This window comes from Tellurirhabdus bombi (assembly GCF_021484805.1).
Taxonomy (GTDB): Bacteria; Bacteroidota; Bacteroidia; order Cytophagales; family Spirosomataceae; genus Tellurirhabdus; species Tellurirhabdus bombi.
Genome location: NZ_CP090557.1, coordinates 2,940,318 through 3,055,660, shown reverse-complemented (window position 1 = coordinate 3,055,660; position 115,343 = coordinate 2,940,318). Strand labels below are relative to the sequence as shown.

At 47.6% G+C, this 115,343-nt stretch carries 112 protein-coding genes (2 of these 112 cut by a window edge); 55 read left to right on the top strand and 57 right to left on the bottom strand.

Translation table 11 applies throughout. The annotated features are described in order from the left end of the window. Positions 1–1,615 carry the beginning of a TonB-dependent receptor gene (locus L0Y31_RS13010; RefSeq protein ID WP_234733503.1) on the bottom strand. Its footprint begins 1,619 nt before the window's first position, so the window shows 1,615 of its 3,234 coding nt (coding positions 1–1,615); the start codon lies at positions 1,613–1,615; the stop codon falls past the left edge of the window. Between the two features lie 385 nt (positions 1,616–2,000). On the opposite strand from L0Y31_RS13010, the gene polX reads away from it, so the two are divergent. The 5 genes from polX (at position 2,001) to L0Y31_RS12985 (ending at position 8,789) form a co-directional block, all read left to right on the top strand. After that, the gene (polX, locus tag L0Y31_RS13005; protein WP_234733502.1) at positions 2,001–3,704 is read left to right on the top strand and encodes a DNA polymerase/3'-5' exonuclease PolX; all 1,704 of its coding nucleotides are present in this window, start codon (positions 2,001–2,003) and stop codon (positions 3,702–3,704) included. Positions 3,705–3,849: 145 nt separating this feature from the next. Next, positions 3,850–4,851, top strand: coding sequence for a glycosyltransferase family 9 protein (locus tag L0Y31_RS13000; RefSeq protein WP_234733501.1), 1,002 nt, complete (start codon positions 3,850–3,852; stop codon positions 4,849–4,851). A 160-nt stretch (positions 4,852–5,011) separates the two neighbouring features. Then, on the top strand, positions 5,012–5,887 hold the full coding sequence (locus L0Y31_RS12995; RefSeq protein WP_255772816.1) for a carbon-nitrogen hydrolase: 876 nt from the start codon (positions 5,012–5,014) through the stop codon (positions 5,885–5,887). 130 nt (positions 5,888–6,017) lie between these two features. Then, positions 6,018–7,601, top strand: coding sequence for a hypothetical protein (locus L0Y31_RS12990; RefSeq protein WP_234733500.1), 1,584 nt, complete (start codon positions 6,018–6,020; stop codon positions 7,599–7,601). Positions 7,602–7,712: 111 nt separating this feature from the next. Continuing rightward, entirely contained in the window at positions 7,713–8,789 is a 1,077-nt protein-coding gene (locus L0Y31_RS12985; RefSeq protein ID WP_234733499.1) for an agmatine deiminase family protein, read from the top strand. Between the two features lie 53 nt (positions 8,790–8,842). On the opposite strand, the gene L0Y31_RS12980 is transcribed toward L0Y31_RS12985, so the two are convergent. Continuing rightward, positions 8,843–9,820, bottom strand: coding sequence for an SMP-30/gluconolactonase/LRE family protein (locus tag L0Y31_RS12980; protein ID WP_234733498.1), 978 nt, complete (start codon positions 9,818–9,820; stop codon positions 8,843–8,845). 184 nt (positions 9,821–10,004) lie between these two features. On the opposite strand from L0Y31_RS12980, the gene L0Y31_RS12975 reads away from it, so the two are divergent. The 4 genes from L0Y31_RS12975 (at position 10,005) to meaB (ending at position 13,287) form a co-directional block, all read left to right on the top strand. Beyond that, the gene (locus L0Y31_RS12975; protein ID WP_234733497.1) at positions 10,005–10,379 is read left to right on the top strand and encodes a hypothetical protein; all 375 of its coding nucleotides are present in this window, start codon (positions 10,005–10,007) and stop codon (positions 10,377–10,379) included. A gap of 163 nt (positions 10,380–10,542) precedes the next feature. Further along, positions 10,543–11,586: a tRNA preQ1(34) S-adenosylmethionine ribosyltransferase-isomerase QueA gene (gene queA / locus L0Y31_RS12970; protein ID WP_234733496.1), complete on the top strand. Its 1,044-nt coding sequence runs from the start codon at positions 10,543–10,545 to the stop codon at positions 11,584–11,586. 53 nt (positions 11,587–11,639) lie between these two features. Then, complete coding sequence (locus L0Y31_RS12965) at positions 11,640–12,326, top strand: 2-C-methyl-D-erythritol 4-phosphate cytidylyltransferase (protein ID WP_234733495.1); 687 nt, start codon at positions 11,640–11,642, stop codon at positions 12,324–12,326. Then, complete coding sequence (gene meaB, locus L0Y31_RS12960; protein WP_407084078.1) at positions 12,304–13,287, top strand: methylmalonyl Co-A mutase-associated GTPase MeaB; 984 nt, start codon at positions 12,304–12,306, stop codon at positions 13,285–13,287. The genes L0Y31_RS12965 and meaB overlap by 23 nt, the downstream gene beginning before the upstream one ends. Position 13,288: 1 nt before the next feature. Here meaB and L0Y31_RS12955 read toward each other — a convergent pair whose 3' ends face one another. From L0Y31_RS12955 to L0Y31_RS12900, 12 genes are all read right to left on the bottom strand, one after another. After that, entirely contained in the window at positions 13,289–13,654 is a 366-nt protein-coding gene (locus L0Y31_RS12955) for a VanZ family protein (RefSeq protein WP_234733493.1), read from the bottom strand. A gap of 2 nt (positions 13,655–13,656) precedes the next feature. Next, on the bottom strand, positions 13,657–14,385 hold the full coding sequence (gene gldF, locus L0Y31_RS12950; protein WP_234733492.1) for a gliding motility-associated ABC transporter permease subunit GldF: 729 nt from the start codon (positions 14,383–14,385) through the stop codon (positions 13,657–13,659). Positions 14,386–14,394: 9 nt separating this feature from the next. Further along, the gene (locus tag L0Y31_RS12945) at positions 14,395–14,916 is read right to left on the bottom strand and encodes a DUF4199 domain-containing protein (RefSeq protein WP_234733491.1); all 522 of its coding nucleotides are present in this window, start codon (positions 14,914–14,916) and stop codon (positions 14,395–14,397) included. A gap of 36 nt (positions 14,917–14,952) precedes the next feature. Beyond that, positions 14,953–15,510 carry a DUF4199 domain-containing protein gene (locus L0Y31_RS12940; RefSeq protein WP_234733490.1) on the bottom strand — a complete coding sequence of 186 codons (558 nt, stop codon included), beginning with the start codon at positions 15,508–15,510 and terminating at the stop codon, positions 14,953–14,955. Beyond that, positions 15,507–16,835, bottom strand: coding sequence for a dihydroorotase (locus L0Y31_RS12935; RefSeq protein WP_234733489.1), 1,329 nt, complete (start codon positions 16,833–16,835; stop codon positions 15,507–15,509). Before L0Y31_RS12935 ends, L0Y31_RS12940 begins: the two co-directional genes overlap by 4 nt. A gap of 120 nt (positions 16,836–16,955) precedes the next feature. Then, positions 16,956–17,336: a glycine cleavage system protein GcvH gene (gene gcvH / locus L0Y31_RS12930; protein ID WP_234733488.1), complete on the bottom strand. Its 381-nt coding sequence runs from the start codon at positions 17,334–17,336 to the stop codon at positions 16,956–16,958. Between the two features lie 113 nt (positions 17,337–17,449). After that, positions 17,450–24,784, bottom strand: coding sequence for a T9SS outer membrane translocon Sov/SprA (gene sov, locus L0Y31_RS12925; protein ID WP_234733487.1), 7,335 nt, complete (start codon positions 24,782–24,784; stop codon positions 17,450–17,452). 261 nt (positions 24,785–25,045) lie between these two features. Further along, the gene (gene ruvA, locus L0Y31_RS12920; RefSeq protein WP_234733486.1) at positions 25,046–25,636 is read right to left on the bottom strand and encodes a Holliday junction branch migration protein RuvA; all 591 of its coding nucleotides are present in this window, start codon (positions 25,634–25,636) and stop codon (positions 25,046–25,048) included. Positions 25,637–25,753: 117 nt separating this feature from the next. Beyond that, positions 25,754–27,322 carry a lytic transglycosylase domain-containing protein gene (locus L0Y31_RS12915; RefSeq protein ID WP_234733485.1) on the bottom strand — a complete coding sequence of 523 codons (1,569 nt, stop codon included), beginning with the start codon at positions 27,320–27,322 and terminating at the stop codon, positions 25,754–25,756. 91 nt (positions 27,323–27,413) lie between these two features. Continuing rightward, complete coding sequence (gene gatA, locus L0Y31_RS12910) at positions 27,414–28,856, bottom strand: Asp-tRNA(Asn)/Glu-tRNA(Gln) amidotransferase subunit GatA (protein WP_407084035.1); 1,443 nt, start codon at positions 28,854–28,856, stop codon at positions 27,414–27,416. Positions 28,857–28,975: 119 nt separating this feature from the next. Continuing rightward, positions 28,976–29,179: a Sec-independent protein translocase subunit TatA/TatB gene (locus L0Y31_RS12905; protein WP_234733484.1), complete on the bottom strand. Its 204-nt coding sequence runs from the start codon at positions 29,177–29,179 to the stop codon at positions 28,976–28,978. A 74-nt stretch (positions 29,180–29,253) separates the two neighbouring features. After that, the gene (locus L0Y31_RS12900; protein ID WP_234733483.1) at positions 29,254–29,685 is read right to left on the bottom strand and encodes a YkvA family protein; all 432 of its coding nucleotides are present in this window, start codon (positions 29,683–29,685) and stop codon (positions 29,254–29,256) included. A gap of 169 nt (positions 29,686–29,854) precedes the next feature. Here L0Y31_RS12900 and mdh point away from each other — a divergent pair, with 169 nt between their 5' ends. From mdh to L0Y31_RS12885, 3 genes are all read left to right on the top strand, one after another. Then, the gene (gene mdh, locus L0Y31_RS12895) at positions 29,855–30,790 is read left to right on the top strand and encodes a malate dehydrogenase (protein ID WP_234733482.1); all 936 of its coding nucleotides are present in this window, start codon (positions 29,855–29,857) and stop codon (positions 30,788–30,790) included. A 402-nt stretch (positions 30,791–31,192) separates the two neighbouring features. Then, a complete protein-coding gene (locus tag L0Y31_RS12890) occupies positions 31,193–31,546 on the top strand; it encodes a hypothetical protein (RefSeq protein ID WP_234733481.1) in 354 nt (117 codons plus the stop codon). Positions 31,547–31,741: 195 nt separating this feature from the next. Further along, positions 31,742–32,425: a hypothetical protein gene (locus tag L0Y31_RS12885; RefSeq protein WP_234733480.1), complete on the top strand. Its 684-nt coding sequence runs from the start codon at positions 31,742–31,744 to the stop codon at positions 32,423–32,425. A 121-nt stretch (positions 32,426–32,546) separates the two neighbouring features. Here L0Y31_RS12885 and L0Y31_RS12880 read toward each other — a convergent pair whose 3' ends face one another. Next, positions 32,547–33,752, bottom strand: a complete 1,206-nt coding sequence (locus L0Y31_RS12880) for a glycosyltransferase family 2 protein (RefSeq protein ID WP_234733479.1) — start codon at positions 33,750–33,752, stop codon at positions 32,547–32,549. Positions 33,753–33,961: 209 nt separating this feature from the next. Then, positions 33,962–34,390, bottom strand: coding sequence for a response regulator (locus tag L0Y31_RS12875; protein ID WP_234733478.1), 429 nt, complete (start codon positions 34,388–34,390; stop codon positions 33,962–33,964). Positions 34,391–34,946: 556 nt separating this feature from the next. Between L0Y31_RS12875 and L0Y31_RS12870 the strand changes: the two genes are divergently transcribed. Genes L0Y31_RS12870 through L0Y31_RS12860 form a run of 3 tightly spaced genes read left to right on the top strand, consistent with a single transcriptional unit; the run spans position 34,947 to position 38,677 of the window. Then, a complete protein-coding gene (locus L0Y31_RS12870) occupies positions 34,947–36,404 on the top strand; it encodes an O-antigen ligase family protein (RefSeq protein ID WP_234733477.1) in 1,458 nt (485 codons plus the stop codon). Between the two features lie 31 nt (positions 36,405–36,435). Further along, positions 36,436–37,680 carry a glycosyltransferase gene (locus L0Y31_RS12865; RefSeq protein WP_310587088.1) on the top strand — a complete coding sequence of 415 codons (1,245 nt, stop codon included), beginning with the start codon at positions 36,436–36,438 and terminating at the stop codon, positions 37,678–37,680. 37 nt (positions 37,681–37,717) lie between these two features. After that, positions 37,718–38,677 carry a hypothetical protein gene (locus L0Y31_RS12860; protein WP_234733476.1) on the top strand — a complete coding sequence of 320 codons (960 nt, stop codon included), beginning with the start codon at positions 37,718–37,720 and terminating at the stop codon, positions 38,675–38,677. On the opposite strand, the gene L0Y31_RS12855 is transcribed toward L0Y31_RS12860, so the two are convergent. Next, positions 38,652–39,326: an acyltransferase gene (locus L0Y31_RS12855; RefSeq protein WP_234733475.1), complete on the bottom strand. Its 675-nt coding sequence runs from the start codon at positions 39,324–39,326 to the stop codon at positions 38,652–38,654. The genes L0Y31_RS12860 and L0Y31_RS12855 overlap by 26 nt on opposite strands. A 12-nt stretch (positions 39,327–39,338) precedes the next feature. Then, entirely contained in the window at positions 39,339–40,475 is a 1,137-nt protein-coding gene (locus L0Y31_RS12850) for a glycosyltransferase (protein WP_234733474.1), read from the bottom strand. Between the two features lie 626 nt (positions 40,476–41,101). Between L0Y31_RS12850 and L0Y31_RS12845 the strand changes: the two genes are divergently transcribed. The 8 genes from L0Y31_RS12845 (at position 41,102) to L0Y31_RS12810 (ending at position 49,850) form a co-directional block, all read left to right on the top strand. Further along, positions 41,102–41,833 carry a TolC family protein gene (locus L0Y31_RS12845; RefSeq protein WP_234733473.1) on the top strand — a complete coding sequence of 244 codons (732 nt, stop codon included), beginning with the start codon at positions 41,102–41,104 and terminating at the stop codon, positions 41,831–41,833. A gap of 9 nt (positions 41,834–41,842) precedes the next feature. Next, positions 41,843–44,074: a GumC family protein gene (locus L0Y31_RS12840; protein WP_234733472.1), complete on the top strand. Its 2,232-nt coding sequence runs from the start codon at positions 41,843–41,845 to the stop codon at positions 44,072–44,074. A gap of 98 nt (positions 44,075–44,172) precedes the next feature. After that, complete coding sequence (locus L0Y31_RS12835; RefSeq protein WP_234733471.1) at positions 44,173–45,609, top strand: MOP flippase family protein; 1,437 nt, start codon at positions 44,173–44,175, stop codon at positions 45,607–45,609. Between the two features lie 55 nt (positions 45,610–45,664). Beyond that, the gene (locus L0Y31_RS12830) at positions 45,665–46,258 is read left to right on the top strand and encodes a PKD domain-containing protein (RefSeq protein WP_234733470.1); all 594 of its coding nucleotides are present in this window, start codon (positions 45,665–45,667) and stop codon (positions 46,256–46,258) included. A 25-nt stretch (positions 46,259–46,283) separates the two neighbouring features. After that, positions 46,284–47,189 (top strand): glycosyltransferase family 2 protein, encoded by a 906-nt coding sequence (locus L0Y31_RS12825; protein ID WP_234733469.1) that lies wholly within the window; start codon positions 46,284–46,286, stop codon positions 47,187–47,189. 223 nt (positions 47,190–47,412) lie between these two features. Continuing rightward, positions 47,413–48,222, top strand: a complete 810-nt coding sequence (locus L0Y31_RS12820) for a T9SS type B sorting domain-containing protein (RefSeq protein ID WP_234733468.1) — start codon at positions 47,413–47,415, stop codon at positions 48,220–48,222. Positions 48,223–48,274: 52 nt separating this feature from the next. Next, positions 48,275–49,057 (top strand): glycosyltransferase family 2 protein, encoded by a 783-nt coding sequence (locus tag L0Y31_RS12815; RefSeq protein ID WP_234733467.1) that lies wholly within the window; start codon positions 48,275–48,277, stop codon positions 49,055–49,057. Between the two features lie 7 nt (positions 49,058–49,064). Next, entirely contained in the window at positions 49,065–49,850 is a 786-nt protein-coding gene (locus L0Y31_RS12810; RefSeq protein ID WP_234733466.1) for a glycosyltransferase family 2 protein, read from the top strand. 91 nt (positions 49,851–49,941) lie between these two features. On the opposite strand, the gene L0Y31_RS12805 is transcribed toward L0Y31_RS12810, so the two are convergent. The 8 genes from L0Y31_RS12805 to L0Y31_RS12770 form a co-directional block, all read right to left on the bottom strand. Further along, positions 49,942–53,763, bottom strand: a complete 3,822-nt coding sequence (locus L0Y31_RS12805) for a carbohydrate-binding protein (RefSeq protein WP_234733465.1) — start codon at positions 53,761–53,763, stop codon at positions 49,942–49,944. A gap of 479 nt (positions 53,764–54,242) precedes the next feature. Then, positions 54,243–55,115, bottom strand: coding sequence for an alpha-1,2-fucosyltransferase (locus tag L0Y31_RS12800; RefSeq protein ID WP_234733464.1), 873 nt, complete (start codon positions 55,113–55,115; stop codon positions 54,243–54,245). A 26-nt stretch (positions 55,116–55,141) separates the two neighbouring features. Further along, on the bottom strand, positions 55,142–56,377 hold the full coding sequence (locus L0Y31_RS12795; protein ID WP_234733463.1) for a glycosyltransferase family 2 protein: 1,236 nt from the start codon (positions 56,375–56,377) through the stop codon (positions 55,142–55,144). Positions 56,378–56,396: 19 nt separating this feature from the next. Further along, positions 56,397–57,329 carry a glycosyltransferase family 2 protein gene (locus tag L0Y31_RS12790; protein ID WP_234733462.1) on the bottom strand — a complete coding sequence of 311 codons (933 nt, stop codon included), beginning with the start codon at positions 57,327–57,329 and terminating at the stop codon, positions 56,397–56,399. Continuing rightward, positions 57,326–58,489 (bottom strand): sugar transferase, encoded by a 1,164-nt coding sequence (locus L0Y31_RS12785; RefSeq protein ID WP_305067600.1) that lies wholly within the window; start codon positions 58,487–58,489, stop codon positions 57,326–57,328. The genes L0Y31_RS12790 and L0Y31_RS12785 overlap by 4 nt, the downstream gene beginning before the upstream one ends. Positions 58,490–58,508: 19 nt before the next feature. Next, positions 58,509–58,943 carry a response regulator transcription factor gene (locus tag L0Y31_RS12780; protein WP_234733461.1) on the bottom strand — a complete coding sequence of 145 codons (435 nt, stop codon included), beginning with the start codon at positions 58,941–58,943 and terminating at the stop codon, positions 58,509–58,511. Between the two features lie 117 nt (positions 58,944–59,060). Beyond that, a complete protein-coding gene (locus L0Y31_RS12775; protein ID WP_234733460.1) occupies positions 59,061–60,584 on the bottom strand; it encodes an ATP-binding protein in 1,524 nt (507 codons plus the stop codon). Between the two features lie 4 nt (positions 60,585–60,588). Further along, positions 60,589–61,728: an FIST signal transduction protein gene (locus L0Y31_RS12770; protein ID WP_234733459.1), complete on the bottom strand. Its 1,140-nt coding sequence runs from the start codon at positions 61,726–61,728 to the stop codon at positions 60,589–60,591. A 586-nt stretch (positions 61,729–62,314) separates the two neighbouring features. On the opposite strand from L0Y31_RS12770, the gene L0Y31_RS12765 reads away from it, so the two are divergent. After that, on the top strand, positions 62,315–64,255 hold the full coding sequence (locus L0Y31_RS12765) for an ATP-binding protein (protein WP_234733458.1): 1,941 nt from the start codon (positions 62,315–62,317) through the stop codon (positions 64,253–64,255). Between the two features lie 39 nt (positions 64,256–64,294). Here the strand turns inward: L0Y31_RS12765 and L0Y31_RS12760 are convergent, their stop codons facing one another. Next, positions 64,295–65,278: an SDR family oxidoreductase gene (locus tag L0Y31_RS12760; protein WP_234733457.1), complete on the bottom strand. Its 984-nt coding sequence runs from the start codon at positions 65,276–65,278 to the stop codon at positions 64,295–64,297. 48 nt (positions 65,279–65,326) lie between these two features. Further along, a complete protein-coding gene (locus L0Y31_RS12755; RefSeq protein ID WP_234733456.1) occupies positions 65,327–65,575 on the bottom strand; it encodes a hypothetical protein in 249 nt (82 codons plus the stop codon). Positions 65,576–65,816: 241 nt separating this feature from the next. On the opposite strand from L0Y31_RS12755, the gene L0Y31_RS12750 reads away from it, so the two are divergent. After that, positions 65,817–67,466, top strand: a complete 1,650-nt coding sequence (locus L0Y31_RS12750) for an alpha-amylase family protein (RefSeq protein WP_234733455.1) — start codon at positions 65,817–65,819, stop codon at positions 67,464–67,466. A 152-nt stretch (positions 67,467–67,618) separates the two neighbouring features. Here the strand turns inward: L0Y31_RS12750 and L0Y31_RS12745 are convergent, their stop codons facing one another. The 4 genes from L0Y31_RS12745 to L0Y31_RS12730 all read right to left on the bottom strand — a co-directional run bounded on the left by L0Y31_RS12745 (position 67,619) and on the right by L0Y31_RS12730 (position 70,209). Further along, positions 67,619–67,996 carry a hypothetical protein gene (locus L0Y31_RS12745; RefSeq protein ID WP_234733454.1) on the bottom strand — a complete coding sequence of 126 codons (378 nt, stop codon included), beginning with the start codon at positions 67,994–67,996 and terminating at the stop codon, positions 67,619–67,621. 44 nt (positions 67,997–68,040) lie between these two features. Next, a complete protein-coding gene (locus L0Y31_RS12740; RefSeq protein ID WP_234733453.1) occupies positions 68,041–68,229 on the bottom strand; it encodes a hypothetical protein in 189 nt (62 codons plus the stop codon). 90 nt (positions 68,230–68,319) lie between these two features. After that, positions 68,320–69,597 (bottom strand): Hsp70 family protein, encoded by a 1,278-nt coding sequence (locus L0Y31_RS12735; RefSeq protein ID WP_234733452.1) that lies wholly within the window; start codon positions 69,595–69,597, stop codon positions 68,320–68,322. A gap of 135 nt (positions 69,598–69,732) precedes the next feature. After that, positions 69,733–70,209: a GNAT family N-acetyltransferase gene (locus L0Y31_RS12730; protein WP_234733451.1), complete on the bottom strand. Its 477-nt coding sequence runs from the start codon at positions 70,207–70,209 to the stop codon at positions 69,733–69,735. Between the two features lie 263 nt (positions 70,210–70,472). On the opposite strand from L0Y31_RS12730, the gene L0Y31_RS12725 reads away from it, so the two are divergent. From L0Y31_RS12725 to uvrA, 4 genes are all read left to right on the top strand, one after another. Beyond that, on the top strand, positions 70,473–70,685 hold the full coding sequence (locus L0Y31_RS12725) for a hypothetical protein (RefSeq protein WP_234733450.1): 213 nt from the start codon (positions 70,473–70,475) through the stop codon (positions 70,683–70,685). Between the two features lie 298 nt (positions 70,686–70,983). Then, the gene (locus L0Y31_RS12720; protein WP_234733449.1) at positions 70,984–72,822 is read left to right on the top strand and encodes a hypothetical protein; all 1,839 of its coding nucleotides are present in this window, start codon (positions 70,984–70,986) and stop codon (positions 72,820–72,822) included. Between the two features lie 377 nt (positions 72,823–73,199). Beyond that, a complete protein-coding gene (locus L0Y31_RS12715) occupies positions 73,200–75,581 on the top strand; it encodes an ABC transporter permease (RefSeq protein WP_234733448.1) in 2,382 nt (793 codons plus the stop codon). 149 nt (positions 75,582–75,730) lie between these two features. Then, positions 75,731–78,250, top strand: a complete 2,520-nt coding sequence (gene uvrA / locus L0Y31_RS12710; RefSeq protein WP_234733447.1) for an excinuclease ABC subunit UvrA — start codon at positions 75,731–75,733, stop codon at positions 78,248–78,250. A gap of 155 nt (positions 78,251–78,405) precedes the next feature. Here the strand turns inward: uvrA and L0Y31_RS12705 are convergent, their stop codons facing one another. Together L0Y31_RS12705 and L0Y31_RS12700 are read right to left on the bottom strand one after the other, a co-directional pair. Beyond that, on the bottom strand, positions 78,406–78,729 hold the full coding sequence (locus L0Y31_RS12705) for a hypothetical protein (protein ID WP_234733446.1): 324 nt from the start codon (positions 78,727–78,729) through the stop codon (positions 78,406–78,408). 100 nt (positions 78,730–78,829) lie between these two features. Beyond that, on the bottom strand, positions 78,830–79,069 hold the full coding sequence (locus L0Y31_RS12700; protein ID WP_234733445.1) for a hypothetical protein: 240 nt from the start codon (positions 79,067–79,069) through the stop codon (positions 78,830–78,832). A 636-nt stretch (positions 79,070–79,705) separates the two neighbouring features. Between L0Y31_RS12700 and L0Y31_RS12695 the strand changes: the two genes are divergently transcribed. From L0Y31_RS12695 to L0Y31_RS12680, 4 genes are all read left to right on the top strand, one after another. After that, a complete protein-coding gene (locus tag L0Y31_RS12695; protein ID WP_234733444.1) occupies positions 79,706–81,022 on the top strand; it encodes a hypothetical protein in 1,317 nt (438 codons plus the stop codon). A 374-nt stretch (positions 81,023–81,396) separates the two neighbouring features. Continuing rightward, the gene (locus tag L0Y31_RS21060) at positions 81,397–81,501 is read left to right on the top strand and encodes an HNH endonuclease (protein ID WP_407084034.1); all 105 of its coding nucleotides are present in this window, start codon (positions 81,397–81,399) and stop codon (positions 81,499–81,501) included. Positions 81,502–81,955: 454 nt separating this feature from the next. Further along, positions 81,956–83,287 carry a tyrosine-type recombinase/integrase gene (locus L0Y31_RS12685; RefSeq protein ID WP_234733442.1) on the top strand — a complete coding sequence of 444 codons (1,332 nt, stop codon included), beginning with the start codon at positions 81,956–81,958 and terminating at the stop codon, positions 83,285–83,287. A 23-nt stretch (positions 83,288–83,310) separates the two neighbouring features. Further along, the gene (locus L0Y31_RS12680; RefSeq protein ID WP_234733441.1) at positions 83,311–84,258 is read left to right on the top strand and encodes a restriction endonuclease; all 948 of its coding nucleotides are present in this window, start codon (positions 83,311–83,313) and stop codon (positions 84,256–84,258) included. Between the two features lie 26 nt (positions 84,259–84,284). Here L0Y31_RS12680 and L0Y31_RS12675 read toward each other — a convergent pair whose 3' ends face one another. The 6 genes from L0Y31_RS12675 to L0Y31_RS12650 all read right to left on the bottom strand — a co-directional run bounded on the left by L0Y31_RS12675 (position 84,285) and on the right by L0Y31_RS12650 (position 88,529). Continuing rightward, positions 84,285–84,719, bottom strand: a complete 435-nt coding sequence (locus tag L0Y31_RS12675; protein WP_234733440.1) for a DUF2158 domain-containing protein — start codon at positions 84,717–84,719, stop codon at positions 84,285–84,287. 175 nt (positions 84,720–84,894) lie between these two features. Beyond that, positions 84,895–85,131 carry a hypothetical protein gene (locus L0Y31_RS12670; RefSeq protein WP_234733439.1) on the bottom strand — a complete coding sequence of 79 codons (237 nt, stop codon included), beginning with the start codon at positions 85,129–85,131 and terminating at the stop codon, positions 84,895–84,897. Positions 85,132–85,415: 284 nt separating this feature from the next. Continuing rightward, positions 85,416–86,411 (bottom strand): DUF6414 family protein, encoded by a 996-nt coding sequence (locus L0Y31_RS12665; RefSeq protein ID WP_234733438.1) that lies wholly within the window; start codon positions 86,409–86,411, stop codon positions 85,416–85,418. 588 nt (positions 86,412–86,999) lie between these two features. Then, on the bottom strand, positions 87,000–87,281 hold the full coding sequence (locus L0Y31_RS12660; RefSeq protein WP_234733437.1) for a hypothetical protein: 282 nt from the start codon (positions 87,279–87,281) through the stop codon (positions 87,000–87,002). A 31-nt stretch (positions 87,282–87,312) separates the two neighbouring features. Further along, positions 87,313–87,822, bottom strand: a complete 510-nt coding sequence (locus L0Y31_RS12655) for a hypothetical protein (RefSeq protein ID WP_234733436.1) — start codon at positions 87,820–87,822, stop codon at positions 87,313–87,315. Positions 87,823–87,848: 26 nt separating this feature from the next. Beyond that, on the bottom strand, positions 87,849–88,529 hold the full coding sequence (locus tag L0Y31_RS12650) for an XRE family transcriptional regulator (protein WP_234733435.1): 681 nt from the start codon (positions 88,527–88,529) through the stop codon (positions 87,849–87,851). Between the two features lie 365 nt (positions 88,530–88,894). Between L0Y31_RS12650 and L0Y31_RS12645 the strand changes: the two genes are divergently transcribed. The 22 genes from L0Y31_RS12645 to L0Y31_RS12540 all read left to right on the top strand — a co-directional run bounded on the left by L0Y31_RS12645 (position 88,895) and on the right by L0Y31_RS12540 (position 102,879). After that, on the top strand, positions 88,895–89,623 hold the full coding sequence (locus L0Y31_RS12645) for an antA/AntB antirepressor family protein (protein WP_234733434.1): 729 nt from the start codon (positions 88,895–88,897) through the stop codon (positions 89,621–89,623). Between the two features lie 2 nt (positions 89,624–89,625). Next, positions 89,626–89,937, top strand: coding sequence for a helix-turn-helix domain-containing protein (locus L0Y31_RS12640; protein WP_234733433.1), 312 nt, complete (start codon positions 89,626–89,628; stop codon positions 89,935–89,937). A 79-nt stretch (positions 89,938–90,016) separates the two neighbouring features. Next, positions 90,017–90,337, top strand: a complete 321-nt coding sequence (locus L0Y31_RS12635) for a helix-turn-helix domain-containing protein (RefSeq protein ID WP_234733432.1) — start codon at positions 90,017–90,019, stop codon at positions 90,335–90,337. 46 nt (positions 90,338–90,383) lie between these two features. Continuing rightward, positions 90,384–90,698 (top strand): hypothetical protein, encoded by a 315-nt coding sequence (locus L0Y31_RS12630; RefSeq protein ID WP_234733431.1) that lies wholly within the window; start codon positions 90,384–90,386, stop codon positions 90,696–90,698. A gap of 115 nt (positions 90,699–90,813) precedes the next feature. Next, on the top strand, positions 90,814–91,272 hold the full coding sequence (locus L0Y31_RS12625) for a hypothetical protein (protein WP_234733430.1): 459 nt from the start codon (positions 90,814–90,816) through the stop codon (positions 91,270–91,272). 116 nt (positions 91,273–91,388) lie between these two features. Continuing rightward, complete coding sequence (locus L0Y31_RS12620; protein ID WP_234733429.1) at positions 91,389–91,529, top strand: hypothetical protein; 141 nt, start codon at positions 91,389–91,391, stop codon at positions 91,527–91,529. Position 91,530: 1 nt separating this feature from the next. Further along, entirely contained in the window at positions 91,531–92,622 is a 1,092-nt protein-coding gene (locus L0Y31_RS12615; protein ID WP_234733428.1) for a hypothetical protein, read from the top strand. Then, entirely contained in the window at positions 92,522–93,472 is a 951-nt protein-coding gene (locus tag L0Y31_RS12610; protein WP_234733427.1) for a P-loop NTPase family protein, read from the top strand. The genes L0Y31_RS12615 and L0Y31_RS12610 overlap by 101 nt, the downstream gene beginning before the upstream one ends. Before the next feature lie 19 nt (positions 93,473–93,491). Beyond that, positions 93,492–94,016 carry a DUF4494 family protein gene (locus L0Y31_RS12605; protein ID WP_234733426.1) on the top strand — a complete coding sequence of 175 codons (525 nt, stop codon included), beginning with the start codon at positions 93,492–93,494 and terminating at the stop codon, positions 94,014–94,016. Continuing rightward, complete coding sequence (locus L0Y31_RS12600) at positions 94,013–94,459, top strand: VRR-NUC domain-containing protein (RefSeq protein ID WP_234733425.1); 447 nt, start codon at positions 94,013–94,015, stop codon at positions 94,457–94,459. The genes L0Y31_RS12605 and L0Y31_RS12600 overlap by 4 nt, the downstream gene beginning before the upstream one ends. A 13-nt stretch (positions 94,460–94,472) precedes the next feature. Continuing rightward, complete coding sequence (locus L0Y31_RS12595) at positions 94,473–95,606, top strand: hypothetical protein (protein ID WP_234733424.1); 1,134 nt, start codon at positions 94,473–94,475, stop codon at positions 95,604–95,606. A 16-nt stretch (positions 95,607–95,622) separates the two neighbouring features. Beyond that, complete coding sequence (locus L0Y31_RS12590) at positions 95,623–96,246, top strand: PRTRC system protein E (protein WP_255772814.1); 624 nt, start codon at positions 95,623–95,625, stop codon at positions 96,244–96,246. Positions 96,247–96,249: 3 nt separating this feature from the next. After that, complete coding sequence (locus L0Y31_RS12585) at positions 96,250–96,471, top strand: PRTRC system protein C (protein ID WP_234733423.1); 222 nt, start codon at positions 96,250–96,252, stop codon at positions 96,469–96,471. 73 nt (positions 96,472–96,544) lie between these two features. After that, the gene (locus tag L0Y31_RS12580; protein ID WP_234733422.1) at positions 96,545–97,753 is read left to right on the top strand and encodes a hypothetical protein; all 1,209 of its coding nucleotides are present in this window, start codon (positions 96,545–96,547) and stop codon (positions 97,751–97,753) included. Further along, positions 97,728–98,450: a prokaryotic E2 ligase family D protein gene (locus L0Y31_RS12575; protein WP_234733421.1), complete on the top strand. Its 723-nt coding sequence runs from the start codon at positions 97,728–97,730 to the stop codon at positions 98,448–98,450. Before L0Y31_RS12580 ends, L0Y31_RS12575 begins: the two co-directional genes overlap by 26 nt. Further along, positions 98,447–99,232: a PRTRC system ThiF family protein gene (locus L0Y31_RS12570; RefSeq protein WP_234733420.1), complete on the top strand. Its 786-nt coding sequence runs from the start codon at positions 98,447–98,449 to the stop codon at positions 99,230–99,232. The genes L0Y31_RS12575 and L0Y31_RS12570 overlap by 4 nt, the downstream gene beginning before the upstream one ends. Positions 99,233–99,330: 98 nt before the next feature. Then, on the top strand, positions 99,331–100,191 hold the full coding sequence (locus L0Y31_RS12565; protein ID WP_234733419.1) for a hypothetical protein: 861 nt from the start codon (positions 99,331–99,333) through the stop codon (positions 100,189–100,191). 153 nt (positions 100,192–100,344) lie between these two features. Continuing rightward, on the top strand, positions 100,345–100,701 hold the full coding sequence (locus tag L0Y31_RS12560) for a hypothetical protein (protein WP_234733418.1): 357 nt from the start codon (positions 100,345–100,347) through the stop codon (positions 100,699–100,701). 8 nt (positions 100,702–100,709) lie between these two features. Beyond that, on the top strand, positions 100,710–101,024 hold the full coding sequence (locus tag L0Y31_RS12555) for an ASCH/PUA domain-containing protein (RefSeq protein ID WP_234733417.1): 315 nt from the start codon (positions 100,710–100,712) through the stop codon (positions 101,022–101,024). A 13-nt stretch (positions 101,025–101,037) separates the two neighbouring features. Continuing rightward, the gene (locus tag L0Y31_RS12550; RefSeq protein ID WP_234733416.1) at positions 101,038–101,265 is read left to right on the top strand and encodes a hypothetical protein; all 228 of its coding nucleotides are present in this window, start codon (positions 101,038–101,040) and stop codon (positions 101,263–101,265) included. 56 nt (positions 101,266–101,321) lie between these two features. Continuing rightward, positions 101,322–102,089 carry a hypothetical protein gene (locus L0Y31_RS12545; protein ID WP_234733415.1) on the top strand — a complete coding sequence of 256 codons (768 nt, stop codon included), beginning with the start codon at positions 101,322–101,324 and terminating at the stop codon, positions 102,087–102,089. 118 nt (positions 102,090–102,207) lie between these two features. Beyond that, a complete protein-coding gene (locus L0Y31_RS12540; protein ID WP_234733414.1) occupies positions 102,208–102,879 on the top strand; it encodes a hypothetical protein in 672 nt (223 codons plus the stop codon). Positions 102,880–103,072: 193 nt separating this feature from the next. On the opposite strand, the gene L0Y31_RS12535 is transcribed toward L0Y31_RS12540, so the two are convergent. From L0Y31_RS12535 to L0Y31_RS12455, 17 genes are all read right to left on the bottom strand, one after another. After that, positions 103,073–104,002, bottom strand: a complete 930-nt coding sequence (locus L0Y31_RS12535) for a DUF5677 domain-containing protein (RefSeq protein WP_234733413.1) — start codon at positions 104,000–104,002, stop codon at positions 103,073–103,075. A 56-nt stretch (positions 104,003–104,058) separates the two neighbouring features. After that, the gene (locus tag L0Y31_RS12530) at positions 104,059–104,994 is read right to left on the bottom strand and encodes a DUF5677 domain-containing protein (protein WP_234733412.1); all 936 of its coding nucleotides are present in this window, start codon (positions 104,992–104,994) and stop codon (positions 104,059–104,061) included. Between the two features lie 76 nt (positions 104,995–105,070). Continuing rightward, complete coding sequence (locus tag L0Y31_RS12525; RefSeq protein WP_234733411.1) at positions 105,071–105,424, bottom strand: hypothetical protein; 354 nt, start codon at positions 105,422–105,424, stop codon at positions 105,071–105,073. Next, on the bottom strand, positions 105,393–105,815 hold the full coding sequence (locus tag L0Y31_RS12520; RefSeq protein ID WP_234733410.1) for a hypothetical protein: 423 nt from the start codon (positions 105,813–105,815) through the stop codon (positions 105,393–105,395). Before L0Y31_RS12520 ends, L0Y31_RS12525 begins: the two co-directional genes overlap by 32 nt. Next, entirely contained in the window at positions 105,812–106,228 is a 417-nt protein-coding gene (locus L0Y31_RS12515; protein ID WP_234733409.1) for a hypothetical protein, read from the bottom strand. The genes L0Y31_RS12520 and L0Y31_RS12515 overlap by 4 nt, the downstream gene beginning before the upstream one ends. Further along, positions 106,215–106,589 carry a hypothetical protein gene (locus tag L0Y31_RS12510; protein ID WP_234733408.1) on the bottom strand — a complete coding sequence of 125 codons (375 nt, stop codon included), beginning with the start codon at positions 106,587–106,589 and terminating at the stop codon, positions 106,215–106,217. Before L0Y31_RS12510 ends, L0Y31_RS12515 begins: the two co-directional genes overlap by 14 nt. Before the next feature lie 39 nt (positions 106,590–106,628). Then, positions 106,629–107,021, bottom strand: a complete 393-nt coding sequence (locus tag L0Y31_RS12505; RefSeq protein ID WP_234733407.1) for a C40 family peptidase — start codon at positions 107,019–107,021, stop codon at positions 106,629–106,631. A 71-nt stretch (positions 107,022–107,092) separates the two neighbouring features. Continuing rightward, positions 107,093–107,668 (bottom strand): hypothetical protein, encoded by a 576-nt coding sequence (locus tag L0Y31_RS12500; protein WP_234733406.1) that lies wholly within the window; start codon positions 107,666–107,668, stop codon positions 107,093–107,095. Further along, positions 107,668–107,856, bottom strand: coding sequence for a hypothetical protein (locus tag L0Y31_RS12495; protein ID WP_234733405.1), 189 nt, complete (start codon positions 107,854–107,856; stop codon positions 107,668–107,670). The genes L0Y31_RS12500 and L0Y31_RS12495 overlap by 1 nt, the downstream gene beginning before the upstream one ends. 86 nt (positions 107,857–107,942) lie before the next feature. Continuing rightward, the gene (locus tag L0Y31_RS12490) at positions 107,943–109,100 is read right to left on the bottom strand and encodes a hypothetical protein (protein ID WP_234733404.1); all 1,158 of its coding nucleotides are present in this window, start codon (positions 109,098–109,100) and stop codon (positions 107,943–107,945) included. 67 nt (positions 109,101–109,167) lie between these two features. Continuing rightward, positions 109,168–110,022, bottom strand: a complete 855-nt coding sequence (locus L0Y31_RS12485) for a hypothetical protein (protein WP_234733403.1) — start codon at positions 110,020–110,022, stop codon at positions 109,168–109,170. 84 nt (positions 110,023–110,106) lie between these two features. Further along, entirely contained in the window at positions 110,107–110,505 is a 399-nt protein-coding gene (locus L0Y31_RS12480; protein ID WP_234733402.1) for a hypothetical protein, read from the bottom strand. Then, the gene (locus tag L0Y31_RS12475; protein WP_234733401.1) at positions 110,486–111,349 is read right to left on the bottom strand and encodes a hypothetical protein; all 864 of its coding nucleotides are present in this window, start codon (positions 111,347–111,349) and stop codon (positions 110,486–110,488) included. Before L0Y31_RS12475 ends, L0Y31_RS12480 begins: the two co-directional genes overlap by 20 nt. Position 111,350: 1 nt before the next feature. Continuing rightward, positions 111,351–113,312, bottom strand: coding sequence for a hypothetical protein (locus tag L0Y31_RS12470; protein WP_234733400.1), 1,962 nt, complete (start codon positions 113,310–113,312; stop codon positions 111,351–111,353). A gap of 10 nt (positions 113,313–113,322) precedes the next feature. Continuing rightward, complete coding sequence (locus tag L0Y31_RS12465; RefSeq protein WP_234733399.1) at positions 113,323–114,276, bottom strand: hypothetical protein; 954 nt, start codon at positions 114,274–114,276, stop codon at positions 113,323–113,325. Between the two features lie 17 nt (positions 114,277–114,293). Beyond that, positions 114,294–115,223: a hypothetical protein gene (locus tag L0Y31_RS12460; protein ID WP_234733398.1), complete on the bottom strand. Its 930-nt coding sequence runs from the start codon at positions 115,221–115,223 to the stop codon at positions 114,294–114,296. Positions 115,224–115,225: 2 nt separating this feature from the next. After that, positions 115,226–115,343, bottom strand: partial view of a hypothetical protein gene (locus L0Y31_RS12455; protein ID WP_234733397.1) — the 3' portion only. The gene runs 80 nt beyond the window's last position; only the last 118 of its 198 coding nucleotides appear in the window; its start codon lies beyond the right edge, outside the window; the stop codon is at positions 115,226–115,228.

Here is a 115,343-nt window from a genome sequence, read left to right as displayed (position 1 = left end):
CAAAGCGGTAGTAGCTGGTTCCGTAACGCAGGAAGCTGTTTCCGAACGTCATGTTTTCGTAAGCAACACCCGCCGTAATTACGTGCTTGCCGGCGTAGTACGTCAAGTTGTCGATAAAGTTGAACGTGTTGTTTTTCACGTCATTCTTATACGAGAACAGTTCATAACCCAAGCTGATGTAAGCATCACCACCGTTCAGGATGTCCACGAATGGGAAAGGCGAGCTTGGTGAGGTACGCTGGTCACGAATATTCGTAAACGTCGCCAATAACTGGTTCGACAATTTGCCGCTAAAGGTGCTGTTTAATTCAGCCGCCAGTGAGCGAACCGAGTTTTCGAAACCATACTGCGAGTTAGCGTACGAAAGTGCATTCTGGCTTACCCGGTTTGAGCTAGTCCGGGGGTTAGGCGCACTGTTTCCGTTCACCAGCTGGTCGTTGGTGTTAACAACCTGGGTATACCGCAGGGCCAATTTATGCTTGTTGCTGATGTTCCAGTCGATACGACCCAGAAACTTGAAGTTTTGCAGCGTAAACTCGTTGGCGTAGTTTTCGTAAGCCCCTGTTTCGTATCCGTATCGCTCGCGCACGAAATTAGAAACCAGTTCCAGATCGGCTGCCGTTGTGCGGGAAACGTTGTCACCCGTCAAGCCTGGACGCGAAGCCACAAAGGAAGTACCCGGACGAACATTCTTTTCGAACTCACCATTTACGAAGAAGAACAGCTTGTTTTTGATCAGCGGACCACCAAGTGAAGCTCCGTAGATGTTGTTCGTCGTTTTCTGAATGTTAGGAACGGTTTCGCCACCTACTTTCTTTCCGTTAAATGACTGGTCACGGTAGAACGTGTAAGCCGTTCCTTTAAACTGGTTGCTACCACTGCGTGTAACGGCGTTGATACCCGCACCCGTAAAGTTAGCCTGACGCACGTCGTAAGGAGCAATATTGACCTGTACCTCTTCGATGGCATCGATAGAAATTGGCTGCGCACCACCACCCGGAAGGTTGTTGCTACCTAAACCAAAGTTGTTGTTAAAGTTTGAACCATCGATGGTTACGTTGTTGTAACGAGCATCCCGGCCAGCAAAGTTGTTTCCCGAAGCCTGTGGCGTTAAACGCGTAAAATCGTTCAAGCTCCGGTTGATTGTTGGCAATGATCTCAGCTGTTGCGAGCTGATGTTCGTAGCGGCACCCGTTTTTTCGGTATTAAAAACCTGGCCCTGCTGCGATGTTACCGTTACTTCCGAAAGTTGCGTACTCTCGTCAACCAGGGCAACATTAATAACGGCGTTGGTCCCTAACGTTGTTGTAACTCCTTGTGTAACATTTTCTTTGAATCCGATAAACGTAACTGTGATTCTGTAAGGTCCACCAATACGAACAGCCGGCAAGTTAAATCGGCCTTCGCTGTTGGTTGTTGTTCCATACGTTGTTCCCGAGGGTTCATGCAGTGCTACCACCGTCGCTCCCGGCAATTCCGCCCCTTTAGAGTCAGTTACAGTCCCTGTAATGGCAGAGTTTGTCACCTGCGCTAATACATTGCTACTGCTAAGAATGGCCAAAACCAAGCCGCATAGCAGTGTAACTACCTGTAAAGACAGTAGCTTTTTGCTCATAAAATTTGTTTGGTTTGATAAGTAATTAGTTCGAAGTGCATTGGTTAGTACGCTCACTAATTTAGCCGCAAAGAAACGACATTTTTTCTTGCGGCCCAATACTCTTTTCTTAGTAAAATACTATCATATATAATTAAGCGGCACTAATTCTCCAAAAAGTCACAATAACTTACCCAATCCTTCTATTTTGGCAGATTAATTTTTTGTTAATATTTAAACAACGCTTTCTATACTTACCTGATAGGTTTCGTTTCGTTCTTAGTATTTTCTCCTTCTAAGGCTCCTTTCCTCTGGTTAGAGAACCTTATTCTTTGAATTTCTCATCTGGGCCAGATTAGATAACTTGCCGGGCCAAACAGCGTGTTACCATTTTGTTATCATTACTATGAACAACCAGGAGATTGTCGATATATTGGAGTTGACCAGTAAATTGATGGAGCTGCACAACAGTGATCCATTCAAAACCAAGGCCTTCCAGACGGCCACTTTTAACCTTGACAAAACAACCGAAAACCTTACCCAGCTTTCTTTTCCGCAGCTGATTAAGCTTCCGGGCGTAGGCAAAACAGTGGCCGGTAAAATTCTGGAGATTATCGAAACGGGTCGTTTGCAGGATCTGGACGATCTGCTGGCGCAAACCCCCGAAGGCGTGCTCGAAATGTTCCGAATCAAAGGCATTGGCGCCAAGAAAATCCGCACCATCTGGCTCGAATTAGGAATCGATAACCCGCGTGACCTCAAAATAGCCTGCGAAAGCGGCGAAGTTGCCAAAATCAAAGGCTTCGGCGAGAAGATTCAGCAAAAAATTCTGGATTCGCTGGCCTTTCTGGAAGAGCAATCCGGGAAACTGCGCATGGATAAGGCCGAAGCATTGGCCAATACCCTGCTCGACGAACTCGAAAAAGCCTTTAGTCGCGTAGAAATTACCGGCCAGATTCGCCGCAAAAGTGAAGAAGTTGATACGGTACAGTTTCTGGTGAGTAGCGACAAACCGCTGGAAGTGCAGCAGTACCTGGCCCAATTGGCGTACCTGGAACAAGCCGAAGCCGATTCTTCGCCGTTTATCTGGCGCGGAAAAGCCGATGGTTATGATGTTCAGGTGGAAGTGCGCACCGTGTCACCGGCCCAATTTGACCGCCAGGTATTTATTCATTCTTCTTCCGAGCGTCACCTGGCTACCCTCACACCATCCGGCCAGCCTTTGTTGCAGGTTGCCTTAATAACAGCCGCCGACTCCGAAGAGGCCATTTATGAACAGGCGGGTTTGCCCTACATTGTACCCGAAATGCGCGAAGGGATCCAGGAGTTCAATTGGGCTAAACAGCATAGTAACGCTGATTTAGTTACCTGGGATGCGCTCCGTGGCATTCTGCACAACCACAGCACCTGGTCGGATGGGAAACACTCTCTGGAGCAGATGGCGAACTACTGCCGGGAGTTGGGCTTTTCTTATTTTGGTATTGCCGACCACTCGCAGTCAGCCACCTACGCCAAAGGGCTGGAGCCTTTTCGGGTTAAGCAGCAGTGGGAAGAAATCGACCAGTTAAACGCGCGGTACGGCAACCAGTTTCGTGTTTTCAAAGGCATTGAATCCGACATTCTCGGCGACGGCTCGCTGGATTACAGTGACGATGTGCTGGCTCAGTTTGACTACGTGGTTGCTTCGGTTCATCAGAACCTGAACATGAGCCTCGAAAAAGCCACTACCCGGCTCCTGAAAGCCATTGAAAATCCGTACACCACCATTTTAGGGCACCCAACCGGTCGGTTGCTTCTGGCGCGCGCAGGCTACCCCATTGACTACCGGGCCGTTATTGACGCCTGCGCCGAACACGGTGTTGCGATCGAAATCAACGCGAGTCCCTGGCGGCTTGACATCGACTGGCGGTGGGTTTATTACGCGATGGACCAGGGCGTCATGCTCAGTATCAATCCCGATGCCCACGAGATGGCGGGCTTCCACGACATGCACTACGGCGTAGCTATGGGCCGCAAAGGGGGCCTCACCCGTGCCATGACCTTCAATGCCCTGACCTTACCGGAAATGGAAGCTTATTTGCAACGACGAAGGCAACGGTTTCCGGCTTAAACCCGGCCGTTAGCCGCTATTTTTTTCCGTACAGAAACAAACTCGGCTCCACACACAACCTTCTGCTAATTTTATGCGTCTATTAGGTAAGTTTCCAGCATTTCGCCTGATTACTTGACCGAATATTCGTATTTTTAAGCTACCAATGCGCACCAAGAACCTGAAATTTCTTATTATCCGTTTTTCGTCGATCGGCGACATCGTGCTGACGACGCCGGTCGTTCGTTGCCTAACGCAACAGCTTCCGGGCGCAGAGGTGCATTTCTGCACAAAAAAAGCTTACCAAACCCTCATTGAGCATAACCCCTATATCGATAAAGCGCACTACCTGAATACGTCGCTGGACGATCTGGTACAGGAGCTAAAGGCCGAAAAGTTTGACTACGTCATTGACTTGCACAACAACCTGCGCACTACCCTGCTTAAACTCCGGCTGGGCGTGCGGTCTTACACGTTTGACAAGCTGAATATTCGGAAATGGCTGTATGTGCAGTTTAAAATCAATTCCATGCCACCGGTGCACATTGTTGACCGCTACATGGATACGGTGAAGTCTTTCAATATTATTAATGATGAGCTGGGGCTAGACTATTTTATTCCCTACAAAGATCATGTCGAGCTGGAATGGTTACCCGAAACGCATCGCCACCGCTACGTAGCCTACGCCATTGGTGGACAGCACAATACCAAAAAACTGCCTGTTCCGCGCATGATTGAACTTTGCCGGAAAATTGCCTTCCCCATTGTTTTATTAGGTGGTAAGGAAGACGCCGAAGCGGGCGAGCAAATCCGGCAGGCACTGGGCGATCACCTGATCTACAATGCCTGTGGTAAATACAACCTGAACCAATCGGCCTCCCTGTTACAAATGGCCAGTCTGGTTTTCAGCCACGATACGGGCTTAATGCACATTGCGGCGGCCCTAAAAAAGAAGGTCTATTCGATCTGGGGAAATACAACGCCGCATTTAGGCATGTACCCCTACAAAACCAGCTTTGTGGCCCTCGAAAATAACCGACTTGGCTGCCGCCCCTGTTCCAAAATTGGGTACGACCGCTGTCCACTGGGCCACTTCAGATGCATGAATGACCTTCCTTTCGATTTTGACCTACGGGAGTTGCGGCGCGAAGCCAGAAGTAGGCGATAAACGAACCTTTTTTGTTATTCTCACCTTTTTACTTTGTAATAACACGGCTCAGACGCGGTGCCAAACACTCCGATTAAGCCTGGGTTATTCTTATAAATCACGTGTTCTTATTTTGGCGGTCCGCTCAAGAGCGCCCCATTCTGTAGGATTAAAAAGCATTATGTCAAAAAAAGTCAACATTGGGCTGGTGCAGATGTCGTGTACAGCCGATCTGGAAGTCAATACGCAGAAAGCAATCGATGGAATTCGGAAGGCGGCTGCGCAGGGTGCACAGATTGTTTGTTTGCAGGAATTATTTCGTTCGTTGTATTTCTGCGATGTAGAAGATCACCATAATTTTTCGCTGGCTGAAGCCATTCCCGGTCCAACCACCGAGCGGCTGGCCGCCGTCGCCCGCGAAACCAATACGGTTGTGATTGCGTCGCTGTTCGAAAAACGGGCGCAGGGACTGTATCACAACACCACGGCCGTGCTTGACGCCGACGGAACGTACCTGGGAAAATACCGCAAAATGCACATTCCCGATGATCCGGGTTATTACGAGAAGTTTTATTTCACCCCGGGCGATACGGGTTACAAAGTATTTGACACGAAATACGCTAAAATTGGCGTTCTGATCTGCTGGGACCAGTGGTACCCGGAAGCAGCGCGCATTACGGCGCTGATGGGGGCCGAAGTACTCTTTTATCCGACAGCCATCGGCTGGGATACGACCGAACCAAACCCAGACGTCGTTAATAAGGAGCAATACAACGCCTGGCAGACCATTCAGCGCGGTCACGCCATTGCTAATGGCATTCACGTGGTGGCGGTCAATCGCGTGGGCCAGGAAGCTGAACAGCAGTTCTGGGGTGGTTCATTCATTTCAAATCCGCACGGCTCACTGCTTTACCTGGCTCCTCACGACGAAGAGGTTATTCACGTTCAGGAAATTGACCTGGATTTAACGGACAAATACCGAACAACCTGGCCTTATTTCCGCGATCGGCGAATCGATTCCTACCAGCCAATCACAAGACGCTATATTGACGAATAACGAAAAGCCGACGACGAGTCGGCTTTTTGATCATACAGCGATCATCATTATTTTGCGTTTTCATCACTAACTGCCTTTCCTTATCAGCAAGTTTATCAAAATAGCCCTGCTCCTGGCCGTTGTTTCTGCTTTGGGTTTCTTTTTCTGGTGGAATAGCGGCCCACCGGTTATTAAAACCGAGCATACCGGTGAGCTGCCCGCCTCAACGCCCCTTCAGGCGACACCGCGTCAGGCGTTTGCACCTACCACTCGAAAGGGTTACTGGAATATTGACATCGTTGATGATTTCACCCTTCCCGCTACTAAATCACTCACGTTCTGCGGAGCGGGTCGGAATCTGCACGTGGAGCAGGACTGGGCAAAATTGTTTCGACGCGGGTTCTCCTCCATCGACCGCACCCGCATGGTTGATGAAGAATACCGAAGCGATTATTCCCCTAAACCCGACGGCTGGAAAAGCCGCCTGAAGCCCAGCCAGCGAGCGCTCTGGATTCCAGGCCAGTACTTTTCGGATCAGCCTTTTATGCTGGCGTGGGGTAAAAATGGCGATTTAGCCAACCAAACGTGGTTCAAGCGCCCGACGGGCGATCCGTTAGCCCGCCAGAGTATGTACAGCGCTGCTTCAGAATTAGGCGGGGGCTGCTACATGTTCAATGATTGCCCTCCCGGTAAAATGCTGAGTTCGTTTAGCAAAATTTTTGTGGATGCCGAGAACGAAGGCTCCAGCCACCGCCAGGATCATGCTAATCTCTACGTATTCCTTTACAAAACCATTCGGGAAAACATCGGTCCTGACACGGAAGTTGGCTCCATTGGTCCGGTTCCCGTAAATGGCTTTGGGTACTCACGCCGCCGCGATTATAACGCAGGACCACACTGGCTGTGGGATATGCCCGCCAAGCACACCAGCACGTCGCGTCAATTTGGTATGCCTGACGATATTATTGGCAAATCGTTCAGCGAACTAATTGATTTTCAAATGCCGGGCGTCTATTTCCTCTACCCGGAATTTGATTACAGCATTGATCACTCTGATAATGGCTCGCGTCACTGGCTGGCTAGTGTGCTGCACGAACAGGAAGTTAATGGCCGTTTTTCGCCTAAAAAGCGCATTGCCTGGCAATGGTTGTTTAATACCCAGAGTGCGGCTTTTCCAAATAGTCTGAAAGCCGAACACCCAACGCCGCCCATGGTAGCTGAAGGACTAGCCATTTTTTACTGGTTTACGGGTGCTTACGGAGCCATTCTATGGGATGATTACAGTAATCTTCTGCCTGATCAGCCTGCGCCTACCGACCCCGCCGAACAGGGTTTGGGCAATGACCGGAATTACGCCTGCTACGAACATTACGTCCACGGCTTGTGGCGCCTTTTTAAACACCACGGCGACCTGTTTAATGGCCAGGAGAAATACCTCAATACCAACACGGAATGCTCGTATGACAACGGAAAGACCTGGTATAAACTCAATCCCAATCAACTGAAAACGGGCAACCGGCCTTTTGTACGGGCTATCGTCAATGGTAACCAGGTGCTGGTTGCTGCGACAATGCCTTACGCCAAAAAAGATCAGGTTAGCCAGGTGAAATTCCGGTATGTGGAAAATGGGTATCAGTTCTATACCGACATCACCCTGAAAGGCGATGAAATTTTTCTGGGCCGCGCTACGATGGCGTCTGCCGGTGCGAGCAAAGCAGCAACAGCCAGTTTATAAAAGGGCAGCAAAAAGGCCTGATTCATTTGCCAATCGCAGTAACTACGCTCAACGCTTGATCTATTTCGCTAACCTATTTTATATTTTTGCAGGAAGGTCATCAAAATCCGCATGAATACACAAACAGATATCCAAGATAACCATACCCGACAGACGCCCGCGCAGCAGGGTTTCTTTTTTCCCGCGGAGTGGCATCCCCACGTCGCAACCTGGTTGAGCTGGCCGCATACCGAAGCTTCCTGGTCGCTGGATCGGCAGGAACAGATGATGCCCGCCTACATTGAGTTTATCAAAACCATTACCCAGGGCGAGCAGGTTTGCATCAATGCCCATAACGAAACGGTCATTCAAATCGCCAAGATGCGGCTGATGCTGGCCGGCGTAGACATGGATCGCGTCACGCTTCTCCCCCACCCCACTAATGATTCGTGGTGCCGCGATCACGGCCCGGCTTTTCTGATTAATCCGGAAACCAAGCAAAGAATGATTGTGAACTGGGGGTATAATGCCTGGGGAAACAAATATCCGCCTTACGACCGAGACGACTTAATTCCCGTTGAAATTGCCCATTACCGCAACTTGCCTTATGTTAATCCAGGCATTATCATGGAAGGCGGCTCCGTTGAGTTTAATGGACAGGGAACAGTGCTGACCAGCCGGGCTTGTCTGCTTAATCAAAACCGGAATTCGCACCTGACACAAGATAAAATTGAGCAATACCTCTGCGATTACTACGGGGTTCAGCAGGTTTTGTGGGTGGAAGAAGGCATTGTTGGCGACGATACCGACGGCCACATCGACGATACTGTTCGGTTTGTTAACGAGGACACAGTAGTTGCCGCCAGCGAAACCAATAAAAACGATGACAATTACGCGTTTCTGGAAGAAATTCACCGCGAACTCAAGGCCATGCGTTTGCCAAATGGCAAGCAGTTGAATATTGTTGAGTTGCCTATGCCAGATCCGGTTTTTAGTGATGACGTGCGGTTACCAGCTTCGTACGCCAATTTTTACATCAGCAATGCGGCGGTGATTGTACCAACTTTCCGTTGCGCGAAAGACCAGATAGCGCTTGATATTCTGGAGAAATGCTTTCCCGATCGGAAAGTCGTTGGCATTGATTCGACCGAAATTGTGTGGGGGTTGGGCAGTTTCCATTGCCTTAGCCAACAGGAGCCCGCCATATAAACGCTTCGAAATGCAATTTAAAGGAGAGAGCACACCGCTCTCTCCTTTTTTATTTACTTAAACACCTGAATGCTATACTCATTGGATTGCAACTGTGCCGGATTCATGGCCATGCCGGCGGCGCTCACTTCACCAATACGCGCATTCAGCGAATAAATCCGCCCGTTCACTGCTACGTTGGTCGTGGCCTGGAAATACCCTTGCGTATCGTTTTTCACCAGCTGCGCTGTTTGCCAGTTATCAGTGCTTCGAACTTGCGAAACCTGGCTACCGCTGCCGGTAACAATATACAGGTCGTTGTTGAACAGCGTAATGCCATCGCCCCCCATCAAAGTCAATCCACCTACTTCAGTGATGGCGTTGTTATTTTTCAGATCGATCTTGAATAGTTTCCCGTCGCTGGTTTTTACCGCAATGAGGTAGCCATTCGGATGGTAAATAATCCCGTTCAAGCCAAATGACGTACTGGCAAACCGCGCGTCATTGACTAGAATACTCGCTTCGCCCGATCTGGTTACTTTGTAAATTACCGGTGAAAACGAGTCAGTCACGTAAATATTCCCCTGCGGATCAATAGCCAGGTCGTTGGCAAAATGCCGGCTACCGGGCAGCAGAGCATCCAGATCAACGCGACGTTCTAGTTGCCGGGTATTTAGGTCAAAGACCAGCAATTCAGCCGTTTGGAACGCCGTTGCCGGGGTGCTTTTAACCGATACGCCCTGATCGCCATTGCAAACCAGAATCTTTCCTTCGGCAACCTTAACGCCGATTCCGCTAATCAGTTCCGGGGCCGATAGTAAGTCTTCGTATTTCCCGTCGAGCGTAACGGTGCCAATTTTCCCCTGGGTAATGGACGTAATCACGAAGCGATTCAGCTGGGCTGAATACGCAATGCCTTCCGGGTACTGCCGTTGTGCCACAAAATCGATGCGGTTTGGAAACGAAGCATTCGGGCTATCCCGATGATCTTCACACGCCACCAATGTACCAAGGGCCAGTAGCCATTTAGCTGAATGCCAATTTGTTTTCATTCTGTAAAGGTTTGTAAAATAATACCTGCGTTTGTTCTAAGTCGCTGATTTGCCAGCTTACAGAGGAAAGGCTTGCTGAGCTTTTTTGTTTTATTTTCTTACGGGATGGGCTGCCTATCGCTGCTTTTCCAAACATCTTTACCGCTTCTGTGTTAATTAAAAACACTGAATTACACCATACGCCATGGAACATTTCGAAACCCTCACAGAAGCAATGGAGACCCTGCGCGAGCGCGGGTACATACACGAATTCACGCCCAAACGCGATTATCTGGAAGAAAGCGGCAGTGGGCTTCGTATAAAAAGTGATGAATTTCACGTGGATGAGTTCCACCGTTTTGAAGGAACTTCCGATCCCGGCGATGAAATGACTCTGTACGCCATTTCGGCACCAAACGACATGAAGGGTGTATTTGTCTCTGCTCAGGGAACATATGCCAACGAGGTCACCCCAGAATTGATGCAGAAATTTTCATTGTCAGACCGCGCCGAGGTCAACACAGAAGGAGCTGTACAGCCGATTCAGGTAGGTAGTTCGTCGGAAAGCAATGAGCAATAGGTATTGAAGAGTTAGCAGATAGTAGTTAATTTTTAGGACAAGAAAGAGAAATATACTGAGTTTTTTGGACCTTTTAAAAAAAACTATGAACTGCTAACTGCCAACTGCCTACTATTTTACTATTTTTGCGCTCCTTTGAAAGCTTCGTTCTTTTTCTGACTGTATGAAACTGTCTGAATTTAAATTTGACTTACCCCAAAGTCTTGTCTCTTTATATCCGCCTGAACGTGGGGATTCACGGCTTATGGTTGTTGACCGGAAGACCAAGACAATTGAGCATAAACAATTTTCGGACATCCTGTCGTATTTCGATGATGGTGACGTAATGGTGATCAATAACACCAAGGTTTTCCCGGCTCGATTATACGGAAATAAAGAAAAAACTGGTGCTAAGATTGAAGTATTCCTATTGCGTGAACTCAACCGTGAGATGCGTCTGTGGGATGTACTGGTCGATCCGGCCCGAAAAATCCGCGTAGGGAATAAATTATACTTTGGCGATAGCGACCTGGTTGCCGAAGTCATCGATAATACCACATCCCGTGGCCGTACGATCCGTTTTCTATTCGAAGGATCGCATGAGGAATTCATGAAGGCCATTGATGAGCTAGGTGAGACTCCGCTTCCCCGCGAAATAAAGCGCAAAACCGAAGATGCTGACCGCGATCGCTACCAAACGATTTTTGCGGAACACGTTGGCGCGGTAGCTGCTCCAACGGCGGGTATGCACTTCACCAAAACCATCATGAAGCGCATGGAAATCAAGGGCATTCATTTTGCCCCGGTTACCTTGCACGTTGGTTTGGGTACTTTTCGGACGGTTGATGTCGAGGATTTGACCAAACACAAAACGGATTCGGAAAACTACGCCATCACTGATTCGGCGGCTTCCATTGTCAACCAGGCTCTTGATCGGGAAAAGCGGGTTTGCGCCATTGGCACCACTTCGCTTAAAGCGGTTGAATCTTCGGTTTCGGCAAACGGGCGATTGAAACCGGTTGAAGGCTGGACAGATAAATTTATCTTCCCTCCCTACGATTTCAAAATTGCTAATTCATTGCTGACGAATTTCCACCTGCCGGAGTCCATCCTAATCATGATGACCTGCGCTTTCGGTGGCTATGATTTAGTGATGAAAGCTTATGAAGAAGCCATCAAAGAAAAGTACAAGTTCTTCAGTTACGGAGACGCTATGCTCATTCTTTAAGCTATGAACTATTGAGCCAAGAGAGGCGAAGGCTTCTCTTGGCTTTTTTATTTATGCAGCAATTCGCTATTATCGTCGCCGGAGGAAGTGGTAGCCGAATGGGGAATAGCACGCCGAAGCAGTTTTTGCCCATCGGTGGTCTACCAATCCTTATGCATACTATCCGGCGTTTTTTCGCTTATTCTCCTGATATACAGGCAATTCTTGTCTTACCTGAAGCACAGATTTCCGTTTGGAATGCGCTGACAGATCAGTATCACTTTACGGAGCCAACGTTGGTTGTGCCGGGCGGCAAAACCCGTTTTCAGTCGGTTCAGAATGGGCTGAAGCAAATCATGGCTCAAGATGGTCTAGTGGCCGTCCACGACGGTGTGCGCCCTTTCATTACTCCCCAAATTATCCAAAATAGTTTTGAAACTGCCCGCCAGCATGGCTCCGCCGTTACCTGCGTTCCGTTGAAAGATTCAGCGCGGGTGGTGCACGCAGACGGCAGCAACCAGGCTGTTGATCGAACGCAGTATCGTTTAGTTCAAACGCCCCAGACCTTTCAGCTTGCGCTTTTTCGGCAGGCCTTTCAAACCGCTGAGCAGCCTTTTTTTACGGATTGTGCCAGTGTAGTTGAGCACGCGGGCTTTCCCATTACCCTCATCGACGGCTCATACGAAAATATAAAAATCACCACACCGGAAGACTTGATTTTGGCAGAGCGTATATTGCATCATGCATCGACTGACCGCTGATCAATACGTTGAAGGCATCCTCTCCCACGACCGACTTACACTGAGCCGAGCTATCACGCTCGTTGAGAGCCGTTTAGCGAGCGATAAAGTGCTTGCTCAACGCGTTCTGGAACAACTTCTGCCTCATACCGGCCAATCTATTCGTGTTGGCATAACGGGTGTTCCGGGCGTCGGCAAAAGCACGTTTATTGAAACGTTGGGCAAATACCTCACTAGCCGAGGCAAACGGCTGGCTGTTCTGGCCATCGATCCAACCAGCCAGCGCACCAGAGGTAGTATTCTAGGCGATAAAACGCGTATGGAAACGCTTTCGGTTGACCCGCTTGCCTATATCCGTCCTTCACCGGCAGGCGACTCCCTAGGTGGTGTAGCCCATCGAACCCGCGAAACAATGCTGCTGTGTGAGGCGGCAGGCTTTGAAGTCATTCTAGTGGAAACGGTTGGCGTGGGCCAGTCGGAGACGCTGGTTCATAGCATGGTCGATTTTTTTCTACTGCTCATGCTGGCGGGAGCAGGTGACGAGTTGCAAGGCATGAAACGCGGCATCGTGGAATTAGCCGATGTCATTGCCATTACGAAAGCAGATGGGGCCAACCGTACCGCCGCCGAACACGCCCGGGCCGACTACCAGAATGCTCTTCACTTATTTCCGCCTACGCCAACGGGCTGGATTCCGCAGGTGCTAACTTGTTCGGCAAGCGAAAACAAAGGGATTACTGATTTATGGCATTGGGTTGAGCAGCACCAGCATAGCCTCCAGCACAACGGCCACCGCAACCTGATCCGGCAAGGACAGAACTTGGCCTGGATGCATAGCTATATCCGGCAACAACTGGAAGAGCAGTTTTATAACCAGCCCGATTTAGAAGAGAAAGTAGCCGATATGGAAAATCAGGTACGCCAGGGGAGCATCCTACCGATCCAGGCAGCGGAAAAATTATTGAAATTCAAAGCAACTTAACTCAAGGTTTTACCAAACCCATCCGTTCCAGCAAAGGCCATGCCCACATGCTAAAAACCAAACCGGCCAGTGTTCCCACTGCATCAGCCACCAGATCCAGCCACTCAAAGGCACGATTGATGGGCATTACCAACTGGTAGATTTCAATGGCAAAGCCGTAAAGAGTACCAATAACAAATAACGAAACATAGGACAAATTCGACGCTTTCCTCCACAGAAAAGCCCACAGAGCAAAGATGGCCATGTGCTTGAATTTATCACTAACCGTTATCACATCGGGCGTCGCATCGCCCGGCAGCGCGCATCCAATGAAGATGATTATTGTCCACGCAATTGCCAGAATCCTTACTAGTTTGTTAAGTTGCATAATCAGCGGGTATGAGCAGTCAGCCGCCACTCTGTCAGAAATAAAAACAGGCCTGTGAGGCTAAGCAGGTAAATTACATTTCGGGAATCAATCAGGCCCCGCCCCAGAATGCGGTATTGCTCGTCGAGGGCCAGCCAGCTCAATGGATACGACAAAATCCCCCAGAATTCAAAGGCGGCAACTGAACTGATACCCACATAAAGTAGAAAACAGAAAAAAACGCCCAAGACAAAAGCGACGACCTGGTTGTCATTGAGCGACGAAGCAAACAAACCAATGGCCACAAAAACGCCCCCCAGCAACAACAGACCCACGTAAGAGCTGAGAATGGCCGCGGAATCGGTGTTGCCGACGGGGTTGCCCAGTTGGTAGACCGTGTAATAATACAGAAGCGTCGGAATAAGCAGTATCAACACCAGCAACCAATTGGCGCCAAATTTTCCCAGAATCAACCCGCGTCGGCTCAGGGGCTTGGTCAGTAGCCATTCCAGCGTGCCGGTACGGACTTCTTCAGCAATGGAACGCATTGTGATAGCTGGTATCAGAAACAACATGACATAGGGCGTGACATTAAAAAATACGCTCATATCGGCGTAGCCATAGTCCAGAAGGCTCGTATCTGGAAACACCCACAACATCAGGCCAACTGCCGTCAAAAAAACAGCCATGATGATGTAAGCTACCGGTGAGCTGAAAAAGCTATTTATTTCTTTCCGAAAAATCGCAACCATAGTGAAGAATTACTGGAAATCGCCAAACGGCTTATTCCGACGCATGAAGGCCGCTACAATCAGCGAAATAATAAGTCCAATCAGGATCGCTCCCAAAACCCCAAACACAAACGTCAGCCCCGGACTTTGAAACGCCTGAGTTGCTTCGATCATTCCTTCGATCTGTTCATCACTCATGCCCTGCCCTTCCCATTGCTCGCGCATTTTGTCGATGACTTGCTGTTGGATCGTTGGGTCGATGAACGTCGTATAGATGTAATTAAACGTCGACGAAAACAAGCCTGATATAGCCGACATCAACGACCCTAAACTAACGCCTTCTCCGTAGCTCATGTAGCCTCCGTTCAGCGTGCGAAAGTCCCGCATGGCCAACACAATAAACAGAATCATCAAAACCATACTAAAGGCACTTGCCAGCTGGTTGCTGAAAAGACCTGTTAGATATAGAATGGTGGAATAAACGATGTAAACAACACCGGCAATCACTCCCCATTTGAGAGCGAGACGAGCAGTAGAGGGTGCCTCTTCCATAATCTATCGTTTTGATGGTAAACGTTTAAGATAGTTTTATTTTTGATTCGGTGCACTAATATCCTGTCTACGAAAAATCAACGAAATGATCAGAACAGGCAACACAGCCAGTACGGTCTTTTTGCTTAATTCATCGGTAATGAGATCCCCGGGACGCGTTGTTTTGATACTTTGCAGCAAGACGGCATATTCGGCTTCGCCCAATTTTTCGACCAACTGACTTTTCGTCGACGTAAGAAGGGCAGCCATTTCGGCGAGGTAGTTCGTAAATACGCTGGGATCGATGTATTCAACAAAGAAATAAATCAGCCAACCCGTAATGATTGCGCCTACTGTATTTACTACGTAGCAAATTGTTAGCCCTTCCCATAAATGTAGCAAGCCCTGGCCCACGCGTTTTCGATAATACCAGACCGTCGCCACCATCATGATGATGTGAATGCCAAAGTCGGGTACTTTGTGGTTTCCCAAAGGCGTTATGCCAATGAAATAGAGCGCCAGAAAATAAAAGAAGCATAAAATGCCCGTTATTAATCCGGCCAGTAACGACCATTTTAGCAACGGATGGGCAAACATTTCCAAAAATTGTTTCATGCTTCTACGTGTTCAGCTAACCCTTTGTTGATTGTCCACAAGGCTTTTCCCCGGAGGGTCGCTCCCAGAAAAGGAGAGTTTTTAGACTTGGAAACCGTTTTGTTGTATTCCCACGTCTGGTCTGGGTTGAAGACTGTCAGTACAGCGGGTTGGCTTTCAGCAATTGTCATCTCAGGTAAACGTAGAATGCGCCGGGGCAGGTACGTTAGCTTGTCAATCAGAGTGCCTAAAGGAAGCTCCGGGTAATGGGTACGGATTACCGAAAAAACCGTCTCCAGGCCAATAATTCCAAACTCGGCCTGATCAAATTCCAGGTTTTTGCTTTCTTCATCCTGCGGATTATGATCGGATACAATGGCATCAATTGTCCCATCTAACAGACCCTGTTTCAGGGCTTCCACATCGTCGGGTAACCGGAAAGGAGGATTCACTTTTAGATTGGTATCGAAGTCCATCAGGGCCGAATCGTCAAACGCCAGCTGGTGTGCTGCAATATCGCAGCTTACGCGCAATCCTTTTGCTTTCGCCTCCCGAATCAGGTTGACCGACCGGGCTGTCGAAATGGTCGAAAAGTGCAAGACCGGTGTTGTTAACTCGGTTTGATCAACGGACGCGGTCGAATTGACATACTCCAATAACCGCAAATCCCGCTCAACGATCAGCTCTTCCGCTACTGCCGGAAGTCCTTTTAAACCCAGCAAGGTGCTTGAGATGCCTTCGTTCATCTGGCCAAACACCGTTAAGCCGCCTTCTTCGGCCCGATTCATCAGCAAGCCATTGAATGGTTGCAGATACTGTAAGGTTTTAACCAGCAAATCGGGGTTGGAAAGTGGGTGCTCGCCATCCGAGAAAGCAATAGCTCCGGCATGGTGCAAATCGATCATTTCCGTAAAATCAACCCCTGCCGCTCCTTTGGTAATCGCCCCGATTGGATGCACACTCACCGGCTGCCCCAGCACCGTATGCCGGATGTAACCGATGGTATCTTTCGAATCCAGCGTTGGTTTGGTATTCGGTAGCAAAGCAATGTCCGTAAATCCACCGCGTGCGGCGGCTTTACAGGCCGTGGCTAGTTCTTCTTTGTGTTCATAGCCCGGATCTTTAGCCGATACCCGCATATCTACCCACCCTGCAGACACACAAAGGGTTCCCTTGTCAGACCCATTCGAAGCAGGGTTAGCGGCAATGATTTGCGTGGCCTCATCGGCTTCGATATCGGTACCGATTTGCCGAATCAGGCCATTTTCGATCAATAAGTCAAGAATTTGCCCGTTCAGCGGTGATTGTGAATCAACAATTTGGGCAGCACGAATCAGAATCTTCATAAGTCTAGTACCAGACAGCGGCAAAGCTGCGGGTGATGACTCCGGCGGCAGCTTATCGCCGGTTCATTTGATGTCAAAAAAAAAGCCCCGGCAGGAGCTTTCTCTACTTTCGTTTATGGCTTAGGCACCAACTAATTCCTGGTAGGCTTCAACAGACAGTAATTCGTCAATATCAGCGGTGTTTTCGATCCGTATTTTAACGATCCATCCACGACCGTAAGGATCTTCGTTGACCAATTCCGGTGATTTTTCAATTTCCGGGTTAATTTCAATAACTTCAGCCTTTACGGGTAAAAACAAGTCAGATACCGTTTTTACTGCTTCAACTGAGCCAAAAATCTCACCCTGATCCAGGGTTTGGCCAACCGTTGTAATATCCAGAAAAATAATATCCCCTAATTCTTTCTGGGCAAAATCCGTGATTCCAACAACAGCAACGTCGCCTTCAAGACGAATCCACTCGTGATCTTGGGTGTACTTTAATTCAGCAGGGAAGTTCATGTGTCCTTAGTTTGATATGCAAAATACGGTAGACCAAGCCGTATTTGCAAACAAGTTTCGCATCACGGCTCATTATTGCCCAGCTAAAATTTGGCAGATTTGCCAGAACCGCTTTATTGGTCGGCCAGGTTAAAGCGTACCTGCACCCCACCAGCTGTTGTTGCCCGCCGGAATGAGTTCGATACGAGCGGGTCGTTAAACGTCCGGTCGAAATAAACCTGCACATTCAGGCGGTTGCTCACAACATAGCTCACCTGTGGTCGCAACTGGAAATTAACGTTTCCGGCAGTGATCACCTGTTCGCCCACACCGTTCGTCGTGGTGTTATCCAGCTTCCGCTGCACCGACCGCGTATCCCGGAAGGTCACGTTGCAATTAAAGGTCAGGTCATTTTTCAAGCGCTGGTAACGACCGTTGATCCGGAAAGGTATCCGCAAATTATTTCGGGTAAAGCCAATACCGATGGTTAAATCTTTGTTGCTGAGCTCGGCCACCTGCGAGTTCGATAGATTCAGGGCCACGGTCCGATCCTGGTTGTATTCCAGCCGCCCCGTAATCTTGCTTTGCGTCCGGAAATTCACGCCCACAAAAGGAGCAAATCGTTCCTGCATCGTAATGGTACTCATCACAAAAACCGGCACGAAAAACTGATTCTGGTTCAACACCGAGCTTAACGGATAACCCATTACCGCCAGATTGACGTACAAGGCGTCGTAATCCAGCGAAGACGTGAAGTTACCAACGCTATACGTCGAATTATAACTGTGTGACAGTGTAAACGAGCTGAATAATTTTTTAAACGTTGCCAGCTGCGACAACCCGCTGTAATCAACTTTCCAGTTGGGCAGCGGGAATTTGAGGAAAGGATTCACCTTTACTTTGTTAATATCTTTCCCACTATAAGCCGCAAAAAACGCCGGAATCAGCACATCCTGGGAGTTGAGGTTGTATTCACCTCCCCCACCAACGGCCGGATTCATGCGAATCAGCCGGTCGAGCATGATCTGGCGATATTCAGCAAATCGGTCGAAGATCGGAGATGTATTATCGCGCCGCAAGCGAACAAAAGCCGTTTTGAACGACAAAAAGGACATACTAAATTGCCCGTTTCGGAACGGACTCTGGCTAACAAATGGTTTTCCCAAACTATCAGGCCGGAAAAACTCCTGGTAGCTATCCGAACGAGTTAGGCGAGCTTCGACGGTTACGCGGAAATCGCGGAAAGGCTCCAGCGTTGTCCGTCCTTCAAACCGTTTTGAAATGGATTGCGTAAACGGCTGGTTTTGGGCAGCACTGCGCGAAACCCACCCCCTTTCGGCGGCCTTGTATTGAAAAGCCCGATCCTGCCCGCCCAGCACAAACCCCAGTCCCGGCGCATTCTCATTGGATAAGCCAAAGAAACGCGGTGTCGGCAGGAAACCCGGCAAAATGGTCGATTCCTGAACGTTGTATAAGAAATTAATACCCCGCACGGTCAGCAAAGTTCGGACAAAACTCTTCAGCAGTCGGCTCTCCTGACGAACGATTTCTTCCACATCACCAGGATTTCGGGTAAAGTTTTTGCGCGGCGGTGACGGATTATTCGCAAAGCGCAACGCCTTGATCATGTTGTAGAGCAGCACTAAATCCACCCGTCCCTGAATGCCCCGCTCCCGGTTATTCCGCACTGTATTTCCAAACAAAACGTCGGACGTATCGCGCAGATTAAAGGAGTTCGCCTGGAATTGATACCCCATGTTGTACGTAACATCCGCCGAAATCCAGCGCGTTAACGGCAGCTTATCCAAAGGCAGTCGGTACGTTGTTTTGATATTTTGCTCAAAATTCTTGGTCCGCCCCAAGCGCTTAAAATTCGTCAGCACCGAATCATACTTCGACTCAGTATTGATATCCCCACCAGGTTCATCAATGATGGCGTTTGACCGGGCGTTGTAGGTCACCAGAATGCTTTTGGTCAGGTTCCAGGTTAGGTCGTAATACCGGTTGAAGTAAAAATATTTCTCAAACAACGGCACCATGCCGTCGGTATTCAGCTCGGAATTACGCAACTGCGTTTTTGTAAAGCTCCGATCCAGCTCGCCCCGAATAGCCACAATGGACGGCGCTGGCGTCAGGTTAAAATCCCGGAGCCAATACAGAAAAGGCTTTTCGAGACTCTTGAATCGCTTGAATGGCTCAATGGCTTTCGGCTGACCCGTATACGTATAGGCTAATCCACCACGCGTCTGTCGCTGGATGAATTGCTGCGTCTGGATGTTCGTTCGCTCAAACTCATTGAAAGCGTAGGTCGCCGAGAAGTTTTCGATGTCGTAGAAATGATTCTTCGCATTAGAGCCGGTTTTAACCTTTCGAACATTCGAGAAGTTAATTCCTTTCCGAACCGCATTATCCTGAACCAACCTTCTATAACTATCCCGCTCGTTCTCGCTCAACGTGGTTAAGGTCGTGTCCAGTGGCGTATCCGGATCAAGCGGGTTGAAGTGGGGCGTCACGTTTCGACGGTCATAATTGACGTACAATGGAATCCGCAAACCCCATTTTTCGGGCATGAACTTATCCACCGCAATCGCCGACTGGATGCCGTATTCCATCGTTGTTTCCCGCGCCCGTTCGCCTATTCGCTGCTGTACCCCACCAAAGCCAAACGTAGTCAGCTTACCCGATAAGGTTGCCGTGGCGACATCCGCCAGCTTCAGATTCAGGGTTCCAACGGCAGCCCGGCCAGCCGTTTGGTCGTACCCATTGGTGCGTAGTTCGTTTACCCAAATCGTAAAACTTTTTGGTCGTTCGTCGGCAGTTCTGGGATTCCGCATCCCGATCATAATGACCTGCACGGCGCTCAAATCGGGGTTTCCCTGCACAGTTATGTTGTAACGCCCATCACTGCTTTTTGCCGAATAAGGCAAGGTGTTGGTACGGGTATAGGCGCGATTTTTAGCTGCTTTGAGGCTAGTCAGTTCCGATAAAGCAATGTCAATTTCGTTTTGCGAAGGCCAAACTCGGTCAGGCGTTTGCGAACCTTCAGGTGTAGCCTGTAGCGCGGGAACTTCTATTTCGTAATAGTTGTCGGTAAAATCAGTTCCCAGGCGAATGAAAGCTGCCGTCTGCCCGCTTTCATTATCGTTGTTGTGCATGTGAACAAACATCTGCAAACGCTCCCGGAACAGCAGGTCCAGGTTTACGTTCTTGAACGCGGCCCGCGAATCGCCATCGCGCAGATTCGTCACGCTTAGGCTCATCGACTGCTCATTCAACTCGAAGTTGTTTAATTGCGTAAAGTCGCGGTCACGGATAAAACCCGGCGGCACCGAATAAACATACTTATTGCCCCCTGCTGCCGATGCCGCCTGAGAGTTTTCTTCAATATTTACCGACGCTACTTTAAACTGGGCATCGTAAGGCTCCGGCACTTCCTGAATCCCGCGAGCTGAAAGATCATTGGTGTATTTCCGGTATTGATTCGCCGTTAGCTGCAACTGAGCAAACCGCAACACCACTGGCTCGGCAAAGTCGGTCAGATACATCCGCATGAAACGCATGGATTTAAAGCCATTGATATTTCCTACTTTGCGCAAATACTCCCGTACCGGAATTCGGAATTGATACCAGGTTGTTCCGTTAACTTCTATTTTATCAATAATGTAGCCCTTGCCGACTTCAAACTTGCCCGGCCGCAGATCAAATTCATACTCGTAATAGGCATCATTTTCATTGATCGTATTGTCAATGTTCAAATCCTCGATGTCTGGCAGGTTCGTTGAAGCAGGCGTAAACAATCCGCCGGTTGTTTCGGGCGAGTTATTTTCCATCCCCATAAACGGCTTATAACGTGCCACAATGTTCCGAACCGAATCCGCTTTCTCGCCGTAATAATATTGAAAATCATCCCCAGATGGATCATTTACCAACTGCGCCCGTGCTGCCGGATCGGTTACCCGGGGTAAAACCTGGCTCAGATACGACTGGAATTGCTGGCGCTCGTCCACATTGCTTAATCCATCCAAACCAACGTCCTGATTCTCACGCGCACCCGGCTGGTTATCAAAGGCCTGGGTTACAAACTGCGAACGTGTAACCCGTCCCCAAGGCGTTGTATCTACCTTTTGAAACCCATTCGAAGTAACCGTGTTGCCATCGATTGGCAAGCCGTTTTCAAAGTTGTACCGGCTGTCTTTAATGACGTCTTCGGAAATATCTCCCAGGTTAAAAATCAGTTTTCCACCCGTTGTATTGTTTTTATTTTCAATGCCATCCCGAATAACGCCGTTGGCCCCAGCCACGAAAGGATCCATAATCCAGCCTTCGAGGTTTTCGATATTGGCGTTATCAAAATCCACATCAGAGGAGATGGCGCGCGTCACCGAACCAAAATTCTGTTTCGGATCACCCGCCAATAATCCCCGCGTATCCAGATTAGGGTTATAGTTGTACATTCCACGCTCACGCGGGAAATAGGCTACATCCAGTATGCTTTCGGGTAAGTTAACAATTCGTTGAGAACGCCCAGGAAACAAATCCTGCGGCAAAAAAGGCCGCTCAAAGATGTTATTCCGGTCCTGTTCAGTTAGATTATTGGAGGGCGTCCGACCGTCAACAACCGTGTTGTAAAACGTTTGATCAATGGTGTACACCGATATTTTTGCCCGTCGGTAGGCATATTCCAGTGAGTTGGCCGTCGAGCCTTGCGGGAAAGCCAGCGGCGTAGCTCCTAATCGCCAGCGGGTTGGCTGCCGGGTCATGTCGAAGATGGTGCGGGCCGCTTCAAAATCATCAATAAATGAATTGTTGTTCGTGCGCGGAGCCACCCCCGGAATTAACTGGGCAACTTCACCCTGAAACGCAACTGCCGACGGCTCTTTGGTCTGCACAAAAGGCAAACCATCCATGAACTTTGTCAGGAAGCGCGATTCTTTCCGAATATTGGCATCAAATCCAATGATTGTATTATTAATTGGCTCATTCCCAATGCCTACCCGGGTAAGGTAACCGGCTGGCGTTTCGCGCATGGCCATGGCCGTCATCCCCAGGTTAATATCTGGATTGAGCCGGTAGTCGAGCCGCGTACCGAAAAGGCGCCGAATTTGATTCTGGAACAAATCAGGGCGCTCATACCGAACCCGAATGTCCTGGCCTGAATTTAACAAACTTTCGTTCAGAAACCGGATTGAACCGGTAGAAGGCTCCACGGCAAAATCGACGCCAGCTGTTAGCGGTACGTTTCCAACGAGTACCTGAACGGATTTTTCGTCAACTCCATACGGCAAATTGACGGGCCCGCTGCCAAATGACTGAAAGCTTCCTCGAAGGAAAAATTTATTTTTAGCCGCAATCTGTTGGGCATCGGCCAGGGTCGTACGGTACAGCTCGTTGTAGACGTATTTTGCCTTTAGCGCCTGTTCTTCCGCCGTAAACTGACTTTCCAGAAAAGACCCAAAAGGCTCTAGAACGGGGAAAATCACGCGTCCATAGCGGCTGTCAATGGTGTAATTATCAACAAAATCGAAGTTTCCATCTGGCTGAATATCATTCTGTGGGTTCAGTCGATCCAGATTCAAAACCTGCACCAATGGCCGATTTACCAGATTTTGTCCTTCCTGCAAGTTCGGGTTGTCGATGCCCGTCAGGTCATCTTTGTACACAATCCGCAACTGAAAGTTCTGCCGGTTGATCTGCGAAGTATTCAGGTTGTAGATGTTTTTCATCATCAGGTTCCACATCGGCAACTGCGTGTTGTTCCGAATGGTTGATGACTTCAAGAGCTTTAGGAGAATGGTTTCATCTTCCCGCCGATTCTGATAATTCTCGGTTAATTCCCCAACCTGATACCGCTGCCCACGGTACGTATATTCATAGGCCACCGCCAATACTTCGTCGTTTCGAAGCGGCGTAATCAGGGAGATATATCCCAATTCAGGCTGGAATTTATAATCGCGGTCAGTGAGTCGTTTAGCACCGCGCAACACTTCATACCCTGTCCCTTTCTGTAAGCCAAACGTTCCTTCGAGGGTGTTCGCTGCCCGATCTGCCTGGCGCACATCGTCGTTGACACGCAGCCTGTCGTATAAGCCGTTGGTCTGGTTGTCCGCCGCTCGGTTGGGTTGAATGGGTTGAAGTGAAGGGTTAGGCTGGTTCAGTTGGGTCGATTCCCCCAAGTCCCCAAAACCAACGATATTCCGTAAACTTTCGGTGGTATTGGTTCGGTTAGTCACGTAAACCTCCAAACGCGTAATGGTTACGCCCGAAGTAACCTGCGGCAATGACCTCAGGGAGTTTTCGTAATTATTCCGGAAAAACTGCGAAAGAAAGAAGTGGCGGTTTTCGTCGTAATTATCCACCCGAATCTCAAAAGGCCGCAGCAACGAGCCGCCCCGCAACAAAATTTCTTCCTGCCGCGACCGTTGCTGCGAAAATACCATTGTGGCATACAGTTTGCCAAACCGAAGCTGGGTTTTAAGACCAAACAGGTTTTGAACGCCAGGAATCAGCTGGCTGCTCAACGGCCAGCTAATATTTCCGGCTTCGATACCCTGAATGATGCTGGCATCCTGCGCCTGAAACTGCGGCGTAGTCGGCTGCTGAAGCGGATTATTTAAACCGGGCGCACTAAGTCCCGGCAAACTGGGGGTGCTGACACCCGGTAAAGTCGGCAAATTCGGAACATTCGGGCGGTAATTCAGCTTGAGCATGTTCTCAAAGTTGAAGCTGGCCTTTGTATCGAAGTTGGCCATCAACCCAAGTCGTTCACCGATTTTACCGTTAAAGTTAATATTGATCTGTTCGTTGAAGATGAAGTTTCCCGATTTGCGTTGCCGCACCGGAATGGCTGGATTATCGATAAACTGGTGCAGGTACCCAAAATCCAGCGTCACAAAACCGTTTGGTTTAAAGTCGATCAGGTTTCCGCCGAATAAACGATCAATGACGGGAGGCAATTCCAGTTTTGGAACCAGGCCCCGGCCACTAACGGCGCTTTGGCCATCGCCTCTTGCGCTGTATTCACGCCAAATGCTTTGCCGAACGCGCTGGTTCTGCATCCGGTTGTAGTCTTCATACGGAATGGTTTCGGCGGGCCGGAAAGGCAGGCCACTGCCCGAAGTAGGCGGCACTGGCGGAGCAGCCACACTGGGCGTTGCGGGCGTCGTGCGGGTAGCATCGGGCCGCGCGCTGATTCGTTCGTTGACCAACAAACGTCCCAGCGAATCCAGCTGAATATCGGAATATACAGATCGTGGATCACGCAGAATAAATGGCGAGCGGGGTACCTGACTGGAATAACGGCTCGTATAGCGGTCACTCCAGCGCACCGTCGGGCGTCGCGCGGCTGAACGCGTAGCGCGCAGGCTATCCTGACGGGCACGAGCAATGGTGTCCGCCGGAGTTGAAGGCCGCCGGGGTGCGTTTTGAGCCAAAGCCTCAAAGTCAGCAGCAACAGCTCCAAAAATAGCCATCCAAAGGCTTGGCCAGCTTATAGCCGACAGCCATCGTCTCCGTCGAGGGTACTTAATTAATGGCAACGAAAGTAAGTACAAAATGTTCAGCGGAAATAGAATTTTAAATTCGGGAGGCTTCTTACATCCAACGGAATACTCGGCAATAATAGTCTATTGGAATAATTTTTTTTCTTTATCGGAAACAAAATATAATACTACAGATTCCCGACATATTATCAGACAGCAATTTCGCAAAAAGTTACAACTGGCCAAAGGTTTTTACCGAAGTGCCAGCCGGATTAGCTGTTCTACGCTGATGTTATCGCCCTCGCGCTTCAGAATGGCATCGATGCTTTTCTCGGCCACAGGTTTGGCAATACCGAGCGTCGTTAAGGCCGCCAGGGCTTCTTCGCGCGCTGGATTTGCCGCTACCCGATAATTAGGAATGGCTTGCGCAGTGATGCCTGCCTTTTTCAGTTTGTCACGCAGTTCGAGAATTACCCGCTGGGCTGTTTTTGCTCCGATTCCTTTAATGGCCTGAATGGCTTTCACATTTTCCATCAAAATCGCCGACCGAAGTTCGACGGGAGGCAAAGTAGAAAGCATGACCAGGGCCGTATTAGGTCCTATTCCGGAGACACTGATCAAATCCATGAAAAGCTGTTTTTCATCGGTTTCCCCAAAACCGTACAAAGCCTGAATGTCTTCCCGAATGTGCTGATAGGTATATAACTTAACTTTTTCATTCACGCCCGGCAGAATGGTGGACGTATAGAGAGAAATGTGTATTTCGTAACCCAGGCCATTCGCTTCCACAATGACAAAAGTAGGGTCTTTATGGGCGAGTGTGCCGTTGATATAAGCAATCATGGTATGCGTAAAACCTCTTTAAAATAAAATTCTCTGGCCAATAAATATACACAAAACCCACGACATCCGAAAGCGTTGTCGTGGGTTTTGCTTTTCTAATTCAGACTTGAATAGCCATCAGCCAACAATAATTTTCTGGCCAGCTTTTAGCGTTTCGTCTTTGATATTATTCAATTTTTTAAGATCCTCTACTGAGACGCCCCCGTAGCGTTTCGAAATATTCCAGAGCGTATCGCCCTGCTGTACGGTATGATAACGAGGTTTGTATTCTCTCGTTTTCCGGGCCACTACTTCTTCTTTCTCTACGCTTTCTTTCTTCGCCAGCGATTTATTAGCCGGACTAGCTTCGCGCAGGATCACTAGCTTCTGCCCCACCGTCAGCCGAGCTGATTTCAGGCGATTCCAGGCTTTTAGATCGTAAACGTCAATGTCATATTTCTGCGCAATCCGGTCCATCACTTCGCCCCGCTTAACGGTATGAATCACCTTCCGGGGCTTTTTCTGAATAACCTCTTCGAGGTCTGCACCTTCTTCGACGATTGAATTGGCCGCAACGACTACCCGTACCGATTGCTGTTCGTTGGAATCCGTAAAGGGAAACCAATCACGTTTTTTCAAGGAACCATTGGTATCATCCGTATAGTTTTCTGCCGTTGCCAGTAACATATTAGGCGTCATGGTTGGCAAAACAGTAACCGAATCCATGATGTATTTGCGATTGGCTTTGAAGTAATCGAACCGGTCTGTTGGCACCCGCAAAACAAAATTCCGAGTATGTTCCGGCAAAATGGTCGTCACCAGACACGGATTCATTTTCTGCAAATCTTCCAGTGGGATGCTGGTAAACTTGGAGAACTTTTGCAGACAAAAATAGCTGTTCACATGAATGGTGTCGCAGGGAATGGTGTATTGGGGATTGGCGGCATAAATCCCGTGATCATTGGCGTAATTCATCACATAATTCAAGGCGATGAACTGCGGAACATACGCACGGGTTTCCTTTGGCAAGTAGTCGTAGATGGTCCAGAATGAGTCCCCACCCGAACGGCGCATGGCCCGTTTGACAGTTCCGGGACCACTGTTGTAGGCAGCCAGCGCTAGGTGCCAATCATTGAAAATTCGGTATAAATCCCTCAAATAACGGCAAGCCGCGTCGGTAGACTTAACAGGATCCATCCGCTCATCAATATACTCGTCCTGATAAAGCCCCATGTCCCGACCCGTACCGGGCATAAACTGCCAAAGACCGCCCGCGCTTGCTACTGAAACAGCTTTGGGTACCAGGGACGACTCCACAATGGACAGGTATTTTAGTTCGTCGGGCATTCCATAATGCTCCAGATACCGTTCGTAAAGCGGAAAAAACATGGGAATCCGCTCCAGAAATTTCTGGGAATAACTTGGCTTGCGAAAGGTAAAAAAGTCAACAAAACCATGCACACTCTTGTTATAAGTAAGTGGAATCGTCTTTTCAAGACCTGCCAACCGCTTTTTCAACAATTCTGCTGGAACTGTTGGCACGTCCTGAACAAGAATGACGTTCACTTCTTCTTCCAGCGTATCGGCAACTGCCTGGCTTGTGTCGGCGGGAACTTGGAGCGCCCAGGCCGTGGAGCCTACGCTCATTGCAAAAACAACAATTCCAATCTGTCGGAGACTGCGCAGGGTCTTGTTCAGGTTCGACATGAGTTAAGTTTTAGTTCTTCAAATAGGTCAAGTAAAGATAAACCGGCCTAAAAATGGTACTTTTTTTGGAAGGAGCCAACTCATTCCGCGATTAGCTATTGACCGGCTGCGCTACTAGTTGGTTCGCGGCGGCCAGTAAATCGCTTTCCCGGAAGGGTGCTGCCATCATCTGAAAGCCAATAGGAAGCCCCTTTTCATCCGTTCCGTTCGGGATGGCAATGGCCGGATAACCCACCACATTTGCCTGCACGGTAAAAATATCAGCCAGGTACATCTGCAAGGGATCGCTGGTTTTCTCGCCAATCCGGAAAGCCGTTGTTGGCGTAACGGGAGTTGCTAACAAATCGTAGTTTGCAAACAACTGATCGGTATATTCCTTAATTAAACGTCGAACCTGCTGTGCTTTCGTATAATAAGCATCATAATAACTGGAACTTAACGCAAAAGTACCCAATATGATACGCCGCCGCACTTCGTCGCCGAAGCCTTCCGTACGCGATTTTTTGTAAAGCGATTCCAGATCAGTAGCCGTCTGGCTGCGATGGCCATAGCGAACGCCGTCGAAGCGGGAGAGGTTGGAACTCGCTTCGGCCGTTGTCAAAATATAATAAGTAGGCAGAATGTGTTTTAGAAGAGGGAATGTTACTGGCTCAACAACGTGCCCTTGTGCCCGAAGCTGATCCAGCATGGCAATCGTTTGCTGGCGTATCGTTTCGTCAACACCCTCACTTTCAACGCCTTCACGCAGGTATGCAATACGCAAAGGACGCTCAGAAGCTGCTTGCTTTGAATAAGCCGGAACGGGGCTTTGTGACACAGTGCTGTCAAAGTCATCGGCTCCCGCCATGATTTCGAGCAAAAGTGCCGCGTCTTCAACCGAACGTGTTATGGGCCCAATGCAATCAAAAGAGGAAGCGTAGGCAATAAGTCCCCAGCGCGAGATGCGTCCGTAAGTAGGTTTCAAACCGATGACGCCACAAAATGCGGCGGGTTGACGCACGGATCCTCCCGTATCGCTCCCGATTGAGGCCAGGCACAAATCGGCCTGCACCGCTACTGCCGAGCCGCCCGACGATCCGCCCGGAACACGCTCAGGATCAGCAGCGTTTCGCGCAGGTCCATAGGCCGAATTTTCGTTGGAGGACCCCATCGCAAACTCATCGCAGTTCTGCCGCCCGATAATGATCGCATCTTCGTCGATGAGGCGTTGGACCGCAGTTGCTGTGAATTGAGCTTCGAAGCCAGATAGCATGTTGCTGCCTGCCTGCACACCGTGATCTTTGTAGCTCAGCACATCTTTTATCCCCAATACCATGCCTGCCAACCGTCCTGCCTTTCCTTCTTTCAGCCGCTGGTCCACTGCTTCGGCACGTTGTCGGGCTTCGTCGGCATACACGGCCACGAAAGCATTCAAATGCTGATTTTGCTGAATACGATCTAGATAATAGTCAACGAGTTGTCGGCACGTTACGGCGCCAGAAGCCAGATCAGCCTGGATAGAAGATAGAGAATGGTAAAGCGTTACGGGCATCATGCACTTAGGTAGGTGGAAAAAGCAACAACAGAGCAACCACCCTTGGGCTACTCTGTTGTCTAAATACTAGTTCGGAATTAAAGCGAAAAGCAGCTTACTTTTCATCAATAATTCGTACCTTATTTCGTGTCTTTCATGCCATCTTCAATGTTCTGACGGACATCGTTCGTAGCGTCTTTGAACTCACGGATGCCTTTGCCCAGACCCTTCATTAGTTCTGGGATGCGTTTTGCGCCAAAAAATAGCAGAATAACCAAACCGATCAACAACAGTTCAGTTCCGCCTAACGAGCCCAAGAAAGCAAAAATGGTCAATAATTCCATGATAACCTGCGTTTAGAAAAGTATATACAAAAGTAAGAAAAAACAAAATTCTAATTGACTGCGTACCTGTTTTTTTAGCTAATTTTAATTGTCTTCCGGTCTTCTTCCCAAATCCGGAATTTCTCAATATCACTGCCAATTGAATTAACAAGCCACAGAAGCAAAGCAACGTCGTCGGCAAATCCAATCACTGGCAGTACGTCCAGGATCAGGTCAAACGGATTGATAAAATACAGCAACACCGCCACCACAGACAGCAAACTTTTCTGCGGAATGGCCTTGTATTCGCCTTTGGCGTAGGCTCGGACCATGCGCACTAGCAGCCCTACCTGGTCTTTTGCGGCCGAATAGCTACCCGTTACGCCCAGATCGCTCGTTTTGGTAGCGACTTTATTGATTAGCTCAAACAAACTTTTACTACTCCGCACATAGCGCGAAGCCTTACCGGCTGACTTACGAAAAAAAATAGAACTTAATACCCGAGTTAACAGTGTGTTATTTGCCATCGTCAGTTAAATCCGTCCAAGAATAAGGATTATCTTTTGCTCATAGTAACATTTTTTTTAGAAGAAAAGTGTACCCTTTTAAAAAAAACCACGGGTATAGTCAGTTTCTCTTCTATTTTTGCCTCAATATCATTTACCCAACTTTTTCATTGATTAAAACTGTAATTCTATGAAAATTACTGTTGTAGGTGCCGGTGCTGTTGGCGCAACATGTGCTGATAATATTGCCCGCTGCGAACTAGCCGAAGAGGTTGTTCTGCTCGACATCAAAGAAGGGCTTAGCGAAGGCAAGGCACTGGACATGTTTCAAACGGCTACGTTAGCAGGTTTCGATACTAAGATTACAGGTTCCACTAATAACTACGAATTAACAGCCAATTCGGATGTTGTCGTTATTACATCGGGTCTACCACGCAAGCCCGGCATGACCCGTGAGGACCTTATTGGCACTAACGCAAAAATCGTCAAAGGTGTTACGGAAAATATTTTAACGTATTCACCTGAAGCTATTATCATCATTGTATCCAATCCAATGGACACCATGACGTACCTGACGTTGAAAACCTCAGGGCTGCCGAAAAACAAGATTATCGGTATGGGTGGTATCCTGGATTCGGCTCGTTTCAAGACGTATTTGTCACTGGCCTTAAATTGTCCTCCGAACGATATTCACGGAACTGTAGTTGGTGGCCACGGCGACACCACCATGATTCCTTTGACGCGTTTGGCTACGCGCAACGGGGTTCCCGTTAGTCAGTTCCTTGATGACGAAACGTTGCAAAAAGTCGCAGCGGATACGATGGTTGGGGGCGCGACTCTAACGAAGCTGATCGGTACCTCAGCCTGGTATGCGCCGGGTGCGGCGGTATCGGCCCTGGTAGAAAGCATCATCCGGGACCAGAAGCACATTTTCCCTTGCTCCGTAGCTTTGGACGGCGAGTATGGCCAATCCGATATCTGTCTGGGTGTGCCGGTTGTCATTGGCCGCAATGGCTGGGAAGAAATCATCGATTACAAACTGAATGAAGAAGAACAGGCTGCTTTCAGTAAGTCTGCCGATGCCGTTCGGAGCATGAATAACGTGTTGGATACGCTCGAACTCTAAGATTAGTCTTATCTTTTCTAAAAGCCCATTCAATGAATGGGCTTTTTTTATTCCTATTTAATAGCTTTCAATTTATACTTAATCAGATAAATCTATCTTTAATCCAATTAATACTATTTTTACACACTCTCGACAAGAGCTTCAATAATAAATCAAAAGATCACTACATTAATATAATGCATTAACTATCAGTAATATACAAGAAAAAATAGATCTAGATTATTAAAATTTGAACTATTACAATATATTATTTGGAATAAAAAAGTTATATTTATTAACAAATCCACTCATCAGCTCCTATAACATGCTGACCTCATTAATAACCACTTATGTATATACCAAATATTATTTGGCTTTATAAAGTACATTTGTGATGTTAAAATAATACAACCACACAGAAACATGAAAAAGTTAATAATGCTTTTCGCTTTGGGTGCTATGCTGTTTGCAGGTACCGTATCAGCCGCTAATCCGACTGCCACTTATATTAAATCAGTTGAACAGGTTAAACTAGAAAACGAGCTTACATCTCTGGTTTACAAATCAAATGTCTTGAAATCACAAACTCGTGGTGGCGAAGTGATCATCCACTTTCGGGTTGATGATGCCAATCAGGTTCAGGTTTTACAAGTTTTTGGCGGAACCAACAAATTGAGCAACTCCTTACAGAAACAGTTGAACGGCAAAAAATTGTTGACCGCTCAGAACACGAATGAGGACTATTACGCTCGGGTTCGTTTCCAAATGGCCAACTAATTGACAGTATCCGTAACTAAAAAAGTCAGCAACGCTCTCGTTGCTGGCTTTTTTGTTTGGTGCTGGGTTGCATAGAGCCTCATACAATAGATTCCTAGTCAGGGTGGGAAGAGCTTTAAAACCTCAAACGCCCGTTAGATCTTTTGTAGGTTATTTTCGTATTTTGAGGGCTGGCTTAGCTGCGTTGAAGAAGGTATGGCACAAGGCGGGCGGGCATTTAACGCTACCGATGCTATGATAGACTACGAGCTTAAAGATATCGACTCCGAAGATATTGAAGACTTACTTGTAAAAGCTGAGAAGTCATTCGACCTTAAGTTTGGATATACCGAACTAGTGCACCTTACAACCTTTGGACAACTTTGCGACCACATCGCAGCCAAAATTCAACTTGACAATTCGGCCGATTGCACCAGCCAGCAGGCATTCTATAAACTACGCGATGCCATTTCAGCAACCATTCAAATTGACAAAAAGTCAATCTCAACTAACTCTTTGCTTGAAGACTTTTTGCCGCTAGAAAGCAGACGTTTAAGGGTAAACCAATTGGAAGAGTATTTAGGCTTCAAACTAAACATCCTACGACCCCCAGATTGGGTAACAATGACGCTTGGAATTTTACTTCTCGCGTCTTTTTTTGGATTTGGCTTTAATTGGCAAGTCGGACTGGCAGGACTTATATTTTCACTCGCTGGATTTCGGATCGCCTATCAATTGGGCAACGAACTTGATGTCCAAACAGTTGGGCAAGTTGCCGAGAAAATGACAAGAGAGAATTATCTCAAATCAAGACGAAATTCAACTACGTTCAATAAAAAAGAAATTAATGAAATTTTGACCCACTGGTTCGGCGACTTGGACTCAGTTAGACAAAACTGAATTAACAAGAGGAGCGAAATTCGTTTGGGAGTAGAAAAATGACAGGCTCGAGTGGTTTTTGACAACCAACTAGCCTCATGTCCCTGGCAGAAACCCGAAACAAATGAACTGTTACGTTCTATCAGACCTTGGTTTTTTCTTTCCCGGCGGGAGTCTCGCCATGCGGTGTATGAATGAATTTCTTCTGCGCCGTTTTTACCTTGAGCAAAGAGCGAATCATGCGGAAAACCAGCAATGGAAATGTCAGAATATCGCTTATCGAAATCTTTTGCCAAAGGTAGCCTGGAATCGAAATAAACATGCTCACCAACAGAGTTCCAGACAGGGCAAGAGCCGGAATCAGGATAGAAGCACTCTGCGTTACTAGGCCAAGCAATACGGAGAAAAATAAGGCCGCTAGCAGTAGCGTTCGGGGCAGAATGAGCGCCTTGATAAATGCAAATGCCGGGTCGAAACGCCCTTGAAACAATTGCTGAATGCCGGTGCCAGCGTAGACCTTCGCAAAGTGAACCTGCGCGGCAATCCATCGGGTCCGCTGCCGCTCAAAGACTTCTAGGTTTTGCACTTTCTCATCGTAAATGAGCGCTTGCTTTAGGTAGGCGATAGAAACCCCCTCCAGTAACAGATTAATTTCTAGCTCTTTATCATAACCACCTACGGTACGAATCCGCCCCATCAATCGTTTCATGGTTGCTGGTTCGAAAGCCATACCAGACCCAATCAACGAGGCTGATAAGCCTACCGCCCGCTGTCCGCTCCGAAAAATGTGGTTACTTACTTCCTCATTCATGGCATCAAATACGGCTACACTCGTATTTGTGTTTTTGGCTACTCGATGTCCCTGCACAGCCCGCCAGCCTCCATCAAAAGCCAGATTAATCCGCTCTAGAAAATCGGTTGCCATGTGGTTGTCCGCGTCGGAGATAACAACAATATCATAGTCGTTCTCGGGCAGTGCATTCAACGCATAGCCCAGCGACTTCTGAACCGTCGATTGTTCAAAACTTACGGGCAGCACTCGGATAGGGTATTGTGCAAGTTCCTGCAATGTTTCGGCCCGAAAGGAATCAGCAATAACAAAAATGTCGTACGAACTAGCTGGGTACGTTTGCCGCAGGTTAGCCTGGACTGAATCAATAATTACCCGATCTTCTTTGTAGGCGGGAATCAGCACCGCCATGCGGCGAATGCGACTTGGCTGTTTAGGCAGCGAACGTTCGTCGTCGCTTCCTAGCCAACCGGCCACCGCTAAAACCAATAAATATAAGACATTAAAAAAAAGGTAGGCGCCAATGGGCAGAAGAACAAGATACCCTAAAACATCCATGAATCAGTAGATTATCGTTCTACAAAGTAACGAGCTGATTCTTGAAAACAAAACAATTAACGCACAAAACAGCTGTTGACTTTCCGGGGAGGAATTAGAAAGCCGTTGATTCTATTTTTTAATAAGGCTCTGGGGAAAGATCAAATTGCCAGACAGTGGGTCATCAGGAAGAAGCAAGGTCCGCCTACAAGACAGACGGACCTTAAGAATTAATAATAAGATGGTACGATATCCGTTGCTTTTTTCGTACTAAAAGAATCTGTATGCCGTAACATTCCCCGAACGCGAGCCCGCACTTCCAACGGATTAAATGGCTTAGCCACATAAGCATCCGCCCCACTTTCCAGACATTTGATGCGACTACTGCTATCCTCAAACTTAGAAATAACCAAAATTGGCAGATGCTTGTACAAAATATTAAGTCGAACCAACCGTATTAGCTCAAGCCCATCTAGTTTAGGTAGATTTATTTCTGTTAATATAAAGTCAATCCGGGAGCCATATTCAAGCCTATCCAGAGCTTCAATGCCGTTGGCAACCGCTATAACATTGAACTCCGGTGTTAGAGCTTGGCGGAGCACATTGACGAGAAAAGGATTTTCCTCAACAATAAGCAAGTTTAGTTTCTGGTTTTCCATAAAGCACGATCATTAAATTATACAGTTCCTTCTTTGGTACACCAATTTCCAAATTGGGTTTTACTCTTAGACTTTTAAATTCCAGAACCGTCACATGTGCCCCTTTTTTTGATTTATTTATTTTATACGAAGACACCATCATACTTAATTTTTCAATAAGTAATACTACCTAAATAAAATTAACGAATGGTTTAATTAACGTACTCTATTCTTAATTAGTAAACACGGTATACCTGACCGTTCAATAAATGAGACTCAAGTTATTCCCAACATAAATCATTATCTTACAGCATTATAGAACTACTATACTCTATATAGATATTTGTACTAAACAGATATTAACAGACAAAAATTATCTAAATCTTAAAATGTTATTTATTTTTGCAAAATCCTCACCTTAATGATAGTTAAGCATACGTTTAAGCAAGAAAGCCGTGTTGGTTACTAACGGAGATGTGCTTAACTTAAAGCAAACATTAACTTTCTTGACAATTGGCCCAATTCATGTGAAACTCAAGTCAGTTATATTTGAAACAATCTTGTAATGCGTTCTCCAATGGCGTCCTTATCTTATCGTTTTCAAAATAGTTTCTGGCTATACAGTATCTGGGGTGTACTTGCGGCCATAGGAGCAGGCTATTTAGTTGGTACATTAGAATTTGTCGGTTCCGCTTTAGTTGTCATTGTGCCTGTAGCCATCCTGCTGGTTGTTGGTGTGCTGATGGAGCCTCGCTTCGGTTTGCTCCTTTATCTTCAAATGAGCTTTCTGGTCAACTTTTTAGCGCGCTTTCTCCCCGTCAGTGCTCCCTTTGGGCTAATGGTTGATGCCATTCTGGTGCTAGTTCTCTTCAGTATTTTTGTGAATGGGAAAAAAATGCAGTGGAATCGGCTGCGTAATCCCGCCGTTTATCTGGTTGGGATTTGGTTTCTCTACAACATTCTGGAATTATTTAACCCGGAAGCCCCTTACAAACCAGCCTGGTTTTTCCACGTTCGAACATTCTCGGTGCAGTGGTTTTTGGTGGCCATTATTCTTCTGGTTGTTCCGGTCACAAAAAAGGATATTCGCGTACTCATTAACTCGTGGCTGATCTGGTCTTTCTGCGGCGCTTTGTGGGGTTTCAAACAACAATATATCGGCTTAACCACTGCTGAAAACATCTGGCTCAACACGGCTGGGGCTACTACACACCTTATTTTTGGTCACCTGCGTAGCTTTTCCTTTTATTCGGATGCCGCCCAGTTTGGAGGTGAAATGTCAGGACTTGCTTTGGTTTGCCTGATCTGGACATTTGAGAAAAAGGATTGGTATCAGAAAGCATTTTTTGCTTTTCTAACGCTGGTTTTCTTTTGGGGTTATGTCGTTTCGGGAACGCGCAGTGCGCTTTTTGTGCTTCTGGCCGGTTTCCCGTTCTACTTGTTACTAAAACGTGATTTTGTTAAATTAGCCCTTGGTTTTTGCCTCGCTACGCCTCTGCTGCTGATTCTGCTTTACACCAATGCAGGAAGCGGAAATTATGACGTGCAGCGCATGCGTTCAGCTTTACGACCGATGGAAGATCCGTCTTTCCTGCTTCGGCTGCAAAATCAGCAAAAATTGTCAGCGCACTTAAAAGACCTGCCCTTTGGTGCCGGTATTGGAACGGCTGCCGATGCCGGGAATCGCTTTTCTCCCGAACACTTCGCCGCTCAAATCCCCCCGGATAGCTGGTATGTCGAACTCTGGATTGAAACAGGCGTGGTTGGCTTGACCCTTTATATCTGTATGCTCATTGGCCTGATAGGCATTGGCGTTTATCACGTCTGGCGCTTGAAAGATCCGTGGACGACTTACGTAATGTATGCCCTACTGGCCGAGTTTTTTGGTATGGCCGTCATGGCTTATTCAAACCCCGTTCTAGGTCAGTTTCCAACGAGCAGCATCATTTTTATAAATTCCATTTTGCTTGCTTCCTGCTACCGGTGGGATCATCCAGGCGATGAGTTAGCTACTAAACCCGTGGCTAACTCTTAAGGCATTACTCACCGTAGTTTTATGGGAATCAATGATTTACCTTGACGAAATACTTAACCCCACTAACGTGCAGCAATTTGACAGCATCATCTGTATTAGCCAGACTCCTTGGCAAGGACAGTTTCAGAATTCAGCCGTTCAGCTTATGACTGAGCTGTCAAAACGTTATCGCATCATTTACGTTGACTACCAATATACGGTAAAAGACTGGGTGATGGGCGTTACTGGCCGGCGAACAGTACCCGTCTGGGAGTTATTAAATTTATCCAGCCCGCTTTCTAAAAAAAAGCTGGAAAATGGCGGCGAAATATACATCTGGATTCCGCCTATCATGCTGCCCACCAACTGGCTTTCCAATGAATCGCACGACAAAGTACTCCAGTGGAACGTGAATCAGCTGGCCAGGGGGCTGCGTCATGTGATGAAGCAGTTAGGCGTTCAGCACCCCTTGGTAGTTAATGCATTTAATCCCGTCTGGGGATTGCCTTTGCTGGGAAAGCTCAATGAATGTGCCACCATCTATTATTGTTACGACGAAATTACGGCCGAAAGCTGGATCAGTCGCCACGGACAGCGGTACGAGCAGGAATATTTAAAAAAAGTGGACGCGGTAATAACCACCTCGGAGGCGTTACGCCAGACCAAGTCACGCACCCAGCCTAACACGTTTTGCGTCAAGAACGGCGCCAATTTTAGCTTGTTCAGCCAGGCGCGCAAACTGGCTAAGCTACAGCCCCCCACCCAACCGGTTGTTGGGTATTTGGGCACAGCAGATAATCGAATCAACATCGATTTGGTAGAACATTGCGCCCGCACCATGCCGGATGTCACGTTTCAATTTATTGGCGAAGTCAATGAACCGGCATTGAAAGAACGGCTTTCTGGCTTTACCAACGTTCTTTTTACGCCTTCTGTCCCGCCGGCAGAACTACCCCAGCTGCTCGCTAAATGGACGGCTGCCATTATTCCGTTTGTCTGCAACGCTCACACCTATACGATCTATCCGCTCAAAATAAATGAGTACCTGGCGGCAGGGTTGCCCGTTGTGTCAACGCCATTTTCTATCTTGGATGACTTTAACGAGGTAATTGAATTAGCCAACAGCCCAGAAGATTTTGCGCAGGCGCTGCGAAAGGCGCTGGCCGATACGAGTCCGCAACGCATTGAGCAGCGCATTGAAATGGCGAAGTCGAATTCGTGGCCCAAACGCGCAGAAGAGTTCGAGGGTGTTATTCGCCAGATTCCCCAGGCCTGGATGGAAGAGCAGACCCTTTAAGGAAAGCGCATGGATTTCATTTGAACTAAATCAACGTATGCAAAAACTAGTACTGAAGCTTTTATACCTATTTACCCGACTTAAATACCCCAATATGCGTTCCGATCTGCGTTATTTTATTCGGGACAACTATTATTGCAGACTTAACCAAATTCGCTATTTCTACAACGATTACTTGCTCAAAAAAAAGTACAAAGTCATTCAGTATCACGGCGAATTTGACCAGGAGTTAAGGTATGTTTTGCCTTTTGCGTACTGGCATTACCTCAACGGAACATTAGACAAAACCGTTTCCTGCAAGAACACCAAAGAGTTCTACTTCTTTAGTCAAAACCACTCCGAAGAATATACGCACCGAGACTGGCAAGCAGGCTATAATTACTACGAGGTTCCGAACATGACCCACAGTAATTCGTTTGACTACAGCAAGTGGGTTAAAGTACCCCTCAAAGAGTTTTATAAGAATAGTACCTTTTTGTACGACAAACCAACACTGGTAATTGCCAACAAATACAACATTGAGTGGGATAATCCGCCGATTAATTACCTGGATATTCCAACGCTTGGCACAATTATCGAGACGTATAAAAACAAGTACCAGATCATTTACAATCGTCCTTTATCAACGCAGATTGTTGGCGATAACAGCGAAACCCTGGATTTGCACGAGCACGCTTGGCTACGCGAAAATCACCCGGAGGTTTTATTAATGGACGATCTTTTTACCCAACACCGAGCCTCCGTCAACAGCTTTAATCACTTGCAGTTAATGGTGTATGCCAATTGCAACCATTTCATTTCCATGCACGGGGGAACGGCGGCTTTGGCCAGTTATTTTGAAGGCGTAAATACCATTCTCTCCAATCCAAACGCCAAAGGAGGCATGGAATACCACCTGAATGAGTACCAAACCATTTTTCCGGCTTTGTCGGGTGCTAAAATCCTGCACGCCAAAAATCGGGATGAAGTGCTTACGTACTTAACGGAGAATTATTAACATTCGGCGCCATCTCACGCTTCAAAGCAGAATCTGAAGGCTTTACCCACTGGCCGGTTTCATGGTTGTATTGCTTGAGCAATCGAGCCGGATTTCCACCCACCACCGAATAAGGAGGCACGTTGCGCGTGACGACGCTGCCCCCCGCCACCACCGAATGCCGACCAACGGTCACCCCCGCCGTAATGACCGCATTGGCCCCGATCCAGCATTCTTCTTCAATAATGATGGGTGCCGTTATAACCGGTTGCGCCCGAATTGACTGGCTAACATCTTCGTACGAGTGATTTAGACCCGATAAGACGACGTGCTGCGCCATGATCACATCGGAACCAATGGTGACCGGACCAATCACAACCGACGAGATACCAACCGTGCAATTATCGCCAATCAGCACGGCACCAACGCCATTATTAACCACGCAAAAGTCTTCAATGGTGCTCCGGGCTCCCAAGGCAAAGGCATTGAAGGGCAGCACATCCAACCGGGCACTGGAGCGCACCGATGACGTTCGGTGCCGTTTATGAATAAAAGGATTGACAAACCAGCTCACCCACAGCCGAGGTCGAGCCTGGTGCTGAGGAATCAAAAGCCAATGAACAAACTGCTTTAGTTTGGGGCGTTGATCCAGGTAGTCTTTAATAGCCATTGTAAAAGTTACTTACATCGTTTTTTGGTGTGAATTAGTTAGCCGATGAATGGCATCAATTAAACTAGCCATTGAGTTTTCCCAGGTATGTTCGAGGGCAAAGGCAATGCGCTCCTCAGCGGATGACAACTGCTCCCCTTTTAGCACATTGGCAATACACTGAATAAATTCGTTGGGTGTTTCGGCCAGGTAAACATGCTTTTCAAACAGACTCATTGTTTCTGTTCGAACCGCCACCACGGGCTTTCCCATTGCCAGGTACTCATCAATCTTGCGGGGGTAGTTACCGATTGTTACCTCATTTAACAACTGCGGATTGATCAGCACATCCATTGCTTCCAGATAGGCCGGAATTTGCCGAGGTGCTTTCGATCCTAGAAAAGTTACATTTGGCAACGTCTGAAGCCGCTCTTTGGGAAATGAACTATCGGCGTCTCCAATCAGCACCACTTGCCATTCAGGATGGCTAACCGCTACTTTTTCGACCAACTCACCGTCCAGACGCAGGCCCGTAAGCGCACCGGCATAACCAATCCGAGGTTTGGGAATGGAAGCAATATCAGCCGGTATTTCATTGATTTTTTCTGGATTAAACAGCTCTAGATCGCACCCCTGTCCAATGTAAATGGATTGTGGATTGTGGACGGCTGCTTTATTAGCCAGATAAACAGAATTACTCGCTACCAGATCTACTTTGCTCATCAATTTGGGCTCAAGCCGGGCACCGTGCCGCCGCCAATACTCGACGGCCAGAAAATTATCCCGCAGATAGTAAATGTATAGTTGAGGCTTCAGCAGTTCCTTCAGGTAAAAGCCCTGAATCATATCGTTGTCATTCAAAAGCACATACGACGTCCACTTTAATTGCTTCACAGCCGCTTTGATTTCGGCGGCCAGCAAGCGGCCATTGTGGTGGTTCATCCGGTCATACAGGGCCCCATCCGGAAGCCAGTTGATTGATCCTAAGAGCGATTGCGGCGAGAGCACCCATAAATTCTCCTCAGCTTCAACCAGGTGCTTTCCATTACACTGCTCAATAAATTCATTCCGTTGCTGTACCCGCGCATTATTATTCAAAAGCTTTGCCGACCAATCCAGAGAGTCATTCACAAATAAAACCTGGTGTTGTTTTGCTAAGCTCCTTGCCATATCCCGAATATTACTCCCGAGGTTTTTTTCTTCCCAGGGCTGTCGGGATTTAATGATAAAATTTATGCCGCCAGACGACTTGTGCATGCCTAGAAAGAGTAAATTGTGTCCATTTTAACCAGCTGTGGTTCCCTTAGAGGTTAAATTCCCTGAAACTACACCCACAAATCCAACTTCTTGTTAAATATCTGTGTCTTTTCTGTATTATCATGCTTTTGTCTGTTAAAAACTCATTAAGAGCGAATAATATATATAAATGGAGCAAATTTTATAGTTAATTTTGGGATAAAGATAAATTGTCCAAGAAAGTGACTTGACGGGCGAAGGAGTCTCTGACCTATGGACGTGATTCTTAAGAAAGGAATTAAATATTTTCACCTTTTTTTAGTTTGTAATTAATTACCTATCAACTAGTTAAATAATGAATATTGGATAAGACCAGAACATGATGCCTGTAGCTTTTGTTTGAAACGGTATCATTTTTGCTACCAAACTAATTGCAATATTCATTACTATATCTCTATCTAGTCAGGAATTTCATGATGTTGATAAATTTATCCGATTTCTTGATGGCTGCCTGCCGCAGACTTACTTTCCTGTCTTATTATTGCCTTTTATTACCTGCCTTGGCATATGGACAGCGAACTTATCCGTTGCAGAAAGCACCTCCTAATCAAAGCCCTGTTCAAACGGCCGACACGCTTGAGTTAGACATTAACGAAGACATTGGTACTCAGCTAATTCCCTTTGACGAAATTATTAAAATAGCCACAGCTTATTCACCTTTAATCAAGTTCGAGAACGAATCCATTAACTCATTGGATGCGGCCTACCGGCTCTCAAAGGTACAGGTTTTGCAAAATGCAAGTGGATTTGCCAGCTATTCAGCCGGTAATCAGGCTATTTTTTCTACGACTTCTTACGGAGGGGACGCACTCGGCCAGATTGCCAATGGCTACCGGGCTGGGGTTAATCTTCAGATAAGCCTTTACGATTTATTTGGGCGAGGGCATCAGATTCGACAGACGAAGGCCAACGCAAGGGCGGCAATACACCGCCGAGATGCCGTTGAACTTCAGTTAAAACGCGATTTGATCATTACTTACCAAGACTTGCAAACGGCCCAACGCGTTTTCAAAGTTCGAATTGCGGAAGAGCAAGCAGCACTTACGGCCTTACGCATCTCAGAAATTGAGTTGCAGAAAGGAAAAATCAACCTTGCCGCTTTCTCTAGCATTAACAATTATTACGCGCAAAGTAAAGCAAGCACAGAAGAAGCTCGCGGCACTTTTTTGAAGAATATTTATATTCTGGAAGCAACAGTAGGTGTATCTCTCCGTCAGTTAAAACGTAAATAAACCAGCAGCATGGCACTCCAGGTCTTTTTCCGACTTTTAAAACAGCATTTACTCTGGTTTTTTCTCCTCCCCTGCGTTACAGTCGGTGCAGTCTATTTTTTTACGCAGAACGAAACCAGCGTCTACCAATCCGAAGCCACCCTATACACGGGTTTTGCCTCGGGTTATACCATCTTAACCGACCAGCAAATTGGCGCGATGGACCGCTCGGCCGTAGCTTTCGACAACTTATTAACAACTCTCAAGTCGCGGGAAACCATGCACCAGATTGGGGTTAATTTGCTGGCTCAGCAATTGCACGCCCAGCGCCCTGATAACCAAAACGTTACACCAGCCAGTTTCAATTTGCTGCAACGCGTGGTTCCTGCTCCGCTCCGCCAGTCACTGCTAAACGGCGCTAACGAAAATCAGCTTCGCCTGAGACTCGATAGCATGGCGCGTTTAGAACGGGAAAACCCGATTAAAACGCTTTTGTATAATCCTGATTATAATTATTCCGTTGCCCTCATTACTAAAAATCTGAAAGCAACACGGCGGAATACCAGCGACATGCTGGATATGGAATACGAATCAGGCGACCCGGCCATTGCTCAGCAAACGCTCGTTCAGGCCATCGATGTGCTTAACAAGCGTTATACGGCTTTAAAAAGATCTGAGACAGATTCGGTAGTTACGTATTACCAGACTAAAACACAGCAGGCCAAGAAAAGGCTGGACGGCGTTGAAGCCAGACTACAGGCGTTTAATACCAATAACAACGTATTGAATTTCGAAGAAGAATCGAAAAACATCACACTTTCCGGCGAAAATCTCAATAACGAATACAACCAGGAGTTAATGCAAAACAGGGCTACCAAAGCAGCCTTGGATGCATTAAGTCGCCGGATGGGCCAAGCGGGTAACATTTTAAATGTTAACAATGAGCTCCGGGCTAAGCAGGCTGAACTTACCAACATCGAAACACAACTGGCGAATGCACAAGCCTATGGGCAACCGCGTAACGTGGTGGTACGTTTGCAGGAAAAAGCCATTCGTATTTCGGAGGATCTTCGGGAAGGCGCGCGCAAGTATTACAACGCAAACAACACAACGGATGCCATTTCGCAACAGACCATTCTGGACGAATGGCTCACGAAAATGATTGAGTTGGAAGAATCAAATGCCCGCCTGGAAGTTTATAAAGGGCTGCAGAAAGATTACAGTTCAAAAACCAACCAGTACACTCCCCTGGAATCCCAACTGCGCCAGCTCAATCGGGACCTGAGCGTAGCCGAAAAAGAATACCTAGCGCTCAACCAGAGCTTAAATCAGGCGCTGGCTCGCCGCCAGGACACCTCTGTGGATGGCCCACTTTCTATCCTGGATGCTCCTGATTTTCCGTCTGAGCCACAGGCGTCGAAGCGCTGGTTGTTTATGGCCATTGGGGCGGGTCTGGGCCTGGTTATTGCACTGCTCTTAACGGCAATTCGCTTCTGGCTGGATCGTCGCATTGCTTCGCCAGAACACGCGGAGATGCTCATTGGCCGTCCTCTAACAGCCTTGTTTCCAAGAGTTAAGAAGTTTTCCATTGATTCAAAAGCAGGCCGCACTGCCCTCAGTATGTTTGAGCAGTTATGCAGCGCAGTTAATATCGAGATTGTTCAATCGACCGGGTTTAGGCCGCTGCCACCCATCATTTCGGTCTTTAGCATGCGCTCGCAGCAGGGAAAAACCTGGATAACCAACGGTTTGGCTCGCCTGTATGCAGAAACAGGTCAGCAGGTTGCTTTTTGTTACCCCAGGACCGATGATTCGCAGCAAAAAGTAGAGCAGGATGGGATTACTTTTTTCCCGTACACGCTTCGGCCCGATTTCATGAACATTACGCAGCTAGAAAATTTGCTTGATCAGGAGCACTATTTTGATTCTCACCAGTATGAGAAGATATTTTTTGAGTTGCCGCCACTGATTAGCAGTTCAATACCGGTGTATTTGATGAATCAAAGCAGCGTTTCCATTTTGGTTACGGATGCCAATAGCATTTGGGCGCGTACAGAAAATCAGCTCTTAAGCATGTATTTAAAAGTGGTTAACCATCCGGTATTGACTGTTTTAAATAGTGTAACCGATAATTATTTTGATGCCCCGAGCCGGGCCGATACGAGCCAGGGACCGGTTCAGCCCGAACGTTCCTTGGAATTACAACGAACGCTGCGTTCTCTAGAGCAACAGCAGAAAATGAATTACGGTAAAATAAGCTAATACCCGTTTCATTCGGGTAGAATAGAGTCAGATGCATATCATCTATTCTAAGTGAATAGATGATATGTTCTGTTATATTAAAACGATTGTTGGTTTACATGACGGCAAAAAACAAAGCCATAAATGGTGGAAAATGGATAACCGTTTCTACTATTATTTCAACGGCCTTTCAGTTTATTCAGGTTTCGATTTTAGCCCGGTTGTTAGACCCGGCTGTTTTTGGCGTTGTAAGTGTCAGCACGTTAATCATTAATTTCTTTTATATTTTTGGGAATCTTGGCTTTTCTAACTCCATTATTTCCAAGCAGGAAAGCGACCCAAAAATTCTCTCTACTTTATATTATCTGGGTTTTATTTTAGGTGCTATAATTTTTGTCGTTATCTTTTTTAGTTCTCCTTTGGTCGTTGCTTATTACAAAGAACCTAAGCTCGATCGGGTTATAAAAATTGCTTCGTTTTACTTTTTAATTATCTATTTCGGCCAGATTTATTTATTTCTTCTTCAGAAAGAATTGATGTTTAAATCAGTGGCTATTATCGAGATTTTAGGCGCTGTTATAGGAACAACGGTAGCCATTACACTTGCTTACAACCATTTTGAAGAAGTCTCCCTGATTTATGGCCAGCTGGCAACGCAGACTGTGCGGGCTGTCTTATCCGTGGTTTTTGGCTATAAGCTTTTTAAGCCTTTGTTTTATTTTAATTTTAAAGCAATTCAGGATCACCTGCGTTTTGGGCTCTACAATGTAGGAGACGGTGTTTTGGGCTTTGTGCAAGGTAATTCTGATAATATTTTAGTAGGCGGTCTATTGGGTGTCAAGCTTTTAGGCTACTACACCATCGCGTATCAGTTGGCTATTTTCCCGATTACAAAACTGAATCCGATTATTCTTCAGGTGGCTTATCCAATGATTGCGAAGATGAAATCCGACGATAATCTGATTAAGCAATCCTATATAAAAATTCTGGATCTGGTAAGCTATCTGAATTTCCCTTTGCTGGCCGGTTTGCTTGTCACCGCCGACAGTGTCGTACCCTTGCTGTATGGTGAAGGTTGGGATGAAACCATTCATTTGATTAAAATCTTTGTTTTTGTTAGCGCCTTTAACTGCTTGACAAATCCGTTGTTCACGTTAGCCTTTGCAAAAGGCAAGCCAAACTTGTTGTTTTACCTTAACTTGATCATTTTAGTTATTAAAATACCCTTGATTTATATTTTCTCAAATTATTGGGGCATTACAGGGATTGCATTTGCCTTCCTGACGGCGACTTTCATCGATTTAATTCTCGCTTTTTTTGTCACCCAATACTTAATTGGTGACTTCTTCAAAGAATTCATGACGAATCTGGCAAAGCCGCTTTTATTCTGTTTAGCCATGATCTTGGCGGTAGGAATTTATAAAATGTATGCGGGACAGGAAGGTGTTTTGCATACGCTGGCTCAGGTTGTTATTGGGGGGTTAATTTTTCTGGGTTTAACCTTCCGATTTAAGGTTTCGTTGAGTGAAGTAAAATCGTTTCGGCAGTCTTTGTAAACAGATAAGCCGATCAAGTAAAACTAATTAATGCATTAATAAAATGACTTATATTATGAAACAGTTGTTTTCATCTTCTTTATTCAAATCAGCGTATTTGCTTTTCTTTTGGGTAATTGCTATTAGTTGTCAGCCTAAAATTACGCCCAAACCCGTAGCTGACTTTTCGTTTGAATCGGTGCCAAATGAGCCGGGTAGAATTAAGTTTATTAATAGATCCCAGCACGCCACGCGTTACCAGTGGAATTTTGGTGATGGACAATCCTCTACCGAATCCGATCCCACTATCAAGTACGGCAGAAACGGCCTCTTTTCGGTTGAACTAACAGCGAAAAACACGGCAGGTACCGATGTGGCCAATAATAGTGTTTTGATCGAGGGTGTGACCGTTTCGGGGAGCGTTATTTTCTGGACAAACAGCCGGGGCGATGGCTCTGACATTGAGGTACAGCTAGATGGCCAGCTAAAAGGAGCAATTACCTCCGCTCAACCTTCGGGTAATGCGCCGGGTTGCGGTACCGATGGCTTTGTTACCGTGTATACGTCAAATGGAACATTTAGCTACTACGCCAAGTCGAAGACGAAAAGCTGGTCGGGTGTTGTTACTGTTCAGAACGGAACCTGCACCAACAAATTACTGGCCCAATAAGTAATATCTTAAATCCAACGGGACCGTGAGCAATACTTTATTACCGGACTGGCTGACCAAACATCTGTTTGTTTATAACCCTGCCTCGATCGACCCGGAGCGGCTTAACACACTGCGGACGCGCCTTTCACGCTTTAACGTGGATAATCCGGAAGTTTCCATCGTCATACCCGCTTATAACGAAGAGGCCAATATACTGCATACGCTGTCATCTTTGGCCGATCAGCAAATAACGGCCCGTACAGAATTGCTCATTGTCAACAACAACTCCTCCGACCGCACCCAGGAATTGCTGGATTTGTGCGGCGTTCGCTCCATTATAGAACGGACGCCGGGGGTTGCTCACGCCCGTCAGGCCGGGTTGATGGCGGCGCGAGGCAAGATCATTGCCAACGCTGATTCTGACTGCCTCTACCCGTCCGGCTGGGTGGAAGCCATTACGGCACCGCTAAAAGATTCGGCGATTGCCTGTACTTACGGTTTGTACTCATTCCTGCCCAGCGAGCATTCTTCCCGTTTGGCTCTGCTGTTTTACGAGAAAGCCGCGCACCTCGTCAATGGAATCCGCAACCGGCACCGGGCTTACTTAAACGTCTACGGATTTAATTTTGCCTTCCGCCGCGCTGACGCGCTGGCTGTAGGCGGATTTGCGCTGGACTCTGGTCGGGAAGGCTCCGTGGCGGAACTGATCGCTGCCGGAGAAGTACCCCCACCCTCGGGTCGTTGCGAAGATGGGCTGATGGCGCTGGCCCTCCTTAACGAAGGAAAAGGCAAAACCTACCGCGTTACTGACCTGGCGGCGCGCGCCTGGACAAGCGACCGTCGACTTACAGCCGATGGGAGCCTGGGAAAAGCGTTTGTCAATCGGGTTCGAAAATCCGTCGGTGAATTGGGGTTTTATATTTCGCCATCAAAGGGAACTCCTCCCTGAGTTCTCCATTTATGTAATGTCTATTTTTTTACCAATTTTTCCCTTTTATCATCCAGGCAGGCGCAAAAACCTGCTCTTCTGTACCCTATTTTTCAGTTTATTCGCTTCTTACGCCTCTACTTGCTTTGCCCAGTCTTGTACCAGTAAACCCGAAATTTTAGTTCTTAATCAGACATTTGGTAATGGAAGCGCGGGACCACTTCCGGCTGGCCAGACCTCTTATTTGTATGTTACTGATGGGTGCCCCAATGATGGGCAGTATACCGTGGCTAAATCGGTGAGTGGCTCGTGTTACACGGGTAGCTGGCACGACGTTCCAGAAGACCATACCCCGGATGATAACAATGGAAACATGCTGGTGGTCAATACGCCCTACGCGGGTGAGTTTTATCTGCAATCTGTGCCCGACCTTTGTACAGGTACAACGTATGAACTCTCGATCTGGCTGCTTAACCTGAACGTTATCATGCCCGCCGGAACCTGCGGTTTTGAAACGCCCAACGATCCCGACTTGCTGGTGCAGATCGAAACGCCGGACAAAGCCATTTTGCAGACGCTTAGAACAAATCCTATCCCGCGCACTACATCACCGGTCTGGCAGCGTTTTTCGACCCGGTTTACCATTCCAGACGCTGGTTTAGAAAAGAGTTCAGCGGTTATTCGAATCATTAACAACAACAGCGGAGGCTGTGGCAATGATTTTCTAATCGACGACATTCAGATCAAACAATGCAGTGAGTGCGATCCGGCGCAGCTTTTTGTGCCCGACGTTTTCAGTCCCAACCAGGATGGCATTAATGACTTTTTTGAATTCTTTTATAGCGGTATCGTTGCCTTTGATTTAAAGGTTTATGACCGTTGGGGTTCAGTAATTTTTGCTAGTACCGATCCCGCTCAGAAATGGGACGGCAACTATCAAAATACACCCTGTTCTGAAGGCGTTTATACCTGGTCCATGACGTACGAAGTATCCAGTTTTTCAGATCAGCCTAAAAAATTAACCCGCAATGGGCAGGTATTATTGATGCGCTGATTTTCGTAAAGAAGTCCAGAAAGAATCGTTGATTATATACTCGGTAAACCGTATGAAAAACACGTTTCCAGATGTCACTTTATTAATTACCCACTACAACCGCAGTGGTTCGCTGGAACGCCTGCTAAAAGCCTTTCAGGCCCTGGATTGTGCCTTCGGCGACATCGTTGTGTCGGACGACGGTAGCAAGCCCCAGCACCTGGAAGCCATCAAAAACCTGCAAAACCACTATTCGTTTCGGCTGGTCACCACTCCTCAAAACAAGGGTTTAGGGAACAATATCAACAAAGGACAAGATGCGGTCCGGACGCCTTATACGCTTTACGTGCAGGAAGATTTTGTACCTAAACCAGCCTTCGTTCCACACTTCAGCGATGCGCTGGAAATGATGCAGCAGGAAAAGGATCTGGATATCATGCGCTTCTACGCCTATTTTCCCTATCCGTATCTGGAACCTTATAAAAAGGGCTTTTCGCGCATGATTTACAAACCCTGGGTCTGGTATTCGAATCATTTAAAGTTCTATTATTACAGCGACCACCCGCACCTGCGACGAAGTACGTTCTTCGAAAAATTTGGCCGCTACCCCGAAGGCATTAAACCCGACCGAACCGAATACCAGATGTGTATTTCCTTTATCCAGAAAAAAGGCAAAGGCTTATTTCTGGATGATTTTAACGCCATGTTCGATCAGAAAAACTCCTCCGACGAACCCAGCACCATTGGGCGGAGCGATTGGCGGGAAAGTAAAAGTCCCTTGTTTCTGGCGCTCCGCTGGGTTTATTTGAAAGGTCGGCTGGTTAAGAATACGCTGGATGTCGCTACACAGAAGTAATACCGTGATGAAAAACCCTACCCACTCTTTTCCGGACGTTACGTTGTTAATCACCCATTACAACCGTAGCAGTTCGCTGGAACGCCTGCTAAAAGCCTTTCAAGATCTGGATTGTGCCTTCGGCGACATTGTTGTGTCGGATGATGGCAGCAAGCCCCAACACCTGGAAGCCATCAGGGCGATGGAATCGCAATACCCATTTCGCCTGATTACGACGCCCCAGAACAAAGGGCTGGCCAACAACATTAACAAAGGACAGGCAGCGGTTAAGACGCCTTACACGCTCTATGTACAGGAGGATTTTGTGCCTAAACCGGCTTTTGCCCAGCATTTCCAGGACGCGTTGGAAATCTTCACGCAGGAAAAGGAGTTGGACATTATTCGCTTCTACGCTTATTTTTCCTACCCGTATCTAGAGCCGTATAAGAAGGGCTTTTCGCGCATGTTGTATAAACCCTGGTACACGGATTACAACAAAATCTATTACTACAGCGACCACCCGCACCTGCGGCGAAGTTCATTTCTGGAAAAGTTTGGTAATTACGTTGAAGGAATCAAATCGGATAAAACCGAATACTTGATGTGTGTTTCCTTTATTCAAAAGCAAGGCAAGGGCTTATTCCTGAGCGACTTTAACGCCATGTTTGACCAGAAAAACTCCGACGACGAACCCAGTACCGTTCAACGGGATAACTGGCAGCAGCAAAGCCGAAACCCGTTTATCGTATTGCTCCGCACGGTATACCGTCAGGTAAAATACAACTACGATCTTTTGTTTGATAAGCAGGCTTAGATAAAGCCATACGCACAAAAAACTGGGGTTTAGACCGGGTGTTGTACTCCACCACCCGGTCTAAACCCCAGCCTGTTTTATTCAATTCCGATCAGTTTCCTTTCAGGATCTTCCGGAAGGCGCGTTCGTTTCCTTGCTTGATTTCGAGAATATAAACGCCTACGGGCAAGGCCGAAACATCCATTTTTTCAGCCACTGAACCCGCCGTTTTCTTGATGGTCAGTTGCTTATGAATACCACCCCGATTAGCGTCAAAAAGGTTTACTTCCAGATCCGCCGCCTTTTCGTTTTTCAGGCGTACCATGATGTAATCCGTCGTTGGGTTAGGATATACCTCTACCGCTTCGTGCAACGTTTTGCCACTTTCCACGCTAGCTTCTGCTGTGCTTAGTCGGCTGCTGCCCGTTGAAGCCGTTACGAAAATTGGCGTTTCGGTTACCGTTAAGGTCACTTTTCCCTGCACTGTGTTGACTATCCGCACTTCCATGTCATTGCGGCCTTCTTTGGGCGTATAGATCCGAGCCTGGGCCACATTTCCTAAATCCAGCGTGTATGTAGCGGTACGGCCTGTTTCATCAGGCACATACAAAGCGTACGCCGATTGGCCGTTCAGTTCATAACGATCCACAAAAGGGTTGCTATTCAGGGATTGCTTGTAGGTATACTTACCAAAAACCTTGTTGACCTGATAGAGATAATCGGCGGCAGGCTTCCGGGTTTGATCGGGGTTTAGCAAGCCCGAAGAAGCAAACTGACCGGGGCTGGCTGCGTTGTCATCGTAAGTCTGGTAAAAGAATACTTTTTCAATCTTTTTACGGGCATATAGCAAAGCCGTCCGCAAAATCCAGTCGGCCTGCGTTTGTAAAACTGAACGGTTGCCAATGGCAATGGCTTTAATCGGGCTGCCTGGGTGTACGTCATAACCCGTTTCCGTAATCCAGACCGGCATGTCCTGTCCATACCGATGGGCCACTTCCGTGAACTCGTCAGCAATTCGGGTCGCTGGGCCTACTTCCGGCGCTACTCCCCGGCTCGATTGACCGCTCTGCGACGAATTGGCGTCATCGGAATAGAGGTGGTAATTGATGATATCCCAGCACAAATTAACGCTGCCATCGGCTCGGTAACCCCGGTGTTCTTTGCACCAGTCGATCATTCCCCTCACATAATCCGTACTGGCCAGCGCCGTTCCCGCCATCACTACTTTTACGTTCGGATCTGCATTTTTCACGCCGACGCCCGGACCCATGGTATTTTTATGGCCATCGTAAAACGCCGACATATTGGCTGCGTATTCGCGGGCAGTCTGGTAGCCTTTCCGGCCTTTCCACCACTTATCCCGCTCGTTGTCGCACTCAATGTATTTGATCAGGTTCAGGCCAATTTTTACGGTATTGATTCCGTCGCCCGTCCACCGCTGGCTGCCGTTCACACTAAGCAAAGCTGGGTTAACGGCTGTGTTACTGCCATACCGAGCCATGTATTGAAACCCGACTTTTGCCTGCTCCAGGTACGAGGCTGGGTCGGAAAAATCCTTGCCGTAACGCACCGGTACGTTTTCCGAATCCCGCTCATTTGCAGGATAAGTGGCCATCAACCAGTCGGGTAACGTTTTCAGACAGGCCAGTACTTCAATGCCTTCCGCTTTGCAGCGTTCGTAAATGGCGTCGTAATTCCAGCCGCCGCTGTGCGTTGGGTTATACGTGTATTTTCCCTCGTTTGCTTCCAGTTTCTGCCAGTCCATGTAATGCCGAATTCCGGTAAAACTTTTCATGGCTTGCAGGAACGACTCATCAATAACCGCCGGGTTTCGTCCATCTTCGAAATTCCACTCGAACGCATTAACCCCAAACATGTCTTCTAACTTGATGTTTTTCTGCGGAACAGCCGTGACTGGCTTAGTCGATGGCGTGTGGGTTCCGTAAAGCTCCATTTCCGTTGGATATCCCCACCAGGTCGTTATGACCAAATAGCGAGCATTGGTAATGGGCGTATTGAGTTTGAATAAATCGTCGCCATTGGCCTGACGAGCCGGATCAGGACCTACCCAACCGTTATACTGCTCACCCGTAAACGTCGCGATAGGAATGCGTTGCCACTGATCAGTGATAACGGATAAAGTCATTGGCTTATCGGCCATTGAGCCTGATCCGTCGAAAAATTTCACGCCCTGAATGCTCATTGACTCGCCTTCCAGAAGCGGGTAATACGCGTCAAATTTTTCGAGTGCTTTCCCCCAACCCGTGTTAACATCCACATTGGTTACGCCATCAAACAACCCTTCCAGGCCATTAGCTACGTTATTGAGCTGGTACCAACGTTTCGGATCAATGGTAATTTTACTGCCTAGCACAACCGTTGACGAAGGCGGATTCGGTGTCGTAGCAGCGGCATGAACCACCTGGGTTCTCGTGACAGCCTGCGCTTCCAGGTATTGCGTATTGCCCGCCTGCGAAGCAACAATGTTAGCCGTTCCGGCAGCAATTACCTTGGCTTTCCAGCTTCCTGTCGCATTGGATACGGTTACAATCCCTGCATTCGATGAGGTAAACGTTATCGGCGTTTGGGTGTTGTTACTCGTCGCGACCAGTGCGTATTCGGCGTCACCCACGGTTTTGTCGGGCAAGGCGTTGAAGCTAAGCACGGCCTGCGTGAGTTGTGGTTGTGGATTGGTTGTGCTGCCTGTTTTGACGGCCTCAAACCAGTTGAAATTCCAGTCTCCTCTTACCGCATGCAGCCGCAAAATCTGACTTCCCTGCTGCAAGGTAGCTGTTGTACTAATGGTTGACCAGCTCTGCCAGCCGCCAGTCTGCGGTACATCTACGCCTGCCAGCACTGTGCCGTTTGCCGTTCTAATCTCTATTCGACCGTTACCATAACTGTTAGCAATTCGGAAATTAAACGTATACGTGCCCGTTTCTGCCACATTAACGTTGTAATCCATCCAGTCGTTGTCGTCAATCCAGCCCAGGTTTAAGTTACCGCTGACATCGCTGGTCGTTTCAGCCTGAACATTACTGGCTGACGCATAATTTTCTGCTTCGATCTTTCCTGGCAAGGGAACGGGTCCTCCTACTTCAAACCAGTTGAAATTCCAGGCACCCGCTTTCGCAAAAATTCGTAAGGTCTGATCACCCGCACTCAACGGAATCGTGGTGCTGATGGTGGTCCATCCCTGCCAGCCGCCCGTTTGTGGCACATCAATGCTGCTCAAGACCGTTCCATTAGTGGTCTGAACTTCAATTTTGCCGTTACCGTAGCTGTTGGCAATTCTGTATTTGAATGTATATACGCCAGTGGCCGGGACGTGGACGTTGTAATCCATCCAGTCGTTGTCATCAATCCAGGCAACATTTAGCCCCCCTCCGTTGTCACTTGTACTTTCGGTCTGCACTCCGTGCATGGCATCGAAACTTTCCGCTTCAATTTTACCCAGAATAGACCGATAATTCAGCTGGGGTACAGGCTGTCCGAATGCTTTAATCTTTTGTGGAATGTTGTTGCTGTACTTGTGTACAACAATTGCCTCTGCGACTACAGGCTGCGGGAGTGGCATTTCGACCCAATTCATATAGCCGGGGCCTTCGAAAGAACCCAATAGAGTACGCTGGCTGCCGTTTAACGCGTAAATCTCGGCAGGTTTGTCAGTAAATACGCCTTCGTGGTCATACAAAGAGAGCCTGCCGATATTGGCTTTCTTTTCTAACTGGAGCGTTACGTCCACCCATTTGAAGTTGTTCTCCCAAGCCTGGGGTACTAAACTGTCTACGTTGTCAGTCAACCATGATGAATAATTCTGCCCGGTGTTTTCGCTTGCTGTAATCGAAGTGAATTTAATTCGCTCTTCGGTTTGACTAAAGCCCGTCAAGGCAGCTGAAAGTAAAAAGATAGTCAGTAGTAACTGTTTCATCATAGTCCTGAATTAGGCATCTATTTATATGAATAAAAGCGCTCCTTTACGCAAAAAATTTTTACCATTTTACCCAAGGAGTTACTTCCAAGTTACTCTATTCAGCGCAATTAGCAATCGCTTCACTACGCATAAACCCCTAATAAATAGTTTTTTATTGAAATTTAATTTCTGAGCAATTTAAGCCGTACGTATGTCTGGCAAATGAGGGTTAAATATTAAAACCAGCACATTGGTTTATTCTTTAATAAAGACAATAAACTGTGCCTTTATTATGAAAATTCATAGTTTATTATTGATAAAATAATATATTAGTAATGTACTATTACTAATAAGTAGTAACTAATTAATTCAGAAAGGAGGATCAATTAATGGATGAGTAATTTTGGTGAAAAAGCGAAAAACGCAAAATTATTTTACCATTTCACCTGGGCTTCTCTAAGCCATTTTTGTTCAATCAACAGAGCAAGAAAGCAGGTGCACTACACGCTGAGCCAGGAGTCAGGAATTAGATCGGTAGTATGCCAGTCCGGTTTGTTCTTAAACCAGTTTTTAGGCGTGATAACCATTTTGTTAGGATCAGCATTTAACCAGGCGCCCCACCAGCTAAAAGAACTATTGGCAATAACGTGGTGCTTACACAAGCTCATTAGATGCAAATCATCCAAATCGCTGTTTTCGCCGATATTTTTAACAAAAACCGTATCGGAAGACAGATCGAAGTTCTTCTCGGTCCATTCCTGGTCGTCGCTGAAAACAAAAAAACGAAAATCCGTGAATTGGCGCTTTATGAGCTTAATCGCCTGGTGGTAATAATCGATTCCTATAAAGCCAAAAGACTGGCTAAATTCAGCATTATTCACGTAATCGCCCCGCCGAATATGAATCGAAATCGGATTGGCTGAACGGGCAATTTCGTTTTTGTACTTCTCAAAGGCTGGGCCGGGTTGGTTCGTAAAAACCAGTTCCTTCCGGATGATCGCCGCCGCCGGGGAGAAATACTTTTCGGACTGCCAAAAGCCATCAAGAATTAGCAGCTTTGCCCGCGCCTTCAGTACCTCTGGATCGACGTGAAAATGCTTTTCTTTGACCAGCTCAAAAACGGGCTTCAGGGTCCTTTCCGGGAATAATTTGGTCGCTTTTGAAGCGTATAAGAGCGGCGAATTATCAAGTAATTTGTAGTCTATCTTAAAATTATGCAGCTTAAAGACTCTGGGCGTGTCGGTTTCGTATTGATATTTGTAATAGCTTAAATCAAAATAGAGTGAGGCTTTATTGAGTATAGATAGGTGCCGGGCAATTGCATACTGAAACAACTGATTGCCCAAGCCCGATGTAATTCTTCCAATAACCATAACTAATCAAATACAGAAGTGACTGCTTATTTTCGGGCGCTTTCCTGGGTGGCCTTCAACGTTACGTCATCAGCCCGACGCACTTTTTCCCACGTACCGGACTGTGCTCCCCGCAAGTAGCGAACCAAACCGGCCAAGGCACAAACGTTCATAAACGTAAAGTAAAAAGGCACAAACAGGGCTTTCCAGCGAAGCTGCTTTTTCTCCAGCAAATAGCCCGCCCAGGCCGCCCCGTAAAAAAGGCACTGAAGTACCAGTAAGGCTACCCAGCCGTTCCCCCGATCCGAAGGTTCTGTGAAAGCCTGTAACGCCAGCAGGCAATTGGCCAGAAAAATGATTGGCAGACACAACGGAGCCACTGCCCAACGAAATACACGGTGTGATACGTATTCGAAGGTAAGCACGCCGTAGCGGAACGGATTGAGCAGATAACTGAGCCGCACAATCGACTGAAATCCGCCCGCCGCAATCCGAATTTTACGCTTCTGTTCATCCAGAATCGAGAACGAAGGCCGTTCCAGTGCATAGGCATCCGGCTCGTAGGCAACCCGGTAGCCACGTCCGGCAATCCGCAGCGAAATGATAAAATCGTCCAGAATGGTGTCTGTTTCCACCGGCTCGTATAAATTCGTCCGAACGGCAAAAAGCTCACCGGCAGCACCAACAATCGTGTGTAATTCGGCATCCCAGCGTTTCAGCAAGGATTCATATTTCCAGTAAAGCCCCTCGCCCGCCCCGGCGGCGGCTTCGTTATCGTTGGTAAGGATTCGTTTTTCGCCGGCAACAGCGCCCACTTCCGGGTCCCGGAAATGCTTCACCAGTTCGCGCACGGCACCCGTATTGAGCTGGGTGTTGGCATCCGTAAAAATCACAATAGGCGTTTTAATATGCTCCATCGCCCGGTTCATGGCCGCTACTTTTCCCCGGCGCTCGCTGCCCCCCATCACATCAACCACGCCCGCATAATGCGAGCGCAGGTATTCATCGGAGCCATCATTGGACCCTTCCGTTACGAACAGCAAATGCAGGCGTTCACGCGGGTAATCCTGGTCCAGCGAGTTTTCGACCTTAGCGGGCAAACAGGATAATTCGTTGTAGGCGGGCACGGCCAGCGTCACGTCGGGCCAATAGTTGTCATCCAACTGCTTCACCGGCCTTTTTCCTTTCAGCCGAATGAGCAGCCAAACGACTAAACCATATCCGAAATAGGTATAGACGACAAGCGCAACGCTAACGACCAGAATAATCTCTATGTAGTTCATTTATTATACTCGCTAGACATTAGGATTTCGCACCAATAGACGGTAACACGTGCTCCGGACCCGGAACCTTGTTCTTTAAATTCCAGACAACCGCCTCTTTCAGTGCTTTCAAATAGTCTTTCTGGCGACGTACCAGGTATAAAATCGCCGCCTTGGGCAGGGCAAACACAAAGTAGTACAGATAAAAAACCAGCAGGGTAAAACCAGACACGTTGCGCCGCATGAACAGCATCCGGTTCCGCGTGTGGTAGTAGACCTTCAGGGCGTTCATTTTCCCGACGCTCATGGACTCTTTGTGGTAGATTAATGCCTGGGCCTGGTAATAGATCTTGAAGCCCGCCCGCCGAATGCGCAGCGACCAATCCAGTTCTTCGTAATACAGAAAAAACGAATCATCTAGTGAGCCGGCCCGATCCAGTACGCTTCGCTTTACCAGCATAGCTGCTCCGTGGGCGAAGGCCGTCGGCCCCGACTGCTCGTATTGCCCGTTATCGGTTTCGCCTAAGCCAATGGCCCAGGTGCGCCCCGTAAAACGGCTTAACGGGTGATAGCCCGCATACTGAATGATGGTCGGATGATCAAAATACCGGATTTTCGGACAAGTTACTCCCACTTCTGGATCTGTGGCGAAGGGGGCCAGAAGCTGATCCAGCAAGTCAGGCGTGACGATGGTGTCGTTATTGAGCAGAAAGTAGTACTCGCCTTTTGCGTGCTGAATGCCCAGATTATTTCCCCCGGAAAAGCCCAGGTTCTCCGCGCTGACAATTACCTTGACGTTCGGATAATTTCCCTGGAGAATCAGTTTCGTTGGATCTTCCCGCGAGCCATTATCAACGACAATTACTTCAAAATGCGGATAAGTCAACTGCCGGGTTGATTCCAACATGGCACAGGTTACCTCCGCCTGGTTGTAATTTATGGTAATCAGCGAAACCAGCGGTTTTACACTCATACGTTCTCTTTCTGAAACAGCGCCTTAACCGTTTTGATCATGATGATAAGGTCCGTCTTGAAGGAATATTTCTTGGCGTATAACACATCCAACTGAATTCGCTCCAGATCCGACACTTTGGCTTTGCCTCGCTTCGTTACCTGCCAGAGACCCGTTAAGCCCGCAGGAGCCGCAAACCGGCGTGCGTAGCCCGTTGCCGTCAGCTTTTCAGCCTCGTAAGGCGGCAAAGGCCGGTTGCCCACGAAAGACATATCACCCCGCAGGATGTTGTACAATTGAGGCAGTTCGTCAATGCTGGTATTGCGGAGAATTTTTCCAAGCCGGGTCACGCGGGGATCTTCCTTAAACTTCATGAACTTCGCCTTGGCCTGCTGGTTCCGGTGGTAGATTTTCTCGCACATCTGCTGGTTATCCAGAAACAATAGACGCTGGCACGCACCAATCACCTTACACTCGTCGCACAGTTCGTTGGTTGGCTCTTCAACGGGCTTGTTGTACATGTTCTGCGACGACATACCCGCCAGCATTTTGTCGGCATCGGTTCGCATTGTACGGAATTTGTACATGCTGAAGATTTTGTACCCTGCTCCTACCCGTTTTGAACCGTAGAAAATCGGTCCTTTTGAGTCCAGCTTGATCAAAATAATCACCACCAGTAACAAGGGTGATAGCAAAGCCAGTGCCGTAAAGGAAACCACGATGTCAAAAATTCGCTTGCCAATCGGCACTCGTATTTTCGTTGATTTATGGGCGGGCCGTTCCGCCTCCCGGTATCGTTTTTTCTGGATTATGTATCCCAAACGAGTGCGCAAGGCCTCTTCCGAATAATTCGGCGGGAACACATCAATTACGTGTCCTTTAAACGGTTTGGCGGATAAATCTGGCCTAAACGATTCGGATATTAAAATAACGGGTAGCTCACTGAAATGAGGAACAGAATCCAGAAATTCCAGAAATTCGATAACCCCCGACTCTCCATTCAACAGAATTAAGTCAGGAGACAACCCCTCTTCCAAGCTAGCCAGAGCCTCTTCCTGATCGGGCACAACCGTAATATCAAGCATTGACCCAAATTTCTGGCCAAAAGCAAGGCCCAAATGGGCGTTATTTTCAACATAAAGCACGCGAAGAGGTGCTTTTTTAGCCACTAGCGTTTCCATAGGACACTATAAAATTGCATCAATTGCCTGAAGAGCCATCCGTAGTTCTGGTCGGAGAACTACTTGCTTTTCGATACTCTGCCCGACGCAAAAGAGCTAATATTTTCGCTTTGACTTCCATCGGATTAAATGGCTTAATCATGTAGTCGTCAGCACCCATTTCCAAACAGGCAATTCGGGTATTACTATCGTCGTAAGTAGATAAAATAATAACCGGCAAATGATTAAATAAAGAGCTTGCCCGAATATTTCGAATCAGTTCCTGACCGGTCATATAAGGCATCTGCAAATCAGTAATGACAATATCTACCGCATGACCTTCTTCCAGCCAGGTCATTGCTTCAATGCCATTAATTTGTGTAGTTACCTCAAAGTCATTATTCAGTGTATGTCGAAGCACTTTCCGAATAAAAGCATCGTCTTCAACAATAAGTACATTGTAACGAGTTTCCATAACATTTGCGGATATAGTATTCTATTTTATAAGTGATCTTTTATAAAATAGAAAGGTGTTCTTGACTGGTTTATTAACTTTATAAAAACTATACCAATTGCTAAAAGCTAGCCATATTTAATTAAAGCGCTGGCTATATTTCGCTATTTTTTGGAATAAGTCTTTTGGATTAAAAGGCTTAATTACGTAATCGCTGATTCCGACGCTGATGGCCCGGTCTTTATTGGTATAAGTAGCCGAAGCCGTTAAGGCAATAATCGGAATAGTTGAATTTTCTGCTCTTATTTTCTCGGTCGATGTATAGCCATCCATAACGGGCATTTGCAAGTCCATCAAGATCAGATCGTACGCACCAGCCATAAATTTCTCAAACCCAATCAGGCCATTTTCAGCGATGTCAACGTCAACACCCCAGCGGTTTAGAAACTTCAGCGCCACCTTTACATTGACCGGATAATCCTCAACCAGGAGGATTTTAACGCCTTTTAGCGTTTCTTCATCAATGGAATCCAGAATGTTGTAAGATTGCTTGACGCCTTTGCTTATGTTCAATTCGAGGGTGAAATAGAACTTAGCTCCTTTGCCCTCTTCACTTTCAACGCCAATAGGACTGTTGTATAGTTGCAGCAATTTTTTAGTGATTACCAGCCCTAATCCAGTACCGCCGAAATTGCGGGTCGTTGCTGAATTAGCCTGTGTAAACATTTCAAAAATGGCTTCCTGTTTTTCTTTTGCAATTCCAATTCCCGTGTCTTGTACAGATACATCAATCGTTGCAACATCGTCTGTTTTCTGCTGCAAAGCCAGCTCAATTGTAACGGTTCCCTGTTTCGTGAATTTAATTGCATTAGACACCAAATTCGACAAAACCTGACCAATCCGCGTAGAGTCGCCAATTAGTGTTTCGGGAATATCATCATCGATCATTAACCGAATACGGGTGCGGTTTTCTTCGGCTTTTATCTGATGCGATTTTTTAATATTTGAAACAAGTTGTTTTAGATCAAAATTGGTTTCTTCTAAATCAACTTTCCCAGCTTCTATTTTACTAAAATCCAGAATATCATTAATCAAAGCGTGCAAATGCTCGATGGAAAACTGAAGCGTTTTCAGGTTATCGGCAATGGTCGCCGGGACTTCTTCCTGAAGCATCAGATATGTCATACCCACAATTCCATTGAGTGGCGTACGAATTTCGTGACTCATCATCGAAAGAAAATCTGACTTGGCCTGGGTGGCATTTTCAGCTACTTCTTTGGCATTTCTCAACTCGTCTTCAATCTGCTTCCGATGATCAATTTGCATTTGCAAAAATTCGACCAGGTAAACCAGATTATTCGGATCAAAGCTGGGCATTTCATAGCCCTCCGGCACCTCCATGGATTGAATGGTTTCAATCAACTTTTCGATAGATTGCCGACGTTGGCTAATTTCTTCTTTTAGTTTGGTATTGATTTGTGCGTATTGCCGATCATTGAGGCTGGAGGAATGTTCAAACAGCTCTTTGTCACGCTCAAAATTTAGATACGAGTCGTTAACGGCCCTGATAAAAGGCTGGAATTGCTCATTTTTTAAGCACTCCTCCGAGAGGTATTTATTGACTTGACGAGCCAGTAATTTATGCAGTACAGGTGGCACCATAGAATCAGTTTTCGGATAAGACAGTTACGGTCATTGTTTGGTTGTGTAACTCGCAACGGTCATTCGGATGGGTAGGCGATATCTCACCGTATGAATAAAAACCTGTGATAACAGTATCAGCGCCCAATATTTCCTGTGCTACTTCTACTTCCTCCTCAGTACGCTGGCCCAACACTAATTTCCGGCCAACACAACTCACCAGGATAGCTAATTCTGGTTTAAAATCCAGCTTCGCCAGTGAATGATGCGTTGCCGTTGCTGAGGCATCAATCAGCCGGTCCAAGTTGGCTGTCATGAAACGAACCAACGCCTTTTCCGGCATTTCCCCGGCAAAAGTCATGCTTTTCTCTTTCTCATCAATTCCCAGGATCGTTCGCACCAGGGGTTGCGAGTCTTGCGTAGCCCGTATTGAAAGGGGAAACAAAAGGGCCGCCGCGGGTAAATTGGCGGCGTATTTCCCTAAATATTCTTTGTATAAATCCAGTGCTTTCGTACTGTCAATCTGATACAGCACATTGTACTTAGAACTGGTTACCTCGCGTTCGGGTCCAAAAACGTCCCAGCCTCCTTTTGAGCCATATCCAATTTTTAGACTATCACCATAAAATCCAATTCCGACGACTTTACCAATTGTGGGATCCTGGTTCAAGCCAACCAGCGTTTTTTCGAACCGGGCGGCATCTCCTGCCAACCCACCCGTGATGGGAACCTGGTGGTTCAGATACTGGCCCATGGCCATTGTCAGGTCGCTGCCATTCACATAGCTTCCGTCTGAAATAACAAAAATAGCCGCCAGATTATCATCGGATAAAGCCTGCGCCAGTTGCTCGCCAAGCGCAAAACTCTCGGTATAGGTACTAATCTCAATCTGCTTCGCCCGCACTGCTGTTTTTTCTAACTCAATGGCAGTCACTGTAATAGCCTCATCATAAATCTTGTCGCAGCAAATTTCACCTGCTGTTGAGTTGATGACGATATCAGCTGACGGATAGATACTACGCAGATAGTTGTAGGGCTTTACCTGTTCCAACGACTTTCGTTCGCCAAAAACCAATACCAATTGTGCCTTATCGGCCGAAAAATCAGCTGTTTCGGAACAAGTTTGCCAGTTTTGCTGCGTGTAGAGAGACTGGTGAATTTTCATGAGGTCACCTAATTACCGAAGTATTAAGCTGTTTTTAATACAATCTGACTGGTTGTTACCAATTAATTACAAGAACATACTTATGTCTTTCAACTGATTTATACTCAGGTAATGTTCTGTAATTATTAGCTACCAAAGATACTTTCTGATTCGTACAAAAATAATCATTGTCTAATAAATATTTGTAGTCCTCGGAAAGCACGTTGCCACTCCTATCTAGTATTGCAAGATCTATTAAAGCTAACCATGCCCTGTTTAAGGCTTTGCCCTTTATAAATCAGCCTGATAGGCCTTTTTTCTGGAAACACTGCATAGTACTAAAATCAACCAGACGATCTGTTAAAAAAGCATTAATTTCTGTCCGATAAACAACAAATATTCGATAAATCTGACAAAGTCGTATATGGGTTATGTTTTCTCTTTATTCGTATAACTAACACAACGACAGCGGACTTGAGTGTTTCGTTGCGTCAAGCTCTGGAAACGCAAATCGTCATTAACTTTGTGGTTAGCTTAAAACTTATTCAATGGGCTGCTTATATTAGTCTCTAGGAAGCAATTTGCAGGTTGTTTGCTTGCCAACACTATGAATACCCCTTTCGCGGAAAATTTGGATCCGTCTAACGACTCTTTAGCGCTTGAATTGTTAAACAGCCTTCCGGACGCCATTGCCTGGCTTATCCCTGTCTGGGACGAGCAACAGCGTCTGATTGACTTTCAGTTTGGCTATGCTAATCAGGAAGCTGAGAAAATTATTGGTCTATCTTTCCAAGTCAAAACAGGCAAATATCTCCTTGCCGATAACACCGAAAATGCGACCCTTGCCCGGCTGATTTTTGACCAATATGAGGAAGTCTTTCTCACCGAGAAAAGCAAGGAATATTCCTATATTAGTCCAATCACTGGTGCCCATCTTTATGTTGTTCGGCGCAAGTGGCGCAAGGGCGTTTTGAGCATTACCCGCGACCGGACTGTTGAACAAAAAATGGAGCAGGAACGGGAGCATGAGGCAGAAAAGCTAAAATTTGTTACCGATAGCGCCCTGACAGCCATCGCCTTGTATAAAATAATCCGGGACCCTGAAACCCAGGAAGTGGTTGATCTGCGCTACGACCTTATTAATCACATGGCCGAACGCATGACCGGACGGCCAGCGAGTGAGCTGATTGGCAACACCATGCAGGAAGTTTTCCCGGGCATTAAGCTGAGTGGCATCTGGAAATTATATAAAGAGTTAGCCGAAACGGGCGTTCCACTTCGTTATCACAACCATTACACCCACGAAGGTTATAACCTTTGGTACGAAGTGCAGGGCGTGCGAAGCGGCGATTTTATTGTTTTGTCGTTTTTGGACATTACAGAGTTAAAGCAATCGCAGGAGGAAAAGCAGAAACAGGCAGATTTGCTAAATAGCATCCTCACTGCTTCGCCGGTGGCCTTTGTGCAGTACCAGGCGATTCGCGATGAGCAAGGACAGATTATAAATTTTCAGTTGTTGCTGGCTAATGAAGCGGCGGCTAATGCCAAAGGGCATTCCATCTCGGACCTGATTGGCAAAACAGCGCTTGAGGTTAGTCCGAACATTAGTCAGGTTTTTGATCATTACAAACACGTTACTGAAACCGGAGAGCCATTGCAGTTTGAACGCGTCATTGGCGAGCGGTGGTTTCAAACCTCACTCGTCAAGTTCGGAGATGGCCTAATCAGTACATATCTTGATGTCACCCAGAGCCACGAATACCGGCAGCAGCTCGAAGCAACCAACCAGGAATTGCTTCGTTCCAACAGCAACCTCGCCCAGTTTGCCTATGTCGCCAGTCACGATCTTCAGGAGCCCCTTCGCAAAATTCAGGCGTTCGGCACCTTGCTTACCGAACAGTATGCGTCGATCCTTGACGAAGATGGCCAGGATTACATTGAGCGCATGCAGGCGGCGGCCAGTCGTATGTCAAGCCTGATTCGGGATCTGCTGGCTTATTCCCGCGTGACGACCATTCAGCAGAAAACGTTCAAGCCGGTATTCCTTAACCATGTTATAAAAGAAGTCCTGGATGATCTGGATATCTCGATCCGCGAAACGGGGGCCTTTATACAAATTGACCAGTTACCCACTCTTAACGGTGATCCTTTGCAGTTCCGTCAGCTATTTCAGAATCTGATTGGCAACGCCTTGAAATTCAGACAACTCACCTTATCACCTATCATTCAAATCGGTCAGCGTAAAGCCAACAAAAGTGACTTACCCGACATTCTGCTCGCTACGAATCAACCTTTTCTTGAGATTTGGGTAAGGGATAATGGAATTGGCTTTGACGCCCAGTACAAAGAGCGAATTTTCCAGGTTTTTCAACGGCTTCACACCAAACAGCAGTATGCCGGAACGGGCGTTGGCCTATCCATCTGCAAGCAGGTTACCGAAAATCACGGCGGTAGCCTAACGGCCATTAGCAAGCTGGGGCAAGGGGCCGAATTCAAGATCTTTCTGCCTGAATCGTTGCTTATTCAAAGCGGAAGCGAGGAGCAATAAATCAGCCTGAAGAATTCCTGTATACGACCCCGCCCGACTTTATTTTCTAGCCAGCCATGATCCGGCGATAAAGGCCAGCGCAAAGGCTGCAATGGGCGCTCTGTTTTTGGACATCCAGAACTGGGGACTGAACGACCATGACTCTTCTGTAAAAGGACCATGCGCTCCGTGATCGCCCGGTAGCGGCTCCCAAAGGTTATCTTTCCGGTTAGGATCGGCGGGCTCGTCGGTCATCTGGCCTTCATAGCCACTCATTGCCAGCACTTTGTCACCCGCCCACGGAGCTATTTTATCGCCTACGATGGCTTCCAGGGTGGGCCAGCCCAAATAAATTTCCCGGCGGCCACTTTCGCAAGCGTATAGAATGGCTTTTGCCGCTACTTCCGGCTGAAAGATGGTCCCCATGGGTTTGGGTTTATTGGGAAGCTTGCTGCGCACAAAGCCAAACTGGGTTGTGTTCATAGCCGGTAACTGCACCATACAGGTACGAATCTTACTTTTATCGTGCATCAGCTCGGCTTTCAGCGAGTCATAAAATCCTTGAATGGCATGCTTAGACGCACAATAAGCCGATTGGAGCGGAATGCCCCGGTAGGCTAACGCCGAGCCAACGAAAATAATACAGCCTTCATTGCGGGGTCGCATTCGCTTTAAAGCAGCCAGCGCGCCGTATACCTGACCAAGGTATGTTACTTCCGTGACTCGCTTGTATTCTTCTGGCTTGACTTCGTGAATGGGCGCAAAAACGCTGTTCATCGCGTTGTTTACCCAAATATCAATAGGTCCCAGTTCTTCTTCAATCTTGGCGGCGGCATTTTCGATGGCATCTGCATCGGCAACATCCAGGGGAAAAACAAGGGCTCGTCCACCGCAGGCTTCTACCTCGCGTTTGGCCCCTTCGAGGCCTTCAATTCCGCGTGCCAGCAAGGCAACATCGGCTCCGTCTTTGGCAAATTCCCGGACAATAGCGCGGCCAAGACCAGCGGAAGCGCCGGTAACCACAACAACTTTTCTTTTATTCATAACGTACGATCTTTCAACAGAAAACAGACAGGCGTGAGGTTTGTTTGGCTAATTTAGCCCAGACAGAGCTAGGCGTTGGTTACAAGCAGAAACTTCCGGCCTAAGTGCGTCAACCAGATCCTCATCCGTAAGATCATCTTCACCCAGTATCCCCTGCCCCGGTTTTTTATGCGGTGCCTGGTCGTTTAACAAATCGCCGGTACGCTGTGTATCCTCTTCTGGATCAAGCACATGATTCTCATTTCCGTATGTTTCACTGTCCGGCACAAAGGTATATTTACCAAGTTGAGCTTTCATAATCGTTCTATTTAAGTAAGGGAATAGCTTCTTTTCTTTTCGCAAAAGAATGTACCATCACAACCACTGATTATGTATAAGGTTTGGCTATTAAACATCATTTACGCCAACGGAACGTGCTCACTTCTACCCCTTTGTCAGTTTTCCACAAAGCCATCCATTCTCAGTAAAAGCTATCGCCTTTAGCCTGTTCCTGGCCTAGAAGTGGCAAACCGCGAAGGCCTAAATTAGTTGAATAGGTATGATTGAAGAACTTTGGTATAAAAACGCAATTATCTACAGCCTCGACTTAGAGACATTTATGGACGCCAACGGCGACGGTGTTGGCGATTTTACGGGGCTTAACCGTCGGCTGGATTACCTTCAGGCGCTGGGTGTCGATGCAGTCTGGCTGGCCCCCTTCCAGCCAACTCCCAACCAGGACAATGGGTACGACATCAAAGACTATTACGGGGTAGACCCGCGACACGGCTCAAGCGGTGACTTTGTTGAGTTCATGCATCAAGCCAATAAACGGGGTATTAAAGTGCTTATCGATCTGGTTGTCAATCATACCTCGATAAAACATCCCTGGTTTCAGGACGCCCGCAGCAGTGAGGATTCCCTGTACCGCGACTGGTATATCTGGTCGAAGAAAAAACCAGCAAATTCGGACAAAGGCATGGCCTTCCCCGGCGTTGAGAAAACGACCTGGACCTACGATAAACAGGCGCAGGCGTATTATTTCCACCGTTTTTACAGCTTTCAGCCCGATTTGAACATGGACAACGAAAATGTTCGGGCCGAAATTCGCCGCATCATGGGCTACTGGCTTCAGTTGGGCGTGGCGGGTTTTCGCGTCGATGCGCTGCCTTTTGTGCTGGAATCAACGGAGCCGGGTACGGTTTTTCCGCCCATGAATTTCGACTACCTCCGGGAAATGCGTCGCTTTCTGCAATGGCGCAAGGGCGATGCCATCATTTTGGGCGAAGCCAATGTACTCCCCGAAGAAAGCTATCCGTTTTTCGGGGAAGACGGGGAAGGCGTTCATTTACTGTTCAATTTTTTTGTCAATCAGCACCTTTTCCACAGTTTAGCTACCGCCGACACGACCTCACTGATCAAGGCGCTGGAAGCAACCCGAACGATTCCGATCACCGCTCAATGGGCCAATTTCCTGCGCAACCATGACGAACTCGATTTAGGCAACCTGACCGAAGAGCAACGCCAAGCCGTTTTTGCCCGCTTCGGGCCTGATCCATCCATGCAGATTTATGGCCGGGGACTGCGGCGGCGGCTGGCTTCCATGATCGGCAGTCGGCAGCAAACCGAATTGGCCTATAGTTTAATGTTCTCATTACCCGGTGCGCCGGTAATTCGCTACGGCGATGAAATTGGCATGGGCGATGACCTGACCCTCAAGGAACGCGAAGCGGTGCGGACGCCCATGCAGTGGTGTTCTGATCCCCAGGCGGGTTTTTCTGCGGCGGAGAAGCTGGTGCACCCCATCATTGATGAAGGTCCTTATGCCTTTTCGCACGTTAACGTAGAAGCCCAGCGCCGTGATTCAAGCTCCCTCCTGAAATGGATGACCATGCTGATTCGTTTACGGAAAGAATGCCCTGAAATTGGCTGGGGCCAGTGGCAGATTTTGTCTACCGAGCGCACTGAAGTCCTGGCCATGCACTACAGTTGGAAGGGCAATTCGGTGGTTATTCTGCATAATTTCGACCATCACCCGCAGGAAGCCATTCTCAATCTGAAGCAGCCCAAGGCATCGCGTCTCATCGATTTGATGAACAATGAACAAAGTGAGGCCGATTCGCAGGGAGTGCATAAAATCATGCTGGAAGCCTACGGGTATCGCTGGTTTCGGGCGGGTGACCTTAGTCATTTATTGAATAAAAAATAATTAGTAGACAATAGTGCTGTTTTGCATGAGCGGTTTTAATCGGGTGTATACGAATACAGTTTCTGGGCTCTTAGGAAAAAGGCTTTATTATTTAGTAGTGTCCCCGCCTTTAGGGAATCAGGCGCGTTACTTACTTTTTCCCAGGTTTCAGTTTACGGGGTAAAGCGAGCCAGTTCGCCGTTAGCCAGCAGAATATATCCTTTGTTGCCTACGGCAAATCCATTCGTAGCGCCTTCCAGATTGTAGTCAGCCGAGGGCGTTTGGAGGCGTTTTTTCAGACTTAGTTGTAAGGTAGCAGGGTCAGACGCGTTGATGTCGTACACAAACATATCCCGCATGAAAATGTCGCCAAATTCAGACTTTGGGAACAAATAAAATCCAGCTGGAGTACCGCTAAAGCCGCCCCCATGATACAACTGGTTATCGATGATAAACGTAAATCCATCAAAGCGAAAAACGGTCATCTTGCCCACAAAATCCTCGTATTCCCAGGTTGGTGTCGCAAAAATGGGTGTATCAAAGATTTTCACTTTGACCGGTTTCCAGCCGGTAGCGGGAGAATAGGCCGTTGCCGTCAGGTAATGGAAGGTATTGAGACTGCCTTGTCGGGTTCCCCGAAAAGCAGAAAACCAAGGCCTTGGTAGCTAAAGCCAGAAGCACCCCGAACACCAGCAAAACCGCCACCGCGGGGAGGGTCTATCGGGGTTACCAGCGTCCATTCATCAGTCGTGAAGTTATACTCATACCAGTTTTTAGAATACATCTCAAGCTGGCTTGAAAAGATTAGGGCAAATGACGCCAACCAGACGATGAATCCTGGTGCTTTAATCCCTATAACCTGGTGAAACCTACCCTAACGGACGGGGCTAGTCTGCGGACCAAATTTAAGCCGACTGTCGTAGCCTAAACCCAGCCCCACGCTGGAAAGTTTGTTCTGGTCGGCAATGGCTGCGTTCGGAAAAAGCCGCTTGAAAATGTCTTGCACGGAGCGCACTTCGGTTGACCCCCCCGTCAGAATCACTAAATCAATAGCTTCTTGCCGAACCCCGGCTTCCTGAAGACATTGCAAGGCAGAAGCCGCTATTTTCTCCACCTCCCCGTCGATGGCTTGCTCAAAGAGCGCCCGTTGAATGGCAATGGTAAAATCCGCTTCGATAAAATCGAATTGCGCGACGTACTCCTCCTGGCCCGAAAGCGCAATCTTTGCTCCTTCTGCTCCAGCGAGCAGCATGTGTCCAGTTTCCTGCTCAAGCACGCTTAGAAGGCGTCGGTAGCGTTGCTTATCATCTGCTTCGTGCAGAATCTGCCGGATCTGCATAATCAGTCGGGGCGTATACAGGAAGTTCACTTTACTCCACTCGGCCAGGTCCTGATAGGGTTTTAAGGGTACTTCCAGGTGTTTAGCTCCGTACGTGCTCCGGTAACCCAGCTCAGGCATAATAGCACTCAGGCTTAACGCTTTATCAAAATCATTACCCCCAATACGAACCCCAGTATTGGCTAAAATATCGGATGACCGATCGGACTTGCTGACGTGTTGGGATGATAAGCGGATAACTGTAAAATCGGAGGTTCCCCCGCCTAAATCGGCCACAATGGCTAACTTTTCTCCGCTTATCCGCGCTTCGTGGGCAAATGCGGCGGCAATGGGCTCAAATTGAAACTCAATGTGTTTAAAGCCAAGCCGTTGAGCAATCGTTTTCAGTTCTTCCTGTGCCTGGGCGTCGGCTTTGGGATCATTATCGACAAAATGCACGGGCCGCCCCATCACCACGCTTTCAATAGCCTGATCAGCGTACAAATCGGCCTTGTCTTTGAGGTGTTTCAGAAAAGCAGTAATAATGATCCCAAAGTTCATGGAAGCGCCATTTACCAGCGTCCCTTGCTTCATCAGAGAAGTCCCTAAAACCCGTTTCAGACTCCGCATGAACCGTCCCTCCTGCCGGTCGAAAAATAGATCTATTGCCTTTCTGCCGTAGAATGCTTTGTTGGTAGTCCGTTGAAAAAATATAGCACTAGGAATGGTTACGTGGTCCTGTTCGATCGGCACTAAACTGATTTTTCCGTCAAGATCGAGGGCAATGGTTGAGTTTGATGTACCAAAATCAATTCCACAAGAAGTAGTTGTCATTCTTCCGGTCAAAAAATGTCACCCAATCAATCTACACCGTAGAAGACTGATTGAGTGACGGCCTAAACGGGCAAATTTAGGGCTATTTATTTTGTATTACCAGCCAGATTAACTACTATATTGTCTGCTATGCCCTTAGGCCAGCCGCTCTGGTTTCCAGAGCCAGGTCAGCAGGCTTCGCTCCGAATCGACAAAACCCAGCGATTCGTACAGTTGCTTGGCTCGGGTGTTGTACTTTTCCGTTACCAGATGCAGCCCCATAAATCCCATTTGGCGGGCTTCCTGCTGAAGAATGAGCAGCACCTGGTGCCCCAGACCCGCCCCGCGCCAGGCCGCTTCAATGAATAGCTCATCCACAAAAGCCGTTACACCACCAAATTCCAACGTAAAACTATTGGTCAAAACCACGTAGCCAACCGCCTCGCCTTTCGGCTCAACGAGCCACAATGTTCCCAGAGATGGCGTTTCCAGCAATTGAACGATCAGCTTATGTCTGGTAAATTCATCGAAAGGATAATCGAAATGACGGCAAAAGGCATCCATTAGCTGAAGCAATTTATCGGTATCAGCAGCGGTTGCCAGACGGATTAAGTCGAGTGGGGAGGCATTCATGAACGTTCTTGGCTTGATGAGTAGCTTAGTCGGAAATTAAGCCCAAAGTAACCAACAATACCTGAAAAAGTACGTCTAGTGATGTTCAGCGATAAAGGTTACGCCATTTCGGGCTATCCAGACGAAGGAACCGAATCAAATTCAAATAAGTTCATAGCCATTCATTCCGCCATTTTGGATAAGAAAAGCGCTGCGTTCTTGTTATTATGCTACTGACTTACAATATTTAAGGCGGGATTTCACCAAGAACAAACTACTGAATTGTGCGCCAATACCTGCTTCTCATTCTCCTGGCTACCGGCTGTTTTCTGAGCTTTGTCTGGTATTACCTGGCGCTAAAAGATTGGATAACAGATGTTCAGCAAGGAGTTTACGCTCGACACCACGTGGAAGCTGTGCTAGAGACCTCCATGCTGCTACTCTACACCTGGTTTGGTGCCCGATTCATCATTAAACGGGTCAATATGTTCTTCTAGTCATGGATTAATTCCGTGCATCTTTTTCCGTAAGAAGCCATACATACCCGCGAAAGCGGAAATGCAAACCGTTTAAGTTTGTGCTCAAGTCTTTGTTAAACACACACGGTTTTTCTTCATTATTGTCCTCTTAATAAATAATCTCCCTATTCTTCATACTAGACTGGTGTATATTAGCCGTATTAGCTCTATTGAGGCTTTCTTTTACCAGCTGCCGCATTCTTTTACGGCGTGACTAGCAACAACGATTAGACAAATCGCTGTAAGTTGATGAATGACTCACGCCTCTATTCCTGTTATGAGACAAATTTTTAGACTCTTTATTCTGCTTTTTCTTACGGTTCCGCTGCTCACCGAAGCGCAGGTCGTCCGGCTAAAACAACTGCCAACGTCAACGCCCCCACCACCGGGTCAAACGGACGTTTATTACATTAACCCAAAGCTGGTCGGAACCAAGCCCCCTGATCAGCCGATGCCTCCCAATCATAAGTTTCTGGTCTGGCGGGTGCGTACAACGCTGCCGATTCAAACTGGTGCCAACGGGTTCCAATACGTAGACTTTGCCAGCGGCTGGGCCAACAACCAAGCGTCTATCTTGCAGAGAGATGTACTCATTCGAGATACCTACCGACCAGACATACCGATCACCAACAAGCCACTTTCGGGTAAGGGAGCCAGTGCTGTCCTCTTGCCGCTGTTCGAGAAATGGTATTTGCAAACGGAAGGCTGGTTTCCGACTTTTCTCAGAAATGCCCCGCCCTTTACGCCCGCAGAATTGGCCATCCAAAAGAACAAAGTGTTCGGGGGAACGATGCCCGATAGCAAGGCTTCGGTAACGGACATGCGCGCCCGCGGCTGGAAATTCACCGAGGCACGCAGCGTGAACGGGCGAAAACTGGCGGGCAACGAAGTGTTTCAGATACCGAATGGAAGTCAGTTCAAGAACGAATTTTTGGGTGGTGCGCCCTACACAGGCCCGGTCATTTACCCGCCTCACGCCGCTCCTACTTTTGAACAGGGCGTAAAAGCAGCCAACGCATTCTCGGGCTTTAATTATCCTATCTGGATTGATCAGATCAGCGAGGCAAACCCGGAGCAAAACGCTGTGCCAGTCATTAGTCCCGGCCACCTGGGCTTTGTATCGCGCCTGAAAGAGGTGTATCCAGACCGTAAAGTATACGCTGGCTACGGGGAAAATGTGCAGTTTCAGAAGCCGAATCAAGGACGTAACTACCTCCATTCTGACTGGGTTCACTACTGGGAGGGCGACCCCCGCATTCAGCCAAATGGCCAGACAGACCCTTTTTTCCAGGTTAGATGGAACAACAAGAGCTTTTGGAGCGCGGGCATCTCCTTCCTGAATCAGGTGTACCCCGATGACCCGGGCGACCCGGATTTTTTCATTCAGACCGCCCTCAAACTGGAAGTCAAACTCCGCCAGTCTTATGCTGGTGGGCAACCCTTGCGCAAAAGTATTCTTTTTGGCTGGCCCTGGCTCGAAACGCCCGGTTCAGCGCGCTGGGACGCAACCGAGTATGATTTGAAGACCAGTAGCGTAATTGTCCGCCGGATCGCGGGCGGGATTCCCGATTTAATTGGTCAGGAGTGGATTGCCCTGCAACATACATTGAAAGGCGACGGCCTCCTGCTCTGGGCCGACCATCACAACGTGGTTGACAATCCCAACGCCATTCAAGCGCCCAATGACCCTAGCCACGCCCGGATTATTCCACTACCAGGCCATAACGCGCGTGAATTTAAGTTTACGAACGGACCGGCACGGCCCCGGTTTCCCTACATCGGCTACGACAGCTACTTTGCCGGATACCGCAAGGCCGTTAAGGTGCTGGCTCATTTGGGCACTGATTCGCCAAGCTGGGCGCACGTGGCTTACACCCTGGGCGGCAAGACCTATACCCCACCCGCTAATGGCATGGGAATGGCTCATTCCGCCTATTACTGCCGCCCTATCGTGGAACTCTACAGCAACAGCCGCACCGGTAAAAAAGCGATTGTCGCCGTCGATTTCTTTTGCATGCCGTGGGATTCCCGCGTGATTACGGTTTCAATTGGTAACGGAAAAACAATCAATATACCCATGCAGGGAAATGCCGTCCACGCCGTTTTAATTAACTAATCGCGGCAACGCTGTTCGATAAAAACAGGCCGCTCAAACGGCAATCGCGCTCACGGTGCCTATTCCTGGTTAACAGGCTGGCACCGTGAGCGCCCTACTTTTGGTTATCCATTCGGATCGCAGTGATTTCACAGGATTCACCAGCGCGGCTTTGATACTCTGATGGCTAACCGTAAAAAAGGCAACGGAACATTTAACTGGAGCGCGTAAGCTGTCCAAAACAGTACAGCTTAACGTCCGAAAATGGACGAAATATTCCTTAATTCATCTACAAAATAGCTCTTACCAACTCATAATCAGCCCTTTTATAAAACTGGCAGGTAATTTGAGCCATTATAGGATAACTGCTGGTGTTAATCTGTTACTCCTTCACGGCCATGCTCCAAAACTACCTTAAAATTGCCATCCGGAATTTGTGGAAAAACCGACTTTTTACCCTGATTAACACCGTTGGCCTTTCCATTGGGCTGGCCTGCGTCATCGTCTTGATTCTGTTTGCCCAGAAATGCCTGACATGGGATCGCTTTCACGCCAATATTGATCGGATTTACTACCTCCAAACCGAAACAAACGGCCATACCCACAATCGGACGGTTTATCCCATTCTGGACCAAATGCTGAAAGATTACCCCGAAATTGAAGCAGGGACGCATATTCAAACCTGGAGCAACCCCTGGATTCGTCACGGCAATAAGAACATTCAGGAATATACCGCTTATGTCGATCCTGATTTTTTTAAGGTGTTCAGCTTTGAGTTAAAATATGGTAACCGACAAACGGCTCTGCGCCCAAAAAATGCCATTATTCTAAGTGAAAAAGTAGCACAAAACCTGTTCGGGGATGCCAATCCAGTGGGTAAGAACCTGACCCTCAACGACACTACTCAGTACATTGTTACCGGCGTTTTGGCTAAAATACCAGCCAACTCTTCCCAGCAATTCGAGGTGCTGCTTTCGACAGAAACGCTCCTTAATATCCCGAGCTTTAAAGAAAACGCCGACTGGTACAATGGGTTTGCTTCGGTCTTTTTACTCCTGAAAAAAGATGTCCATAAATCGCAACTGGAAGCCAAATTGCCGCAATTGGTTAAAACGCATTTCTCGGCGGACGCCCAAAACCGCAGGGTGCTACTGAATGCCTACGGGGATTTTATAAACGACGTAAATCCTACCTTTTCGGGCCTTATTTTGGGCGCTATCATCATTGCAGGGTTTTTACTTTTGATCATTAGCATTAATCTGATCAATCTGAACATGGCCACGGCGCTACCAAGAGCCAAAGAGGTCGCCATGCGCCAGGTGGTTGGTGCTACCCGAAAACGAGTTCTGCAACAATTCTGGGTTGAGTCGGCACTTGTGGTCATTACTTCCGTGGTTTTATCGGGCTTGTTCGCCATCTATTATTTGATTCCGGCGTTCAATCAGTTGCGCGACGGCAATATGCAGCTGGAGATTAATTGGTCCAGTGACTCGCCGACGATTCTGCTTATTCTAGGCCTTGCACTGGTAGTGGCTGCGCTGGCCGGCACCTATCCTGCTCTCTATCTGCTCGGTCTGAAAACAGCCAACGCCGTGAAGGGCAAACTTTCGACCGATCCACACCGGGGCCGGGCACGTCAGAACACCCTGATTGTTCTGCAATTTGCGTTGGCGATCATTTTTATCATCGGCACCATTGGTATGCGCCAACAGATTCAGTTCATGAAACGCGCTAACCTGGGTTATCAGAAAGAGAACATTCTTGTTTTTAAGACTGATCTGTCCTACCGCGATGAGAACATTGCCCTATCGCAGGGGCAGGGTATCCTGGACAAATTGCGCCAGCACAGCGCCGTGGAGTCGTTTACCAGCTCGGAAGTTACGCCTGTTAATTACCGGTTTAATTACAACAACTATTACCCGGAAGGACAGGAGAACCGGAAGGTAAATTTCCGGCATACCGCAGGAGCCATCAATTATTTTGAAACCTACGGAATTCCGCTGGTCGAAGGGCGGACATTTTCCGCCCTTACCCCCGCCGACTCGGTTAACAATGCCGTTATCATAAACGAAGCCGCCGTGAAAGCGTTGGGCTGGACAAGTGCCGTTGGTAAAAAACTACGCGAGCAGAACAACAAGGCGGTTTATACGGTGATCGGCGTCACCAAAGACTATCACTATCAGAGTCTTCAGGGGAAAATCGAACCTTTACTCCATTGGTACGGCGGCCGCCAAACGCTAAATAGTTACCTCAGCGTCAGACTCACCGACGAAGGTAAAGCACCGGCTTTAATACGAGAACTGGAAACCGAATTTAAGAAATTACCGGCCCGGCGGGCACTCTCATATTTCTATCTGACCGACGAAGTGGATAAAATCTATCAGCCCATCGACAACCTCTGGAGCATGATCAGCTTTGTCACTATAATTGCCATCATGACTGCCTGCGCCGGTATCTTCGGACTGGTTGCGCTGGTAACGAAACGTCGGGTTAAAGAAATTGGTGTCCGGAAAGTACTGGGAGCAAGCACTTTCCATATCACCGCTCTACTGTCGAAAGATTTTGTAAAGCTTGTGTGTCTGGCCTATCTGATTGGCTCGCCCGTAGCTTGGTGGCTGGGCGCTTTGATGCTGAATTACTTTGCTTATAAGACATCCATTCAGTGGTGGTATTTCGCTTTGGCTGGCGTTCTGGCAGTCGGCATTGCCATCGTGACAATCAGTGTTCAGAGCATTAAGGCCGCCTTGGCGAATCCGGTCAAAAGCCTACGCGTCGAATGAGCCATAAACGCCCTATCTAAAAAAGCGTTACCTGCCTCTATGCATTTCTGTAGCGAAATGGTCGCTCAACTGACTTGATCCGGACCGCGCTGGATGCCGCCGTTCTAACAACAGCCGGGTATCGGCGGTTATCCAGAAACAAGTCAGCTATGAGCAAAGCGCATTCACCATCTGAACAGGAGTTCCAGGGCTTCATCCGCGTCCGTGGGGCCCGGCAGCATAACCTTAAAAATATCGACGTAGCCATTCCTCGGGACGCGCTGGTGGTGTTTACCGGTGTATCTGGCTCGGGCAAATCCTCTCTGGCCTTCGGAACGCTTTACGCCGAGGCACAACGCCGCTATTTGGAATCGGTGTCGCCCTATACCCGACGGCTCTTTAATCAAATGGCCGTTCCCGAAGTCGACGCCATTGACGGTTTACCTCCGGCCGTTGCCCTGCAACAGCAGCGGGGCACGCCAACCACCCGTTCCTCGGTAGGCAGTGTTACCACGCTTAACAACCTGGTACGAATGCTCTATTCCCGAGCCGGTGATTACCCTCCGGGCCAGGGTATCCTCTATGCCGAATCCTTTTCCGCCAATACGCCCGAAGGAGCCTGCCCTACCTGTCACGGCTTGGGCAGCATGTACGAGGTTACCGAGGAATCGATGGTGCCTGACCCTTCCCTCACGATCCGGGAGCGAGCGGTGGCTGCCTGGCCACAAGCCTGGGGTGGTCAGAACCTGCGTGATATTCTGGTTTCGCTAGGCTACGATGTAGACAAGCCCTGGCAGGAACTTCCTCAGCAACAGCGGGACTGGATTTTATTTACTGATGAGCAACCTGTCGTTCCGGTTTATCCCGGCTATACTCCCGAGCAAACCCGGCGTGCGATCAAACGGCAAGAACCACCCGACTATATGGGCACCTTCAGCAGTGCCCGGCGGCATGTGCTGCATACCTTCGCCAATACCCAGAGTCAATTGATGAAAAAGCGGGTTTCGGCTTTTATGCTCCAAACGCGCTGCCCGACCTGCCAGGGGAAACGGCTACGCCCCGAATCGTTAAGCGTCACCTTTGCGGGACTGGATATTGCCGACCTCTCCGAACTACCCCTCAAACGCCTGGCGACGCTGCTACAGCCTTACACCGAAGACCAGAAACCGGAAACTAACGAAACCCACCCCGAACGGGCAGAGGTGATTCGCCGGATCGCGACTGATCTCGTAGCACGCCTACAGGTCTTACTCCAACTGGGGCTGGGGTATTTATCTCTGGAGCGAAGCACGCCAACGCTATCGCCGGGCGAACTTCAGCGGTTGCGGCTGGCTACGCAGCTTTATTCGAATTTATTTGGAGTGGTGTATGTGCTAGACGAGCCCTCGGCGGGCTTGCATCCCTCAGATACCGAAGCCTTACTTGCGGCTTTAGCGGGTTTGAAAAAGGCGGGTAATTCCTTATTTGTTGTCGAGCATAATCTGGATGTGATCCGGCAGGCCGATTGGCTGGTCGATGTCGGACCGGCTGCTGGTGAACAAGGGGGCCAGATCCTGTACAGCGGACCACCAGCGGGTTTAGCCGATATTGAGCTATCCCAGACCCGCCCTTACTTGTTTGCTTCGGACAAAGGCTCTTCAGTCCCACCCCTTTCTCCTTCAAACTGGCTTCAGTTAGTTGGGGTAAGCCGGAATAATTTACAGAACCTGGATTTGGCGATTCCTTTGGGCGTACTGACAACGGTGACCGGGGTATCGGGTTCGGGCAAGTCCAGCCTGATTAGCCAGGTGCTGGTCGAACTTGTGGCGGCTCACCTGGGGCAGGCGCTCGCCGATGAGGACGAAGGAGATTCCATCGGCGAGGAAAAGCCTGTTACAACGGGGGGTAAAATCACCAGTGGCCTGGATCGGATTAAGCGTTTGGTGCGCGTCGATCAAAAGCCCATTGGCCGCACGCCCCGCTCAAACATGGCTACTTATACGGGTCTTTTTGATGCCGTCCGGAAACTGTTTGCGGCAACTCCCACGGCCCGCGATCGGGGCTACGATGCGGGTCAGTTTTCGTTCAATGTAGCCAAAGGTCGCTGTCCACATTGCCAGGGCGAAGGTTTTGTGATGGTCGAGCTTTTGTTTCTGCCTAGCGTTTATAAACCCTGCCCTGTTTGCCACGGAGCCCGCTACAATGAGCAGACCCTGGCGGTCCGGTACCGGGACAAAAACATCGCTGAGGTATTGAGTCTCACCGTCAGTGAAGCCCTCTTGTTTTTCCGGGACGAGCCGGCGGTTTTACGCTCCCTGACGGCGCTGGGAGAAGTGGGATTAGGGTATCTGCGATTGGGTCAGCCTGCTACGGAGTTATCAGGCGGTGAAGCCCAGCGCATTAAACTGGCAACAGAACTACAGCGCACTAATAATGGCTCGTCGCTTTATATCCTCGATGAACCGACTACGGGCTTGCATCCGGCTGACGTAGACCGACTGCTGGCTCAACTTCGTAACCTGGTGGCGGGCGGTAATACGGTCGTTGTCGTTGAACACACGATGCGGGTAGTTGGGGCTAGCGATTGGGTCATCGACATGGGTCCGGGAGCGGGCGATGAAGGTGGCCAGGTAGTAGCTCAGGGGCCTCCGCTCGACGTGGCTCAACATCCTACCAGCCGAACCGCTCCGTATTTGAGGCAGTATGTGTAGACGTTAACAAAAGCCCATTGAAAGCTCTTCAATTGGTCCGCCACCGCGGCCCGAATTTATTAGTACAGCATTGACAGAATGGTGTGAGATGCAAATGCTCCTGCTCCACATGCTCAGGCGGCTTTCGAGGTTTGTGGTGAATGGTCAGCGATGAATCAGACTTGGGTTTCGGACTTATTTCGTAATTGATTGGCTAGTTCCGTTAACTGATCTAGATAAATCAAGGCTTTATCATAGCCCTGTAGATTCCAATCAAATTCGTCAAAATACCTGACCAATCCAGATACAATTCCTCCTATGCTGACCTCGGATATTAAAGCGGGATTGGCGTAGGTATCGGTAATAGAGACATATGCTTCCTTTACGTATTTTGCATATTTTTCCCACGCTGGGTCATTCTTCGCATTCGTCAGCATATGTCTAGCAAATTCATCCAACTTTTCAATAAGTCGCTGCCAGAGTAAGTTTTCGTTTACCATGGTAGAGGGTCCTTTCGCTTAACTTTTACCATACAAGCCTGAATCTAGCATTAGACAATCCAAGCTCGGCTCTATCACTTCAGAGCCGAGCTTACAAGATTTACCTGATTACCCTAGCTTTGACTGTCATCATGCCAGCTAATTGATTACAGCTTATGACAGACAGTTTGTGTTCGCCAAAGATTTCTGCAATCATTGAAGCATGATCAGAAGAAAGAGTTTCGAAAATAAACCAGCACCCGTTCTCAACAAATACATTTACTGCTCCTGTAAAAATACCAGCTTGATTGAGTGCGATAAACGCCCTGTAGTAAGGGCAAGGATTAATGGATTGGTCCATTATTTAAAGAAGTTACCGAAGCCAGTCCCCTTGATCCTCGGTGGAATAAAAATAGCAAATAAATTCATGAAGTGCCTATAATTTAGACACTAGGGGAAGCTACTTTTTACTTCTCATTTTTTTCTAAACCTTACAATTAATAATTTACCGATCATGTCAATTAAACCCATAACCCCTGATAAGACTTGGCTAATGAAGCAAAAGTGGCTGAGCCGTTGCTATCAATAAAGTGGAAAGATATTCTGGTAGCTTATTGATTAGTTTAGCTTTCACTTGATTATTAAGCCTACCCACCCCCTACGCCGCTCAATAAACCTTTCCCTACCCTACTGTATCCTTTCGTATCTTCGTAACAATAGCTTTTATACTACTAAGTACGGTGGTACGGAATCCCTGAGCATTTATCTGTTCAGGGATTTTTTTGTCTTATAAGCATAGTAACAAGGTAGCCTACCCGTCTATAGAGCACTGACAAAAAACAAGCGAAGGGAACATTCCCTGCCAAAAAAGAGGCGCTTACCTATCAATATAAGTCATTGACAACGAATCGTATGCTAGCCCGTAGAGCCCGTGGGTAAATCGTCTATATTTACGGCTAACAAAACACAGAACGATACCTAGTCCACATCCCTTTTTATGAAACGAATTTTACTTTCGGGAGCTGCCCTTTTAGCCTTATCGGCGGCTAGCTACGGGCAGACCAACACGGCTACTCTGGATCAGAGCGGAACTGAGCTAAGGGCTACCCTCTCGCAGACCGGGGCTAGTAATCAAATCATCACCACTCAGCGGGGGAGCCAGAATGAGACAACCATCAATCAGGGTACTTCCGCTAACCCGGTTCAGGGCAATACCGCCGATGTATACCAGTTTGGGACTACCAACCAGGCGTATATTGATCAACTAGGTGATGACAATACGGCCACGCTAGCTCAAGGGCAGGATGGTAATGCCACGGACAATACAGCCAGTATTAATCAGTCGGGTAGCGGGAACTATGTTCTATTCGATCAGGCCAATTTTGGCACTGCCACGGGCAATACAGCCAGCATTGATCAATCTGGAGATCAAAACTTCGCTTATCTATTCCAGGGCGATTATGGCACTGCCACGGGCAATACAGCCAGTATTGATCAGTCGGGTAGCGGGAATTATGTTCAATCCAATCAGGGCAGTTATGGCCGTCTCACTAACAGCACAGCTAGTGTTGATCAGTCAGGTGATAATAACGGCGCTTCTCTATCCCAGGGAGCTTATAATCCTTATAGCCCTTCCATTTTATCTAACAGCACTGCTAATATTGATCAGTCGGGCAATTATAATAGCGCTACCTTATCCCAGTCGACTGGTATTGGGGACGATGTCATGAACAATACGGCTATCATTGATCAATCCGGGGATCAAAACACGGCCATTCTATTCCAGTGTATTATTGGCGTTTCGGCAGATAATACGGCTATCATTAATCAGTCCGGGGACCAAAACACGGCTACTATAAATCAGGCAGTCGCTGCTATTGGCACGGGCAATACGGCTATCTTTGATCAGTCGGGTAACGGGAACGTTGCTGAAGTATCCCAGGGAAGGGGAGTGAGCGGCGGGGGATTGAACACCATTTCTATCGGAAACACAACCATCGTTGATCAATCTGGGGATCAAAATCTTGCTTATATAGTCCAGGGAGTCACTGGCACATCCACTGACAACACCGTTAGTGTTGATCAATCCGGGGATCAAAATTCTGCTTTTGTATACCAAGGAGTTTTCTTTACCAACGCCGAAAGTAGCCTGGTTCAGATTACCCAGGCAGGTGATGGCAATTCAGTAACAATAGAGCAACTAGGCCTTAGTAATAGTGGCATTATTAGCCAATTAGGTGACATTAATACCTCAAATGTCCGTCAAGATGGTACTGGTAACACGGCCACCATTACCCAGTCTAATTTGCCTTAAGGTTTTACTATTTTTTGTAAAGTGGAGGTCCCTGGTGGTTGAGCTACCAGGGACTTTTTATTATAACCTTAAGTTACGAATATGGGTAAATATTGAGCTTTCTAATAACTTTGTTTTATAAGCAGTTGTACCTACCGTCTCATGCCAACCGTTAACAAAATCAAGCGTCCCTGGGAGAAATCTTCCGGTGCCAAGCCTCCCCTGAGCCCAACCAGGGCCGATCCTCCCCGAATCGGCATATCTACTCCACGGAGAAATGGAAGCGCTTGTCTGCTCAATTCCGAAGGGATAACCCGTTTTGTGCTCACTGCCTGAAGAAAAGGGTTCTTGCCGACGTAACGCCGGGCGGAGGTAAGGGAGTCACCGACCATGTTGTGCCGATCAACAAAGGTGCTGACCCCTGGGATCAGACCAACTGGCAGGCCTTGTGTATGAAGTGCCACTCCCGAAAGAACAACAAAGACCGATCAAAGAAATAGCCATGCCTCCCCACCCGGATTGCCTCGTTCACTTCGCTTTCTGGGTGGCCCCTGTCATAGAGTTCATCTTTGTCCAGTGGAGCAGGTTACTTCGCCTTGAGTTCGGCGATTACAAAGTCATACGCGTTCATATAATATAGTCTTTTGGAAACCGTAAAATACACCTGACAGCCCCCTATCCTACTTATTACCTGTCTTAATGTGAGCGAGCTAAAACAAAAAAGCACTTAACATTTCTGCTAAGTGCCTGATTATGAAGTGGGCCCAGCAGGGCTCGAACCTGCGACCACCTGATTATGAGTCGTAGAGCCAGATTTGCCACTATTATTGTTTCTATTTATCACTCCTTATTAAGACTCTTATTACCAACACTTTACAAATATAACACTTTGCTTCTGGTTTTGCCTGTTTGCCGGAGTTTGGTTAACTTGTAGGCACATTTGTAGGCCAGACAATGAACATCAACCAAGCGACCATTAAGCTTACTACCCGCCCTGCCAAAGACGGAATGGTGTCGGTTCAGATGCGCGTTACCTTTCAAAGGCAGCAGCGCCGCTTTTCCTTCCCCATCAAAGAAGGCGTGATTATTTCCCCGGCAAGCTACGAAAAGTTAGATAAATATCACCAGACTAAATCCGCCCGGACAGCGGAAGATATCAAGCTGCTGTATGCCCGGCTGGAGCCCCACCTACAGAAGGCCGAAGACCTGTGTGAGAAACTACAACCATTTGCGCTTGATTCCTTTCTGGAGGCTTTTTACAAAGAACAGCAAGAGCCGTCGAACGTTGTTGATGTGATTGCCGCTTTGCGCGAGATGGCCACCAGGATGAACAAAGAAGACCGGATCAGTACGGCGGATGGCAACCTGACCACGGCCAGTTCTCTGGAGCGGTTTTTAAAAAGCATTTCGGCCAGCGATCGCAAAGCCCTGCTAGGTTCCGAAGAAGTGCTGACCTATCGGCATATCACACCCGCTTTTCTTGGTGCCTACGAAAAATGGATGCTGAAGTACGGCAAAGCATCCCGCAAGCCTGGTGGCAAACCGGGACCGGCAACGCTGACGACGGTGGGCATTTACCTACGGACGCTGCGAACCTTATACAATCAAGCTATCGAAAAAGGATTGGCAAAAATGGAAGATTACCCGTTTTCCAAAAAAGGGTACACCATTCCCGCCGGTCAAAACGCCAAGAAAGCTCTCAGCAAAGAAGAAGTACTGAAGATCATTAATTACTCGTGCGCCGAAGGAATGGAGCAGCGTGGCCGGGATTTGTGGATTTTCTCTTATTTGAGTAACGGGATGAATGTAGCCGACATTTGCCGCCTGCGCTGGAAAGCCATCGATCAGCAGGCCGGTACCATTACGTTTGTCCGGGAGAAAACGCGCCGGTCCCGAAAAGGCAACCAGACGCAGATCTCCGTCGATCTGTTTCCTGAAACCGAGTCCATCATTGAGCGCTGGTGCACCCCCACCCGATCACCGAATGATTTTGTGTTTCCCTTCATCAATGATGCCATGGATGCCCGGCAACAAAAGACGGTCATTCACCAGGTGATCAAGATGACGAATAAATATGTCAACCGGATTGCCGAAGCCGTGGGTATTCAGGCCGATGTAAACACCTACGAGGCGCGGCACTCCTTTGCTACAATCCTTTTGCAATCGGAAGCGCCGGTTGCCTTTATTTCGCAGGCCTTGGGCCATACCAACCTAAAGACAACGGAATCCTACCTCGGCAGCTTTGGGGATGAGAAGAAAAAGAAATACCTTAAATCGCTATTATAAGAAATGAGTAAAAAGAAAACTTAATGATAAATGCCTTAATGAATATGTCAAACCCAGGTAAAGAGTATGAAGAGTTTGTCTTCAATAAACTAACAGGTTTATTCCCGGAACTAGAAGTTACTTTAGACGATAATATTGTGGGAACACAAAGCGGTGTTAGGCGCCAAATAGATATATCAATAAAAGGGCAAGTAAGTGGAGTAGATATTTTATACTTAGTACAATGCAAAGATTACACTCGACGAGCTGATATTAATAAAGTTGGTGAATTGTCATCAGTTATGCAGGATGTCGGAGCATCTAAAGGGTTCCTGATTTGTTCTGGAGGATTTACAAGAACAATACATCAGTATGCCCAGAAGCTTGGAATTGAGCTTTGGTCTGTAGAGGACGTTAATTCTTCCCAATGGCATGTGGAAAAAAAAATCCCCGTAATATATATTCAAAAACAGGGTAAGTCAGCTAATGTTAATTTGCAACTTATACCAATTCCAGAAATGTATGATAGACTTGAAAAAGAAACACACACAAACATTTCAGCAGCCATTGGGGAAGCCATCAAGGAAGTTAGTCTAGATGAAGGACGATCATCTACAAGCTTAGTTGATTATATTAATCATATCCTTTCCGCGAACAATATAGACTTTTCTGTTACACCCAATCTTGAGTTGAATGATCCTAATTTAAAAATAAGAATTTGGGGAATTTGGACTCCAGTCTCCTTCAAAGTACAATTTAACCATGAAAAAAAGTACTATTTGAAATACATAACTCCAGAAGAGTACTCACAAATCAGAGATCATATTACCCAAGAAGCAACTCCACTTAATTTTTTGATTGACAATTTTAGTATTGAGTTAGATGATAGCTATGTTGAAGTAGATCCCAATGAAATACCTATTTCCAATAACCTTAGCATCAAGCTTGAGATACCCTTAACAATTATAGAATCTTTAAATTTTCGAGGTTAATATCAACCTCTAAATACCTATTGCTCTTAAATAACTTTCATCAGAACAAACTCTGGAAAAAGAGCAGTTTGCAGTTCATTGGCTGTCGAAAACCAGATGCACTTTAACCCTTCTACTTCCAAGCTTATGACTGTCATAGCCGGGCCACCTGAACGGATCTGCACAATATCCCCCTGCTGCAAATTCTCTTCCACCGAAATGGCGGTTTTTGCTACCGTTTTGGGCTTGTCTGGAAGAGGCAACAGCATATTGCCCTCTCCCTCTTCCAGCCAGGCGGGATTCACCGGAAATGCACTGGACAGCGCTGCAATAACGTGCTTACCGAGAACCTGATCCCCTTTGGAAATCCGGGAAATAGTAGCTGCGTTCAGTTTAGCCATTCGAGCTATCTCGGCCTGGCTCTTGCCGGTTGTAGCAATGAATTGATTGATGCGTTGGGCGGTTTCGGGATATTTCGTCACTTATTGAAATGTTAGTTATCTTGGTGAGTAAAAACAACAACTACAATGGAGAGGACCGTAACATTGCAAATTGACTCTACAGGACTTGATCAGCTTCAGAGTAAATCTGAACAATTAGCCTTTCATCTACAAGAAGCGCAGAAGCTCGCAAAAGAGATTGTTGAATTAAAAGTTACTATTGGTCTAAAGTTTCCATTATCCGGTCAACTAACTTATCTGGAAGGTCAATGAACTTTATGTCTAGGCTTTCATAATCATCGGAAACGCTAAAAACAACCTTGCCACCGTGTGCATTTATCTCTTCAGCAAAGGATTCTATATGGCGCGTATATATTAATTCTATTTGCTGTCGGATTATATTAGGCAGGTCGTTAAATCCCTGCCCTTCGTAAGTAACTTCAAGTTCGTACATATAAAATGAGCGCGATTATCATAACAATAGGTTTATTGGATGCTTTGACTGGTGTATTCGTCTTCCGTGGCACTATGACCAATGACTCACCTGACGGACTAGCTCGAAAAGGTGCTTTAACCTTAGCTGTTTTACTGCTCAGCAGTTCGGCTTTGCTTATTGCGTCCGTTCTAGCTTAGCTTTATTGTTTACACAAGCTAGTTAAAAGAGTATTACAAGTATCATGAAAGGCCTCTATCCAGTGAGTGTATAATTATTCTATTCACAGTCACCCGCGCTAGATATCATAATTCCCGGTATACGGCAATTGGATCAATAACATACTCATAGTCTAACTTACCTATGAACAAATTTTCAAGATTTGTAAGCGCTGAAACGATACCCATTACTCCTTCTTTAATTTTAGGTTTGTCGTTTGAACCACTCTCGCCATCTTTTTCACCTTGATCATCTGTAGACTCTCTATACATTTGCAGGCGCTCAACGGTTTTGGCGGTCCGAGTGGGTACTCCAAATAGCACAAATTCTTTTTCCGTTGTTCTCGAGTATTTATGAAGAAGTTCTTGTTCGCTTTCTTTGAGCATAGCCCGTCTCAGAATGCCAGAAAATAAATAATGCTCCAAATCATTACTGAAAGGCATTTGAATTTCAAATTGCCCATTGTAACCATAGTTTACAATATAGGCCATTTGGTCCAAGTTAGTCTGATCTTGCAACAAGCCTATTTCAGAGAGTACTTTTCTTAAATAATCTCTATTTTTTAGCAGTTCAGTGGCTTTTGCTTTTTTGTTCCGATCTTTAATATTTTTGACCGTATTTTCGAGATTATTTAAATCATTTTTAAACTTATCATCTTGCGTTATATACCCAATAGCATAACCTAAGCTATTAAAATTTCTAAGTGTTGACTCAACTATACTTGTATCATTAAAACCAACCCGCCCTCGTATTTTTACAAAGTTTACATCCTCTATTTTATGAATTTCTTCTTGAATATTATCAGCGTTCAGCTCTAAGACCTTGCCTTCTTTGATCAAGGCCTCTTCGAAAAGGTTGAAGGCAAAATCGTGCAAAAACTTTTTTTCTTCAAGCATTGCAGACTTTTTTAGAATATCTGCGAGCAAGTGGCCACTCTTTTTTGAGCCCTCCTGATAATCTGTCTGGTTAAAGCTTTTTTCGGAAGAAGCAATAATGTATTCTGTTAACCCCTCAAATATTTGGGAGGATATTGAATACATTTTATCGTTATCAAGGTATATGAAGGATTTAATTGATTTCATTCAAAGTCGCGTCTACGTTGTTCTCTTCTTTTTAAGAAAGCTTCGTAGTGCTCTTTGCGTATCTTGGCGTCTCTGTAGTTCTTAATGGACACGACTATAATTGCTATAACTGCAATAGCAGTTAGCCCAATAATTATGTTATCCAAGTTTCTGAGGATCATGCCTTTTGATCGGTCAATACGCCACAAATAAAGTAACTATAGACTAAAGATAGTGCACTGAGCACTAATGAACAATATTTTATCTTTAAGCGGTTAGTGTACAGCTCTTTGGTGTCAATTTCCGTGAAATAAGCTACCGCCAGTACGATTGAATATATCACCAGAGCGAATATGCACAACCCGATGTTTATGTTTTTCCAGTCCTGTGAACCTGTATAGTTCTCCTGAAGCTCGTTTAGATTAGTCACGTACAGCACCAAACCGAAAGCGGCAAAATCTATCTCGTTTAGTAGATATACAGGTGATAGATTTTTAAATCCTATGAAAAAGAGGAGACGAACGAAAAAGGGTATCAAACCTATCAATACTGTATAAATCAGCCACTTCGCTTTCCTCATAAATCTAGGTAATCATTTAAAGGGTACTGCTAAATAAATTGAAGAGAGGTTATGCTTCCGCTTGCATCGACAACAAACAACCAAGTCTCATTATCGGCTCGCATATTCTCGATAAACTTCGGGTTTAAATTACGGAACCTACGAAGTTTTGAATCAGTGAGTATTTCTTCAAAATCGCCTCTTTCAACTAAATCTTTAATATTCTCTGCTATTTGGCCGCCCTTGGTAAGGAATCTTTTAAAGTTATCGCTGATGCTTTCGATCAGATAGGCTCCCAGAATTGGGTAGGTAGAATTGGGATTGGTTTGCATAGTTTTCTAAGGATTTAGGATTGATTTGTAATTAGAAGTCAGCAGGATTTTCAGCTTTTGGTTTAATATCTTTATTGGGGTGGTAAATCAAATAATAATGGAACTTTGCCATCTCGGCTGTCTCCACCTTATAACCCATTTTGATAAATGTGCGATCAGTTTCCCATCCAGCAAAGCCATTACTCGCAAATTTAGTGGGTGTTGTTGAGTACTTTGGCTTACCATATTTTGCTTTTAAGACATCAAGAAGTGCCTCAAAATCTTCGGTGAGCATTTTCTCCTTGGGCAGAGACTGGCGCATAAGCCGCATTCTGACTGTAGCAAGCTGATCGTTTTGAAAGAAATAATCAATGTTTGCCCTGAAACGACCCAGTTCAACATCTTTGTAAGTTATAAACCAAGTACTGTCAGAACTGGGTTTTGACAACTCAGAGCTCATCACTTCCGCCTTTGCCATCCCCCATCGTGTCTTACGAACATCAAAAGCTTCTTGTGCAAGAGCAGGAAACGATAGCAGCAGAAACAGTAACAGTTTCTTCATGAATAACTAAATGGATTAATTAGATATTAGCGTACACCAGAAAATACAACATGGGCAACTTTCAGCATTGCTCTAATTTCATCAGCTGGGATTGTGATCGCGCCATATTGCTCATTGTCACTGTGTAGCGTCAAAAAGCCAGTTGTGTTTATGTCGTTCGTTTTAATGCGCTTGACGACAAATCGATTAGCAAAAAAAATAGCATACACGCCCCCACTTTCATATTTTATATCTTCCATAGGTATCGGGAGCGTCAAAACTTTTGATCGATCTCGAATTTGCGGCTCCATACTGTCACCGTCCACCTCAACGACAACAAACTTTTGTCGACCCAACCCTTCTGGCAGGTAAACCGGGTACGTCTCTTCAATAAATTTCAATTGAAAACCATCCATGCTTTTATCCACAATGGATGCGGCCCCACGAATACTTATCAAAGGTAATGCGTGTATGTGTTCACCGACGTTAGTATCAAATGAACGTATATTACCAGTAGTGACTACTGGCCCCTCTTCGATCAAAAACTCGTCTTCTCGCAACTGTAGCACATGTGCAATTTTTGAGAGAGTATCGGCCTTACTAATTTTCCCAGTTTGCAATATTGTATTCAAGGTACGCCTACTAATACTGATCTTATCAGCCAATTCTTCTTGGCTTAGACCCATTTCCCTCATCCTACCCCTTATCTTACTAGCATTAACATTCATTGAAAATCAAGTATTTATAAAAATACTTCACAAAAAGAGAAATAATTATCTCACAATTATTGCACATTTTGAGAAGTTTGCGCATATTTGCCAGCACAATAACAGCACAAATTAACCACAAAATGAACACGGCATTAGCACAGGAGAAAAAAAAGGCCGATGGTTTGAGCGAACGGTTAAAAAAAGCCTACAAGCGGGTCTCACCGAGCTTGCGCCCAGATGCAATTATAGCATTCTGCAAATACCACCGAATTAGCGCTGAAACCTTTCGAAAAAAACGGTGCGGCCTATATACCGTCACAGAGCAAGAGTGCGAATGGATGGAGGACTATAAACCCTATCAAGAACCCGCAACCGTATAGATCATGAAAGATCTGGTCAACGTATCCGTCAACGCGCAAGGTGCGCAGGTCGTCTCGGCCCGGGAGCTTTATGAGTTCCTCGAATTCAACCGCAGCCAGTGGGCTCGCTGGTCGAAAAAGAACATTGCTCGCAATCCCTTTGCCCGGGAAAACGAAGACTGGGTAGGGTTCGACATCATGTCGAACGGTAACAAATCGGTCGATTATGCCCTAACACTGGACTTTGCCAAGCGCCTGGCAATGATGGCTCAATCGGAGAAAGGCGAGCAGGTTCGGGAATACTTCCTGAATTGTGAAAAACGACTGCAACGCCAATCGGCCAACCTGAGCAAAAAAGCCAACCGCTACCAGCGGCTAGGCAAAGATGCCAGCTGGATCGAAGGCCGGTTGCAGGCGGTAGCGACTCGTAACAACTTCACCCGCACCCTTGGCGGTCACGGCGTCAAAAACAACGGGTTTCGGGCTTGCACCAACGCCATCTACACCCCTTTGTACGGTGGGTCAACCGCCGTGGTTCGGCTTCGGAAAGGCCTCAGTGAGAAGGTCAATATCCGGGACAACATGAATGCCGTTGAACTGGCCGCGGTGAATCTGGCCGAATTGCTGGCTACATCCGCCATTGAATCTCAGGGCTTGTACGGCAATGCGCAGTGTGAACTGGCCTGCAATCACGCCTCCCGCTCCGTGGCTACGGCTCTGGTCAAAAACCGCAAACAGCAAAATCTACAATAGCCATGAACCTGATCGTCACTACGCCCGAAGACCTGAGCCAGATGATCACCGAAGCGGTGCGTCAGGCAGTCGAAAGCCTAAAACCTGCCGGGCAGACTGCGCAGGCCTTCAACCCGAAACCCATTGGGCCCGATGCTGCCGCCGTTTTCCTCGGTATCTCCAAGAGTACGCTTTATAGCAGCATTGATAAGATTCCGCATTTTAAGCGCCATAACCGGCTGTACTTCTTTGAGGCGGAACTACTAGCCCACATCCGGGGCGAAAAGACCAAATCAGAGGTGCCGGTTGCCCGGCATACAAGACCTCAACGGTAATATCTCTAAAAACAAAAGCCCGGTCAACGTGCCGAGCCCTGTAAGCAGTATCTCTAAAAATTTAAATCACCGCAAAACTATGAATTTATCCCCTATTACGGTTGCCGACTTCGAACGCCTAACCGAAACTATTACCAAAGAACTGGCCGAAATTAAGGAGCTGACTCGCTTGTCATCGGTTCGGCAAAAGCTACTCTTCGACATCTCGGAGGTTGCTTTCCTCACCAGCTTCTCGGTGGATACGGTCAAGAACTGGATTTATAAAGGTCGTCCATCAATCGATAGCAACAGGCGCATCTTCTTGAAACCAGCGAAAGGCGTTGTCGATCGTGGAGTACGGATTCATGCTGATGAGTTAGAGGATTTTCTATCTCACTTTCCCTCCGCAAAAGCAGTGTAAATACCCAACCAAGCAATATCTCTAAGATTAAAACCACTGCTTAAGTATGAATTTCTCAACCACAACGATCAATGATCTCAACCGACAGGTAGACAAAGGCTATCTCGAAGACACACTAATCTTTCTGGATAATTGCGAATGTATTACCGGTGGCACAGCTGATTTCTCCGACGAGAACACCCTGAAAATCACTTACCCGCTACTCGATGAGTGCGAGTCTTTCGACTGGCCGGTTGGCCCTGCTGAATCCCTTCAGAGCATCCTGACGCAACTCCAAACCGAAATGGAACACCGGGAATGGCAGGCCAATCAGGACGCCATGAGCCTGGACACCGAACGATCCCTGATGTATAGCTACTAATTCAATCTTCTAACCTTCCCGGAAGTCCGGCTCTCATAGGCCGGTGTGCGGTGAGTACAAGTCCCGTGGCTGCCACTTGGCGGTCCGGGCTTCCGGGAAAACTATTGTCTAAATCATGCGACTAACACACAAAGCAATTCTGCAACTGGACTTATTTGACCTGCTCACCTACCAAAAAGACGAAGCGGGTTATAACGGCGAATGCATCCGCATTGAAGCAACCTGCGATGGCAATTTCGAAGGCCGGGCTGAGCGGGGCATTAATGCACTGCTTGATTCGCAGGTATTCCAGATCACCCTGGACCACCGGGAAGCAGACGATCAAGTATCGCACATCCTGAAAGTCGAGATGGTGGAACTGGAATTGCATCTGACCCGAAGCAACATTAGCCGACCCGTAGCCACCTACCACGTTCCCGTATCGCTCCTGAAGCAGTACGCCGGTTCAGAGTCCTTTTTGACCTACGGCGACATCCTGCTTATGATCGACCAGCAACTCGGAGGATTAAGCGGGAAGGCCGCTACAACACCCGTGGCGCAACTGTTTTCCACTCCTAACCGGCAAGCGGCATGAAGCGCTCTGAACTCATTGGCTACTCAGTCATGATGATCCTGTTCTGGATCGGACTAATCGGAAGTTTCTGGCTGCTGCACAAGCTCGGATATAAACTGAACTAATCCTCTACCGTAATGACATCACCGATCGACAAAAACCCGGAGCGGGCTTTATACGCGCTCCCTATCCTGGCCATTGCCCTTACAATCGCTGTCGGCTTTCTCTTCATGGGCTGGATATGGCCAATGATTCGCGTACTACTAGCTCTATTTTGAAATGAAAGGATTGTGGATTGACAGGACAATTCTTGACTTGGGAATTACTACCAGTGCCCGGCTGTTACTGGCGCTGGTGTGCTACCGTGCATCCATTAATGATGGGCTGTGCCGGGACTCAAATCCAGAGATGTCTATCGCTTTGAAAATACCAGTTAGCACCATTAAGCGCTTGCTGGTGGAACTCGAGAAAGAGGATCTGGTACGTAGCAATATCCTGACCGGTACGGCCAATGAGCGAATCATTTGTGCACATCCCGAGGTGATTGCTTCCTACTACGATGAAAAGGAATTTGATCGGCTCAAAATGAGCCTAGTATGGGACCAAAATGAGCCTAGCCATAGGACCAAAATGAGCCGACGGTCGGACCAAAATGAGCCTAGCACTAAGCTCAAAATGAGCCTACCATCAGACCAAAATGAGCCTAGTACTAGGACCAAAATGAGCCTATCATCGGCTCAAAATGAGCCTAGCTATATAAGGAATGAAAACTCTTTAAAACCTTCTTTTCAAAACTCTCTAAAAGGGAGAGTGCGTGTAACGCTGACGAGTGATCTGGCTTATATGAATTATATCAGCGACCCAACTGCCGAGTTTGACGTCGTCGATTGCCCCCCCAGTTGCGCGCGCCCCCCCATTCACTCGACATCCGTGTCGAGTGAAAATTCAGAGCCAGTCACCGAAGATCCGCCGCCAGAGCAGGTACCTCCTCCCCCGCCGAAACTGGAAAAGCCGCAGCGACTTGATCCAAACATACCAAGCAACGCTGACCTGGTGAACGTCCCTTTCACGGACTGGTGGACAGCCTACGATTCCAAAGTCAGGGAGCACGTTTGCCGAAGACACTGGATCGAGCTGACGGATGAGGAGCGAACGCAGGCCATGCAGCACACGCCGCCCTTTGTGGCCGCTAACCCAAACAAGCGTTTCCGGCCACACCCGCTGAATTACCTGATTGATAAAACTTTTAACGACGAAATCATTGACCGCAATGGAAAAACTACAAAATCCGAAACCCATCGCAGGCCTAGCAGCCGGATTCAACCAAGCGATGGCCGCGGGTTCGGGAGCAACCACGGATTCAACACCTAGCCGTCGGTTTGAGATCGAGATTCCCGCTGGTTCGGTGTACCCTTCGGAGGCCTGGCCAACACTCACCCAGGAAGAAGAGCAACTGGCGCTTGAAACCGGCATCCCTGTTTTACTCAAAGAGGCTCAGAAACAAAAAAACACACGTATTGAGCGGGAAAAGCATGCGGCAAAAGTTGCGCAGCTCACTTACGTACCGGAAACCCCAGAAAAGCTGCTGGATGAAGTTTCTAAACGGGCCCAAGCATTGGCACAGCGCGAATTCTGGCGCGACCCATTTGCCTACGATAAGGATAACACAGGCATTTACGTGGCTCTATCGGCTTATTTCATGGGTTTAGAATCCTTTGAAACAGAAGGCCCTTCCCTACTTGGAACGCCTAACGCGAAGCTTTCGCTCAACAAGGGTTTGCTCCTTTTTGGCAATCGGGGTGTTGGCAAAACGGTTCTGATGGAGCTATTCGCCCATAATCCTTACCAGCCGTTCTTAGTCATCCCCTGCACCCAGATTGAACGTGAATTCGAAAAAGACGGCGTAGAGGTCATTGACCGGTATTCAAACAGACTCATTGTCAATGATCCCGGCAGGCACTACGGCCATAAAACACTAGGGTATTGTTTTGATGACCTCGGGAACGAAGCGGATGGGAAGCATTACGGAAAAACGCTCAACGTCATGGAGCGCATTCTGGAAGATCGCTACCGGCACTGTCGAGGGCCACTCACACACCTGACCACAAACGGAGAGATTGAGCAACTGGAAAAAGCGTACGGCGAACGCGTTTATGACCGCATGGTGCAAATGTTTAACCTGATCCAATTCCCCAAAACAGCCAAAAGCCGCCGCCGCTAACCTTCAACTCACGAATCCTATGTGGTACCAATCAAAAATCAAATACGGGGCGCTGGGTGATGACATGAAGCGCATTACCCGCACGGAGGTCTTCCTGCACGAGGCCATTACGTACGCCGAAGTGGAAGCGCAGTTATACACAATCCTCGAAGGCCGGGTTAAAGACTTCGATTACTCCATCAGTGACAATGCTAAATTCAGTGCCGTCTATGACACCTTCGCCGGTGGTGACTTTTACAAGGTTAAGGTGGTGGAAGAGATTGGAGACAAAAAGCGCACCTTACACCACCTGGTGGCCGCCAGTGATGTAGCCGATGCCCAAAAACGCGTAGAGGCGTATCTGAAAAATTCGCTGATCGGCTTTACCATCGACGGCGCTACGAAATCCGCCATCCTCGGCGTCTGGAACCCGGCCAGTGAAGATTGGCAAAACGATTTCAAACAGCGCATGGAGGATCTGCGGGAGGCTGGCCACGAAAGCGTGGGCATCAACCAGCTGGAGATTGATTTCAAAAAAAGGGCTTCTGAACCCGCTGCGGCATGATGGACCGGGAAGAATACCTGGCTCACGTCCGGCAGCTTGGCTACGTGCCTCAGAAGGGACCCAAGCAGCGAAAAAAGAAGGCAGAACCCGAATCCGGCCTGCAAATCGCCTGCGTCCATTGGTTTCGCACGCAGTATAAACCGCTTGAAAACCTGCTCTTTGCGATTCCCAACGGTGGCCACCGCAACAAGGTAGTAGCGGCCAAACTGAAAATGGAAGGCGTATTGCCGGGCGTTCCCGATCTGCAACTGGCCCTGCCCCGTGGACGCTTTCACGGACTTTTTATCGAAATGAAAGTCAAGTATGCCACCGGTAAGAAGAACTATTCCAGTCCGGAGCAGAAAAAACGAGTCGAGGAACTACTGGAGCAAGGCTATCAGGTAGTCATCTGCTACGAACTCAACGAATTCATTGTCGCCATTAACGACTATCTCAACTTATAATCCCTATTCAATCATGAATCCAACTGTTGTCGATGCTGGACGTCTGCGCGACGTGTTACTCACACTGGCCGCTCACGTCAATGAAAAGTCGCTGGTTCCCGCTTACACCGCCGTTCGTCTGGAAATCATTCAGGGAATGCTCATGGCCACCGCTGGATCGCAGCCCTGCCTGCTCACCATTCAGGTTGCACCCGTCGAAGGAGAATGGTCCATCTGTCCGCAGATCAAACCCCTGTCTAGTTTTCTATCCACCCTGCCCACTCAGCCGATCCGGCTGGAAGTCGCGGACAAAAAGCTGACGGTGCATTACCAGCTCGGAGCCAAATGGAATTTTGTTACTTTTCCCGCCTTTGCCGGCAAGGATTACCCGACACCAAAGACGGATCATGGTACCAAGGTTCCTATTGCCTCCAGTCTGGCCGGACCACTCAGAAAATTGCTCTCCTTCTGCAAAAACGAACCTGAGTTTTTCCCGGCTCAATCGGGTATCTGGTTTGACGTACTCCCTACCTCCATCGGGTTGATTGGCTTCGACGGTCGTTTCATCGCGGAGGAAATCATTGATCACGATTCAGAGCTGAAAGGATTGCATCAGTTCATTGTGCCTTATTGGGGTGTAACAGCGCTTTCAGACGTACTGAAGCTGGCCAATTACGACGATAAGCTGGAACTGTCTCTGGGAGAAAGCTGGCTCACCCTTTGGTTTCCCGGAGCCGCCATTCAGATTCAACGCGTCGAAGCAGACCGGCCTAAATTTGAAGATTTGTGGGGTGACGATGGAGCAACGTATACCGTAGACCGTCGCGAACTAGTCGCCTCGATCCGTCGCATCAAAACAATTCCTCATCAAGGGACCGATTTCATCGGTTTTTACCCCGGCCTTGACGAAGTGACCCTGAAAGGTGCTTTTAGCGATTATCAATTTGAAGAAGGTTTGACGGTCGAAGAAGCTGGTCAGGAAGATCGGAAGCAGGCTAGCCAGGTCAAGCCCTTCGGCTTGGAACCCATCAAATTCGAAACATCGCTCAAATTCTTCGAGGGCGAGCGCCAGTCCATTACCGTTACCAACCGCCGCGCTGTTTTGCTTCAATCCAACGAAGAGAAGCGCCGAATCCTTTTCATGCCCCAAGACATTTCCAACGCTTAATTACCCAATCCTATTCATGAATTTCTTTCAACGAATCCATCAAATGGGCCTTACTGGCGATCTGAAGATCGTGGTAACCTCCACCTCTGCGCAGTCTCAAGTGGTCAGTGTACTGCTCAATAACGAAAAATGCGGCGATAATGCGCGAAAGTCTATCCCGCCGCTCATTCTCCGAGGCACTCCGGAAGAATTGGATGAAGGCTTTTTCACTACCATCGACGGTCCCATCAAACAGGCCAACGGCCTGATGGTGGACATGGAAGCCTGGCTGAAGCAAACCGATGATGCCAAAAAGCAATCGGCTATGGATAAAGATAAGACCAAAGCTAAACCCGCTGATAAGCCAGCGGAGAAAGTGGAAGAAAAACCAACCGAAAAGCCGGTCGTAGAGAAACCAGCTGCTGAAAAGCCAGCTCCCGAAAAACCAGCAATCGATCCCAAAAAAGCCGCTTATGATGCCGCCATGCAGAAGTCTGACGCATTGGCCACCGAAAAGAAGTACCGGGAGGCCATCGCTAAACTGCCCAACGCGGCGGATTACCCCGAACCCGAACATGCGGAGATCCTCACCAAACGCAAAACCGAGCTAATCACGCTCCTGAACCAGGAGAATCCCATTTCCCAACTTTTAAACGCTTAAGCCATGCCCTTACTTGCCACCCAACTCGAACGCAAATTCAAATTTATCAATAAAGGCCAAACGCTTGATCTGACAGATCCAGATCCAGGAATGAGCCCCCAGGCTGTACTGAACTTCTACGCCAACACGTATCCCGAACTGATTACGGCCAAGATTTCCGAACCCAAATTCGACAACGATCAACTCGAGTACAAATTCGAGACAGTCATGGGCACCAAAGGCTAATCATGAAGCAAAAAGCTAAACGGGGTACGGCAACGGTCGTACCCCCTTCCACCCGAATTATCAATCACGAGCAATGGTCTTATCACGCGCACATCAATTCGTTTTGGGGAAGCCTGCCCGAAATACCCGACACGGCAAACGTTCTCAGAAACCCGGCGGCATCGCTGCCCGTCGACCAGCTCCCGATGCCTTTCTGAGATGCCAGTTCGAGCCGATTCAGTTCATCGACGGACGGCATTTCACCAATCACCGGATCGTACAACAGCATTTTTTTCGGTCACTAAAGCACCTGGCTGACTTGTATGAATTGCCTTACCAACTCCTGACCAGCCAGAAGCCGTTTCCCGGCAACATTGAGCAATCGTTGGCCTTGGCTGAAAAGGCGCTGCACAATATCGATCCTGACATCAATCTGACGCTAGTAGCAATGGAGATAAGCGGACCTATTGCCGAATGCTGTTTGGCTACCTACCGGGAATACGCTACTGGCCCGACGCTGTATTACATTCCTCTGGAGACGTACTGGAAAGTAAAATTCAGTAAGACCCTGATTGACAATCTTCCCATCATTGAAGGCGGCTATAAGCAGCATCTGGATGTACTGGATAGCATTTTCTCCTACCTCAGCGAGGTGGTTGATATCCCCCGGTTTACGGATGAAGGCACGTTTATCGGCAGTCAATACGACTGGCTGGAAGAGCAGTCCGACCCGGCATTTGGCAGCGACATGGATGAAGATGAAGCCATGGGTTACCTGGCGATGATCAAAACCGATATGGCCAACGGAAAAGCCTGTTTCGATCATTTTAGAAAGCCCGTTCACCTGAAAAACTTCGGCAAACGCATTCAGAGCCTGGCGGCGTCTTCATCCCTAGATAAGCAACTGAAGCAGGTAGCCCAGCGGTTTTATCGCATGTATCAGGAGTATCCCGATCGCTCGATTCTACCCAGCGTCAAATGGGATGCTTTTATCGAAGAACTGGAAGCTCCAGATGGCGGGGGCATGATTGACCTGGACAAGTACCTCTCGTTTGTTTACGAGGATCAAGGCGTCATTTACGATTACGCCATCCAATCGCTGGATTGTGATCTCTCCGAAAACCTTCAGCAAAACATGCCCAAGGCCTGGCAGCTCTTTAACGAGCCGCAGCAAACCATCGATCTATCGGTGGACTTCGAGCAGGGATTATTCGAAAGTATCCTGGACCTCTACGATTATCTGCTGGCATTAGAAAACCTCCTAACAAAACCCGACGATGCGCAACATCACTCATCTCTTTAGTCAAAATACTTACGTGCCGGTTAAGGCCCTGGTGTTTTTCAAAAAGCAGGATAGTTACCGGACCGATTCGGTGTACGTGGAATCCTACGACATTTCCGACAAAGGTCAGCCCATCAATGCCCACCCGCTAACTGAAGTGGAAGGCCGGGCACTGGCCCGAAAACTGGTCACCACCAAAGAAAAGCGCCAAGTATACCTGGAGTCGAGCGGCTTGTTGCCCGAATCGGTGCTGTCGATTCGGTATTCGGCAGGACAGGTTATTTGGTACCTCCCCGCCGGAGAGCAGGAATTATTCTTCCAGACAGATCTGGGTATTCCCAGCGGTAAAGCTAATACCCCCGCTCTCTTGTTCAGAGCCAGCCGGAATCTGCTGGAGGTGTTTGCCTTGAAAGACAAGAAACGCCCAACCCTGAAGAGCAAGCTTTACAATGCCCCCTTCTTCAACATTAGCGCGCAGGGACTCGTCTGTATGGGGACCGCCGTCCCCCGCATTCCCGCTGACTGTTCGCTGGAGGACTTCATTCAACTCTGGCAGTCGCACTTTTTCAACTCCTACTTTTCGCACCTCAATAATACCAATCCGCTGTCGATTCCGATTGTGCCGCTCTGGAATGAGCTGATCAGTACCGATAAGCCTTTCCCCCTGAACGCGCTCGTTGCGTCGAGCGTCAAACTCTCATCCCTGCTTGACATATGAAAACACCGGTTCATTATTTGCCCGCCACGATGCTGGCTCCGCCGAATCCCATCACAGTGAATCTAATTGGCGCTGGCGGCACGGGTTCGCAGGTACTGACGGCCCTGGCCCGGATGAATTTATCCATGTACGAACTGGGGCATCCCGGCTTTCAGGTGACCGTATGGGATGATGATGTGATCACCGGCGCCAACCTTGGCCGTCAGCTTTTTGCCAAAAGTGAGTTAGGCCTGGCCAAGGCCGTAGCCCTGATCAATCGCACGAATCGGTTTTTTGGCACCAACTGGAAAGCCAACATTAGTAAATATACTCCCAAGCGAATAGCCGGAGCCAGTCTGACCATTTCCTGCGTCGACACGGTTTCCGCGCGTTTAGACATCGCCAAGACGCTAAGATCAGCTGTTCGGCAGTACGGGGAATATCATCGGGACTGCCCCAAGTACTGGCTGGATTTTGGTAATGATCAGTTTACCGGTCAGGTCATCCTGGCTACGGTTGGGACTCTCAAACAACCCAAATCCAAAAAGTACAGGCCGGTCGGGTCTTTACCTTTTGTCACGGACTTATACGGCGAAGAGCTAGCCAAGGGGGAAGCTACAACCAATACCCCCAGCTGCTCACTGGCGGAAGCCCTGGAAAAGCAGGACCTGTTCATCAACTCGACGCTGGCCAACATGGGCAGTAGTCTGCTTTGGTCCTTATTCCGCAACGGCATGACCGAGAACCGGGGCTTTTTCCTTAACCTGTCCGACTTCCGCACTCAGCCTTTGAAAGTAGCGTAGCGGATCAATTCTTGCCAAAAACGAGCAAAAAATTTCGGACCGCCGATGCGGCAGAAAGTGTAATAAAAATTTCCAAAAACGATAAATAATCCCAAATCATGAACACTGACGTTTTAGAACAATCAGCTGTAGAGACTAAAAACAGCAGCCTTGAAAGTGCGTTAGTTGCCCTGCGCAGCACCTTGTCGATAATGACTCACCGAGTTGTCCACGTAGCTGAATTCTGCACGGCGAATAACGTCGAGCCAAATTTTCTGACGGCGCTGCGGGATCTGGATGCGGTTGAGCGTGACTTGACCAAGGGGTCAGAACGGCATCAATACCTAAGAAAGCTGCCAACTTTAGAGTCGATTACAGCCGACGATGTGCAGGCTCAAATGGCCATTACCAAAAAGCGGCCAGCTAAGAAGCCAACGAAAAATGATGCGCTTGAACTACCAACAATGCTAGGGGGCAAGGTTGAATTAAAAGTCAATTATCCAATCAACGAAGCGATTCCAGAGCCGCAGCGGAAAGACGACTTTTCTGATGCACCAAAGGAGGAAGTTGTAACTGCTCTGGAAGCGAAATCGACCTGCCTACAGCTGGATGAGTTGGTACGGTATGATAAGCAGTCATTTGGTAAGGAATTAGGATTAACGATTGCTGTGTCGCGAAAGAAAGGGACTATTTTTCTTTCTAAAGGATTAATGGATTATCTCCAGTTGAATTCAGATGGCAAAGTTGCCTTTTACGAGCATCCTAGTTCTGGACAGTGGTTTATCGCGAAGTCTTCCGGTGTACACGATTTTCAGCCAATTCCAAAGCAAAAAAGCACGTTCAAATTTGGCTCTCTAAAAATGGTTGATGCCTTGCTCAAAGGTTTCAATAGCGATCAGGATACGTTAAAGCTGCTGGTAAACGATCAGCCGATTCCCGCAGGAAATGAGCAACTGTATTTGCTAACGCCACTTTCGTAACAAATCAACGCCCCGTCTATCCGGACGGGGCTTGCTCCTACCTGCATGGCTTATCTCCTCATTTTGCTATGATTGCCACCTACCTAGTCATTCGGGCAATCGTTAACGGGCCCAACCATCACAACGAACCTGATTAAACTTCGAAATACAAAAATGAAAAATTTCAGAAAACACTTTTTAGTAGCTATAACCATTATCTACCATGTAGTGCTGCTTTGGAGTATTACTGTCAACTATTTACAGGCAATTGCAGATATAAAGCAAATTATTGAGAGCCTACAAAATAGCTTCTTGGCTGACAATAAATGGTGGGCTATGAAATGGCCCGAGAGCGACAGACACAAACTTCTGGCCTTACTTACTTTATATGTACTCTTCCTTATTCTGGCATTTTACACGTCAATTCTGAATATCAATATTGGCCCCAAATTATTCGGCGCATTTGCCAGCCTGACAGGACTTTATATCAGTTCATGGGTCCAAAAAAACCCTAAAAACACACTTGTATAGTACTAGCCATGCCTAAGAAAACGCATTTACTGAAGACTTTACCAAAATATTTCGATGAAATAGCTCTTGGCTGGAAACCCTTCGAGGTTCGTAAAAATGACCGCAACTTTCAACTTGGAGATTACTTGATACTAGCTAAATGGAATCCAGATCAAAATCAATACGAGGATGATGAATGGCTTATCAAGGAAGTTTGCTACCTGCTTCCCGGTGGGCAATTTGGAATTGAAGAAGGCTATTGTGTCCTGGGTTTATCAGGAACATTTTCTAGCCTGTCCTTCAATGAGCAAAAAGAGATGTACGAAACTTTAATGAGTCAATAAATCTATTTTCCCCATGAATCAATCGAATCAAAAATTACCCGTCACTTTAGACGAGTCCGTTACCTACCTCCTACCTGCTTTCGCTGGCATGGAAGCGCATTATCAGGGAAAAAGTGAGCGTGAATTTGTTGCTTTTTGCTCTAGCCAGCTCTCTGGTGGAATCGGAATGAAAATCCGCAACGTGCTGAAGTTGTGGCGCGGATTGAGGAGAAGTAGGATTTTGTTGTTACGATTGCTGTGAATAAAACTTTCAAATAATTGTCGTATAATTATTATTCAACAAATTTCATACGAAATATGGACAAGGAATCACTGATAAAGTTTGTTAAGCAGGGAGGAGAAATCGCAGGTGGAGTAGTAGGGGGTGCAATCGGATTATTAGGTGGAGTAGCTGGCGCTGTTGGTGGTGGAGCAGCTGGAGTTGTGACAGCGAAAGTAGTTGCAGAAGTAGCGGAAAGATTTCTATCGGATAGAGAAAAAATAAGAGTTGCTGTCTCTGCAACTTATGTGCTTTCTGGAATAAATGATCGATTAGGCCGCGGTGATCAGGTTCGAAATGATAATTTTTTTGCTCCTGATGAACTTAAAAGAAGTAAAGCTGAAGAACTGTTTGAAGGAGTTCTCTTGAAATGCAAGGATGCCTATGAAGAGAAAAAGATAAAGTTTATTTCAAAGATATTTGAGAGTACTATATTTCAACAAAATATAGTACCTGAAGATGCTAATCAAATACTGATCACTGCTGAAACTTTATCTTATAGAAAGTTGTGTATTCTTGCTTTAGTACGTAAGAATAAGTTAAATCAGTTAAATGGCTACAATCTTTCAGAGCAAGATTATAGCCAACAGCAGATACCCATCAATATACAACTAATACTGCAAGACTACTTAGATTTGTTAAATTTAGGCTTAATGATGAGGGGTGATAATATTATGGTCCCTTCAATCAAATACATTGTAACGAATCAAATGCAGTTGACTCTTCTCGGAGAATTGTATGCTGATATTATGTATCTGGATGACCTATCTGTTACTGAAATAGATTCTCTTGGAATTATTTTCTAAAAGCTGATAAGTAAACTTGTAAAAGAACCGGCTCAACAGTCGGTTCTTTTACTTAATTATTTTGACTTTGGTTTAAAATTAAATTATTAATGAGCTCAAGAAGCAGATCACTATCAACATGGATTTTTCAACAATAAACTGGCCAGTAGTTGCTCCAATCATTTCCGCCATATCCGTAGTCCTCTTTAATTATATTTTCAATAGAAGTTTAAATACAACAATCGAGAACGTCAAAGCTGATCTTGGTAGAGACAATATTTTTTACACAAAATACATTGAGCGAAAACTTGAAAAACTTGAAAAACTTTATGAGTCTACCTTCCAATATTATAGCTATATCCGTGACAATTATAATCTAAAGCCAAATTTTCCAAGCTATAAAGAAGGCTACGCATACAGGGGTTCGCTAAATAATAATCTACTAAAATATACCAATTTTAATGAGGTCAACCATAGAGTTCACGCTGCTGCTTTTTATCTCAGCGAAGATTCACGTAAGCTCCTAAGGGAATTTGTAATAAAGGCATACTCAATTGAAACTCAAATGTTCCATCATGCAAGTGGTGTCATTGAAAAAGCGCATTGTGATCCCGATGATTTTGAAGAGCGAAATGAGCTAGAAAATCAATATAGAGGAAGTGACGCTAACAAATCAACAGAATTACAAACATTATTGGGTCATTTAAACAACATACGGGATCAGCTTATAAAGGATATTATTACTAAGGACCCAAAAACAAAAAATCCCGCTAGCAAAGCTAACGGTGTTTTCAAACTATTTAACCTATAATTAAACTTTCTAAAAAACAATTTATCTGCAATACCAGCAACTAAACCGTAAAGTTCGCCAACTTCATACTTTAATCGTCCGCAAACCGCCTTTACCCCTTGTCTGCTCGTTACAAGCAACCACAGAAGCCTCGTAATTTGAATATGGATAAAACGATCTTGAAAACGACTTAGGAAATTTGTACTATCTCAATTTATCGCACTCCTTGACTTAGCTTTTGAATACTATTAGGTATAAACAGTTGTTTCCACCTGTTATAATAGTTTATGGGCCTACACAGCCCACTTGCCATGAAAAGATCAAAATACAAAATCCCCAAAGTCAATACGAAATTAGCAGTATATGGAGCGGTAGCATAATTTCGTAATGGGGCAACATGTATATTACCTTCGGATAAACGTAAGTCGTGATTTAATATATCATCACCATGGGTTGGACTTGAATATTGTCTATATATTAGGTCATACATATCAAATTTCTTTAGTTGAATTGCCAACTGCGATAAGTTGTTAACATTTGAATCTAAGTAGTACCATTTTACCTTACCTGAGTATGGCTTATTACTGCACTTTATAAGATATATTTTATTAATCTCATCATAGCCTGGCTCTAATAGTTTCTCTTCGTAATACTTTAACAATTCCTTGGATTTTTCTTTGTCAAACAGCTCTGGAGTATCATTGTATAAAAATGAATTATTCTTGTAATTCAAATTAGCATTTGCTGTATCTGGGTGTTGTTGTAGCTCTTTTTTCAACCTAGATATTTTGCTGTAAATATCAACAACTACATAGCATTTAGATCTATAATCTACATTTTGCTCCAATAAAAACTCGAGCGAAAAACCAGTCTCTACAAAACTACGAAGTAAAATCTCACATGATCTAATAGATCCTTCTTTTACAAGAATTGAAATTGAGTCTATAATTTCAAGTATTCTTTTAAATAATAATGGGGCGACATATTCTTCATATACTCCTTTAGTTTTTAATAAACTACCTTCAAGAAGGTGTGTCCCCATGCAAACCATCTCATGCAGGATTTTAGAGTATTCCTCTAGAGCCTCCCTAGTTTTCTCATCCTCTATCTTTTTTGGGAATAACGTATCTACGGGATTTATCATATTTATTTGCTACAATTTGAGCCTTTTAATACTATACCAAAGTATTGAATTAGACCTTATAGATCTTTCACTAAGCGGTTTAATTTATGTATTCTATCTGCATAATTATGGATAAACCAAAGTGCCCAAGCTGTATGCTCATGCTTTTTACTAGGAATTCGCTTGTCAATCATTGCATGGTAAGCTTCAATAGCCATATGAAACAAAAAGATTATATGGTCGCGCGCTGACTTTGGACTTCGTATCTGGGATAACGCAGCATTCCCATTTTCATCAGGTAAAAAAGCCTCACTGGATAGCCTACTAGCATGAGTTGCCTCTGAATATGGCTTATATAAAACATGGTAAAAATCGTACTTATTAAGAACAGTTGCCAAGTCAACGATACTTCCATTTTTACTGAACAGAGAATACCATTTTATCTCATTTCCCTTCTTGCTATTCTTCACTCGTAAATACTCTGATCTCACCTCGTCGTATATAGGCAGATCGATTTCTTTCTGTATTGCATTTATCTCTTTTACAACAAATGGGGATTCTGGAAGATCGGGCACTAAACGGGCGTGATTTTTGAAGGTTGTTTTGAGCTGCTTAAACCTCTCGGTACCTGGCTCATAAGACTCAGTAACAGCAAGCTTCCTAAATAACTCAGTTACCTTAAAACAAAGAGCTCTTCTCTCGGTATCCTCTTTAAGTAGATAGTGCAAAGAGAATGATGTCTCTAATGCTGAACGAGCTAGTATTTTACTTGGGCCAATCATTGAGTTTCGGTAACAAGCCCCAATACTATCAAGTATTTCGATCAAGTGCCGAAGTAAAACCGGCGCTACAGTGTCAGCCTCTGTTTTCGGCAAATTTTCTAATTCCCATTTCAAAACATGTGTTCCATAGCTTACAACCGCTTCGATGCCATCTGCGCATAAGTCTAGATAAGCCTTTACTCGTCCACTTGGCTCGTTCAGCGGTAGGATATCTTCTACAGGTTTGTACATAGTAATTTTTAGCCCAATATAAAAAATCCCACTAGCAAGCGCCAGCGGGATTTAAACCTTTTACCCTAACCTATTTTTACTTAATATTTCGAACCAGCACGTACACCGCCAGCGCTCGCCATCCCCACGCCTCAATTGTTCTGTATACCAATTGTCTTTTCTGCCTACCGGTATCGCTGCGAGCCACCGGCTGTACTTCAGAGCCACGCTTTTTCAATTGCGTTTCCAACCGTACAATTTGCCGATCCTGCTTGGCGATTATCGTGTCTTTAGCAATCAACAGACTGTCGGCTGTCTTTAACCTGATTCGGTTGCTGACCAGTTCAAAATGATCTTTCAGCACCCACTCCGCCCCCTGACGGTTTAGCGTAAACTGTTTTGGGACTAGCGTTTTGGTACTATCGAGACCGGCTGTTGTAAAGCCAGTCAAGCTGAGACTGAAGAGCAGGGTCAGAAAAAGCCTCCACCATTCGATAATACGTCTGGCTTGCCTGTCTGAGGGAGTCATTTTGGTACGCATAGAAGCGGTTTTGTTTTTCGAGATTTCGTTTATCCGTTTTAAGCTCGTAGTAGTCTTGACTATAAATGGCCAGGCTATCTTCGAGCTGAATTATTTTTTTATTTAGAATAGCCGCGTTACTTTCGGAATCTTCCTGCGTCCTATGACTATAGAAGTACCAGCCCAGCCCCCAACCGATCGCGGTGATCAGGACAATTGGACGGATCGTTAACGGATTCCAAAGCCAATTCCACACCTTTGCAATTCCCCCTATAAGTAGCCCCGGCACGTTGGCTAGTAACAACAATAGATTCGCTTTCATGGTACGAGTAGCTCCTGCGTGGTTTTGATCGCCTTATTCAGTTTTTTCCGATAATGCCGGTCAGCACTGTAGGTCTGGCAGATATAATCCTGGTACCGTTCTTCCGAATTGAGTCGGTAGCGTTCAATGACCTGCTTTTCGTAAGCCTTGTAATCAGCGATCGATGCGTCTGCGGTTGCGTAGATGCAGTAACCACCCGAACCAAGGCCAGAGGAATAGTTGCGGCTGTTCTGCTTGAAGGCAAACCAATTGTTATACTTTACGATGGTATGCCGGCCATTCCAGCCTCCGGTTTCGAGGTGAGAAATAGCCGCCGCCGTTTTCGGGTAAACCAGTCCTGCCTGGTAGATGCGGGTAACGCACTGACTCCAGCGCGTTTTTCTGTTTGTTTTTGGAACGCTAAGGACCACCACCCGACTGCCTGGCTGTCATAGCGTCAATTTCTTCCAGGGTGATGATGTTCTGCTGCTGCTTTTGAATCCTCTGCTGCAAATCAGCGAGCTTTTTATCCAAAACTTTAAGCTCCTTCTTTCGGGCTTTTGCCAGGCTGTCTTTCGAGGCCACCCGCATTAGAAGGGTATCCACCGATGACGGAGGCAGAACGACCGTTATCGGTTGCATCAGTAGACTGTCCACGTTTTCCGCCGTGGCAACCGAATCGGCAGCGATCGGCTCCAGGCCAACGGCGTGATTCACCTCTTTCCAGGGCCTGAAAGCCATCAGGAGTAAAAGCACTCCCAATAGCCAGACTTCTATTAGTTTCAAAAGTTTCATTAGGCACAAGTTGTTATTTACGGTTGGACTACGGAATCCCTAAATGGCATCGATGCGGTTGATGACTAAATATGCCTCTCGCTTCGAGCGCTTTTTAATGTACACCCCTTGTTGTTTGGCATTCGCTGGATTGGAGGTGTTGCCACCCAGCGCGTAGAAGTATGATTCTTCGTTATCGAGTGACCACCGAACAATCAGTTCGACGTGGTTTATGCGCGTTGACTGAAACCGATACAAGGCTAAATCACCCGCTACGGGTACCCGATTACCCGTCAGCTTGCCGGATTTGGAGACGATCACCGCCGCCGGAACACTCCAGTTGGCCGCCAGTGCCGCTCCTTTCACGCCATGGGCAACTTTGGCCACGGTAAAAACGTGGTGAACAAACAACCCACACCAGGCGGTACCAGGCGGGTAGCCATAAGGCTTCATAAAAAGCTCGTAAGGCCGTCCCCGGTTCTCGCCTTTTTCAACGGTGCCAACGAACTTTTCCGCCGTCTGGATTACGGCCCTACGCTCAGCGATTCGGGCAGTTTGACCGAAAGAAGCGACACAAACAAATAACAGAGCGAAAACAAGACCGCGAAAGCAAACCATAAACGCTGTTGAGGGGATAGCTTTTTAAAATCTTCTGCTGCATCCAGCACAAAGCCGGAGTCCTGTCGCATGTATTGAACCAGCGACGGAATCGTCAGGCGAATAATCGCTACAGCCGCGATGACCACGAAGGCCAGTCGATACGTGGCTGTCCACAGTTGTTGCATTTCGTTGGAATAGGCAATTTGACCCGGTCGCATCTGCGCATTCGTCGAACTCGTCCAGTCAGCCAGCAGCCAGGCGGAAATAAAGGCAATGGCCAAGCCGATGAGCACCCGGGCGCTGTAGAAGCGGTTAATGAGCGACGAAGCAACTGATTCTTCTTCAGACCGAAACTCACTGGCTACCGGCACCTTTACTTCCGGCTCATTAGCGCTGGACATCGTGATGTCGCTGCGTTCAATCGGCTCAGGCACTTCCACATGAGCCGCTTCTGGTAGTGGCTGATTGGCCACCACTTTGGGTTTTAAATTCAGTTTCATTAAATGGCCGCGCGGAGATTTTGCAGTTTTTGAACTTGCTGGTCGATGTCGGTGCGAATCAGCACGTCGAAGGATTTGCGAATGGCGATCTTTTCCTCGACTGAAAAGCCTTCGCTCGTCAGCTGATCAAAGATTTGCATGGCTGCATCGTCGGTACTTAATTTTTGTTGTTCCTGAGTGGGTTGCATAAGACTTTTGAGATAATACAATGAGAAATAGGTAAGCCGGAACCGGCCCGGCTTACCGGCAATAATCTGGCCTACAAACTCAGAGACTAGGTAGCGTTGGTGATCTTCGCCCGGAAGATGCCCGTCACTGTGTCCCAGCCATCATAGCCCTTGTGGAAGCCCGCTGGCCGCGTGAACACGCCGAACTTCATCGATGGGGTGATGGTCCAGCTTGGGTAAGCCGTCGAATCATCTTCCCGAACGCGCAAATCCATGTCCAGCGTGAACGTTGGTGCACCCGTCTGTGCCACGGAAACCGAAACGGTGCCGTAGGTTGTATTGGCCACTTTCGGCAGCGAGATAATGCTCTGGTGTTCCATGATCGTTTCCAGGCAGGCCGCGCCCGGATCCAGAACGATGATGTGATCCTGACCTGATAGCGTATCCACCAACGGATCGTAGTAGAACTCCACATCCAACAGATCGTACGCCTTGGCGTAATCGTAACCCAGCGATGCCGCCGAAACGATCCCTTTCCGGTTGAACCAGTTCAAAGCCTTCAGGCCACCGATCACGATGGGCTTGCCCTCGAAAGAGTGCACGGTTTGCAGGTTGGCAAACCAGTCGTGCAAGTCCAAATGGATGGATCCGTCCGCTTTGAAGCCCTTCACGTTGGGTACAGCGGCGTTATCGGGGGCCGTGTTACCGATCAGTTTGTTTCCGCCTACCGCACCGATCACGGCGTTCAGCGCTGCTGTGTTTGAGCTGGCAAACACCGAATCGATTTTCCGCATGGTCTGGTCCCCCATGTCAGAAAGCAATTGAAAACCGGGCATGTTCACCGACAGGCTACCCGCGTTTACCTGCTCCAGGTACTTCTCCGCCTCGGCTTCCAGCGCAAGCAGGTCAACCGTGCGATAAGTTAATTTGAATTCCCGGTGCAGGTTGTAATCCACGTTCAGCGACGTGGCACCGACTGGATTGGCACCCGTAGCTACCGTACGGCTGGTATCCACGCTCGCTTCCACCTGCGGACGGTAGTTGAGTTGCACCCGGGCCTGCGGGGTAGCTTGGCCCTGAATAATGCTCAGCCGGTTCTGGTTTTTGGCGTTGATGGGGTTCATTTCCGCAATCAAAGCCGCTACCTGCGGGGAACGCAGGGCTTGCAGGGTACCGTGGTTCTGAAACTTCTTGCGGTTGCCCAGCGTCAGGTTGATGGCCGCCATCGCAATGCGGGAGCCACCTAAGTTGATGTTTTTGCTCACTTTCGTTGTTGTTTACTGTTGGTTTACTTGTTTTGCCTGCCTTTCGAACCGCCGAAGCATTGGACTACTAGGCTGCTTTGAGCCGCTCAGCATTCCGGCGCTGCGCTTCGGAGATCTGACCACTGCCCGCAGCTGGCTCCGTCTTGGTGACTACGGTTGTCGACGGAGCCGGATCGGATTTCTTCAGGTAATCGTTGTCTTTCAACGACATGTCCAGAAGGCCATCCAGGGTAGCTTCCTTGTTATCGACATACAGCGCCAATTCTGGATTCTTGGTCTGCACGAGCTTGCCCGTGCTGTAATCAATTTGACCACCCACCTTTTCCAGCGTTTTCTCCAGCGCTTTGAGGCCCAAAAGCCCATCGAACGATTTGACCGCGTCAACCACGTCGGTACGCGTGAGGATTTTAGCGGCTAACCGATCATTGAACCGATCCTGCACGTGTTGCTTTTTGAGGCCTTCGATCTCAGCGTCTTTCTTGGTTTCGATCTCCTTAGCCGAAGCCTTCAGCTTCTCGATCTCTTCGTTGTACTGCTTTTGCAGGTCGTTCGCCTGCGCTTTATCGGCAGGTTTGTTCGACGCTTTCAGCTCTTTTCCTTTCGCCAGTATCTTGCTGATTTTCTTCATCGTCGACTTTTCTTCCTTCTTCACTGCCTCAATTTCTTCAGGAGTGAGGAATTCAGCCAGATCCGCATCGATCAACGCATCGACACCATTCAGCGCCTGCGCCGTGAATTTCGCCTTGATGGTGGGTCGGTTTTCGGCCTCTTTCTCGGTAATGAGGTTGGTGGTGAATTGCTTGGCCAGATCGTCATCGGCATCAATGTCCGCCAACTTATCGAGGAAGGCTGTGAGGTTTGCGTCGGTATCGGCAATGCCTGCCCGGGTCGCCAGGATTTTAAGAAATTCTTTTGCTTTCATTGGTTAGTTTGCCTTGCGGCCAGCGTTACGGATTTTTGCCCCGAAGGGCCGGTACTAAAAAATAGGCACTACTAGAAAGGTGGATTAATTTTCGCCGCCTTCACCATCGCCACCACCTTCACCGCCGTTTTCGCCGCCGCCAGTATCGGTAGCCGCTGGCTTTTTGGTCGAAAACTTTTCAACCGACGGAACCTGAATGGTTTCACCCGTCAGTCCGGTCACGTCCGAATACTTGGCCGTACCCAGCAACTTGATCGTTCGGCCCAACACCCGCGAATAGCCCGATTTTTCGTTGTATTCGTGCCGTTTGTCGGCCTCGGCACTTGCCTGCGTGACGCTTTGAAAATAGGCGTACGTGACTTCGATGGTCTTTTCTTTTTCTACCACGACCTGTTCGCCCGATTCAGGATCGTTCTGCGATTTGGAACCTAGCTTCACCATTACCTTGTCGGCGGGTGCCAGCTCACTGATGTGTTTTGCCATTGGCTTGTCTTAGTTTATAAATTTGATCGTATTGCTGTTTGGAAATGGGAAGTAGTCGGTGTTTACAGCGGTACCCACCCAGATACCAGAAAATGGTTTTCTTGGTCGTACCGGCCATTTTACCCGACCAGATCAAGTCCGCCCAAGCCTCTACTTCTGCCTCCGTGTAGACCTTGCCTAACCGGTCAATGCAGAAACTCCGACTCGTCGCGATCTGCGTCCCCATGTAGTAATAATGCTTCAGGTTCAAACCCTCCGCGACCGTTTTGGCATAACCCCGCGAAAACGTGTACAGCAGATCCGACGCCTGTTGACCCAGCGATTTGGTGAGTGCCGAATCCGCTGCGAGCTGCGTCCGTAACACCGATCGCAGTTCGGAGGCCGTGGATTTACTCAGGATATTCCAGTCCAGAATATCGCCCAAGGGACGGCTGTACAGCATATCCGGCACCGAACCCGACAGGAGCTGCACCGTCTGACTCGTCAGGTTTTGCAGCATCACCCCGTATTCGGACGCGGAAAAGGCGGGATCAATGGCCGCGAAATAGGTGTTCAGCCTTCCGGCCCCCTCACCCATCCGCTCAGTCAGTTTCCGCACCGCTTCACCCAGTCCCGCCTGATTCACCAGGTAGCTGGTTAGTTCGGCCCGGAACAGGGTTGTTTGCCGCAGGTTGCTTCGCCATTCTTCCGATGTCGTGGCCCCGCCATTCAATTGCAGGCGGTCAATCAACCTTTCGAACTCGTCTAAAAGGCGGGAATTGATCACCAGCAACGCGGCCAAGAACTCATTCACCCAGGCTTCCTGGTCTAGTTCCAACTGCTCGATGTCTTCGATTTCGTCCATCTTACAACTGGTTCAGGTTTTTGGCGTCGACCAGGGGTTGCAGGCTGAATGATCCCGAAACGGGCTTGCCATCCAGACCAATGAACGTCCCCTGTTCACCCACCAGCTCTTTATTGGCGGTAATTAGCTTTTCGCGTTGCGCATCCAGCTTCAGACCCAGAAAATCCTTGTCTTCCAGAATCGCTTCGCTGATGAGTCCGTCCAGATGAATCGAAAACATGATCCGCTCCACCGCCTTTTGGAGTTGCGGTGAACCGGGCGGGTTAATCAGCTTGACCAGCGACAGCTGGAACATTTTTTCTTCCGGTGACAGCCCCGGCAACGGGTCTAGTTTTTCCCGTAATTCGTAGCGGCGGTAATAGTCCGAATTCTCCCCCGCCTGGTAGGAAATCAGCTTTTTCTCTAAAGCTTTCCGCAGGTTGGGATCGAATTTGTTCTTGGTCGCTTCGATGAGCTCATTCCGGGTTAACTCCGCATTTTCGAGGTTAAACCGCACCGGCGTCAGTACGTTGGGCAACTGCTTATCGACCTTGCCCTGGTAGCGCAAATGACCGATGAAGGTGTAAAACTCCGACAGGATGCCGCACAGGTGAGCTCCTTGCGTGTTCAGTTCCCGGTACATTTCTTCCCGATCGTAGCGCTTTGAGGCTCCCGATTCATCGTAGGGGGTGCGCATCAGGAATTGCATGTTGATTTCCTGATAAGCTTCCTCCTTGTTTCGGTTATACTGCTCGGTAAACTTGGTGAGCGGCTCGATGGAGCGCGGAATGAAGCCTCCGGGCGGCGTGGGCAATTGCGCGGGACGGCCTTCTTCCTGCGTACTGTTGGCGGACGGTGGACTGACAACGATGAAGTCCATGCCCGAACCGGATATTTCCATGCCCGTCCCTTTGCAGCTGGTGCACTGGGTCCAGCCTTTAGGAACACCCTCTTCGTTCAGGATGGCTTTCGATCCAGAAACGCAACGGCCATAGCCTTCCTTACCCGCATCGGGACATCGCTTGGTCGCGTAACGCCACTCCTGCGAGCTCACGTGAAAGTTCATTTCGACCTGGATGTCGGACAGGTTGCCCTGCGCGAGTTCGATCGACGGTAACGCATCGGCTAGAATCGATTCAAAGTACTCCTCCCCGAAATCATTGCTTTCCTCGACATCCTTACCAATTTTCACGGCAGGCATAACAGGGCAATGGTGCAAAGGCGGGCTAAAGGCTTTGAGCTTCAAACCCTGCTCATTCTCGACATCCGTGAGTCCTAAAATCTCCCAGTGAATCAGGTCGTTTTGCCCCCCCGTTTCGCTGGTTTTGCCAATTTGCCGGGCAATCGTGTAGCTGTCCGCATCCAGAAAAAGAAGAATTCGGCCCGTTTCGGACTTAATCTCTTTATCCCCCGAACGGGTGACAATCGTCGATTTTTCCGGCGCTTCCAACACGGCGAATTTACCCTTCCGGTGCATGTAGACCTTATCGCAGGGTACCAGCATGGCTTTCGGTGCCACGTATTCGGTATTGGAAGGAGCCTGCAGCATCGGTAGCACCACCAGCACCGCATTCGGATCTTTGACATACAGGGGCCGAAGCTGCTTGAAAAACCAGTTTAGTGCAGACCCATCCGGAGAAAATTTACGGGAGTCAGCAAACGCTTCCAGCGTATCTTTCTCCTCCGACTCGGGCCACACAACGCTAAAGTCGTCGGCTTCCCGGATGTAATCCAGCGATTTGATGACGCGCTTTTGCAGCCCCCGAAACGTGTTTTTGTAGACTTCCTTGCGGTACAGCTTGCTTTCGGCGCGTTCTTTCGGACGCGTTTTGTCTAAATAATCCGGATAGGCTTTGCTAAACACCTTTTCGAGGTGCTTGCGGTGGTCGATGCTTTTTTGGAGATATTCATGCCGTACTCCTACCACACCGGTTGATCCGGTGGACAGGTTCAGGTACGGCATGATTTGATCAAGTGTCAGCATCGGTTGCGGTTTAGGCTACGCGGATTTCGATTTCGTATTCACCCATCACGCCCGTGCTGTTCGAGGCCAGTACTTTGTAGCGGTACGTACCCGCTGGAAGCGCGTTGCCGACCGTGATCACGCCGGTGCCGGTTGCGATCGTGACGGGTTGACCCGTTGGAATTGGCTCCCCATCGCCCGTAAAAATGGCGTAAGTGACGCCGCTGCCCGTGGCCACCGCCCGGGTAATCGACCCACCGGTACCGGTCGCCATGGTGTAGACGTACGGTTTGTTCGTGCCCACTACCAGCGTCAGACCGGTTGCGCTACCTGCACCAAACGTGAACCGCGCATTCGACGCCGAAAGCTGCGTTTCGAACTTGCCAAACGAGGGAATAATCTGTCCTTCGCGGCTGAAGATGATGGAGAAACCGCCAATCACGCTGGTATTGATATCGCCCGAAACCTCATCACCGATATTGAGGAACATCGGCTCGTCCAGGTCGTAGCGAATCACCTCGACGGAGCGATCGGTAAATACGTACAAGTCATACTCCGAATAGTTGGCCCGCAGTTCGTTGAAGAATTCCCGGTTCAAAAAGAAGTACTTGAACAAAAAGTCCATCTGCTCCCGGATTTCGCCCGTTCCCAGCGCTTCCGTGCGGGTACCGAACACGGCACTTTCCTTCATTTCGGTGGGCTTACCCCGTAGGCCCGAAACGGTATGGTTGCCAAAGAACCAGGCCTGCGAATGCAGCGCCAGCGTGACCAGCGTCGAGACGATGTTGGCGGTCGTGATTTTGGTAGCCGAACCACCGCCTGGCAGCGTAAACTCCGTGGCAGAGCCGATATCCGGGAGTAAGTTTTTAGGTACCAGCGCTAAGGCGATGTAGCGGCCTTTTGGCAGGGGTTTGCGTGATCCCGGAATGCGCAACGCGCTGTTTTTGCCGGAATATTCCGAAACGAAATCTTGTAAATTGCTCATGGTTGTTGTTTACTGTGTTAAGTATTAAGCGTAAAGGTGAGTGACATCCAGTTGGCTTCGGCTGAATCGCCTTTCTCCCGGGCCCAAAGGGTGTAGCTGCCGTTCGGCACGGGATGGTAGATCTGTTCATTCTGCGTTGGCGGGTAAAAAATCGCATCCCGCCAAGCGAAATCGAATCCTTCCAGGCGAAACTGAAGCTGGTTTTGACAATGGGCAATGGCGTTGAAACCCCGCCTAATGGAGTCGGATTTCCAGCTTAGTCCCGTAATGGAACCGTTTTCGGGCGTTGCTTCCAGAATCGCTACCGCAATCGACCGGCGCAGGGGTGTGGTATCGTCCGCCCCTTTCACGTCGATGGTTACCGCCGTGGCTTCGGTGTAGGTCTGCGCGATGGTATTTGAGTAGGGGCCTTCGTTCCAGCTGATCAGCGTTCCTCCCTTGGTGTTTTGCACATTGGTCACCGTCAAAACGGTCTGACCGGCCTGCTTCTCCGTATTTAGGTCGAAGGCAATTGGACAGACTTCAGCGGGAACGTATTCGGGTTGCAGCACGGCATTGGTGCCAATCGAATCAAAAACGGAAGCCGGTTGGTAGCCGTACATCTGAACGAACTGGCTTACCGGCATGGTCAGTTGCTGACCGTTTTCCTGCACTACGTTCACCTCCGTGGCCGACTTCCAGCCCGTCACCTTAATGGGATTGGCAACAACCGTGACAGGGTTGCCGCACTGGTTGCCCTTGCTGGTAACACTGGCCTGAATCACATCGCCCGTGGCCAGCGGCGTAGCCAGGTTAACCAGCGCCACACCCGCCACCAAAGAAGCCGAACCAAGCAGTAACGCCCCCCGGTATACGAAGATACCCGTGCCGTTGGCCGCCGTGCGGGTCACTTTGACCTGCGTACTGCCTGCTTTGGCTCCCGATGTGATTTCTGCGAGTGCGGACATGATTAAAAAATAATGGAGTGCGTGTTCTTAAAAGGGGTTCCCGTTTGAATCCAGACCTGGCCACCGGTTACTATGCCGGTATAGCTTTTATCATCAATCTGAACCGGGATTTCAGTTTTA

What these genes read in the sequence shown, in the direction of transcription:
- L0Y31_RS12865 (WP_310587088.1), top strand. Translation starts at nt 36,436, where the DNA reads ATGATTTACCTTGACGAAATACTTAACCCCACTAACGTGCAGCAATTT.
- L0Y31_RS12760 (WP_234733457.1), bottom strand. Translation starts at nt 65,278, where the DNA reads ATGAATAAAAGAAAAGTTGTTGTGGTTACCGGCGCTTCCGCTGGTCTT.
- L0Y31_RS12840 (WP_234733472.1), top strand. Translation starts at nt 41,843, where the DNA reads ATGGCACTCCAGGTCTTTTTCCGACTTTTAAAACAGCATTTACTCTGG.
- L0Y31_RS12770 (WP_234733459.1), bottom strand. Translation starts at nt 61,728, where the DNA reads ATGAAAATTCACCAGTCTCTCTACACGCAGCAAAACTGGCAAACTTGT.
- L0Y31_RS12495 (WP_234733405.1), bottom strand. Translation starts at nt 107,856, where the DNA reads ATGCAACCCACTCAGGAACAACAAAAATTAAGTACCGACGATGCAGCC.
- L0Y31_RS12680 (WP_234733441.1), top strand. Translation starts at nt 83,311, where the DNA reads ATGATAAATGCCTTAATGAATATGTCAAACCCAGGTAAAGAGTATGAA.
- L0Y31_RS12595 (WP_234733424.1), top strand. Translation starts at nt 94,473, where the DNA reads ATGAATCCAACTGTTGTCGATGCTGGACGTCTGCGCGACGTGTTACTC.
- sov (WP_234733487.1), bottom strand. Translation starts at nt 24,784, where the DNA reads ATGGCTATTTTTGGAGCTGTTGCTGCTGACTTTGAGGCTTTGGCTCAA.
- L0Y31_RS12460 (WP_234733398.1), bottom strand. Translation starts at nt 115,223, where the DNA reads ATGTCCGCACTCGCAGAAATCACATCGGGAGCCAAAGCAGGCAGTACG.
- L0Y31_RS12905 (WP_234733484.1), bottom strand. Translation starts at nt 29,179, where the DNA reads ATGGAATTATTGACCATTTTTGCTTTCTTGGGCTCGTTAGGCGGAACT.
- L0Y31_RS12465 (WP_234733399.1), bottom strand. Translation starts at nt 114,276, where the DNA reads ATGAGCAATTTACAAGATTTCGTTTCGGAATATTCCGGCAAAAACAGC.
- L0Y31_RS12585 (WP_234733423.1), top strand. Translation starts at nt 96,250, where the DNA reads ATGCCCTTACTTGCCACCCAACTCGAACGCAAATTCAAATTTATCAAT.
- L0Y31_RS12640 (WP_234733433.1), top strand. Translation starts at nt 89,626, where the DNA reads ATGAACCTGATCGTCACTACGCCCGAAGACCTGAGCCAGATGATCACC.
- L0Y31_RS12700 (WP_234733445.1), bottom strand. Translation starts at nt 79,069, where the DNA reads ATGGACCAATCCATTAATCCTTGCCCTTACTACAGGGCGTTTATCGCA.
- L0Y31_RS12665 (WP_234733438.1), bottom strand. Translation starts at nt 86,411, where the DNA reads ATGAAATCAATTAAATCCTTCATATACCTTGATAACGATAAAATGTAT.
- L0Y31_RS12870 (WP_234733477.1), top strand. Translation starts at nt 34,947, where the DNA reads ATGGCGTCCTTATCTTATCGTTTTCAAAATAGTTTCTGGCTATACAGT.
- L0Y31_RS12830 (WP_234733470.1), top strand. Translation starts at nt 45,665, where the DNA reads ATGAAACAGTTGTTTTCATCTTCTTTATTCAAATCAGCGTATTTGCTT.
- L0Y31_RS12835 (WP_234733471.1), top strand. Translation starts at nt 44,173, where the DNA reads ATGACGGCAAAAAACAAAGCCATAAATGGTGGAAAATGGATAACCGTT.
- L0Y31_RS12500 (WP_234733406.1), bottom strand. Translation starts at nt 107,668, where the DNA reads ATGAAACTGAATTTAAAACCCAAAGTGGTGGCCAATCAGCCACTACCA.
- L0Y31_RS12935 (WP_234733489.1), bottom strand. Translation starts at nt 16,835, where the DNA reads ATGAAGATTCTGATTCGTGCTGCCCAAATTGTTGATTCACAATCACCG.
- gcvH (WP_234733488.1), bottom strand. Translation starts at nt 17,336, where the DNA reads ATGAACTTCCCTGCTGAATTAAAGTACACCCAAGATCACGAGTGGATT.
- L0Y31_RS12630 (WP_234733431.1), top strand. Translation starts at nt 90,384, where the DNA reads ATGAATTTCTCAACCACAACGATCAATGATCTCAACCGACAGGTAGAC.
- L0Y31_RS12915 (WP_234733485.1), bottom strand. Translation starts at nt 27,322, where the DNA reads ATGTCGAACCTGAACAAGACCCTGCGCAGTCTCCGACAGATTGGAATT.
- polX (WP_234733502.1), top strand. Translation starts at nt 2,001, where the DNA reads ATGAACAACCAGGAGATTGTCGATATATTGGAGTTGACCAGTAAATTG.
- L0Y31_RS12475 (WP_234733401.1), bottom strand. Translation starts at nt 111,349, where the DNA reads ATGGACGAAATCGAAGACATCGAGCAGTTGGAACTAGACCAGGAAGCC.
- L0Y31_RS12735 (WP_234733452.1), bottom strand. Translation starts at nt 69,597, where the DNA reads ATGACAACTACTTCTTGTGGAATTGATTTTGGTACATCAAACTCAACC.
- L0Y31_RS12885 (WP_234733480.1), top strand. Translation starts at nt 31,742, where the DNA reads ATGGCACAAGGCGGGCGGGCATTTAACGCTACCGATGCTATGATAGAC.
- L0Y31_RS12945 (WP_234733491.1), bottom strand. Translation starts at nt 14,916, where the DNA reads ATGGAAGAGGCACCCTCTACTGCTCGTCTCGCTCTCAAATGGGGAGTG.
- L0Y31_RS12860 (WP_234733476.1), top strand. Translation starts at nt 37,718, where the DNA reads ATGCAAAAACTAGTACTGAAGCTTTTATACCTATTTACCCGACTTAAA.
- L0Y31_RS12545 (WP_234733415.1), top strand. Translation starts at nt 101,322, where the DNA reads ATGGACAAGGAATCACTGATAAAGTTTGTTAAGCAGGGAGGAGAAATC.
- L0Y31_RS12880 (WP_234733479.1), bottom strand. Translation starts at nt 33,752, where the DNA reads ATGGATGTTTTAGGGTATCTTGTTCTTCTGCCCATTGGCGCCTACCTT.
- L0Y31_RS12975 (WP_234733497.1), top strand. Translation starts at nt 10,005, where the DNA reads ATGGAACATTTCGAAACCCTCACAGAAGCAATGGAGACCCTGCGCGAG.
- L0Y31_RS12540 (WP_234733414.1), top strand. Translation starts at nt 102,208, where the DNA reads ATGGATTTTTCAACAATAAACTGGCCAGTAGTTGCTCCAATCATTTCC.
- L0Y31_RS12660 (WP_234733437.1), bottom strand. Translation starts at nt 87,281, where the DNA reads ATGCAAACCAATCCCAATTCTACCTACCCAATTCTGGGAGCCTATCTG.
- L0Y31_RS12685 (WP_234733442.1), top strand. Translation starts at nt 81,956, where the DNA reads ATGAACATCAACCAAGCGACCATTAAGCTTACTACCCGCCCTGCCAAA.
- L0Y31_RS12765 (WP_234733458.1), top strand. Translation starts at nt 62,315, where the DNA reads ATGAATACCCCTTTCGCGGAAAATTTGGATCCGTCTAACGACTCTTTA.
- L0Y31_RS12855 (WP_234733475.1), bottom strand. Translation starts at nt 39,326, where the DNA reads ATGGCTATTAAAGACTACCTGGATCAACGCCCCAAACTAAAGCAGTTT.
- L0Y31_RS12625 (WP_234733430.1), top strand. Translation starts at nt 90,814, where the DNA reads ATGCGACTAACACACAAAGCAATTCTGCAACTGGACTTATTTGACCTG.
- L0Y31_RS12995 (WP_255772816.1), top strand. Translation starts at nt 5,012, where the DNA reads ATGTCAAAAAAAGTCAACATTGGGCTGGTGCAGATGTCGTGTACAGCC.
- L0Y31_RS12805 (WP_234733465.1), bottom strand. Translation starts at nt 53,763, where the DNA reads ATGATGAAACAGTTACTACTGACTATCTTTTTACTTTCAGCTGCCTTG.
- L0Y31_RS12955 (WP_234733493.1), bottom strand. Translation starts at nt 13,654, where the DNA reads ATGCAACTTAACAAACTAGTAAGGATTCTGGCAATTGCGTGGACAATA.
- L0Y31_RS12575 (WP_234733421.1), top strand. Translation starts at nt 97,728, where the DNA reads ATGCGCAACATCACTCATCTCTTTAGTCAAAATACTTACGTGCCGGTT.
- L0Y31_RS12965 (WP_234733495.1), top strand. Translation starts at nt 11,640, where the DNA reads ATGCAGCAATTCGCTATTATCGTCGCCGGAGGAAGTGGTAGCCGAATG.
- L0Y31_RS12535 (WP_234733413.1), bottom strand. Translation starts at nt 104,002, where the DNA reads ATGATAAATCCCGTAGATACGTTATTCCCAAAAAAGATAGAGGATGAG.
- L0Y31_RS12565 (WP_234733419.1), top strand. Translation starts at nt 99,331, where the DNA reads ATGAACACTGACGTTTTAGAACAATCAGCTGTAGAGACTAAAAACAGC.
- L0Y31_RS12605 (WP_234733426.1), top strand. Translation starts at nt 93,492, where the DNA reads ATGTGGTACCAATCAAAAATCAAATACGGGGCGCTGGGTGATGACATG.
- L0Y31_RS12875 (WP_234733478.1), bottom strand. Translation starts at nt 34,390, where the DNA reads ATGGAAAACCAGAAACTAAACTTGCTTATTGTTGAGGAAAATCCTTTT.
- L0Y31_RS12600 (WP_234733425.1), top strand. Translation starts at nt 94,013, where the DNA reads ATGATGGACCGGGAAGAATACCTGGCTCACGTCCGGCAGCTTGGCTAC.
- L0Y31_RS12550 (WP_234733416.1), top strand. Translation starts at nt 101,038, where the DNA reads ATGAATCAATCGAATCAAAAATTACCCGTCACTTTAGACGAGTCCGTT.
- L0Y31_RS12780 (WP_234733461.1), bottom strand. Translation starts at nt 58,943, where the DNA reads ATGGAAACTCGTTACAATGTACTTATTGTTGAAGACGATGCTTTTATT.
- L0Y31_RS12980 (WP_234733498.1), bottom strand. Translation starts at nt 9,820, where the DNA reads ATGAAAACAAATTGGCATTCAGCTAAATGGCTACTGGCCCTTGGTACA.
- L0Y31_RS12750 (WP_234733455.1), top strand. Translation starts at nt 65,817, where the DNA reads ATGATTGAAGAACTTTGGTATAAAAACGCAATTATCTACAGCCTCGAC.
- L0Y31_RS12890 (WP_234733481.1), top strand. Translation starts at nt 31,193, where the DNA reads ATGAAAAAGTTAATAATGCTTTTCGCTTTGGGTGCTATGCTGTTTGCA.
- L0Y31_RS12520 (WP_234733410.1), bottom strand. Translation starts at nt 105,815, where the DNA reads ATGAAAGCGAATCTATTGTTGTTACTAGCCAACGTGCCGGGGCTACTT.
- L0Y31_RS12570 (WP_234733420.1), top strand. Translation starts at nt 98,447, where the DNA reads ATGAAAACACCGGTTCATTATTTGCCCGCCACGATGCTGGCTCCGCCG.
- L0Y31_RS12775 (WP_234733460.1), bottom strand. Translation starts at nt 60,584, where the DNA reads ATGGTGCCACCTGTACTGCATAAATTACTGGCTCGTCAAGTCAATAAA.
- L0Y31_RS12650 (WP_234733435.1), bottom strand. Translation starts at nt 88,529, where the DNA reads ATGAATGTTAATGCTAGTAAGATAAGGGGTAGGATGAGGGAAATGGGT.
- L0Y31_RS12795 (WP_234733463.1), bottom strand. Translation starts at nt 56,377, where the DNA reads ATGAACTACATAGAGATTATTCTGGTCGTTAGCGTTGCGCTTGTCGTC.
- L0Y31_RS12730 (WP_234733451.1), bottom strand. Translation starts at nt 70,209, where the DNA reads ATGAATGCCTCCCCACTCGACTTAATCCGTCTGGCAACCGCTGCTGAT.
- L0Y31_RS13000 (WP_234733501.1), top strand. Translation starts at nt 3,850, where the DNA reads ATGCGCACCAAGAACCTGAAATTTCTTATTATCCGTTTTTCGTCGATC.
- L0Y31_RS12645 (WP_234733434.1), top strand. Translation starts at nt 88,895, where the DNA reads ATGAAAGATCTGGTCAACGTATCCGTCAACGCGCAAGGTGCGCAGGTC.
- queA (WP_234733496.1), top strand. Translation starts at nt 10,543, where the DNA reads ATGAAACTGTCTGAATTTAAATTTGACTTACCCCAAAGTCTTGTCTCT.
- ruvA (WP_234733486.1), bottom strand. Translation starts at nt 25,636, where the DNA reads ATGATTGCTTATATCAACGGCACACTCGCCCATAAAGACCCTACTTTT.
- L0Y31_RS12940 (WP_234733490.1), bottom strand. Translation starts at nt 15,510, where the DNA reads ATGAAACAATTTTTGGAAATGTTTGCCCATCCGTTGCTAAAATGGTCG.
- L0Y31_RS12720 (WP_234733449.1), top strand. Translation starts at nt 70,984, where the DNA reads ATGAGACAAATTTTTAGACTCTTTATTCTGCTTTTTCTTACGGTTCCG.
- L0Y31_RS12530 (WP_234733412.1), bottom strand. Translation starts at nt 104,994, where the DNA reads ATGTACAAACCTGTAGAAGATATCCTACCGCTGAACGAGCCAAGTGGA.
- L0Y31_RS12470 (WP_234733400.1), bottom strand. Translation starts at nt 113,312, where the DNA reads ATGCTGACACTTGATCAAATCATGCCGTACCTGAACCTGTCCACCGGA.
- L0Y31_RS12810 (WP_234733466.1), top strand. Translation starts at nt 49,065, where the DNA reads ATGAAAAACCCTACCCACTCTTTTCCGGACGTTACGTTGTTAATCACC.
- L0Y31_RS12695 (WP_234733444.1), top strand. Translation starts at nt 79,706, where the DNA reads ATGAAACGAATTTTACTTTCGGGAGCTGCCCTTTTAGCCTTATCGGCG.
- L0Y31_RS12740 (WP_234733453.1), bottom strand. Translation starts at nt 68,229, where the DNA reads ATGTATTCTAAAAACTGGTATGAGTATAACTTCACGACTGATGAATGG.
- L0Y31_RS12505 (WP_234733407.1), bottom strand. Translation starts at nt 107,021, where the DNA reads ATGAAGCCTTATGGCTACCCGCCTGGTACCGCCTGGTGTGGGTTGTTT.
- L0Y31_RS12715 (WP_234733448.1), top strand. Translation starts at nt 73,200, where the DNA reads ATGCTCCAAAACTACCTTAAAATTGCCATCCGGAATTTGTGGAAAAAC.
- L0Y31_RS12615 (WP_234733428.1), top strand. Translation starts at nt 91,531, where the DNA reads ATGAAAGGATTGTGGATTGACAGGACAATTCTTGACTTGGGAATTACT.
- L0Y31_RS12485 (WP_234733403.1), bottom strand. Translation starts at nt 110,022, where the DNA reads ATGAAAGCAAAAGAATTTCTTAAAATCCTGGCGACCCGGGCAGGCATT.
- L0Y31_RS12815 (WP_234733467.1), top strand. Translation starts at nt 48,275, where the DNA reads ATGAAAAACACGTTTCCAGATGTCACTTTATTAATTACCCACTACAAC.
- mdh (WP_234733482.1), top strand. Translation starts at nt 29,855, where the DNA reads ATGAAAATTACTGTTGTAGGTGCCGGTGCTGTTGGCGCAACATGTGCT.
- L0Y31_RS12580 (WP_234733422.1), top strand. Translation starts at nt 96,545, where the DNA reads ATGGTCTTATCACGCGCACATCAATTCGTTTTGGGGAAGCCTGCCCGA.
- L0Y31_RS12850 (WP_234733474.1), bottom strand. Translation starts at nt 40,475, where the DNA reads ATGGCAAGGAGCTTAGCAAAACAACACCAGGTTTTATTTGTGAATGAC.
- L0Y31_RS12790 (WP_234733462.1), bottom strand. Translation starts at nt 57,329, where the DNA reads ATGAGTGTAAAACCGCTGGTTTCGCTGATTACCATAAATTACAACCAG.
- L0Y31_RS12480 (WP_234733402.1), bottom strand. Translation starts at nt 110,505, where the DNA reads ATGGCAAAACACATCAGTGAGCTGGCACCCGCCGACAAGGTAATGGTG.
- L0Y31_RS12655 (WP_234733436.1), bottom strand. Translation starts at nt 87,822, where the DNA reads ATGAAGAAACTGTTACTGTTTCTGCTGCTATCGTTTCCTGCTCTTGCA.
- L0Y31_RS12785 (WP_305067600.1), bottom strand. Translation starts at nt 58,489, where the DNA reads ATGGAAACGCTAGTGGCTAAAAAAGCACCTCTTCGCGTGCTTTATGTT.
- L0Y31_RS12670 (WP_234733439.1), bottom strand. Translation starts at nt 85,131, where the DNA reads ATGTACGAACTTGAAGTTACTTACGAAGGGCAGGGATTTAACGACCTG.
- L0Y31_RS12900 (WP_234733483.1), bottom strand. Translation starts at nt 29,685, where the DNA reads ATGGCAAATAACACACTGTTAACTCGGGTATTAAGTTCTATTTTTTTT.
- L0Y31_RS12555 (WP_234733417.1), top strand. Translation starts at nt 100,710, where the DNA reads ATGCCTAAGAAAACGCATTTACTGAAGACTTTACCAAAATATTTCGAT.
- L0Y31_RS12510 (WP_234733408.1), bottom strand. Translation starts at nt 106,589, where the DNA reads ATGAAACTTTTGAAACTAATAGAAGTCTGGCTATTGGGAGTGCTTTTA.
- L0Y31_RS12755 (WP_234733456.1), bottom strand. Translation starts at nt 65,575, where the DNA reads ATGAAAGCTCAACTTGGTAAATATACCTTTGTGCCGGACAGTGAAACA.
- L0Y31_RS12635 (WP_234733432.1), top strand. Translation starts at nt 90,017, where the DNA reads ATGAATTTATCCCCTATTACGGTTGCCGACTTCGAACGCCTAACCGAA.
- L0Y31_RS12590 (WP_255772814.1), top strand. Translation starts at nt 95,623, where the DNA reads ATGAATTTCTTTCAACGAATCCATCAAATGGGCCTTACTGGCGATCTG.
- L0Y31_RS12620 (WP_234733429.1), top strand. Translation starts at nt 91,389, where the DNA reads ATGACATCACCGATCGACAAAAACCCGGAGCGGGCTTTATACGCGCTC.
- L0Y31_RS12800 (WP_234733464.1), bottom strand. Translation starts at nt 55,115, where the DNA reads ATGGTTATTGGAAGAATTACATCGGGCTTGGGCAATCAGTTGTTTCAG.
- L0Y31_RS12610 (WP_234733427.1), top strand. Translation starts at nt 92,522, where the DNA reads ATGGAAAAACTACAAAATCCGAAACCCATCGCAGGCCTAGCAGCCGGA.
- L0Y31_RS12985 (WP_234733499.1), top strand. Translation starts at nt 7,713, where the DNA reads ATGAATACACAAACAGATATCCAAGATAACCATACCCGACAGACGCCC.
- gatA (WP_407084035.1), bottom strand. Translation starts at nt 28,856, where the DNA reads ATGATGCCCGTAACGCTTTACCATTCTCTATCTTCTATCCAGGCTGAT.
- L0Y31_RS12705 (WP_234733446.1), bottom strand. Translation starts at nt 78,729, where the DNA reads ATGGTAAACGAAAACTTACTCTGGCAGCGACTTATTGAAAAGTTGGAT.
- uvrA (WP_234733447.1), top strand. Translation starts at nt 75,731, where the DNA reads ATGAGCAAAGCGCATTCACCATCTGAACAGGAGTTCCAGGGCTTCATC.
- L0Y31_RS12560 (WP_234733418.1), top strand. Translation starts at nt 100,345, where the DNA reads ATGAAAAATTTCAGAAAACACTTTTTAGTAGCTATAACCATTATCTAC.
- gldF (WP_234733492.1), bottom strand. Translation starts at nt 14,385, where the DNA reads ATGGTTGCGATTTTTCGGAAAGAAATAAATAGCTTTTTCAGCTCACCG.